General features: G+C 59.9%; 93 protein-coding genes, 1 tRNA gene, 4 pseudogenes and 2 riboswitches (1 of these 100 cut by a window edge). Of the genes and pseudogenes, 55 read left to right on the forward strand and 43 right to left on the reverse strand.

Features of this window, described 5'->3' with window-relative positions:
- Window positions 1-767 (reverse strand): ABC transporter ATP-binding protein (locus H3T88_RS02590; protein ID WP_198203423.1); only part of this gene is annotated, 767 nt, incomplete at its 3' end.
- Between the two features lie 157 nt (window positions 768-924).
- Between H3T88_RS02590 and H3T88_RS02595 the strand changes: the two genes are divergently transcribed.
- Complete coding sequence (locus H3T88_RS02595) at window positions 925-1,617, forward strand: response regulator transcription factor (protein ID WP_015022157.1); 693 nt, start codon at window positions 925-927, stop codon at window positions 1,615-1,617.
- Window positions 1,618-1,666: 49 nt separating this feature from the next.
- The gene (locus tag H3T88_RS02600; RefSeq protein WP_198203424.1) at window positions 1,667-2,581 is read left to right on the forward strand and encodes a sensor histidine kinase; all 915 of its coding nucleotides are present in this window, start codon (window positions 1,667-1,669) and stop codon (window positions 2,579-2,581) included.
- Window positions 2,582-2,762: 181 nt separating this feature from the next.
- Here H3T88_RS02600 and H3T88_RS02605 read toward each other — a convergent pair whose 3' ends face one another.
- Together H3T88_RS02605 and H3T88_RS02610 are read right to left on the reverse strand one after the other, a co-directional pair.
- Window positions 2,763-3,812 (reverse strand): NAD(P)-dependent alcohol dehydrogenase, encoded by a 1,050-nt coding sequence (locus H3T88_RS02605; RefSeq protein WP_015022155.1) that lies wholly within the window; start codon window positions 3,810-3,812, stop codon window positions 2,763-2,765.
- Between the two features lie 272 nt (window positions 3,813-4,084).
- Window positions 4,085-5,110 carry a threonine aldolase family protein gene (locus H3T88_RS02610; protein ID WP_198203425.1) on the reverse strand — a complete coding sequence of 342 codons (1,026 nt, stop codon included), beginning with the start codon at window positions 5,108-5,110 and terminating at the stop codon, window positions 4,085-4,087.
- Window positions 5,111-5,715: 605 nt separating this feature from the next.
- Here H3T88_RS02610 and H3T88_RS02615 point away from each other — a divergent pair.
- Window positions 5,716-7,098, forward strand: a complete 1,383-nt coding sequence (locus tag H3T88_RS02615; protein ID WP_198203426.1) for a Sau3AI family type II restriction endonuclease — start codon at window positions 5,716-5,718, stop codon at window positions 7,096-7,098.
- On the opposite strand, the gene dcm is transcribed toward H3T88_RS02615, so the two are convergent.
- The 4 genes from dcm to H3T88_RS02635 form a co-directional block, all read right to left on the reverse strand.
- On the reverse strand, window positions 7,067-8,335 hold the full coding sequence (dcm, locus tag H3T88_RS02620) for a DNA (cytosine-5-)-methyltransferase (RefSeq protein WP_198203427.1): 1,269 nt from the start codon (window positions 8,333-8,335) through the stop codon (window positions 7,067-7,069). The genes H3T88_RS02615 and dcm overlap by 32 nt on opposite strands.
- Before the next feature lie 946 nt (window positions 8,336-9,281).
- On the reverse strand, window positions 9,282-10,691 hold the full coding sequence (locus H3T88_RS02625; RefSeq protein ID WP_198203428.1) for an NAD(P)(+) transhydrogenase (Re/Si-specific) subunit beta: 1,410 nt from the start codon (window positions 10,689-10,691) through the stop codon (window positions 9,282-9,284).
- On the reverse strand, window positions 10,688-11,056 hold the full coding sequence (locus tag H3T88_RS02630; RefSeq protein WP_015022152.1) for an NAD(P) transhydrogenase subunit alpha: 369 nt from the start codon (window positions 11,054-11,056) through the stop codon (window positions 10,688-10,690). The genes H3T88_RS02625 and H3T88_RS02630 overlap by 4 nt, the downstream gene beginning before the upstream one ends.
- On the reverse strand, window positions 11,053-12,243 hold the full coding sequence (locus tag H3T88_RS02635) for an NAD(P) transhydrogenase subunit alpha (protein WP_198203429.1): 1,191 nt from the start codon (window positions 12,241-12,243) through the stop codon (window positions 11,053-11,055). Before H3T88_RS02635 ends, H3T88_RS02630 begins: the two co-directional genes overlap by 4 nt.
- A gap of 176 nt (window positions 12,244-12,419) precedes the next feature.
- Here H3T88_RS02635 and H3T88_RS02640 point away from each other — a divergent pair, with 176 nt between their 5' ends.
- The gene (locus tag H3T88_RS02640; RefSeq protein WP_198203430.1) at window positions 12,420-12,578 is read left to right on the forward strand and encodes a hypothetical protein; all 159 of its coding nucleotides are present in this window, start codon (window positions 12,420-12,422) and stop codon (window positions 12,576-12,578) included.
- A 158-nt stretch (window positions 12,579-12,736) separates the two neighbouring features.
- On the opposite strand, the gene H3T88_RS02645 is transcribed toward H3T88_RS02640, so the two are convergent.
- From H3T88_RS02645 to H3T88_RS02655, 3 genes are all read right to left on the reverse strand, one after another.
- Window positions 12,737-13,639 (reverse strand): hypothetical protein, encoded by a 903-nt coding sequence (locus H3T88_RS02645; protein WP_198203431.1) that lies wholly within the window; start codon window positions 13,637-13,639, stop codon window positions 12,737-12,739.
- Between the two features lie 351 nt (window positions 13,640-13,990).
- Complete coding sequence (locus tag H3T88_RS08890; protein WP_442859977.1) at window positions 13,991-14,452, reverse strand: ACT domain-containing protein; 462 nt, start codon at window positions 14,450-14,452, stop codon at window positions 13,991-13,993.
- A complete protein-coding gene (locus H3T88_RS02655; protein ID WP_198203433.1) occupies window positions 14,341-14,640 on the reverse strand; it encodes a hypothetical protein in 300 nt (99 codons plus the stop codon). The genes H3T88_RS08890 and H3T88_RS02655 overlap by 112 nt, the downstream gene beginning before the upstream one ends.
- A 30-nt stretch (window positions 14,641-14,670) precedes the next feature.
- A riboswitch (guanidine-III (ykkC-III) riboswitch) is annotated at window positions 14,671-14,731 on the reverse strand.
- A 146-nt stretch (window positions 14,732-14,877) separates the two neighbouring features.
- Here H3T88_RS02655 and H3T88_RS02660 point away from each other — a divergent pair.
- Entirely contained in the window at window positions 14,878-15,264 is a 387-nt protein-coding gene (locus tag H3T88_RS02660; protein ID WP_198203434.1) for an aldo/keto reductase, read from the forward strand.
- 209 nt (window positions 15,265-15,473) lie between these two features.
- Here H3T88_RS02660 and H3T88_RS02665 read toward each other — a convergent pair whose 3' ends face one another.
- Entirely contained in the window at window positions 15,474-15,893 is a 420-nt protein-coding gene (locus tag H3T88_RS02665) for an NAD(P)H-dependent oxidoreductase (protein ID WP_198203435.1), read from the reverse strand.
- Between the two features lie 147 nt (window positions 15,894-16,040).
- Window positions 16,041-16,367, reverse strand: coding sequence for a carboxymuconolactone decarboxylase family protein (locus H3T88_RS02670; RefSeq protein ID WP_198203436.1), 327 nt, complete (start codon window positions 16,365-16,367; stop codon window positions 16,041-16,043).
- A gap of 329 nt (window positions 16,368-16,696) precedes the next feature.
- Between H3T88_RS02670 and H3T88_RS02675 the strand changes: the two genes are divergently transcribed.
- The gene (locus H3T88_RS02675; protein ID WP_198203437.1) at window positions 16,697-17,080 is read left to right on the forward strand and encodes a VOC family protein; all 384 of its coding nucleotides are present in this window, start codon (window positions 16,697-16,699) and stop codon (window positions 17,078-17,080) included.
- Window positions 17,081-17,195: 115 nt separating this feature from the next.
- On the opposite strand, the gene H3T88_RS02680 is transcribed toward H3T88_RS02675, so the two are convergent.
- Window positions 17,196-18,116 (reverse strand): LysR family transcriptional regulator, encoded by a 921-nt coding sequence (locus tag H3T88_RS02680; protein WP_198203438.1) that lies wholly within the window; start codon window positions 18,114-18,116, stop codon window positions 17,196-17,198.
- 228 nt (window positions 18,117-18,344) lie between these two features.
- Between H3T88_RS02680 and H3T88_RS02685 the strand changes: the two genes are divergently transcribed.
- Window positions 18,345-20,804 (forward strand): DNA cytosine methyltransferase, encoded by a 2,460-nt coding sequence (locus H3T88_RS02685; protein WP_198203439.1) that lies wholly within the window; start codon window positions 18,345-18,347, stop codon window positions 20,802-20,804.
- A 1-nt stretch (window position 20,805) separates the two neighbouring features.
- Here the strand turns inward: H3T88_RS02685 and H3T88_RS02690 are convergent, their stop codons facing one another.
- The 5 genes from H3T88_RS02690 to H3T88_RS02710 form a co-directional block, all read right to left on the reverse strand.
- Window positions 20,806-21,993, reverse strand: a complete 1,188-nt coding sequence (locus H3T88_RS02690; RefSeq protein WP_198203440.1) for a hypothetical protein — start codon at window positions 21,991-21,993, stop codon at window positions 20,806-20,808.
- 638 nt (window positions 21,994-22,631) lie between these two features.
- Window positions 22,632-22,704 (reverse strand) — tRNA-His (locus H3T88_RS02695).
- 121 nt (window positions 22,705-22,825) lie between these two features.
- Entirely contained in the window at window positions 22,826-23,284 is a 459-nt protein-coding gene (locus tag H3T88_RS02700; protein ID WP_198203441.1) for an ASCH domain-containing protein, read from the reverse strand.
- On the reverse strand, window positions 23,274-23,849 hold the full coding sequence (locus tag H3T88_RS02705) for a DNA-deoxyinosine glycosylase (RefSeq protein ID WP_198203442.1): 576 nt from the start codon (window positions 23,847-23,849) through the stop codon (window positions 23,274-23,276). Before H3T88_RS02705 ends, H3T88_RS02700 begins: the two co-directional genes overlap by 11 nt.
- Window positions 23,846-24,844 (reverse strand): YwiC-like family protein, encoded by a 999-nt coding sequence (locus H3T88_RS02710; protein ID WP_198203443.1) that lies wholly within the window; start codon window positions 24,842-24,844, stop codon window positions 23,846-23,848. Before H3T88_RS02710 ends, H3T88_RS02705 begins: the two co-directional genes overlap by 4 nt.
- Before the next feature lie 112 nt (window positions 24,845-24,956).
- On the opposite strand from H3T88_RS02710, the gene H3T88_RS02715 reads away from it, so the two are divergent.
- The 10 genes and pseudogenes from H3T88_RS02715 to gmk all read left to right on the forward strand — a co-directional run bounded on the left by H3T88_RS02715 (window position 24,957) and on the right by gmk (window position 37,318).
- Window positions 24,957-25,325, forward strand: coding sequence for a DUF488 domain-containing protein (locus H3T88_RS02715; protein WP_198203444.1), 369 nt, complete (start codon window positions 24,957-24,959; stop codon window positions 25,323-25,325).
- Window positions 25,326-25,865: 540 nt separating this feature from the next.
- Window positions 25,866-26,237, forward strand: coding sequence for a 30S ribosomal protein S12 (rpsL, locus tag H3T88_RS02720; protein WP_015022141.1), 372 nt, complete (start codon window positions 25,866-25,868; stop codon window positions 26,235-26,237).
- 3 nt (window positions 26,238-26,240) lie between these two features.
- Window positions 26,241-26,711: a 30S ribosomal protein S7 gene (gene rpsG, locus H3T88_RS02725; protein WP_015022140.1), complete on the forward strand. Its 471-nt coding sequence runs from the start codon at window positions 26,241-26,243 to the stop codon at window positions 26,709-26,711.
- Between the two features lie 26 nt (window positions 26,712-26,737).
- Window positions 26,738-28,864 carry an elongation factor G gene (gene fusA / locus H3T88_RS02730; protein WP_015022139.1) on the forward strand — a complete coding sequence of 709 codons (2,127 nt, stop codon included), beginning with the start codon at window positions 26,738-26,740 and terminating at the stop codon, window positions 28,862-28,864.
- A 195-nt stretch (window positions 28,865-29,059) separates the two neighbouring features.
- Entirely contained in the window at window positions 29,060-30,259 is a 1,200-nt protein-coding gene (gene tuf / locus H3T88_RS02735; protein ID WP_015022138.1) for an elongation factor Tu, read from the forward strand.
- Window positions 30,260-30,495: 236 nt separating this feature from the next.
- Entirely contained in the window at window positions 30,496-31,059 is a 564-nt protein-coding gene (gene efp / locus H3T88_RS02740; protein WP_198203445.1) for an elongation factor P, read from the forward strand.
- A 22-nt stretch (window positions 31,060-31,081) separates the two neighbouring features.
- Window positions 31,082-31,558, forward strand: a pseudogene (gene nusB, locus H3T88_RS08820) (transcription antitermination factor NusB); the annotation flags it as partial.
- A 430-nt stretch (window positions 31,559-31,988) separates the two neighbouring features.
- Window positions 31,989-33,218 carry a glutamine-hydrolyzing carbamoyl-phosphate synthase small subunit gene (gene carA / locus H3T88_RS02750; protein WP_198203447.1) on the forward strand — a complete coding sequence of 410 codons (1,230 nt, stop codon included), beginning with the start codon at window positions 31,989-31,991 and terminating at the stop codon, window positions 33,216-33,218.
- Window positions 33,211-36,585 (forward strand): carbamoyl-phosphate synthase large subunit, encoded by a 3,375-nt coding sequence (gene carB, locus H3T88_RS02755; RefSeq protein ID WP_198203448.1) that lies wholly within the window; start codon window positions 33,211-33,213, stop codon window positions 36,583-36,585. The genes carA and carB overlap by 8 nt, the downstream gene beginning before the upstream one ends.
- 97 nt (window positions 36,586-36,682) lie before the next feature.
- Window positions 36,683-37,318, forward strand: coding sequence for a guanylate kinase (gene gmk / locus H3T88_RS02760; protein WP_232347108.1), 636 nt, complete (start codon window positions 36,683-36,685; stop codon window positions 37,316-37,318).
- Between the two features lie 75 nt (window positions 37,319-37,393).
- Here the strand turns inward: gmk and ilvD are convergent, their stop codons facing one another.
- Window positions 37,394-39,253 carry a dihydroxy-acid dehydratase gene (gene ilvD, locus H3T88_RS02765; RefSeq protein ID WP_015022132.1) on the reverse strand — a complete coding sequence of 620 codons (1,860 nt, stop codon included), beginning with the start codon at window positions 39,251-39,253 and terminating at the stop codon, window positions 37,394-37,396.
- 178 nt (window positions 39,254-39,431) lie between these two features.
- Between ilvD and rpoZ the strand changes: the two genes are divergently transcribed.
- From rpoZ to H3T88_RS02815, 10 genes are all read left to right on the forward strand, one after another.
- Window positions 39,432-39,716 carry a DNA-directed RNA polymerase subunit omega gene (gene rpoZ, locus H3T88_RS02770; protein WP_015022131.1) on the forward strand — a complete coding sequence of 95 codons (285 nt, stop codon included), beginning with the start codon at window positions 39,432-39,434 and terminating at the stop codon, window positions 39,714-39,716.
- A 62-nt stretch (window positions 39,717-39,778) separates the two neighbouring features.
- Window positions 39,779-40,999 carry a methionine adenosyltransferase gene (metK, locus tag H3T88_RS02775; protein ID WP_198203449.1) on the forward strand — a complete coding sequence of 407 codons (1,221 nt, stop codon included), beginning with the start codon at window positions 39,779-39,781 and terminating at the stop codon, window positions 40,997-40,999.
- 92 nt (window positions 41,000-41,091) lie between these two features.
- The gene (locus tag H3T88_RS02780) at window positions 41,092-43,395 is read left to right on the forward strand and encodes a primosomal protein N' (protein ID WP_198203450.1); all 2,304 of its coding nucleotides are present in this window, start codon (window positions 41,092-41,094) and stop codon (window positions 43,393-43,395) included.
- A 100-nt stretch (window positions 43,396-43,495) separates the two neighbouring features.
- Window positions 43,496-44,200 (forward strand): HAD family hydrolase, encoded by a 705-nt coding sequence (locus tag H3T88_RS02785; protein ID WP_198203451.1) that lies wholly within the window; start codon window positions 43,496-43,498, stop codon window positions 44,198-44,200.
- A 45-nt stretch (window positions 44,201-44,245) separates the two neighbouring features.
- The gene (fmt, locus tag H3T88_RS02790) at window positions 44,246-45,220 is read left to right on the forward strand and encodes a methionyl-tRNA formyltransferase (RefSeq protein ID WP_198203452.1); all 975 of its coding nucleotides are present in this window, start codon (window positions 44,246-44,248) and stop codon (window positions 45,218-45,220) included.
- 66 nt (window positions 45,221-45,286) lie between these two features.
- Window positions 45,287-46,849, forward strand: a complete 1,563-nt coding sequence (gene arc / locus H3T88_RS02795; RefSeq protein ID WP_198203453.1) for a proteasome ATPase — start codon at window positions 45,287-45,289, stop codon at window positions 46,847-46,849.
- Complete coding sequence (dop, locus tag H3T88_RS02800; protein WP_198203454.1) at window positions 46,846-48,354, forward strand: depupylase/deamidase Dop; 1,509 nt, start codon at window positions 46,846-46,848, stop codon at window positions 48,352-48,354. The genes arc and dop overlap by 4 nt, the downstream gene beginning before the upstream one ends.
- A gap of 89 nt (window positions 48,355-48,443) precedes the next feature.
- Window positions 48,444-49,280, forward strand: coding sequence for an inositol monophosphatase family protein (locus H3T88_RS02805; protein ID WP_198203455.1), 837 nt, complete (start codon window positions 48,444-48,446; stop codon window positions 49,278-49,280).
- 24 nt (window positions 49,281-49,304) lie between these two features.
- Window positions 49,305-49,502 (forward strand): ubiquitin-like protein Pup, encoded by a 198-nt coding sequence (locus H3T88_RS08795; RefSeq protein ID WP_198203456.1) that lies wholly within the window; start codon window positions 49,305-49,307, stop codon window positions 49,500-49,502.
- A 3-nt stretch (window positions 49,503-49,505) separates the two neighbouring features.
- Window positions 49,506-50,921: a proteasome accessory factor PafA2 family protein gene (locus H3T88_RS02815; protein ID WP_198203457.1), complete on the forward strand. Its 1,416-nt coding sequence runs from the start codon at window positions 49,506-49,508 to the stop codon at window positions 50,919-50,921.
- Between the two features lie 99 nt (window positions 50,922-51,020).
- Here the strand turns inward: H3T88_RS02815 and H3T88_RS02820 are convergent, their stop codons facing one another.
- The 12 genes from H3T88_RS02820 to H3T88_RS02875 form a co-directional block, all read right to left on the reverse strand.
- Window positions 51,021-51,308, reverse strand: coding sequence for an HU family DNA-binding protein (locus tag H3T88_RS02820; protein WP_015022121.1), 288 nt, complete (start codon window positions 51,306-51,308; stop codon window positions 51,021-51,023).
- 169 nt (window positions 51,309-51,477) lie between these two features.
- Window positions 51,478-53,949 (reverse strand): lysylphosphatidylglycerol synthase transmembrane domain-containing protein, encoded by a 2,472-nt coding sequence (locus tag H3T88_RS02825; RefSeq protein WP_198203542.1) that lies wholly within the window; start codon window positions 53,947-53,949, stop codon window positions 51,478-51,480.
- A gap of 2 nt (window positions 53,950-53,951) precedes the next feature.
- The gene (gene purB, locus H3T88_RS02830; protein WP_198203458.1) at window positions 53,952-55,397 is read right to left on the reverse strand and encodes an adenylosuccinate lyase; all 1,446 of its coding nucleotides are present in this window, start codon (window positions 55,395-55,397) and stop codon (window positions 53,952-53,954) included.
- Window positions 55,398-55,470: 73 nt separating this feature from the next.
- Window positions 55,471-56,898 (reverse strand): alpha/beta hydrolase, encoded by a 1,428-nt coding sequence (locus tag H3T88_RS02835; protein ID WP_198203459.1) that lies wholly within the window; start codon window positions 56,896-56,898, stop codon window positions 55,471-55,473.
- Window positions 56,895-57,221, reverse strand: a complete 327-nt coding sequence (locus H3T88_RS02840; RefSeq protein WP_198203460.1) for a hypothetical protein — start codon at window positions 57,219-57,221, stop codon at window positions 56,895-56,897. The genes H3T88_RS02835 and H3T88_RS02840 overlap by 4 nt, the downstream gene beginning before the upstream one ends.
- Window positions 57,222-57,422: 201 nt before the next feature.
- Window positions 57,423-57,974, reverse strand: a complete 552-nt coding sequence (locus H3T88_RS02845; protein WP_198203461.1) for a DUF6466 family protein — start codon at window positions 57,972-57,974, stop codon at window positions 57,423-57,425.
- A complete protein-coding gene (locus tag H3T88_RS02850; protein WP_198203462.1) occupies window positions 57,971-58,999 on the reverse strand; it encodes a vWA domain-containing protein in 1,029 nt (342 codons plus the stop codon). The genes H3T88_RS02845 and H3T88_RS02850 overlap by 4 nt, the downstream gene beginning before the upstream one ends.
- Window positions 58,996-60,069: a vWA domain-containing protein gene (locus H3T88_RS02855; protein ID WP_198203463.1), complete on the reverse strand. Its 1,074-nt coding sequence runs from the start codon at window positions 60,067-60,069 to the stop codon at window positions 58,996-58,998. The genes H3T88_RS02850 and H3T88_RS02855 overlap by 4 nt, the downstream gene beginning before the upstream one ends.
- Window positions 60,066-60,599, reverse strand: a complete 534-nt coding sequence (locus H3T88_RS02860; protein WP_198203464.1) for a hypothetical protein — start codon at window positions 60,597-60,599, stop codon at window positions 60,066-60,068. Before H3T88_RS02860 ends, H3T88_RS02855 begins: the two co-directional genes overlap by 4 nt.
- On the reverse strand, window positions 60,596-61,528 hold the full coding sequence (locus H3T88_RS02865; protein ID WP_198203465.1) for a DUF58 domain-containing protein: 933 nt from the start codon (window positions 61,526-61,528) through the stop codon (window positions 60,596-60,598). Before H3T88_RS02865 ends, H3T88_RS02860 begins: the two co-directional genes overlap by 4 nt.
- A complete protein-coding gene (locus H3T88_RS02870) occupies window positions 61,525-62,580 on the reverse strand; it encodes an AAA family ATPase (RefSeq protein ID WP_415873719.1) in 1,056 nt (351 codons plus the stop codon). Before H3T88_RS02870 ends, H3T88_RS02865 begins: the two co-directional genes overlap by 4 nt.
- A 47-nt stretch (window positions 62,581-62,627) precedes the next feature.
- Window positions 62,628-63,416 carry a uracil-DNA glycosylase gene (locus H3T88_RS02875; RefSeq protein WP_232347066.1) on the reverse strand — a complete coding sequence of 263 codons (789 nt, stop codon included), beginning with the start codon at window positions 63,414-63,416 and terminating at the stop codon, window positions 62,628-62,630.
- 150 nt (window positions 63,417-63,566) lie between these two features.
- On the opposite strand from H3T88_RS02875, the gene H3T88_RS02880 reads away from it, so the two are divergent.
- The 3 genes from H3T88_RS02880 (at window position 63,567) to groL (ending at window position 66,520) form a co-directional block, all read left to right on the forward strand.
- Window positions 63,567-64,211, forward strand: coding sequence for a LytR C-terminal domain-containing protein (locus H3T88_RS02880; protein ID WP_198203467.1), 645 nt, complete (start codon window positions 63,567-63,569; stop codon window positions 64,209-64,211).
- Window positions 64,212-64,379: 168 nt separating this feature from the next.
- Window positions 64,380-64,583: a cold-shock protein gene (locus H3T88_RS02885; RefSeq protein WP_015022108.1), complete on the forward strand. Its 204-nt coding sequence runs from the start codon at window positions 64,380-64,382 to the stop codon at window positions 64,581-64,583.
- A 317-nt stretch (window positions 64,584-64,900) separates the two neighbouring features.
- Entirely contained in the window at window positions 64,901-66,520 is a 1,620-nt protein-coding gene (gene groL / locus H3T88_RS02890; protein ID WP_198203468.1) for a chaperonin GroEL, read from the forward strand.
- A gap of 218 nt (window positions 66,521-66,738) precedes the next feature.
- On the opposite strand, the gene H3T88_RS02895 is transcribed toward groL, so the two are convergent.
- Complete coding sequence (locus H3T88_RS02895; protein ID WP_015022106.1) at window positions 66,739-67,032, reverse strand: WXG100 family type VII secretion target; 294 nt, start codon at window positions 67,030-67,032, stop codon at window positions 66,739-66,741.
- A gap of 69 nt (window positions 67,033-67,101) precedes the next feature.
- Between H3T88_RS02895 and H3T88_RS02900 the strand changes: the two genes are divergently transcribed.
- The 6 genes from H3T88_RS02900 (at window position 67,102) to H3T88_RS02925 (ending at window position 74,916) form a co-directional block, all read left to right on the forward strand.
- Window positions 67,102-67,908 carry a TPM domain-containing protein gene (locus H3T88_RS02900; protein ID WP_198203469.1) on the forward strand — a complete coding sequence of 269 codons (807 nt, stop codon included), beginning with the start codon at window positions 67,102-67,104 and terminating at the stop codon, window positions 67,906-67,908.
- 4 nt (window positions 67,909-67,912) lie between these two features.
- On the forward strand, window positions 67,913-68,671 hold the full coding sequence (locus H3T88_RS02905) for a response regulator transcription factor (protein ID WP_198203470.1): 759 nt from the start codon (window positions 67,913-67,915) through the stop codon (window positions 68,669-68,671).
- Window positions 68,661-70,616 (forward strand): sensor histidine kinase, encoded by a 1,956-nt coding sequence (locus tag H3T88_RS08800; protein ID WP_269748961.1) that lies wholly within the window; start codon window positions 68,661-68,663, stop codon window positions 70,614-70,616. The genes H3T88_RS02905 and H3T88_RS08800 overlap by 11 nt, the downstream gene beginning before the upstream one ends.
- Window positions 70,617-70,702: 86 nt before the next feature.
- A complete protein-coding gene (locus tag H3T88_RS02915; protein WP_015022102.1) occupies window positions 70,703-71,092 on the forward strand; it encodes a cold-shock protein in 390 nt (129 codons plus the stop codon).
- 68 nt (window positions 71,093-71,160) lie between these two features.
- Window positions 71,161-72,165, forward strand: a complete 1,005-nt coding sequence (locus tag H3T88_RS02920) for a DUF3027 domain-containing protein (protein ID WP_198203471.1) — start codon at window positions 71,161-71,163, stop codon at window positions 72,163-72,165.
- Window positions 72,166-72,267: 102 nt separating this feature from the next.
- Window positions 72,268-74,916, forward strand: a complete 2,649-nt coding sequence (locus H3T88_RS02925; RefSeq protein WP_198203472.1) for an ATP-dependent Clp protease ATP-binding subunit — start codon at window positions 72,268-72,270, stop codon at window positions 74,914-74,916.
- 420 nt (window positions 74,917-75,336) lie between these two features.
- Here the strand turns inward: H3T88_RS02925 and H3T88_RS02930 are convergent, their stop codons facing one another.
- From H3T88_RS02930 to H3T88_RS02945, 4 genes are all read right to left on the reverse strand, one after another.
- The gene (locus tag H3T88_RS02930; protein ID WP_198203473.1) at window positions 75,337-77,769 is read right to left on the reverse strand and encodes an energy-coupling factor transporter ATPase; all 2,433 of its coding nucleotides are present in this window, start codon (window positions 77,767-77,769) and stop codon (window positions 75,337-75,339) included.
- Window positions 77,770-77,802: 33 nt separating this feature from the next.
- Window positions 77,803-78,414 (reverse strand): ECF transporter S component, encoded by a 612-nt coding sequence (locus H3T88_RS02935; protein WP_110417382.1) that lies wholly within the window; start codon window positions 78,412-78,414, stop codon window positions 77,803-77,805.
- A 5-nt stretch (window positions 78,415-78,419) separates the two neighbouring features.
- A riboswitch (FMN riboswitch) is annotated at window positions 78,420-78,554 on the reverse strand.
- A 137-nt stretch (window positions 78,555-78,691) separates the two neighbouring features.
- On the reverse strand, window positions 78,692-79,465 hold the full coding sequence (locus H3T88_RS02940) for a histidine phosphatase family protein (RefSeq protein ID WP_198203474.1): 774 nt from the start codon (window positions 79,463-79,465) through the stop codon (window positions 78,692-78,694).
- Window positions 79,466-79,517: 52 nt separating this feature from the next.
- Complete coding sequence (locus H3T88_RS02945; RefSeq protein ID WP_198203475.1) at window positions 79,518-80,297, reverse strand: nitroreductase family protein; 780 nt, start codon at window positions 80,295-80,297, stop codon at window positions 79,518-79,520.
- Between the two features lie 175 nt (window positions 80,298-80,472).
- Here H3T88_RS02945 and ppgK point away from each other — a divergent pair, with 175 nt between their 5' ends.
- From ppgK to H3T88_RS02965, 4 genes are all read left to right on the forward strand, one after another.
- Window positions 80,473-81,243 (forward strand): polyphosphate--glucose phosphotransferase, encoded by a 771-nt coding sequence (gene ppgK, locus H3T88_RS02950; RefSeq protein ID WP_015022089.1) that lies wholly within the window; start codon window positions 80,473-80,475, stop codon window positions 81,241-81,243.
- Between the two features lie 75 nt (window positions 81,244-81,318).
- A complete protein-coding gene (locus H3T88_RS02955) occupies window positions 81,319-82,500 on the forward strand; it encodes a pyridoxal phosphate-dependent aminotransferase (RefSeq protein ID WP_198203476.1) in 1,182 nt (393 codons plus the stop codon).
- A 131-nt stretch (window positions 82,501-82,631) separates the two neighbouring features.
- On the forward strand, window positions 82,632-84,008 hold the full coding sequence (locus tag H3T88_RS02960; RefSeq protein WP_198203477.1) for an MFS transporter: 1,377 nt from the start codon (window positions 82,632-82,634) through the stop codon (window positions 84,006-84,008).
- 78 nt (window positions 84,009-84,086) lie between these two features.
- Window positions 84,087-86,324 carry an exo-alpha-(1->6)-L-arabinopyranosidase gene (locus H3T88_RS02965; protein ID WP_198203478.1) on the forward strand — a complete coding sequence of 746 codons (2,238 nt, stop codon included), beginning with the start codon at window positions 84,087-84,089 and terminating at the stop codon, window positions 86,322-86,324.
- An 18-nt stretch (window positions 86,325-86,342) separates the two neighbouring features.
- Here the strand turns inward: H3T88_RS02965 and H3T88_RS02970 are convergent, their stop codons facing one another.
- Window positions 86,343-88,601: a hypothetical protein gene (locus H3T88_RS02970; protein WP_198203479.1), complete on the reverse strand. Its 2,259-nt coding sequence runs from the start codon at window positions 88,599-88,601 to the stop codon at window positions 86,343-86,345.
- Between the two features lie 53 nt (window positions 88,602-88,654).
- On the opposite strand from H3T88_RS02970, the gene H3T88_RS02975 reads away from it, so the two are divergent.
- The 3 genes from H3T88_RS02975 to H3T88_RS02985 all read left to right on the forward strand — a co-directional run bounded on the left by H3T88_RS02975 (window position 88,655) and on the right by H3T88_RS02985 (window position 95,933).
- Window positions 88,655-92,086, forward strand: coding sequence for a tetratricopeptide repeat protein (locus H3T88_RS02975; protein WP_232347067.1), 3,432 nt, complete (start codon window positions 88,655-88,657; stop codon window positions 92,084-92,086).
- Window positions 92,079-94,667, forward strand: coding sequence for an NAD-dependent DNA ligase LigA (ligA, locus tag H3T88_RS02980; RefSeq protein ID WP_198203480.1), 2,589 nt, complete (start codon window positions 92,079-92,081; stop codon window positions 94,665-94,667). Before H3T88_RS02975 ends, ligA begins: the two co-directional genes overlap by 8 nt.
- A 69-nt stretch (window positions 94,668-94,736) precedes the next feature.
- Window positions 94,737-95,933, forward strand: a complete 1,197-nt coding sequence (locus H3T88_RS02985; RefSeq protein ID WP_198203481.1) for an Mrp/NBP35 family ATP-binding protein — start codon at window positions 94,737-94,739, stop codon at window positions 95,931-95,933.
- Window positions 95,934-96,064: 131 nt separating this feature from the next.
- Here the strand turns inward: H3T88_RS02985 and H3T88_RS02990 are convergent, their stop codons facing one another.
- From H3T88_RS02990 to H3T88_RS03010, 5 genes are all read right to left on the reverse strand, one after another.
- Window positions 96,065-97,411 (reverse strand): MFS transporter, encoded by a 1,347-nt coding sequence (locus H3T88_RS02990; RefSeq protein WP_198203482.1) that lies wholly within the window; start codon window positions 97,409-97,411, stop codon window positions 96,065-96,067.
- A gap of 201 nt (window positions 97,412-97,612) precedes the next feature.
- On the reverse strand, window positions 97,613-99,049 hold the full coding sequence (gene glnA / locus H3T88_RS02995) for a type I glutamate--ammonia ligase (RefSeq protein WP_198203483.1): 1,437 nt from the start codon (window positions 99,047-99,049) through the stop codon (window positions 97,613-97,615).
- A 146-nt stretch (window positions 99,050-99,195) separates the two neighbouring features.
- Window positions 99,196-99,930, reverse strand: coding sequence for a DUF4191 domain-containing protein (locus H3T88_RS03000; RefSeq protein ID WP_015022079.1), 735 nt, complete (start codon window positions 99,928-99,930; stop codon window positions 99,196-99,198).
- A gap of 48 nt (window positions 99,931-99,978) precedes the next feature.
- Window positions 99,979-101,466, reverse strand: coding sequence for a dihydrolipoyl dehydrogenase family protein (locus H3T88_RS03005; RefSeq protein ID WP_198203484.1), 1,488 nt, complete (start codon window positions 101,464-101,466; stop codon window positions 99,979-99,981).
- Window positions 101,467-101,621: 155 nt separating this feature from the next.
- Window positions 101,622-102,248: a DUF3043 domain-containing protein gene (locus H3T88_RS03010; RefSeq protein WP_015022077.1), complete on the reverse strand. Its 627-nt coding sequence runs from the start codon at window positions 102,246-102,248 to the stop codon at window positions 101,622-101,624.
- Between the two features lie 67 nt (window positions 102,249-102,315).
- On the opposite strand from H3T88_RS03010, the gene H3T88_RS03015 reads away from it, so the two are divergent.
- From H3T88_RS03015 to H3T88_RS08905, 5 genes and pseudogenes are all read left to right on the forward strand, one after another.
- A complete protein-coding gene (locus tag H3T88_RS03015) occupies window positions 102,316-103,692 on the forward strand; it encodes a dipeptidase (RefSeq protein WP_198203485.1) in 1,377 nt (458 codons plus the stop codon).
- Window positions 103,693-103,883: 191 nt separating this feature from the next.
- The gene (locus H3T88_RS03020; protein ID WP_227028572.1) at window positions 103,884-104,558 is read left to right on the forward strand and encodes an ECF transporter S component; all 675 of its coding nucleotides are present in this window, start codon (window positions 103,884-103,886) and stop codon (window positions 104,556-104,558) included.
- A 10-nt stretch (window positions 104,559-104,568) separates the two neighbouring features.
- A pseudogene (locus tag H3T88_RS08895) lies at window positions 104,569-105,129 on the forward strand (energy-coupling factor ABC transporter ATP-binding protein); the annotation flags it as partial.
- Between the two features lie 213 nt (window positions 105,130-105,342).
- Window positions 105,343-106,026: pseudogene (locus H3T88_RS08900) on the forward strand (energy-coupling factor ABC transporter ATP-binding protein); the annotation flags it as partial.
- A 309-nt stretch (window positions 106,027-106,335) separates the two neighbouring features.
- Window positions 106,336-107,064, forward strand: a pseudogene (locus H3T88_RS08905) (energy-coupling factor transporter transmembrane component T family protein); the annotation flags it as partial.
- 110 nt (window positions 107,065-107,174) lie between these two features.
- Here H3T88_RS08905 and H3T88_RS03030 read toward each other — a convergent pair.
- The gene (locus tag H3T88_RS03030; protein WP_015022073.1) at window positions 107,175-107,795 is read right to left on the reverse strand and encodes a superoxide dismutase; all 621 of its coding nucleotides are present in this window, start codon (window positions 107,793-107,795) and stop codon (window positions 107,175-107,177) included.
- Between the two features lie 220 nt (window positions 107,796-108,015).
- Here H3T88_RS03030 and H3T88_RS03035 point away from each other — a divergent pair, with 220 nt between their 5' ends.
- The 7 genes from H3T88_RS03035 to argJ form a co-directional block, all read left to right on the forward strand.
- Window positions 108,016-108,936, forward strand: a complete 921-nt coding sequence (locus tag H3T88_RS03035; RefSeq protein ID WP_198203486.1) for a TrmH family RNA methyltransferase — start codon at window positions 108,016-108,018, stop codon at window positions 108,934-108,936.
- Window positions 108,937-109,005: 69 nt separating this feature from the next.
- A complete protein-coding gene (gene pheS / locus H3T88_RS03040) occupies window positions 109,006-110,073 on the forward strand; it encodes a phenylalanine--tRNA ligase subunit alpha (RefSeq protein WP_015022071.1) in 1,068 nt (355 codons plus the stop codon).
- A gap of 7 nt (window positions 110,074-110,080) precedes the next feature.
- A complete protein-coding gene (gene pheT, locus H3T88_RS03045) occupies window positions 110,081-112,687 on the forward strand; it encodes a phenylalanine--tRNA ligase subunit beta (RefSeq protein WP_198203487.1) in 2,607 nt (868 codons plus the stop codon).
- Window positions 112,688-112,712: 25 nt separating this feature from the next.
- Window positions 112,713-113,321, forward strand: coding sequence for a DUF4190 domain-containing protein (locus tag H3T88_RS03050; protein ID WP_198203488.1), 609 nt, complete (start codon window positions 112,713-112,715; stop codon window positions 113,319-113,321).
- Window positions 113,322-113,533: 212 nt separating this feature from the next.
- Complete coding sequence (locus H3T88_RS03055) at window positions 113,534-114,178, forward strand: DJ-1/PfpI family protein (RefSeq protein WP_198203489.1); 645 nt, start codon at window positions 113,534-113,536, stop codon at window positions 114,176-114,178.
- A gap of 54 nt (window positions 114,179-114,232) precedes the next feature.
- The gene (argC, locus tag H3T88_RS03060) at window positions 114,233-115,324 is read left to right on the forward strand and encodes an N-acetyl-gamma-glutamyl-phosphate reductase (protein ID WP_198203490.1); all 1,092 of its coding nucleotides are present in this window, start codon (window positions 114,233-114,235) and stop codon (window positions 115,322-115,324) included.
- Window positions 115,321-115,343: the 5' portion of a bifunctional glutamate N-acetyltransferase/amino-acid acetyltransferase ArgJ gene (argJ, locus tag H3T88_RS03065; protein ID WP_198203491.1), read on the forward strand. The gene runs 1,147 nt beyond the window's last position; 23 of the gene's 1,170 nt are visible here — the first part of the coding sequence; its start codon is at window positions 115,321-115,323; its stop codon lies off the right edge, out of view. Before argC ends, argJ begins: the two co-directional genes overlap by 4 nt.

A 115,343-nucleotide genomic window follows, 5' to 3' on the forward strand; every position in this document is an offset into this window, starting at 1 on the left:
GGGTCGTCAAGGACTTGGAAGGGGCCGATTCCCCGGCGATCCAGGATCATGGCGGCCCTGGAGCTCTGGTCCACGTCTATCAACAGTCCATTTTGATTGATCCGGTCCAGTTCATCCTTGTTTACTTCCTTGATCAGGCGACCGTGGCTGATGAACCCGAACCGGGAGGAGACCAGGTAGAGTTCGCTCAGAATGTGACTGGAGATGAGGATGGTCGTCTGGCGCTCCTTGTTGAGCCTGTCCAGGAGTGTTCTGAATTCCATGATTCCTCCCGGGTCCAGGCCGTTGATGGGTTCGTCCAGAATCAGGAAATCGGGTCGGGTGAGGATGGCCATGGCCAACCCCAGGCGCTGACGCTGGCCCAGAGAGAGGTGACCGGCACGAGTCTTGGCCTTTTCGCTCAGGCCGACGAAGTCGATGGTCTGAGTGATGGCCTTGTCGTCGGTCAGCCCGTGCTGGATGGCTGTCAGTTCCATGTTCTGGCTGACGGTGAGTTTTTTAAAGGCGGCCGGAGCCTCAATGATCGAGCCTATTCTGCTTAGTATCCGGCTGTCCTTGCCAATTGTGTGCCCCATCAGCCTTATGGTTCCCTCCTGGATGGGGGAGAGCCCGGTGATCAGACGCATAAGAGTGGTTTTGCCGGCGCCGTTCTCACCGATCAGCCCGTAGACCTCGCCCTTGTTTATGGAAAGGCTGACATCGTCCAGTGCCTGAAAGCGTCCGAACCGTTTGCTGGCATGGCTAATATCCAGAATGGTATCGTCCATGGGGTTCCTTTCTCTATGTCGCTATCAGAGAATCTAAAGTGCCTTTCTTAATTGCATGGCTAAGAAATCATTAAGAATTGCATAAATCCGCTTGGGCGAGACCGGCCTCGTTAGGTGGCTTCAGTAACATGAGAGTGACCTGCGAAAGGAAGACAGTATGCCGACGATTCTGGTCGTGGAGGATCAGGAGGACATCCAGTCCCTGCTCAAGGATGTGCTGGGCGAGACCTACAGGATTATCCAGGCGACGACGGGCGCCCAGGCCTTGGCCCGCTTTCAGCAGGAGGAACCCGACCTGATCCTTCTGGATCTGATGCTCCCTGTAGTCACCGGGGACAGCGTCCTCAAGGCCATTCGGCATATGTCGTCGGTGCCGGTCATCATCCTCACGGCCATTCAGGATAAGACCAGAACCGTCAGCCTCCTGGAGCAGGGCGCCAATGATTATGTGACCAAGCCTTTCGACATTGACGAGCTCCGCGCTCGTGTCCAGGTCCAGCTGCGCCAATCCGGGGCACTGAAAGCCGATGCGGATGCAGCAGGTGAATCCGACGCCAAGATTTGTTTTCAGGGGATCGAGCTGGACCGGATGGAGCACACGGTCAGCGTTGATGGGCACAGGGTCGAACTGGCACGCAAGGAATTCGCCATCCTTGAGCTTCTGATGGACCATCCACATCGGGTCTTCGAGAAGGAGGACCTCTACAGGCAGGTTTGGAACCAGCCATACATCAATGCCGAGAATACTCTCAATGTGCACCTGAGCACCTTGCGGACCAGTCTGAACAGATACGCCGGCAGTCAGCGCTACATCGTGTCGGTCTGGGGCATCGGCGTTCGCCTGGTCTGAATTCGGATGGAAGAAAGAACGATGAATAAGGGTCGTCGGAGGTGAATCCGTGAAGGTGGCCGCACTTGTTTTGGGTCTTGTCGCCCTCGCCCTGGCGATTGGCCTGATAATGCTGATTGTCGACCTCAAACGGATCAGTGACGATCTGGACTTCATCAACCATGCCGACACTAACGCCTTGGTAACCACTGGGTCCAATATCGGGCTCATCCGCACTCTGGCGGATAGGATCAATGCCGTTCTGAACAAGACCAGGCGGCTGCAGATCACCCAGGCTGAGCAGAACAAGCAAGTCCGGCAGATGCTGACCAACCTAACCCATGACATCAAGACCCCGCTGACCGTGGCCAGGGGATACGCCCAGCTGCTCAAGGAGGGATCGGCTGATCAGGAGCAATTGGGTAAGATCCTCAACAACCTGCAATCGGTGGATCACTATCTGCATTACCTGATGGATTTCAATCTGATACAGGAGAAGAGCGTGAGCCTGGATCTGACCAGGGTGAACCTATCGGCATTGGTTCAGCAGGAGCTCTTCAATGCCTTCGATTCTCTGACCGCGCGGTCCGTCACGGTGGAGCCCAGAATTCAAACTGGTGTGGAAATTACGACGGATCAGATCATGATGAGTCGAATAATTCAGAACCTGATTGGCAACTGGCTCAAGTATGCGGAGGAATCAGCCTGGGTGGACCTGCACAAGAGTGAAGATGGACGAATTCATTTGGACTTCGGCAACAAAACTACGGGCGAAGCAGTCGATGTGGACAGGCTCATGGAACGGTTCCAGACCGATGACCAGTCACGTACCAAGATCAGAAGCACAGGTCTGGGTCTGAGCATCGTTGATTCCCTGGTGGATTCGCTCAGCGGCTCCATGAGGCTGGAATCTGCCGACGGTATTTTCCTGGTCCACTTGTTGTTGGGTGATGCTCTGCAATCGAAGGAACTGTATATAACGTAGGCTTGAGGGAGCTTGGTAAGATGCTGTGGCCGGTCACGGTCTTCACGACAAGACCGTGACCGGCCATCAGCGCATGTAGGCGGAGAATGGGGTCAGCACATGAATCTGACAGCACCTAAATCTGATTGTGCTTAAATCCGGCCGACAGATGAGCTGCTTCTCCGTCTACAATCAGGGGAAATCAGGCCTTGGTGTGGGGCACTATAACAGCCCTGGCCGAGAGCTTGTTGTCGACCAGCTTGTGGTAGGCATCCAGGGCATTATCCAGTGAGTAGGTTTCGATTTCGGTCTCGATCTGGCCGTTGCGATACATGTTGGCCACATCGTAGAGCTCAGGGATGGAACCCCAGTAAACACCAAGCAGCTCCTGCTCCCAGGGCTTGGAGTACCAGTCGTATTCCGCCTTGCCGCCGGCGATGCCGACCACGGTCACCCGGGATCCCGGGCCGCCCGAAGCCTGTGCGGCAGCAATGGTCGGGGCCACACCCACGAAATCGAAGGCGGCGTCCACGCCCTCCCCGTGGGTGATCTTCCTGATGTTCTCCACCTGGTGCTCGTCGCTGACCACGGGGATGGCACCCTTGGCCTCAGCCTTGGCCAGGGCCTCTGGCTTGGTATCGGTGGCGATCACGGTGGCGCCGGTCAGGGCGTGAAGAATCTGAATGGCGATCTGGCCAAGTCCACCCAGGCCAATGACCAGAGCGTACTTTCCGCCGCCGTTCAGGTGGGGCATGGCAGCCCTGATGGCGTGGTATGGGGTCAGGGCAGCGTCAGCCAGAGGTGCAGCGCCGATGGGATCCGCATCGCCCAGGGGCACCAGGTTGCGGGCTGGGACGGTCATGTATTCGGCCATGCCGCCGTCGCGACCCAGACCCAGGGCCAGTGATTTATTGGTTGCAGCGCTGGAGCAGTAGTTCTCCTGGCCGGCTACGCAGTGAGGGCAGTGGCCGCATCCGGTGGGACCATAGACGATGTAGGCATCGCCCTTCTTGAAGCCCGTGACATCGGGTCCTACCTCTTCGACCCAACCAGTGGTCTCATGCCCCAGAATGAAGGGCGGCTTGGTGTGGCTGCCGGTTTCGGGGGTGTAGTCCTGGAAGACGGAGACGTCGGAATGGCAGCAACCTGCACCAGCCACCTTGAGGAGAACCTCGCCGCTCCCGGGAGTCGGCTCCGGCACTTCCTTGAGGGTGGGGAAGGTGTTGAATTCTTCGAAAACAACGGCTTTCATAAGTTTCCTTTCATCGTTGAAGCATTTCTGCCCTTATGTTCAGGGCGGGGGTATCTGCATCAGCATCGGTGCAATAAAAATCTTAACCAAAGATAATCATGTACTCACCCGAACGAGTGTGATATGTCCAACACTGTGGGACTGGTCGTGTTCAGAGGGCGGATGAAAAGTATATGTGTGTATATATATACGAATACCCCTCCCCAAAGGATGATCAGCAGGGGAGAGTTGGCAGGATGACCTTGGTTGCCGGGGTTTAGCTTGAGTGGCTTTTACAGCAGATTGATCAGAGCCTGGGTGTCCTCGACGGTTGTCGCCCAGGAGGTTGCCAGTCGGATTACCGTGTGGGCGGCATCGCTGCGTTCCCAGAAGTCGAAGGCGACCTGCCTGGACAGTTCCTCCATACGCTCATTGTCCAGGCGGACGAAGGTCTGATTGGTGGGGGAGTCCATGACAATCTGATACCCTTTCTCCCGCAGGGCCTTTTTGATCATCGCTGCTGTCTGGATGGCGTTGCGGCTGATTCGTGAGTAGAGGTCGTCGGTAAAGAGGGCATCGAACTGTACCCCAAGGAGCCTTCCCTTGGCCAGGAGGGCTCCCCTTCTTTTGATCATGGTGCTGAAATGCTCGGGGGCATTCCCCTTGGGGAAGACCACCGCTTCGCCGCAGAGTGCGCCCACCTTGGTACCTCCGATGTAGAAGACGTCGCAGAGACGGGCTATGTCCGTCAGGTCGACGTCGGTTCCAGGCGCGACCAGTCCGTATCCCAGCCTGGCCCCGTCCAGGTAGAGCGGAATCTTGTATTCTTGACAGATTTGTGAGAGGTCTTCCAGCTCCTGGCGGGTGTAGAGGGTCCCATACTCGGTGGGGTGGGAAATGTAGACCATACCTGGGAAGACCATCTGCTCATGGTTTCCGTCGGCGTAGAAGCAATCCAGGAAGGTATTGAGATCATCTGCACGAATCTTGCCCTGTTCTCCTGGGATGGTCAGGACCTTATGACCTATGGCTTCTATGGCGCCGGCCTCGTGGACGTTGACGTGGCCCGTGTCCGCAGCGACCACTCCCTGGTAGGACTTCAGCAGGCAGGAGGTGACGACCTGGTTGGTCTGGGTCCCACCAGCCAGGAAATAGACCTGCGCTTGCGGGCAGCCACAGGCGTAGGCGATCTTCTGAGCGGCGGAGAGGCAGTACCGATCCTTGCCGTAGCCGGCAAGGTGCTCCATGTTGGTATCAATCAGCCGTTGCAAGACTTCGGGGTGGGCACCCTCGGAATAGTCGTTGACGAATGACAGCATAAATATCCTTTCTGAGGACCGTACCCGTGTATGCCTTATGGTACACGTAAATTGAATTCCAACTCCCTGTATGAGCTCTTCTTTCATGCTGGTTCGGAGCATTGGCGCGTAATCAGAGAGGTTGGTGCGTGAGGTTGCGAAGATGAGGTCAAATGCAGCGAAGATTTGATCCAAACTGGGGCAAATCCAAGTATTGATGATTGAATTTTGCTCGTTGTCTCCACTTCTCGTTCAGTTGAAGAAAAGTCGCCAATGATGAAGACCTAAACAGTAATTATGACGGTAGCAACTGTGAGCACCCGGCTCTTACTGTTAGTCGGGCTTCTCCCGTCCTTTTCGTGCTAGAGGGAGTAAATCCAATAAGTTAGGAAACACGTACGAATATCAGAGAGGGTTGTATTCATAACAGGGAGAAAAATAGGCAAGGTACATGCTGATCATCTAGAGCAGTCATGAAGAAGACATTGCTACCGGAGACAGAAGTTACACGTCTTCTCTTTACCAAGTGGTATCTGATAGAAACGGGCATAATATTACATAAACCCGTCTGCCAGTTCCTTTACCACCAGGATAGTGCGTTACTGAAGTAAGTATACTTTTGACACATGGCAGAGAAGCAGGGACAAGTACCATATGATGACAGTAATGTCAGCAGCATTGAAGAGTATGCCAAGCGTATTGTAAATAAAACATTGAGAGAAGCTTTGGATTTGCCCCCGGATGCCACACCCAAGGGTAGCGGAGGCAAGGGGGCCATGGGCGAGACTGTCGAAGAGTACTACTTTCGCATTAAAAACAACAATGTTCAAGGTCCCGATTTTCCAAAAGTCGGTGTTGAGCTCAAGACTACAGGTTTGAGATACGATGCCCACAACAAGCCTTGTGCCAAGGAACGACTTGCTATAACTAACATTAACTGGATGACGATTCTCAACGAGGATTTCAAGAAGAGCCATCTTATGGATAAGATGTCGAAGATTCTCCTTCTGGCCTACGACTATGACCCAGGTAGCGACAGCGTTTTGGATATGAGATTCAGACTGGCCACCATGTGGGGTGTGCCGGAACGAGATAAGCCTCAGATGCTGGCGGACTGGAATACGGTTCTCGCAAAAGTGAGGAATGGGGACGCAGATAAGGTAAGCGGCCGTGACACCGTTTACCTTGAAGCTGCAACTACCGGTTCCGGTCACGGGAAAAAATATCCGCAACCCAAATCGGACCGGTGCGCCAAGCCAAGAAGGTGGGCGCTGAAATCATCCTACATGACCACGGTCATCAATCAGCTCTTCCAAAAGAATAAGTACGCTCCAATCAAGAGGGAAAAGGACGAGGAGAATCTGACCCTTCACCAGTTGGTGAAGGCGAGATTCCACCCTTACATGGGAAAAACGAAGAAAGAGCTGAAATCCATCCTGCAAATCTCCGCAAGTGAGCGTGCTAAGAACTATTACGCGATAATAACAAAGAAAATCCTCGGTATAGGTACTGATAAGAGCATAGAGGAATTCGACAAGGCCGGTATCATGGTGCGCACAATCAGGCGGAGCCACACAGGACGTGTCAAAGAGTCACTTTCACTTCCTGCAATGGACTATAAGAAAGTAGCCTGCACTGATTGGGAGGACAGCAAACTATACGGATACATGACCACTCCCTACCTGTTTGTCGTCTTCAGGCAGTGTGAGGAGCACGGACCCCTGTTTTTGTCGCAGTTGGTGTGGTGGACGCCAACGGACGAGGACTTAGCTGAAGCTCAGCGAGTCTACATGACAACGAAACAGCACATCCTATCCAATGATTATGATCACTTTCCTGGCATCAAGGGTTTGGATGGTAAGGGTTCGCATATACACGTGCGCCCTCACGCCACGAAAGGTGAGACTTGTCTTACCCCACAGGGAACTAGGGAGACAAAGAAATCTTTCTGGATTACGAACAAATATGTTCAGCAAATCATCGACCAGGCATTAGACGACCTGCAATGACTTTGCCAATCCTGTGGGGGATTCCAGTGACAAGAGCATTGCCCATACAGAAAGCCCTGTGCCCGTCGCTCATTCCGTCATCTGTCCAGCCCCGTGGGAACATTTGCAGCTGGTCGAGTTCATCTGGTACCAGCCTTCTGAGCCTGCCGTCCTGCTCGACAACATGCTTCATGCGACTGGCCCCCTTACCGCCTTCACCTGTCAGAATGGTCCGGCTGGGTTTGTCCAAAGAATCTGGAAAGGTGACGGGCCCTTCGGCGTAAGTGTATTCAAAACCTGACTTCGCCTCCCGCTTTTCCTTTTTTGCGCCCTTCAAATATGACCATTTCGATAGGGAGCCTTCGTCAATCCAGAACTGCGGTGGAACATCTTGCGCAGGTACAAGGATGTCTCCTAAGACAGTTTTTTGGCCAGCATACACGGCTTCTACCCGTTCGCTGAATACGACACCGCCTTGCATTACGCCTGCATTCCGGAAGAGCGAAGTCTTCGAATTGATGCCGAATCGTTTGGTTACATCATAGGGGTCATCGTTGATACGAAATGTACCTGAATCTTTTTTCCCGGAAGGCTCTGCCGGAAAGGCTTCCGCCATGATTCCGCTGCTGTGCAGACGAGTCGAGAGGTCCCATGTACTCCGGGTGAGTTCTGCGAAGATGTAGACCCTCCTCCTCCGTTGAGGCATCCCATAATCTGCAGCATTTATCACTCTCCATTCGACCGAGTAACCAAGTCGGGACAAGCAGGAAAGAATGATGGCAAAATCTCGTCCACGCTGGGTAGATGGTGATTTCAACAGCCTATCCACGTTCTCGAGCAACAAAAGACGTGGTCTACGTTTCTCTAAAAGTGTATTTATGCTCCACCAGAGGACGCCTTTTTTGCCCTCTATGCCTGAAGATTGAGAAAGAGGCTTAGCCACGCTGTAATCCTGGCATGGAAAGCCGCCGACAAGCATGTCGAATTGTGGGATATCGACTTCTCCCTTGTCGACTTTCCTGAGTACTTCGGCTATATCTTCATTAACGCAGGATCCAGTTCCGAAGCGGTCCTCATAGCAGCGCCATGCAAATTGCTTGGCTTTGCTGCCATTGGGCTCCCACTGGTTGGCCCAGACGGTCTGGAAAGGGCCGGCGGCTTCCATGTGAAATTCGGGATGGTCGGGATTGTTGTAACCATCCAGGCCCAGACGAAATCCGCCCACACCCGCGAACAGTTCAACCACCCTGATGGACATAGACGCACCAACTTACTTCCAAGGAATCTCTGACACATCAATGATACGGGGATTTGTCGATTTGATCAACCTGTAGCGGTTCTCGGGAGCGTCGAACGTCTGTTCGATAAAGACTAAGTTGAGACGAAAATGGGTATGAGGTTTTTCCAATAAAAGTTGACAAAATGTTCATATTTTGCTGCTAGTCAACAGCTATCGTCAACATTGCGGCCTGACCATATATGTTGCCGATTGTTCTGAATAGTTGCGTGGGTTGCACTGAGTCCAACGGTCTTCTCATGCCACCTACTAAAAATCCGGTTTCCTTGCCTTCTTTGGATGTATCCGTGCAGATACATCTTACTGCTCACCATCGCGGACAGTTCCAGCCTATCGTTACATTTCAAAGTAACTGTTTTATGCAAGTATCGCAAAGTCTGGGAGCAATACTCTTTAAATTTAAATCAGACCGTATGAGGATAATCAACATGCTTAAATGTCAAATAGTGCAGTTCGGTGACTTTAAATATCATCCGAAGTTAGATATGGAAACCACGGGCTTAGCCGGCTTCAATAATCGAGTGCGAGGTCCAATACATATGGAGTGTGAACATACGTCGATTTGCGATGCTTGAGTTTTCTTAATTGGAAAACTCTTTGAGAATTTACCAGATATGTATCGCAAGTTAGCCCAAGCTAGCATAGATTTGCGCTGGGCAAGCTACGTATTACCTGGGATTTGTATGCGACTTGTGATTGTAGCGCTTTCGCTGAAATCAAGATTTATCCAGTTACAAGCTGAGCTGTCGTTTCAGAAATTTTATGTACTATTCTCTAATTTGGCGGCAAAGCATCTATGAGCAATTTGGAATGTAAAAATTAGCATGTAGGTCCATCTTGCTCGATGACAATAGGCTCCGGACCAGCCAAGCCGATCCGGAGCCATGGTTCTCACTACAGCATATGCTCAGGCGATGAGTTCCTTGACCGATGCAATGATCGCCTGAAGGCTGACCTTGGCATCATTGAAGAGCATCTGCGTATTTGGGTTGAAGTACAGCTCGTTTTCGATGCCTGCATAGCCCTTGCCGCGACCTCGCTTGAGGACGACAACATGCTGGGCCTTGTCAACGTCCAGGATGGGCATGCCCGAGACTGCAGTCCCTGGCCGGCGTGCAGCCGGGTTGGTCACGTCATTGGCACCGACAACCAAGGCAACATTGGCTGATGGGAACTGGGGATTGATGTCGTCTAGGTCGATCAATTCTTCATAGGGAACGTTGGCCTCGGCCAAGAGGACGTTCATGTGTCCGGGCATACGGCCGGCCACCGGATGGATGGCATAGGATACATCCACGCCACGCCCCTTGAGCAGTTCGCCCAGGTCGGCCAGTTCACGCTGGGCCTGGGCCTGAGCCAGACCAAAGCCGGGGACGAAGATGACCTTGTCGGCATAGACCAGCTGAACGGCTACATCGTCGGGTGTGGTCTCCCTCATGGTTCCTTGGGCGCTCGAATCCTGGGCGGCACTGGTCGAGGAGCTCCCGAATCCTCCTGCCAGGACGCTCAGGAGCGGCCGGTTCATGGCTTGGGCCATCAGGACGGACAGGGTGGCACCTGCTGCGCCGACCAAAGCGCCTGCCACGATCAGAGCCACATTGTCAATGGCCAGGCCGTTCATGGCTACAGCTGTGCCAGTGCAGGCGTTCAAAACAGAGATGACCACTGGCATGTCGGCACCGCCGATGGGGATGACGAAGACCAGTCCGTAGCCTAGGGCGAAGATGGCTGTGAGGATGGCCCATAGGGTCCGATTGACAGGATTCAGGCAGAGCATGACCAGGCAAAGGACCATCAATAAAGCGAAAAGCACATTCCAGACGGCCTTTGCTGGCAGCTTCAGGTTTTTGATCAGGCTGATGCCCTGGAGCTTGCCGGCAGCTATCAGGGAGCCGGTGAAGGTGATGGAACCGATGACCACGCCCAGGCCGGCGGTGATCAGCACCACCAGAGTCGGGGCGCCCTCAGAAGTCAGTATGTCGTTCAGAGCGACCAGGGCTGCAGCGCCGCCGCCGACCGTGTTGAAGACGGAAACCAGCTGAGGCATGTCCGTCATTTTCACCTTCTTGGCCGAGTAGACCCCCGCTGCGGATCCGATCAGAATGCCGAGCACGAGCAGAACGATGGCCAGGGAAGAGGTGAAACCGGTGGCGAACAGGTGGATGAAGGCCATGGCCACGGCGATGACCATGCCTGCGGCTGAAATCCGATTGCCTGTACGGGCCGTCTTGGGGGAATTCATGTAGTGCAAGCCCATGACGAACATGACCGAGGAAAGGAGGTAGACGAACCAGGTGATGATGTCGAGGGTATTCACTTGTCGGCTCCCTCGTTCTTGGCGGTCTGAGTCGTGACGGACGAAGCCTGTTCGTCCTGGCTGGCCTTATCCTTCCCCTTGTCGGGTTTTGAGGACTTGAACATTTCCAGCATCCTGTCGGTCACCACGTAGCCGCCCACCACGTTCATGGCGCCAAGGACGGCAGCCAGGAATATAAGTACGTAGGAAAGCGGAGAGTGTGCCTCCGCCGCGATGATGACCACCCCGACGATCACAATGCCATGAATGGAGTTGGCACCCGACATGAGCGGTGTGTGAAGCGTGGCCGGAACCTTGCCAATCACCTCCACGCCAATCAGCAGGGCCAGAATGAAAAGCGTAATTGCTATGACCAAAGAATTCATTGCTCTTGACCTTTCTCCCCGGTCTCTTCGGCATCTGGAACATCCGCGCTTCCATGTGTGCCGGATTCGGCTGCTCCAGTTACAATCAGTGCTTGGTCAATCTCGTCATCCGCCTTGATACTGAGCGCGCCATCGCGAAGGAAGTGCACCAGCACGTCCGCTACATTTCTGGACAGAAGGTTGGAGGCCGTCGTGGCTACGCCGCTGGCCAGGTATGGTGCCCCGATCATGATGACACCCTTGTCGGTGGTCCTGGTCCCTACCTGTGAACCCTCGACATTGCCGCCCAAGTCGCTGGCAGCGCAATCCACGACCACGGCTCCGGGATGCAGGTTGGCCACACCCTTGGCGCTCAGGAGGCGGGGAGGTTTTCCGCCTGGAACCTTGGCCGTGGTGATGACCACATCGAAGCCCGCCGCTTTGGCATCCACCGCAGCCTGCTGCTGGGCCTGCTCCTGATCGGTCAGCTGGCGCGCATAGCCGCCCTGGCCCTGTCCCTTGGAAAAGTCCAATCCCAGGTCGAGGAACTTGGCTCCCAAGGATTCCACCTCCTGCCTGGAAGCGGGTCTGACATCATAGGCGGTGACCACGGCTCCCAGACGTTTTGCGGTCCCGATGGCCTGCAGGCCTGCAATCCCCGCGCCCAGGACCAGGACCTTGGCCGGTCGGATGGTTCCCGCTGCAGTGGTCATCATGGGGAAGAAGGATCCATATGCATCGGCAGCCACCAGTGCCGCCTTGTATCCCATGACCGAGTTCTGCGAGGTCATCTCATCCATGGACTGGGCGGAGCTGAGCTGTCGGGGGAGGCGCTCCATAGCGATTCCTGTAAGCCCGGCCGCCTCCAAGGACTTGATGTAGTCGCTGTCGCTCAAAGACCCCAGCATGCCGATGATCCATGTTCCGGCTGGAATCCGCTTCAGCAAGGAGCTATCAGGTCTGTTGACAAAACCCAGGACCTGTGATTTGGATAGGACGGTGTTCCTGTCGGTGATTATGGCTCCCGTCTGCTGGTAGTCCTCATCCCGGAAGCCGGCTTGGGCCCCGGCCCCGGACTCCAGTAGGCAGGTAATATCTTGCCTGGTCAGCCGGGTCACGATGTCAGGCGTCAGAGCCACGCGCGACTCCTCCTTGTCTGTCTCCTTGAGGACCCCGAAGGTTACGTGAGGTTGTTCTGGTCCACTCATGTCTTTCCTTTTCCAAGCACAACTGTGTGTGAGTAATTTCATCAATGATTCTAGTGGCTGATTGTTGCCACTGGGAGGTCAACATAACTGTTATGCAAATGTGTTTTATAGGTATCAGCCGGGGAGAAACCAAGTTCAAGGCACCTTGCAAGGTACCTGGCTAAAGAGGATGAAAAGTGGAAAAAGTAAAAAGCCATACTCGCCTAGTTGTGACCATGCAGCTCACGGATTGTCTGAAGAGTGGTTTTGCGGTTTTCATGCCGGATTTTTATGAGCCGGTTGGCATGGTTCATGGCATTGCGGTCCGTGTCAATCTGCAGCAGGAGGGGACATGATCATGCAAAGGGTGCCACGCATCTTCAAGAAGGACGAGCGGCACCCTGAGGCTGAAGACCATGTCGAACAGAACGTCGTGGCAATTTCACATCCACGGCCGGCCATTTGGCCTTTCTGGCCTTCCGTGCCATTTCAGATCCATGCTCGCCGCAGTGCCTTATTCCTTTCCTTCGTGTTGATCGTTCGCCGCAGGGTCCTTTGGCTTGGACTGCAGTGGATTGTGATGGTAGATAAGGGCGAAGGCTGCTAGGGTCTCGATCATGCTGGCGATGATCCAGGCTATGACGATGGCGTTCTGATGTTTGCCGACTGTTCCCATGCGGGTGAAGATAAAGACATCCATGATGAAGGTCTGCAGAACCAGAAGGACCGTCGCCACAACTACCGTCCTGGTGTGCCTGTCCGCCTTCGTTCCTTCTTCCTCTGGTTTGCCGGGAGACTTGAAGCTGGCGTAGGAGAGGAGCCAGATGCCGATTCCGAAGAGGACAGCGGCAAGAGGCAGGGAGAAGAAGATCGGCATGGTGCTTAGGCTGAGGCCCAGAGCCGCGACCAGGACTGCCGAGGCCAGGCCAAGATAGAAGGAATCATGGTTCTTCGCCTTGTGCGGTTTAGGTAAGCTGGCAACGCTCGTCGGCTGAGATGGCTTGTCGACAGGCTTACTGGGTTGATTCGGCTTGTCGTCAGGGGAGGGGCTATGCCCTTTGTCTGGATGGCCGGCTTGCACATGGCTGGCGGTTAGAGCCTGTTCCTGCTTATTTTCCGTTTCAGGTTTGCCATGTTCGGCGTTCTTGCTGGATGAATCCCTGCCTTCCTTCTCGCCTGTTTGTCCTGATGCAGGCTTGGGGGCATTTTCTGTCGGGCTTTCCTTTCTGACGTTCGTATTCTCCACTGGTTTTGGCATGCGGTTCTTGTCATTCATTGTTGATTGTTGGGAACTTTCCCGGGTGCCGTTGCTCCGCGAGGAGTTGCCCTCGTACCTCTTTTGCTGGTTATCGGGCATCCGCGATTCCTCATGCCTGCCTTGGTTCTTATTCGCATGCTCGTTTCGATTGTTGCTCATCTGACCCTCCAGGCTTGTTCTTCCCCTTTACTTGTGGCAGGTCATCTGGCGGCCTGCCCATTTTCAGGAAGCAACCTCCGTTGAGGCCAGTGTATGTGTCCTTTTCTCGTAAAAGTGGCATTGACCAGCACTAAGTCAGCATCATTTTGATATCGACTTTTGCGGGTGAAGTGCTGGATTCGTTGCAGTGTATTCAAAGACGAAAGACGTTTGTTTATGGACGTGCAGTATCAGCGGTCATATTCTAAACTTCGACTCTTGGCTATGCTGCTTTTTCACTCTCACGTCTTTTTATTCCTCAGCACGTTCTTTCTGCAGAAGGAGTATTTTGTGCCGCTATGCTGCTGTGTGTCAATCAGAAGATTGTATATCCTGACTTGTCGAGGGCACCCAGGGCGGCAGGGAAGTCATCGGTCTTGGTAAGGACATAGTCTGTGTTGCAGTGGAGACGGCGAAAATACCTATGCCCTTGTCTGCCAGAATTGTTGCAATCGGCGCCATGATGCCAATGAGCGAAAAATCGAGAATACCTTGGATGCGGAAGGCCCGCCAGCCGTCGCTGCGTTCCAGGGTCTGGCTGGGAACAATGTCGGCTGGGCAGACCAATGAAGTCTCTTGGTCGGTTCGCCCCGTAAAAACATAAGGTGAGTTCAGATCAATCTCTGTGTACTTAGCAACTTTGCAGACAGTCAGCTTCGCTTCTATAAGCTGGATGCAGATGCCTTGCCCTTGCCTTGTCGCTGAGCTGCAATTCTTGGTCGTAAGTAACTTGCTTTTTGAGTAGGAACGGGTGAAGGCGTATAGCGCAACCAAAGCCCATCCGCATTCGAGGGCAGAAAGGTCCGCTGCCGGTTAGACAGGGCATCGACTGCCAGCAAGCTTGCGCCGGCAAGGTTCAAAACAAGGTTGACTTTACTGCTGCCGGGCAGACCTAGCAGTTGCCGCGAAGCAAAGGCCATGAGCAGCAGTAAAAATCCAATAAGTTGAATCGGCATGAACAAACCAACCACATCCTTCCACGAGTTACCCAATGAGCGTCGTCGTCAATCCGGGTACGGCGCCTCTCGTTCGGGGAAGGGATGCTTCCGGAAGACACCGGAGCACCACTGTCAGGGGGCCGAAGGTCTGATGCGCCGCATATGCAGAAGATGAATGGGCAGCCATATACTGCAGGTATTGTACTGTTTTCCCACACTTTGTTAGATTGCAGGAGGGCATCACCAAGGAGACGACAGCGCATGGAAGATCTGTACGAGCAAGGCCGAGTTCGTGGCATTGGAGTCTGCAATTTCCTGCCTGACCGGCTGATCGATTTGATTCTTTCCAGCAGAATCGCTCCCATAGTCCATCAGATAGAGCTGCATCCTTTCACCCAGCAGATCCCACTTCGAAAGGTCATGGCCGAGCAGGGGGGGGGCGTACCCACGGCCTGGGCACTTCTGACTGATGGTCGTCGGGGTATTTTCGATAATCCTGTCCTTAGACGTATTGGTCAGCCCCATAGCAAGACCCCGGCCCAGATGGTATTGCGTTGGCTGACCCGGCAGAGGATATGCGCCATCCCGAAATCCGTGCATGAGGAACGGATTCACGAGAACCACAATATTGTAGATTTTCAGTCTTGATGATGACGATATGCATGACATCAGGGCTATGGATACGGGAGGGCCGCTCATTCTTGTTGATGTGGATACGCCTGAGGAGGCTACACGTCTGCACGTGATATATTATACACAGTGACTGAGGTCCGCTGAGCCGATAAGAAAAGGGCACCCGCACCTGAAGATTCCAGTGTGGGCGCCCTCGTCTTGACGTCAGAGATTGTCGCTGAGGCCTATTGTGCTGGCCAGTCGTCTTGCAGACAGCTCAAATAATTCTTGGCTGCCTTTTCCAGGCTCTGATCGCTCATGCCGGAGCTAACGCCGGTCAGAATGAAAGGCTTCCGATAGACAGTTCCGATGAGATTGCTGGTAGCTTTGAACGGAGCCAGGAGCTCGTCGACTGTATAGCCGAATTCACCCTCATGGTCATAGTTCTCTCCAGCAGAGCCGACCGAGACGGCAAGCATGAGTTCCTTGCCTTTCATGGCGTCGCCATGGGTACCATAGGCCCATCCGTAGGTGAGCACCAGGTCTTCCCACTCCTTGAGCAGCGGAGGGCAGCTGTACCAATAGATGGGAAACTGCCATACCAGACGGTCACAGCCTTTGACGAATGCTTGCTCGCCAGGAATGTCGATTTGGCCTGAGCGCAAGGCAGCATATTCGTCCCGGACCAGGATACCCTCATCATCATGCCCTTGGCTTCCCGCATCAGGCGGGCGTTGATCCGTGAGGCTTCCATATGGGGGTGGAAGACGAGGACTGCCGTCTTGGCGTTTTGCTTCGTGCCTTAATCACCTTCAGCCGTCATTTTGCCAGATTTGCTTGGCGCGGTTGAAAGCCGACCAGGCCTTCGGCCAGCCTGCGTAGAAGGCCAGATGGGTGATTTCCGCTGCTATCTCGTCCTTGGTGATGCCGTTCTTTTTCCCGATGTTCAGGTGAGCGTCGAGCTGTTCTGCGCTACCCATGGCAATCAATGCGGCTATGGTGATCATGCTTCTGTCATGCGCGGACAGTGCTTGTTCATCATCCCAGACTTCGCCGAATAGAACATCGTCATTCAGAACTGCGAACTGAGGAGCGAATTCGCCCAACTGCTCTCTTCCTGCTGTTTGCTTTGTGGCCATGCTGTTGCCTTCCTTGCTGACTGTATGATCGCCCAAGACCCCCTGGCGTCAGCCGGCATGCGCAGATTCACTTCCATCTTGGATGTGAACGGCAACAGTCTTAGGCTCTTGAAGTGATATGTATAATACCGATTGCTTATATGTTGGTATTCGTTTTTTGCATGGGTCTATCGTGGAGCTTTCACCCGATTGGTTTCTTCTTGGCTCTGGTATGGGTCTTATCTGTTGTGACAACGGATCGTTTTTTTTTTGCTGACCCTCAATGCCATTTTTTCGCATGTGTGCGCCTAGGCTGCCTTTTGGGTTATTCAGCGATGGGAGTTGAGGGAATGAGAGTCACTGCTTTGGATCATCTGGTCATCACAGTACGGGATGTCGACGCGACCTGCGCGTTTTACCGTGATGTGCTGGGCATGCAGGTGCAGGCGTTCGGCGATGGGCGGTTAGCACTGAAATTCGGCCAGCAGAAGATCAACATTCACGAGGCCGGCCATGAGATTGACCCCAAGGCGGATAGGCCTACGCCTGGCTCGGCTGATTTGTGTCTGCTCGTGGAGGATTCGCTGGATGATGTGGTTACCGCGCTTCATGAGCATCATGTTGACTATCTGGGTCCGGTCAACCGGACTGGCGCCCATGGGGCCATCACCTCGGTGTATGTCAGGGACCCGGATAGGAACCTGATCGAGCTTTCCAGATACGACCAGGACTGATACTAGGCAGGAGCCGGATACGTCAGCACGTGCATCCTTGCGGCTAGATTCTCTGAGCCGGTGGTTCGATAAGTGCAGGCTGGGTTTCGTGTTTCTGTTTATATTTCGAGTCGCATCATAGCGTTTTCCCGGCTTCTGCCGATTTGCAGGTGTTTTCTGTTCCAATCTGCCTTCGTAGTATTCCCAGGTAACGACTCGCCGCCGATGAAAAATGTCTATTGCTCTTCCAAACCAGGTTCACTCTTGTTCTAAGTTCAGGCACCAGAGGTTTGAAGACCAGATTCGAGTCTTCGGTCAGATTGATGATCCGGTCCAGGCAGAGCGCGTAACCGCATCCTTCACTGACGAATAGTGACGCGTTGAAGAGCATGTTGTAGGTTCCTACAACATGCAGTTCGTGCTCCGAGAAGGAACTCCACCCGTTGAATTCTCTGTCGAACCTGACTTGCCGCGAGAGCAGGAGGGGTATCTGCTCAAGATCTTCCTGGCGGATGCCATCATGGTTGGCCAACGTGGAGTCCTTGCGCATGAGCAACCCCCATCTGTCGGCTGTAGGCAAGCTGATATAGGAGTATTTGGTGTTGTCCGAGGGCTCAAATAGCAGGCCAAAATCCAGAAGCCCTGATTCCAATTGATCTGTTACGGCCTGACCATTGCCGCTGAAAATGTGGAACTTTACCTGAGGATATTGCTGCAGCATGCACTCTGCGGCCCTGGCCAGGAAGCGCACGGCTTCTGTTTCCCCTGCCCCGATGTAGACGTTGCCGTTGATTGGCTTGTCCATGCTTGTGAGCTCAGCTTCAGTACGGTCGGCCATGAGCACGATCTCGCGTGCTCGGTCGCGCAGCAGTTCCCCTGCTGGAGTCAGCGTGATTGTGCGGCTTCCGCGGTCAAAGAGTTTGTGCCCTAGATGCTCTTCCAGATCTTTTATCTGCCTAGACAGGGATGGCTGGGATATGCTCAGGTACTCAGCTGCCCCAGTGATGCTTCCCTCTTCAACGATGGCCAGGAAATACCTCAGCACCCGTAAATACATTCTGTATTCAACTATGCAATTTGATATGATGATAAGCGTAGTATAAAACCACTTTGTTTAAATAACCTAAGTGGTTTCCTCGAACGACGGCGACTCTAATTCATGTAAACTCCTGCTCCAAGATGCCGTGGAAAGGCATAATTTCACATAGTGTGAGTGAATAAAGAGATGAAGGACAAAAAGCAAAACGCTGATGTAAATTTCCTTCTTATGCTGTATTGTTGACCTATGAATTCAGTTAAAGCGGAAAACTCATATATTAGCCTATTCAGCTCGGGAGGTATTGGCGACATTGGCTTTCATGATGAGCATTTCTTCTGCATAGCTTCAGCTGAATTGTTATCTAAACGAATCGAAATACAAAGAATCAATCACATTGCAGATGACAATAGATTGATATGTGGCGATTTACTGTTACCAGGTCCATTCGAAACTGTGTTATCTCTCGCAGAGAACTATATGGAAGAGAAACAGCAGCCTATTACCGCTGTAATTGCTACTCCTCCATGTCAGGGGATGTCTGTTGCGAACCATAAAAAGGGCGATGAGCTGAAAAGAAATTCGCTTGTGGTACGGTCGATAGAACTTATTCAAAAGGTTAAGCCTCTAGTTTTCATATTTGAAAATGTTCCGGCGTTTATGAAGACTATATGTACTGGCCAAGATGGAATTAATCGTCCGATTAAGGATGAAATCGAATCAGACTTGGGTGCTACTTATGAATTTTATTCGCATGTGTTGCAGCTGAGCAACTATGGTTCTCCGTCAAGCCGTACCCGATCTCTTACCATTGGAGTGCGCAACGATATCACATGGGTAACTCCTTTGGATTTGTTTCCGAGTAAGAAAAGTGCGCCTACGCTGCGTGATCTAATCGGAGATCTTCCCCGATTGACGGAAATGGGGCAAAGCTCAGAGGGGGATGTGCTGCATTCTTTCAGACCGTATAATAAAGAGATGCGGTCATGGATTCATGATTTAAAAGAAGGACATTCTGCTTTTGAAAATAAGGACCCACTTAAGAGGCCACATAGAGTAGTTGATGGCAAAGTTATTCAGAATGTGCAGAAAAATGGTGATAAGTATAGACGTGTTCCTTGGGATGCTGTGGCTCCGTGCGTGCATACGCGGAATGATATCCTGGCAAGCCAGAATACGATTCACCCAGAAGATGATCGGGTTTTCAGTATCCGAGAATTAATGAGAATGATGGGCGTTCGCGATGATTATCATTGGTTCGATTCGCAGACGGATGCAGGTTCATGCGCTTGTATGAGCGAATTAAAAAATCACGCATTAAATATTAGACAGTGTCTCGGTGAAGCCATACCAGTGCCTGTGACGCAATCGATAGCACGTCACATCAGTAAAGCTCTTACACCATTTCTCAGGTTTTCGTCACAACGACCTAGACGCGCACATGTTTCTAACTGGGCAAGTGAAGCACAAAAATGTGCTTACGTCGAAGTTTCAGAATTGCGCAAAAAAAGTTTGTCTGCTTATTATACAGAACCCTTGATCGCCTTTTCAGTCGTTAAGCGATCGTTAGCAGAATATAAGGAGAATCGAAATAAAGCGATTAAGATTCTGGAGCCTTCTTGCGGAAGCGGCGTGTTTATTCAGATACTGAATCAGTTTGCTGAGTTTTACCCGATAGATTTGGATTGCTTAGATATCGATGCAGAAGTCATAAAGCAAGTGAAAAAAAGATTCCAAACCTCAAATAACTTTATTAATTTGACGATATGTCGAAAAGATTTTCTCAAAGATTGCAGCGAGATGATTCATGATTTCGATTTAATAATTGGGAATCCTCCTTTTGGGCGCAGGAAGTTGGATAAGAACAGTGCTTGGGGAAAAGATCCGGAGCTGTCTGTTAGGTTCTTAAGGAAAGCGGTCTCGTTAGCCGAGAGAGTAGCTTTCGTATTACCCAAAGCATTTTTACACGCAGCCTATTACCAAGATATACGTAACACAATTGCATCTATGACTGATGTACGACATATATTAGATTTCGGTGAATTCACATTTCATGATGCTAAAATTGAAACAATAGGTTTAGTCATAGAAGTGGTAAGCGATTATAGAAAAGGGAAAAATCTCTTAAAAATTAAATCATGGCCGCAAGAGTGTATGGCGGCAGGGCCATCTGAATATTATCTAGATTGCCGATTCCCAACATGGATCATTTATCGGAATAGCCAATTTGACAAAACTGTTGAGTTATTAAAGTTAGGTGTATTTAGAGCATGGAGAGATAGGAGGATTAGCCGACGACTTGCTGTATCTAGCGGGATAAGAGTACTACGCGGGAGAAACATCGGAATGAACGGTCACTTAGAGCACGATTCAAGAGACTACAAAGTTTCGAAATCTACTGCAGACAGTGTTTCGTCATCTATAGCAAGATTACCTGGAAACAGCAAATTCTTGGCTCCTAATCTGTCGTATAACCCTCGGGTTATAGAATTCGAAAGTGGCAAAAGTGCAGTCCCTGATGGGAGTTGTGCGGTCCTGTATGGAGATTTGAACCCCGAGTCTTCTCGAACTTTCTTATCATTCGCAGACAGCAAGCAATTCCAATCTTTTTATAGGATAGCTTGTAATTATTCTACGAGATCTATCAATATAGACTCTTGTTTAGTTTATTGGTGGGGAGTGCCCAAAAACCCGGAAAAAATACACTAATTTAGTCCACATGATTGATTATTGCGTCTCGCAGAGACTTATACGTCGGCTTAAGATCTTGTAGACCCCAACCAACTTCAAGGACCTTTACGAAACCACTATAAGTGTACATTCCATCTCTTTCAAGAACACTCTTTTTGATGGTTTCCAGTTTTTGTGATAAGCAAACACGCTGAAAGGATAAATCAATCTTATGTGTATTTCCATCAGGATGAGCTTGCCCAAGATGCTGGCCAGGTGTGAGTGCAATCATATTTTCGGGTATTTCAGCTAAAGTAGGGTAAGAATGGACTGGGAAAATGTGGTGGATATGCGTAGCTTTCCCCAAGGAAGAATCAGGAATTTCCGAAATTTGTCTCTGGTATGTCTTGACTTTAAGCATTACAGCGTCTTTGAGATGCCTGTGCAATTCATATTCTGCGCCGCTCTTTGATTGTTGAATATACTCTTGGCGAGTCATTTGTTTGGGTTTCTTCGAAGCAATATCTCTCCAATTTGGTTTGTTATAGATGAGGTCTATGTTTGTTGGTGGACAATCCATTACACGACCTCTCTTGATTCCTGGAATCAGTAATGCATAGGCTGTTAGATTAATTACCTTTGGAAAAATTCGTCCTGCCTCAACTTCGGGATGTGCGCTACCTTTGCTGCCTAATGACATGGTATTTATTAAGAGATTCGTGAATTGTTTTTTCAAGTTATCCATGTCTTCTTGTTTATGCTGACTGTCTGCATATGTCGTGATATATTGCCACCAATTAAATTTTTTTAGCACCCACTCGATGTATTGAATTAGAAAAACTCTACATTGGTTTTCATCACCGGCTATGCGTTGAAGCACTCCAGAATTTTGTACCGAGTATATTCTTTTCCTATCTTGCAGTGAAGAACTCAAAACGCCTGAGTAAGCTAGGACATTTAGGTTCTGGGCAATGAATTTGTCATACTCATCGTTTGCTTTTTTGTCACTCAAAGGCGGTTTGCCATACTGCCTGGTAAGAGCACTGTTCAGCGAGAGGCACTTTTGTATATCGAACCGAGAGAAAACAGTATGAGTAGGTGCAGTGTAGTGTGCGGCGTCTGCTATTTGGGCCAAATTATCATATGTTACCTTTTGATCAAACCACCGAACCCCACCAGCATTAGAAGAAGTAAATGACATTGTATACGCCGCTTTGTGTTTCATCATTTGATTTCCTTTTTACAGATACTATTTTAGCTCATATTCAGTTTACACATATCTGATTTGCGAATTGAATTGTAATTCGGAATTATTTACCATTTAAAAGTAAAAATCAGGAAAGACTTTTTCTCTTGACACGGGCAGGATTAATCAAATCTCTTGTACAAATAACTGATAGCTGCTAACCAATGGTTCTATTGAAAGACGGTGTTCGACTTATTTCGTGACGATTGTTCGAAACGCATTTTCTGATTCAGAAATATTGGACAATCCCCAGCATCTAATTCATCAGCTGTTCATAACTATCATCGTCTCTCGAGCGGCAAAGGTCTTGATTTCCGAACGTCATATCTTGGCACTGTAAGGTCGTGTCAGAGAAATAAGAATCTGATTAAGGAACATCATGGATACCGCTATATATTTAGCAAATCCAAAGCTAGCAACGTGGAAAAAGCAGCAATTTAGCATTCCAGTTTCGGCGAGATCAAAAGCAGCTCATGGAAGCAAAATTGTGGAGAATTAGAATGAGGCCGGAGATCGTTATAGCAATTAAAGACATTTGATTGGTCTGGGTAAAAAGCAGCTCGAATTCCTATTGGAACAAGGCATATCTAAAGCTGAAAATAATACAAACATCTAGCGGGGGTGGCTAACGCGGCTCGAACGCGCGACCTCCTGAACCACAATCAGGTGCTCTACCGACTGAGCTATAGCCACCATGATGAACCAACCCGCGATGCGGATCAATGCAACAGATGAAACTATACACGATGGCATGACATGGCACGCCGGTGATGTGTGACTCATGCGATAAAAGCCACGTTTTGTCTTTAGGCCTTCAGTTCACGACCATGGCCTCTACATGAAAAGTCTCCAGCACCACCGGGGTCTGATCATCGACGTTGAAGTCACGATCATCCAGTGCCTGTCGCATATTCTCCGAGGTCCAGAAAGACTCATGCGCCAAGCGCCACTCAGGAAAGCTTTTGTAGTCTTCTCCTTCATTCAGAACATGCTGCAATATGACCAGGCCGAGTCGGTTCACGCCGACTGAGGCATATCGAAGGACGGCAAGATGCTGGTCATCTGAGTTCAACAGAACCGTTCGTCGGCCGGAGGCGAGGAGCTGCTCGTGATCATGGATGAACTTTGCCATCAGGCTGGTCGTAGCAGTTTTGCGCCCATCCAGGATTACTTCCACCAGGCAATCACGTTCTGGACCAGGGAAGGCGAATTCACCCTTGGGAAGATTCGCAACATCTTGGGCTTTGACCGTTGGTATTTGCCTATTTGCCATGGTCGTTGTGATTGTCTTGTCTGTTAGGCTCTATGTCTTCGAGCGCTTTTCTTATGGGTTGGTAGGCCTTGATCAGATCGGTAAGACTCATAGCAGCATTGGCGGGGCTGGTGGATGGCAGGTTGATCATCGGTCGGTACCTCTTCTCCTGCAGGTTCGGCAGGCAGTAGCGATGGTAGAGCTGACCGGCTTTGCGTCCTGTAGTGAATATGGTGTCGATAGGCGCACGGTCCAGCAAGCCGGCGATGTCGGTAGGAACGACATTGGTGATAGAAGCATCGGAGGCGCCGTGGATGTCGCATTCTTGGATGACATCCCATAGTGCTATGCGGTGATTGAGAGCGAACCGTACGCGGACAGACGGATCAGGCTCCGGAACAGGCTGGTCGAAGAGTGCGGCCAGCACGGGCCAGAAGCGGTTGCGCGGAAACATGTAGTAGAAGCCAGCCTCGCGCGAACTCGGGCTGGGTATGGATCCAAGGATCAGTACACGGGACTGTTCATCCCAAACAGGCCCGAACCCATGGGTGACGTGGGTGACATGTGTGGCCAAACCTGCAGTCATGCGCCGAGCAGGCTTGTCAGAGCCGCAGTCATCACGTCAGCCTGAGCGATCACCAGGATGAAGACCAGCAGGCTGGTGGCGCATTCGACCAGTCCCACATACAGAATGGGGATGCGGCGCCGACGGGAGATTGCGGGCAGCAGGGCCGCACGCACCAGCAGAACCAGGGCGGTCAACAAAGGCCACCACCCTGCGTTGCGCACCATGGCGATCCCGATCAGGCAGAGGGCCAGGTTCCAAGCCAGCGAAAGCAGGTAGCACCAAGTCTTGCCGCGCTCGCGGATCATAGTCTTGACGAAGATGACCGAACCGAACTGGGTCACAGCGAAGACAGCTGCACTGACCACTCCGATCGATGGCAGGGCGGCGCTAGGGAAAAATCCGCTGGCGAAGCAGTCCACAGCAGGATTCGGTTGGCACCCGAAGTAACCGGTGTTTGCGCCTTCCAGTCCTGGTCCCGACTGCTGGAATCGCGACCCCAGGGAGACGGCGATCAGACAGAGCGTGCAGGCCGCAATCACGACCACGGCATCGTTCCACCAGGAGCGTTCCGCGCGCATCCAGGCGGCAGCGAAGTTCAGCACGCCCAGCACCAGGTAGAGCGGGGCCCATCGCAGGAGCCCGGGGGTGCCGATCAATAGGATCAGACCGGCCACGGCCGTGAGCAGAGCATATCCCAGAGCTGGCGGCGCGAATCTGGCAGCCCGATGCGAGACCATCCATCTCGAGCCAGTGAACTCAAAGCAGTAGCAGAAAGCCCAGGCGACCATGAGCAGCAGGCTCCTCCAGGTCGGGCCTCCGACCAGCAGCCCAGCCAAGCCCGGCATCAAGGCCATGGCCCAGCCGCCTATCTGGTCGGGTATCCATAGGCGCCGCCACTGCCGTCCCTTGGATCCTGGTCCGGTCGGTTTTGCCGAATTGCGGGCTTGAGGGCTTGGTCTGCTGCCGTTTGATCCGGCCGCCTTGCCCTTGTCTGCGTCTGTAAGCATACTCATCAGCCTACGCCACGGTATGGCAGTCGCTGCCTCTTCCGTAATGCCGATTCCGTCAATATCATGGTTCAAGGAGACATGAATCACTCGGGTCCCTGGTTTCAGGAGGCAGATGATGGGTCAGGTGGATATCAAGCGCGTATACGAGCAGGCCGCTGACGAGGACGGGATCCGCATCCTGGTCGACAGGCTCTGGCCGCGCGGTGTCAGCAAGGAGCGGGCAGCCCTGTCCGGCTGGCTCAAAGACGTCGCTCCCAGTCCGGACCTGCGGCGCTGGTGGCACCATGATCCGGACCGTTTCGAGGATTTCGCCCGCCGCTACCGTACCGAGCTGGATGACAATCCCGCCCTGGGGGATCTGCTGAGCATTGTGCGCGAACACGATCGGACGACACTGGTCTATGCGGCCAAGGATCCGGCCGTCAACCATGCCCTGATCCTGCGCGACTACATTCGCCATGCTCTTGAGAAGGAGACCAAGTAGACTGCCGGCCACCCACAAATCCCAGGGCATCCCCGCACGCTGACGCTTACGTGACCGAACGCAGGCATTGATGTTTCCGGCATCTCTATTTGCTGATACAGATATGCTATGTCCTTTCCGACACCTATACATTAGGAAGCTGTTATAGGCGGGCGTCCGTTCCTTTATTGGAATCTGTGAGCGGTGCATGCAAAAGCCCGCCAAAGGTCTCTTGCAAGGGGCTTCCTATCGACGGTTCCAGTGCGGCATCACAGTGAGCAAAGCTCAGAGCATACTTCCGAGTGCTAGACGTGGCCGTGTCTGCTCCGGTGATATACTTTTCATCGTGTGTGCCGACAGCATGCCTTATGTTACAGGTGAGCTTGTCGGGATATCCCCGAATCCGAAGAATGCAGGCAGCAATGCCCGGCAGGAGGATCAGGGGCCATCGGGCCGGTGGACAGTGGCTGATCTCTCCTCCTGGGAGCGACTGCGGCTGCGGTGCGGCGGTCTCGCAGTGCAAACGAAGACAAGTTCATCGAAGGAATCGGAGAGAGTCAGTTGCCAACAATTGAACAGCTCGTCCGCAAAGGGCGCAAGGCCAAGCCTCGCAAGTCGAAGACTTTGGCACTCAAGGGCAGCCCGCTGCGTCGCGGCGTGTGCACCCGTGTCTACACCACCACCCCCAAGAAGCCGAATTCGGCTCTGCGGAAGGTCGCCCGTGTCCGTCTGAGCTCCGGCATCGAGGTATCCGCCTACATTCCCGGCGAGGGCCACAACCTGCAGGAGCACTCCATCGTGCTGGTGCGCGGCGGACGTGTCAAGGATCTGCCCGGCGTGCGCTACCACATCGTGCGCGGTGCGCTGGATACCCAGGGAGTCAAGGATCGCAAGCAGGGCCGTTCCCTGTACGGAGCAAAGAAGGCCAAGTAACACATGTCACGCAAAGGACCAGCTAAAAAGCACCAGCTCCTGCCCGATCCCATCTACGGTTCCACCGTGGTGGCCCAGCTGATCAACAAGATCCTGCTGGACGGCAAGAAGTCCATCGCCGAGAACATCGTCTACACCGCCCTGGAGCAGGTCAAGGAGAAGACCGACCAGGAGCCTGTGGCCGTGCTCAAGCGAGCCCTGGACAACATTCGTCCCAGCCTGGAGGTCCGCAGCCGTCGTGTCGGCGGCGCCACCTACCAGGTTCCCGTCGAGGTCAAGCCGAACCGCGCCAATACGCTCTCGTTGCGGTGGCTGACCGATTACAGCCGCGCCCGTCGTGAGAAGACCATGTCGGAGCGGCTGGCCAACGAGATCCTTGATGCCTCCAACGGCCTGGGTGCCGCGGTCAAGCGCCGCGAGGACACCCACAAGATGGCCGAGGCCAACAAGGCGTTCGCCCACTATCGCTGGTAATCCCAAGAGAGCGAGAACAAGGAATTATGGCACAAGACGTGCTCACGGACCTGACCAAGGTCCGCAACATCGGCATCATGGCCCACATCGATGCCGGCAAGACAACGACGACCGAGCGTATTCTCTACTACACCGGCGTCAACTACAAGATCGGCGAGACCCACGACGGCGCCTCCACCATGGACTGGATGGACCAGGAGAAGGAACGTGGCATCACGATCACCTCCGCCGCCATCACGGCCTTCTGGAACCGCCAGTCCCACGATCCTGAGGACCGCTACCAGATCAACATCATCGACACCCCCGGCCACGTGGATTTCACCGCCGAGGTGGAGCGCTCCCTGCGTGTGCTCGATGGCGCTGTGGCGGTGTTCGACGGCAAGGAGGGCGTGGAGCCCCAGTCCGAGACCGTCTGGCGTCAGGCCGACAAGTATGGCGTGCCCCGCATCTGCTTCATCAACAAGATGGACAAGCTGGGCGCCGACTTCTACTACTCGGTGGACACCATCAAGGACAAGCTGGGCGTCAAGCCGCTGGTCATGCAGCTGCCCATCGGCGCTGAAAGCGACTTCCATGGCGTGGTCGACCTTGTGCGCATGGTCGCCTACTACTGGAAGGACGAGGCCGACCTGGGCGCCAAGTACGACACCATCGACATCCCTGACGACCTCAAGGACAAGGCCGAGCAGTACCACACCGAGCTGCTTGAGGCCGTGGCCGAGTCGGACGAGGATCTGCTGGAGAAGTACCTGGGCGGCGAGGAGATCTCCCAGCAGGAGATCCGCAAGGCTGTGCGCAAGATGACCATCGAGCAGACGGCCTTCCCGGTCTTCTGCGGATCCGCATTCAAGGACAAGGGCGTGCAGCCCATGCTGGATGCGGTCGTGGACTACTTGCCCAGCCCCGAGGACGTGCCGGCCATCAAGGGCTACAAGATCGGCGACGAGTCCGTCGAGATTGACCGTAAGCCCACCGTGGACGAACCCTTCTCGGCCCTGGCCTTCAAGGTTGCCACCCACCCCTTCTATGGCAAGCTGATCTATGTGCGCGTCTACTCCGGCAAGGTGGCCCAGGGCGATACCGTCCTGGACTCGACCAAGGGCAAGAAGGAGCGCGTCGGCAAGCTCTTCCAGATGCATTCCAACAAGGAGAATCCGGTCGACGAGGCCATCGCCGGCAACATCTACGCCTTTGTCGGGCTCAAGAGCGTCACCACCGGTGACACCCTGTGCGACGAAAAGGAACCGGTGGTGCTGGAATCCATGACCTTCCCCGATCCCGTGATCGAGGTGGCCGTGGAGCCCAAGACCAAGGCCGACCAGGAGAAGATGGGCATCGCCCTGCAGAAACTCTCCGAGGAGGATCCCACCTTCCAGGTCAAGACGGACGAGGAGTCCGGCCAGACCCTGATCTCCGGCATGGGCGAGCTCCAGCTGGACATCCTGGTGGACCGCATGCGCCGTGAGTTCCATGTGGAGTGCAACGTGGGCAAGCCCCAGGTGGCTTACCGCGAGACCATCCGCAAGGCCGTCATGAACCAGGAATACACCCACAAGAAGCAGACCGGCGGCTCCGGCCAGTTCGCCAAGGTGCTCATGAACTTCGAGCCCCTGGATACCACCGAGGGCGAGACCTACGTCTTCGAGAACAAGGTCACCGGCGGCCATATCACCAAGGAGTTCATCCCATCGGTCGATGCGGGCGTACAGGAGGCCATGGAGTCCGGTGTGCTGGCAGGCTTCCCGGTTGTGGGCGTCAAGGCGACCCTGACCGATGGCCAGATCCACGAGGTCGACTCTTCGGAGATGGCCTTCAAGATTGCCGGCTCCATGTGCTTCAAGGAGGCTGCTCCCAAGGCAAAACCCGTCATCCTCGAGCCCATCATGGCTGTCGAGGTCCGTACCCCCGAGGAGTACATGGGCGACGTCATGGGTGACATCAACTCCCGTCGTGGCTCCATCCAGTCCATGACCGACGCCACCGGCGTCAAGGTCATCGACGCCAAGGTGCCCCTGTCGGAGATGTTCGGCTACATCGGCGACCTCAGGTCCAAGACCCAGGGACGCGCCATGTTCACCATGCAGATGGACTCCTATGCTGAGGTCCCCAAGGCCGTCAGCGACGAGATCATCAAGGCCCAGCGGGGCGAGTAATGCCGGTCCGGTCCGCCGCCACGGCGGGCCGCCGCAAAAAGGCTCTTCTGTCACAAGTCGGCGTTACACTCTTGTAGCGCTGACTGGGCGGAGGGCAAAAGTGGCAAAGAACCTGATAACCCAGTAATATGTAGCGAGTGCTCTGTGCGTGGTTCGCGCAGGCAACCTACGAGACGTCCAGGAGGACAAAACACAATGGCAAAGGAAAAGTACGAGCGGACCAAGCCGCACGTTAACATTGGCACCATCGGCCACGTCGATCACGGCAAGACCACCCTGACCGCGGCCATCTCCAAGGTGCTGCATGAGGAGTACCCGGACGTCAACCCCGAGTACGATTTCGCTCAGATCGATGCCGCTCCCGAGGAGAAGGAGCGCGGCATCACCATCAACATCGCGCACATCGAGTACCAGACTGCAAAGCGCCATTACGCCCACGTGGACTGCCCCGGACACGCCGACTTCGTCAAGAACATGATCACCGGCGCCGCTCAGATGGATGGCGCCATCCTGGTGGTCGCCGCCACTGACGGCCCCATGGCCCAGACTCGCGAGCACGTGCTGCTGGCCCGCCAGGTCGGCGTGCCGAAGATCCTGGTCGCTCTGAACAAGTGCGACATGGTCGACGACGAAGAGCTGATCGAGCTGGTCGAGGAGGAAGTCCGCGATCTACTGGATGAGAACGGCTTCGACCGTGACTGCCCCGTCATCCGCACCTCCGCCTACGGCGCCCTGCATGACGATGCCCCCGACCACGACAAGTGGGTCCAGACCATCAAGGACCTCATGGATGCCGTCGACGACTACATCCCCACCCCTGTCCACGACCTGGACAAGCCCTTCCTGATGCCCATCGAGGATGTCTTCACCATCTCCGGCCGTGGCACCGTGGTGACCGGCCGTGTCGAGCGCGGCAAGCTGCCCGTGAACACCAACGTGGAGATCGTCGGTCTGCGGGACACCCAGTCCACCACCGTCACCTCCATCGAGACCTTCCACAAGCAGATGGACGAGGCCGAGGCTGGCGACAACACCGGTCTGCTGCTGCGCGGCATCGGCCGTGAGGATGTCGAGCGCGGCCAGGTCGTGGCTGCTCCCGGCACCGTGACCCCTCACCACAAGTTCGAGGGTGAGGTCTACGTGCTGACCAAGGACGAGGGCGGACGCCACTCGCCGTTCTTCTCCAACTACCGTCCGCAGTTCTACTTCCGGACCACCGACGTCACCGGCGTCATCACCCTGCCCGAGGGCGTGGAGATGGTTCAGCCCGGCGATCACGCCACCTTCTCCGTCGAGCTGATTCAGCCCGTCGCCATGGAGGAGGGCCTGACCTTCGCTGTTCGTGAAGGCGGCCACACGGTCGGCTCAGGTCGAGTCACCAAGATCATCGAGTAGGATTGCCTGTCGCTTGTCGACACGATCCAATGACGGGGCCCGGAATCCTATCTGTGATTCCGGGCCCCGCCCATATCCGGCGGGCTTCGCCGCCGGACCATCCACGGTGTTCATGCGCCGTGGCATAATAGGCGAGGATTTATCGCGAGCGGGCCGGATCCTGTGTGGCCCGGTGCTTTCGGCAGATGGCTTAGAGCCCTCCGAAGGAACGTTCATCAGAATGAGGTGGTATCAAGGTGGCACAGACTTCCAACGACATCAAGAACGGATCGGTCATCAATCTGGATGGCAAGCTTTGGACTGTCATCAAGTTCCAGCACGTCAAGCCGGGCAAGGGGCCTGCCTTTGTTCGTACGACCATCAAGGACGTCCTTTCGGGCAAGATTGTGGACCGCACCTTCAATGCGGGCATGAAGATGGACTTCGAGACCGTGGACAATCGGACCATGCAGTACTCCTACCGGGACGGCGATTCCTTCGTCTTCATGGACATGAACACCTACGAGCAGGTCAACATCCCCGCGGCCCTGGTCGGCGATCAGGAGCGCTTCCTGCTTGAGGGCACCGACTGCATTATCAGCTTCCATGATGGCAACCCACTGTCTGTGGAGTTGCCTGCGTCCGTGGTGCTGACCGTGACTGCAACCGAGCCAGGCGTCCAGGGCAACCGCTCCAACGCCGGCACCAAGCCCGCAACTGTGGAGACCGGGGCCGAGATCCAGGTGCCCCTCTTCGTAGGCGAGGGCGAGAAGGTCAAGGTGGATACCCGCGACGGCTCCTACCTGGGCCGCGAGAACTGAGCAAGGCGGAAACCACACATTCATGGCACGTTCCACAGCCCGCAAGCGGGCCTTGAACACCCTGTATGAGGCCGATGAGAAGAGCCAGGATTTCCTCTCCCTGCTGGAGGAGCGCAAGGCTCGGCCGGGGGCGCAGACACCTCTGCCCGCCTATGCCGTGACCATCGTTGAGGGCGTCGCAGAGCACAGTCGAGATATCGATGGGTCCCTACAGACCCATTCCACCCGGTGGCCGCTGAGCCGCATGCACGCCATCGACCGCAACATTCTGCGTATCGCCGCCTGGGAGATGCTCTACAACCCTGACGTCCCCGACAAGGTGGCCATCGATGAGGCTCTGTCCTTGGCCAAAACCCTGTCGGATGCCGATGCTCCCTCCTTCATCCATGGCGTTCTGAGCGCCTTGGAGCAGGAGAAGGATGAGCATCAGGCTCGTCGCGAACAAGCCGATCGGATCGCTGCCTTGGCTGATGCCGAGGCCGATGCGGACACTTCTGATGATGAATCCAACGGTGCAAAAGCAGGGGTTGCAGCCTCCGAACCCGCCTCCTCAAAGCCCGCCCATGTTGACAGCGAATTGAACTCGGTAGCGAGTGGATCTGCAGGAGAGGACTCCGATTCCGACCAGGTTCTTGACCATGCGGTCGACCAGTCGGCCCCAAGCTTGGACCAGCTGAAACTGACCTTACCGGATGAACTGACCCCCTGCGTGGATCGTCCTTCAGGCGACTGAGCAATGATCCGAATAAAGGCCGACCGATGTCCGCTGGCTGTTAGGGCATCAGGTCGGCCTTTTGCCATATCCGGACTGGTTGACCTGCAGTCTATCCTGCGAAATTTACCCAACGGTCTTTTGGATGATTCGACCGGCATAATCCATGGGGGTCATTAATATGGGTGCGAATATCCGCGGTAATCAAGGGGGTTCGGTGAACCTGAAAGACACCAACACCATCACCTCCGATAGCCGTTTCTCCAATCGGGCCTTGCTCATCCTTGAGGATGGGGAAGTGTATCCGGGGAGAGCCTTCGGAGCGGTGGGCACTACCATAGGTGAAATTGTTTTCTCGACCGGAATGACGGGGTATCAAGAAACCCTGACGGATCCCAGCTATGCACGGCAGATCGTTGTGCAGACCTTCCCCCACATCGGTAATACCGGTGTCAACGACCAGGACGGGGAGTCGGACAGGATTTGGGTGGCAGGGTATGTGGTCCGGGAACCCAGCCCCGACTTCAGCAACTGGCGGGCCCGTGGCAGTCTCCACGACCAGCTGGTCGATCAGGGCATCGTCGGTATCAGTCATATAGACACCCGCCGGCTCGTGCGGCACTTGCGTTCTGCAGGTGTCATGCGGGCCGGTATTTTTTCAGGCCCGGAGACAATGTTCAACGACGGCGGCAGGCCTGGAACCATGCAGGAACTCCTTGACCAGGTCCGTTCGGCCCCCCAGATGAGTGGATCCCACCTGACCGGCGAGGTCAGCACGGACAGGCCCTATATCGTCGAACCAACCGGAGATCGTCAGGGGAGCGAGCCCGTCTGCACGGTGGCGGCGGTGGATTTGGGAATCAAGTCAATGACCCCTCACAGGCTGGCTGAGCGCGGGTGCAGGGTCCACGTACTTCCCGTGGACACCACTATCGAGCAGATACAGGCCCTGGGGCCTGATGGGGTTTTCTTCTCCAACGGTCCAGGCGATCCATCGACCGCAAACGGGGAGGTGTCGCTCCTCAGACAGGTTCTGGATGCCGGACTGCCATTCTTCGGCATCTGCCTGGGCAACCAGCTTCTGGGCCGTGCCCTGGGCTTCGAGACCTATAAGCTGAAATTCGGTCATCGCGGCATCAATCAGCCGGTCATGGATTTGAGCACCGGCAAGGTTGAGATCACCGCCCATAATCACGGATTCGCAGTCAAGGCGCCCAAGGGGGACCCGGTGCCTTCGCCCTATGGTGAAGGCCGGTATGGTCGAGTCCGGGTCTCTCATGTCGATCTCAACGACGGAGTGGTCGAGGGTCTGGAGTGCCTGGATATTCCGGCCTTCTCCGTCCAATACCATCCGGAGGCGGCGGCTGGTCCGCATGATGCCTCCTATCTGTTTGACAGGTTCGTCACTTTGATGCAGGACGCCAAGGAAGGGAAGGCACATGCCTAAGCGGCAGGACATCCATTCGGTCATGGTCATCGGTTCGGGACCCATCGTCATCGGGCAAGCTGCCGAGTTTGACTATTCGGGGACGCAGGCCTGCCGGGTGCTGCGCGAAGAGGGGATTCGCGTCATCCTGGTCAATTCCAATCCCGCCACCATCATGACGGACCCCGAGATGGCCGATGCCACCTACATCGAGCCCATCGCCCTGCCCTTCCTGGAACGGATCATCGCCAAAGAGCGGCCCGATGCCCTCCTTCCTACCCTGGGTGGCCAGACCGCGCTGAATGCGGCCGTGGAGCTGGGCAAGGCTGGCGTGCTGGAGCGCTACGGGGTTGAGCTGATCGGCGCTTCGCTGGAGGCCATCGACAGGGGAGAGGACCGTGAGCTCTTCAAGCAGGTGGTGGACCAGGCCGGTGCCGAATCAGCCAGGTCCCGCATCGCCCACAGCCTGGATGAGGCCGAGGCGGTAGCCGGCGAACTGGGCTACCCCCTGGTCGTTCGCCCATCCTTCACCATGGGCGGCCTGGGCTCCGGTATCGCGCATGATCGCGAGGAGCTGAGGCGGATCGCCGGTGCGGGCATCCACTATTCGCCCACCGATGAGATCCTTCTGGAGGAGGGCATCGAGGGGTGGAAGGAGTATGAGCTGGAGCTCATGCGCGACCGCCTGGACAATGTGGTTGTGGTCTGCCCCATCGAGAATGTGGACCCGGTCGGCGTGCACACCGGCGATTCCATCACCGTGGCCCCGGTCTTCACCTTGACTGACCGGGAGTATCAGCGCATGCGCGACATCGGCATCGCCATCATCCGCGGCGTTGGGGTGGACACAGGCGGCTGCAATATCCAGTTCGCCGTGAATCCGAAGAATGGCCGGATCATCGTCATCGAAATGAATCCCCGGGTTTCGCGCTCCTCGGCCCTGGCTTCCAAGGCCACCGGCTTCCCCATCGCCAAGATTGCGGTCAAGCTGGCCCTGGGATACACCCTGGATGAGATCGAGAACGACATCACCCGATCAACGCCCGCCTCCTTCGAACCGACCATCGACTATGTGGTCACCAAGATCCCGCGCTTCACCTTCGAGAAATTCCCCGGGGCGGATACGACCCTGACCACCTCGATGAAGTCTGTGGGCGAGGCCATGGCGCTGGCCGGAAACTTCCGTGAATCCCTGGGCAAGGCCATGCGCTCCATCGACAAGCGGCACATGACCTTCTCCTGGGATGGCCCCCGGCCCGACCAGGCCGAAACGGATCGGTTGCTGGAGGCCATGCACACCCCTACCGAGCATCGCTACCTGCAGATCCAGCGGGCCTTCTGGGGCGGAGCCACTGTGGAACAGGTTCACCAGGCCACCAGGATCGACCCCTGGTTCCTGGAGCAGATCAGCATGATCAATGACCTGGCCCTTCAGGTGCGCCAGTCCGAGGTCCTGGACGAAGACCTGCTGCGTCGGGCCAAGCAATCGGGACTGAGCGATCTGCAGATCGCCCACCTGCGCGGTATGGGCGACCAGGGCGAGGCAGTCGTCAGGGAGCTGCGCTGGGCCTTTGGCCTTCATCCTGTCTACAAGACCGTAGACACCTGCGCAGCCGAGTTCGATGCCGTCACGCCCTACTACTACTCCTGCTATGCCGACGAGTCCGAGCTGCGACCCCGGCAGCGCGAGGCGGTCATCATCCTGGGCTCGGGTCCCAACCGGATCGGCCAGGGGGTCGAGTTCGACTACACCTGCGTGCACGCCGTCCAGGAGCTGGGTAAGGACTATGACACCATCATGGTCAATTGCAATCCAGAGACGGTCTCCACCGACTATGACATGTCGGACAGGCTCTATTTCGAGCCGTTGACCTTCGAGGACGTTCTGGAGATCTACCGGGCCGAGAAGGCCATGGGACCTGTCAAAGGGGTCATCGTCCAGCTGGGCGGACAGACGCCCCTCTCCCTGGCGGCCAGGCTCAAGGCCGCCGGGGTACCCATCCTGGGGACCAGCCCCGAGTCCATCGACCTGGCTGAGAACCGCGAGCTCTTCGGTCAGGTGCTCAGCAAGGAGCATCTGAACGCTCCTCGGTACGGCACCGCCCTTTCCCTGGATGAAGCCAGAGATGCGGCCCATGCCATCGGTTACCCGGTTCTGGTCAGGCCCTCCTATGTGCTGGGCGGACGAGGCATGGAGATTGTCTATGACGATCAGCAACTGGCCACCTACGTGGATCGCGCCCTGGAGGAGGCCAAGGCCGATACGGTGGTCTCTGGCCGCCTGCCCTCGCCCCTGCTGATTGACAAGTTCCTTCAGGATGCCATCGAGATCGATGTGGATGCCCTCTATGATGGGCAAGAACTCTACATCGGCGGGATCATGGAGCATGTGGAGGAGGCTGGGGTCCACTCCGGGGATGCTGCATGCACCCTGCCACCATCGACTCTCTCTGACGACCAGATCAACCGGTTGCGGCAGGCTACATTGGCAATAGCCCAGGGTTGTGGGGTCCAGGGACTGATCAATGTTCAGTATGCCTTCATGGCCAACACCCTTTATGTGATCGAGGCCAATCCCCGCGCCTCCCGGACCGTTCCTTTCGCTTCCAAAGCCACAGGCACGGCACTGGCCAAGGCTGCGGCGCGAATCATGGTGGGGGAGACTATCGAGCAGCAACGAGCCAATGGTCTGCTCTTGCCTGTTGGCGACGGCGGCATGGTCCGTGTCGGCCAGCCTGTGGCTGTCAAGGAGTCGGTCCTGCCCTTCAAGCGCTTCCGCACTCCGGTTGGCCGGACCGTGGATATCCTGCTTGGTCCGGAGATGCGTTCCACCGGAGAGGTCATGGGTTTCGATCGGGACTTCCCGCATGCTTTCGCCAAGAGCCAGCTGGCCGCATACCAGGGCGGATTGCCCGCCGGTGGGGTCGCCTTCCTGTCGGTCAATGACGCGGACAAGCGCCAGCTGCCCATGCTGGCCGCCCGTCTACTTGATCAGGGCTTCAGCATCTGCGCCACCAGTGGCACGGCTTCCGTCCTGCGTCGGTACGGCTTCGACGTGGCTGTTGTCGACAAGATCAGCGATGGGGAGGAGCAGGGGCAGGCCTTCACTGATGCCGACGGGGTAAGACATATGGGCCGAAATCCTGTCCAGCTTATTGAGGACGGGGCCATCGACATGATCCTCAACACGCCCAGCTCCAGGGGTTCGCGCTCCGATGGCTATCTGATTCGGGTGGCTGCCATAGCAGCTGATCTGCCGCAGTTCACAACCATTACCGAGTTTTCAGCCGCTCTGATGGCCATTGACGTGGTCAAGAAAGACGACTATGAGGTCATGAGCATCCAGGAACACGCGGCACGGCTGCTGGAGCTGGAGAAGGCCAGGTAGGTGCTGGCTATATGATTGACCCATGTTCCGGTCCAGTTACGCCGGAGGGTGACCTTTAGGAAAGGAAGTGGCCGTGTCAGCGATCAGCGGTGCCGACATGTCGAGTCAGGACTCTTCTCAGGACTCTTCGGGGGAACAGACCGGGAGGCAGGGGAAGACAGGCAGCCGGTTGATCGTGCTGACGGGGCCCACAGCCGTCGGCAAAGGTACTGTGGAAGCAGCCCTGCGCCATGCTCACCCGGAGGTCTGGGTCTCCGTCTCGGCTACCACCCGGGCACCTCGTCCAGGCGAAAAGGACGGCGTCACCTACTGGTTCATGGATGAGCAGGAGTTTGCCCGCAGGGAGGCTGCCGGAGATTTTCTGGAGACCGCCCTGGTCCATGGCATGTCCTACTACGGCACTCCCTTGCAGCCGGTCCTGGATCATCTGGCAGCAGGTGTGCCCACAATTCTGGAGATCGACCTGCAAGGGGCGCATCGTGTCCGCCAACGGGCGGGGGAGCTGGGCCTGGAAGTTTTCTATATCTTCCTGGCGCCGCCCTCATTCCAGGATCTGGTCACCAGGCTGAACATGCGGGGAACTGAAAATGAGGAGCAGCGTGCCCGCAGGCTGGAGACCGCCAAGGTGGAGCTGGCCTCCGAGGATCAGTTCGACCAGGTCATAGTCAACGATAGCGTGGATAAAGCAGCCCGGACGCTTTGGGAAGCAATCGCCAAGGAATACGGTCTCTGAGCACCTGGCCTTTACTTCAGAAGAGTCAAAAAATCCCCCAATCGAGTAAGAGCCCGATTGGAGGATTTGGGTTTATCAGTCCAGGCCGGACAACCGGTTGATCAGATCCGGGTCGCGTGTGGCGCCCTTGTCTGCAGAACGGGCGAAGGCTGCGTAGGCCTTCAGAGCCAGGGAGACCTTGCGGTCCCTGTGGGCCACATAGCCTTCGCCGGCCTCCAGTTCTGCGCGGCGTTGGGCGAGTTCCTCATCGCTCAGCTCGACGTCCACACGTCGGTTGGGGATGTCGATGCGAATCATGTCGCCGTTGCGGATCAAGGCGATGGGGCCCTTGCTGGCAGCTTCGGGAGCGATATGGCCGATGGCCAGGCCTGATGAGCCGCCGGAGTAGCGGCCGTCGGTCAGCAGGGCCACATCCTTGCCGATTCCCTTGCCCTTGACGAATGAGGTGGGGTAGAGCATCTCCTGCATGCCTGGACCGCCCTTGGGTCCCTCATAACGGATGACCAGGGCCTGGCCCTTGTGCAGGGTGCCGTTGAGTATGACCTCCACGGCCTGCTCCTGTGATTCGACAACCAAGGCCGGTCCGCGGAAGTTCCAGATCTCCTTGGGCACGCCTGCGGTCTTGACCACACAGCCGTCGGGGGCCAGATTGCCGCGCAGTATAGCAAGACCGCCTTCGGAGACGGCCGGGTGATCCAGGTCGTGAATGGCACCATTGACGCGGTCTGTGTCCAGATCCTTCCATTCCTTGGACTGGTTGAAGGGCTCGGGGGAGGTGATGTGTCCGGGCGCTGCGTGGTAGAGCTCCTTGGCCTGGTCCAGACAGGTGGGTCGCATGATGTCCCAGTCGTTGAGCTTGGACTCCAGGTCCGGGTAATCAATGGAATGCGTGTCCTTATGCAGTACCCCGCCTCGATCCAGCTCACCCAGGATGCCGCAGATGCCGCCAGCCCGGTGGACGTCGGATATCTCCCAGTCTCCGGAGGGGGAGGCCTTGCAGATGCAGGGGACCGTGTGGGAGATGCGCTCGATGTCATCCAGGGTGAAGTCCACATCCGCCGACTGAGCGGCGGCCAGGATGTGCAGGACGGTGTTGGTGGATCCTCCCATGGCCACGTCCATGGTCATGGCGTTTTCGAAGGCTTTCTTGGTGGCGATGGAACGCGGCAGGACCGAGTCGTCGTCATCCTGGTAGTACCGGTTGGCGATTTCGACGACCAGCTTGCCAGCCCGCTCGAAGAGCATCTTTCGGGCCGTGTGCGAAGCCAGAGTGGTGCCGTTGCCGGGCAGGGCCAGACCCATGGCCTCGGTCAGGCAGTTCATTGAGTTGGCGGTGAACATGCCGGCGCAGGAGCCGCAGGTGGGGCAGACGGTCTTCTCCAAGGCCAGCAGGCCGGCATCGTCGATGCTGTCGTCAGCCGAGGCGTACATGACGTCGATCAGATCGGTGCTCTCTTTGACTGTTCCGTCGGGCATGACCGTGCGTCCTGCCTCCATGGGGCCGCCGGAGACGAAGACCGTGGGAATGTTCAGACGCAGAGCGGCCATCAGCATGCCCGGCGTGATCTTGTCGCAGTTGGAAATGCATATCAGGGCATCGGCGCAGTGGGCGTTGACCGAGTACTCCACGGCATCCGCGATCAGGTCACGGCTGGGCAGAGAATAAAGCATGCCGGTATGGCCCATGGCGATGCCGTCGTCCACGGCGATGGTGTTGAACTCGCGGGGGATGCCGCCCGCCTCCTTGACGGCCTTGGAGACCATGCGCCCTACCTTGTTCAGGTGGACGTGGCCGGGCACGAACTCGGAGAAGGAGTTGGCGATGGCCACGATGGGCTTGCCGAAGTCCTCACCCTTGACGCCAGCGGCACGGTAGAGAGCACGGGCGCCCGCGAACTCTCGTTCCTTCATCAATTTGGCTGATCGCATCTGCATAGTTTCATTCAAGTGAACAGGGACAGCGGCGGCCCGAACATGACCACATGTTGGAATTTTCGGCGTGTTTGCAATGCTTTTCCCGGCAGCAAAGCATCTGAGGCTAAAATCGAGCCCGGGCGGTAAAATCATACAGATTGAATGAATGGTTCATCCAGTTGAATTGGAGAAACATCTTATGGCATTCGGTACCGAGCCCCATCCGCAGGGATTTGCGAATCCTCCCATCGACGATCTCATGAAGCACGCCGATTCGAAGTATGCGCTGTCCATTTTCGCGGCCAAGCGGGCCCGTCAGATCAATTCCTATTTCACACAGCTCAATGAGGGTCTGCTGCAGAACGTCGGCCCCCTGGTCGAGTACCAGAATCAGGAGAAGCCTCTGTCCATCGCCTTCCGCGAGATCAACGAAGGCCTGCTTGAGGAGACCCTGGGCGAGGACGATCTGAGCGAAGGCAACTGAACCTTTCGACTCTCAGTGCAGGGTCCTCGGGCGGTGACGGTTTTAATGTAAAGGTGGATGAAATGACAGAACGACGGCTGATTTCGGCCGAGTCGGTGACCGAGGGCCATCCTGACAAGGTCTGCGACCAGGTTTCCGATGCCATCCTGGACGATTTGATCGCCCAGGATCCGCACTCGCATGTGGCTGTGGAGACATCGGCGGCGACTGGCCTCTTCTTCGTCTTCGGAGAAGTCTCATCCCAGGGCTATACGGACATTCAGTCCCAGGTCCGGTCGGTGCTGCGCAGGATCGGCTACACCTCATCCGATATTGGATTGGATGCTGATTCCTGCGGCGTGACCGTGGCCCTGAGCGAGCAGAGCAAGGAAATCAACCAGGGTGTGGAACGGCTGTCGGCCAGCCAGGAGAACGCTGCCACCCGTGAGGAGCGTTACCAGTCCCAGGGGGCCGGCGACCAGGGAGTCATGTTCGGTTACGCCTGCGATGAGACAGACACGCTCATGCCCCTGCCCATCCATCTGGCGCATCAGCTGGCCTTCCGACTGGCGCAGGTGCGCAAGGAGGGGATCATCCCTCACCTGCGGCCTGACGGCAAGACCCAGGTCACCATCGAATACGACAAGGATGACCGCCCCCGCCGGGTGGACACGGTCCTCATCTCCACCCAGCACGATCCCGAGGTTGGGCATGACTGGCTGCAGGAGCAGTTGACGGAGCATGTCATCACGCCCGTGCTGGATCGCATTTGCGGCAAGGCCGTCGAGCACCAGGGCTACCGGGTGTTGGTCAATCCGACCGGTTCCTTTATTCTGGGCGGCCCTGCGGCTGACGCAGGACTGACCGGGCGCAAGATCATTGTAGACACCTATGGCGGTGCGGCCCATCATGGAGGCGGTGCCTTCTCCGGCAAGGATCCCAGCAAGGTCGACCGATCCGCTGCCTACGCCGCGCGTTGGGTGGCCAAGAACATCGTGGCCGCTGGACTGGCCCACAAGGTCGAGGTCCAGGTGGCCTATGCCATTGGTGTGGCCGATCCGGTCAGCGTCAACGTTGAGACCTATGGCACCGAGCAGGGGGTCAGCCGCGAGCAGATCCAGGAGGCCGTGCGCGAGGTCTTCGACCTGCGACCAGCTGCCATCATCGATGAGCTGGATCTGTTGAGGCCCATTTATGCCAAGACTGCAGCCTATGGACATTTCGGCCGGGAGGATCCCGACTTCACCTGGGAGCAGGTGGACAAGGTGGGCGAGCTCAAGGCCGCCATCGGCATGACCAGGTAGTAGCTGTTCATCAAGGGCCACGGCGGGTTCCCAGGTCATCGACTGGGGAATCCGCCGTGGCCCTCTTAATTGTCAAAGCGAGGGGAGGAGTCATGGATTTGCAGGACGTCAGTCAGCCCGCCCTGGACGGTCTTGCTCCGCGCCGTCGTTCGAGCAGCAGTCGAAAGAAACCTCCGCGCCGACCGGCCGATGAACTCCCTGTGGCACGGGTGGTGCTGGACGTGCAGGCCACTCATCTGGGTGGGACCTTTGATTATCTGGTGGATGCCGACCAGGACGGTCATGCACAGCCGGGATGCCTGGTTCGCGTACGGTTCGGGGCGCGCAGGGTCAACGGCATCATCTGGGCACGTGTGGCAGACAGCCAGGTTTCCCGCGCCTCCCTGCGCTTCCTGGAGCGGGTGGTGTTGGATCGTAGCCTGATTTCACCTTCTCTGCGCGCGGACATCACTGCCATCGCCAGGGCCTATGGAGGTACTGAGGCCAACATTCTGCGGCTGGCTCTGCCCCCTCGTGTGGCCCGCATCGACAAGGAGCAGCAGCTGGTTCCCGGTCAGCCTCGGTTGGCGTCCGACCCTGCCTGGGTGGCAGGACTGGCCCAGCGGCAGAAGGAATTGAAACTGGAGCTTGATCCGGGCTATCAAGGGTTGGAGAAACTGGATCAGTCGCTGGAAGAGGATACCTTCGCCGCCTATCTGACTGACATTCTGCCCGGTATGGACCAGGCCGCTCTACTTGCTGCCAGGGTACTGATAGAGGCCCTGCTGGCCGGTCGATCGGCGGTTATGGTATTGCCGGGCACCCGTCAGGTGGCTCATCTGTCCGCAGTCCTCCAACAGCTGGGGTTGCATCCCTTCGGCCCTCCCGTCACCGCAGGCCCTGGACACCAGGAGGCCCACGGCTGGTCCGGTGATTTCGCCATTCTGGACAGCGGCATGGCTCCTGCCGAACGCTACAGGGCCTACCTCGCGCTGGCCTCCGGCCAGGTCCGCTGCGCCATCGGGTTGCGGGCTGCCATGTACGCCCCGGTGGAAGGTCCCGCCCTCTTCGCTCTGATGGACGATGCCAGCTACCAGTACGCCGACGGGATGATGCCCTACGCCAATGCCCGGGGAGTGCTGAGGCTGCGGGCGCGTGCCCACGGCGGTGTCTTCCTGGCCATGGGCCGTGCCAGAAGCGTGCGTTCCCACTGGGAGAGTCTGCCCGAGGCCATTGAAGCGGACTCCGGAGTGACCGGTCCAGGCACCGCCTTGCCGCTTGACCGGTCTGCAGTGACGACCCTGCTGCCTTGGATTCGCTGGCTCAACCGAGAGGAACTGAGCCATCTGGCCGATCCGACCATAGGCGCCCGGGTTCCTCACACCGCCGTCGCCGTTATAAACAAAGCCTTGGAGCGCGGTCCGGTTCTACTGTCCATCCCTCAGGACGGCATCTTCGAAAGCCTGAGTTGTGCTCGCTGCCATCATCAGGCTCGTTGCCCGCGTTGCACCGGGCCCCTGCGGGCACGGCGGCCTGGCGCGCCCCGATGCGCTTGGTGCGGGGCTGCGGCTACGGACTGGTCCTGCCCGGATTGCGGGGGTTCACGGCTCCGAGTGGTCAGGGTGGGCGCCGCTGGGACGGCCCAGGAGCTGCGCATGATTTTCAGAAATGTACCCATTGTCATATCTTCGGCCAGCCAGCCCCGTGGGGTGGTCGAGCGTGTACAGGATCGTTCCAGTCTGGTCATCGCCACACCGGGCGCCGAGCCCAGGGTGGTTGGCTCGAGCGTCGATGGCAACAATAAGGACACTGGCGATTCGGATTTGCCCCGGCTGTCGCGAGGATACCGGGCCGTGGCCATTCTTGATGCCTGGACCAGCCTGTATGCCCCTGGCGTCGATGCCCGTATGGACACCCTGGGAGCCTGGATGCGCGTGGCCTCCTTCTGTCGCTCCCGGGCCCAGGGGGGGCAGGTGCTTCTTTTGGGAGAGTGTGATCCACAGCTGGCCCAGGCGCTGATGACCTGGCAGGGGCCGGTGTTGGCGGCTGCCGACCTGGAGGACCGTCGGCTGACTGCCATGCCCCCTGCGGTCGGCATGGCTGCAATCTGGGGCGAAAGGGAGGCCGTCATATGGATGCTGGACGCCGTCGGAATCGTGCCGGGTCGGGAGGCTGTGACAGATGTTGGCCCTGAGCCGGTTCCTGCCCTACTTGGGCCTGTGCCCATACCAGCGCCGTCCACACTGAAAGTGGGTTATCTGGAGGGAACCCAGGATAGGGTCAGAGCCCTGGTTCGGGTGCCCACCAGCCGCCGGGACAAGCTGGCTGACGATCTCAAGCAGGCTCAGGCCAGGTACGTGGCCGGTCGCGGGCGTGGAGAGCTGCGCTTCCGGATGGATCCCAAGGATCTGACCTGATTGGCGCTCCAGGCGGATATGCACGGGGTCTATGCGGCGTGGTTTCATGAGGGGGCGCAGGAGAGGCGCATATGAACGGATTCAGGAAAGGCGGAGAGTCATGAAGGGATGGCCGGGCGAGATCCGGGTTGAGGCAGATGTGATCCAGTCTGAGCAGGAAGCGGCTCAAGCCCAGGGTCGGCCCATTGAACAGGTCATCTTTGACTTCGGCAATGTCCTGATTCGTTGGCAGCCCGAGATGGCCATGGTGGCCCGATACGGGCGCAGGAGCATCGAGTCCATGCTGGACGATAGCCGTTCCGGCTTCTACCGGGCCAACAACATGATGGACGGCGGAGCCACCTGTGCCCAGGCCCGTGATTGGGTGGGCGCCAACTGCGGGGCTCCCTGGGATGCCATGTTCGCCTACTACTGTGACCACTTTGTCGATTCACTGACCGGCCCTGTTCCCGGTGCCCGCATGCTGGTGGAGGATCTGAAGGCGGCTGGTATAGGCGTCTGGGGGTTGACCAACTGGGGTGCCGAGCTCTTCCATTACGCCTGGGACGGCGACTCCTTCCTGCATAGGCTGGATGGGGTGGTGGTCTCCGGGCCCATCCACATGCGCAAGCCTGACCCGGCCATCTACCGGTACGCCCTGGATCAGTTCGGAATCCAAGCTGACAGAACCCTCTTTGTGGATGACAAGGGTATGAATGTAGTGGGTGCCAACAAGGCCGGCATCCGCAGCCTGCGATTCAGTGACCCCTACGGATTGCGCACCGCCCTGATCGAGGCAGGGGTGAATATTCCTCAGGTGCAGTGAAAATGCAGAGGTCGAAAGCCGCCAGATGAAAAGGAGATTGCCGATATGGTCATGACATTGCTGTTTGCAGGCACACCTCAGGTCGCTCTGCCATCTCTGAGATTGCTGGCGGCCGACCAGGAGCATTTCCGGGTTGCTGCCGTGCTCACCAGGCCCGACGCTCCCCAGGGTCGTGGAAGGCATCTGCATCCCAGCCCGGTCAAGGCTGAGGCCCTGAAGCTGGGGATTCCCGTTCTTGAGGACAATCCTTCCGATCCGGATTTTCCGGCGCGGCTGCAGGATACGGGTGCCAGTTATGCGGCTGTGGTGGCCTACGGGCGGATTCTGCGCCAGCCGGTCCTGGATGCCTTTGAGGGTGGCTGGTACAACCTGCACTTTTCCCTGCTGCCGCAGTGGCGGGGTGCAGCGCCGGTCCAGCGTGCCATCTGGGCCGGGGATACCATCACTGGAGCCACGGTCTTTCGGCTCACGGCCGGTATGGATGAAGGGCCTATCCTGTCCCAGTCCACAGTGGAGATCGGACCGCACGAGACCTCGGGCGAGCTGCTGGGTCGGCTGGCTGAGGACGGATCCCACCTGCTGGCTGCCAGCCTGGAGGCCCTTGCGGAAGGTCGGATTCAACCCAAGGAGCAGCCGCAGGGCGCCTACCAGGTGGCTGCCAAAATCACCCACCAGGATGCCCGCATGCGTTTCGATGTGCCCGTCTTTGCCCTGGATCGGCAGATCCGGGCCTGCAGCCCGGAACCGGGAGCCTGGTGCATGTACCGGCAGGGCGATGATCCGCAGGACGGGCAGACGGGACTGACCGTACTCAAGGCTGCACCAGCCCGAGGGGATGAGCACGGTCTTCCCCCGCATTTGGAACCGGGTCGGCTGGCCATGGACCGTCGCCACCTCTGGGCGGGCACCAAGACCCTGCCACTGGAACTGCAGATGGTCAAGGCTGCCGGCAAGCGTGCCATGAAGGCCATGGACTGGGCCCGTGGCGCTCGCTTGGAGGAAGGGGCATGCTGCAGCTGAGCCCTTCCGCTCGGCTGGCTGTCCAGGCCGAGCGGGGATTCCAGGGACGGACGAAGGAGAGAAGCCATGCAGTCCGATGATGTTGACCAGGCCGAGGATGCAAATGATCAGGACCAGGCCGGGGATCGGCGCAACCGGGCCCTGGCTGCGGCGCTGACCAGGGCTGCCAAGGAACTGGCCAAGGCCAAGAGCCAGTTGGCCCAGCTGGGCCAGCCGCCCTTGTCGGTCGCCCTGGCCTTGGGAGTGGATTCTGTCGCCTATGACAGCCAGGGGGTGCAGCAGGCCCGCCTGCTGATCCTGAACGGTTCCAGGCGGATGGTGGTGCCCCTGGCATCCAATATCCGCGCCGAACGGATCAGGGCCGGCCAGGAGGTTCTGCTCAACGCCGATATGGTTGTGGTGCGTGTGGGCGATCAGCCGGTGACAGGGCAGGTCCGCACGCTGCGGGAGACCTTGGAATCCGGTGCCTTGCTGGTGGAAGATTCCTCCGGACAGACCCGCGTCGCTGCACGGGCAGGGTCTCTGCAGGACCTGCCCATCGAGGCGGGCAGCGCCTTGCTCATGGACGAAAGCTGCTCAGTGGCCCTGGCTGTTCTGCCTGAGTCGGACCAATCCGACATGCTGCTGGAGGAGACTCCTGACGTGGACTTCTCTGATATTGGCGGCTTGGACAGGCAGATCGAGCGTATCCGTGATGCTGTCCAGCTGCCCTTCCAGCACGCTGATCTGATGCGTCGTTACGGGCTTCGGGCCCCCAAGGGTGTTCTGCTCTACGGGCCGCCTGGCAATGGCAAGACCATGATCGCCAAGGCACTGGCCCGCGCCCTGGCCCAGGAGAGCGACGGCCACGGGGTCTTCCTATCGGTCAAGGGCCCCGAGGTGCTCAACAAGTTCGTGGGTGAGTCCGAACGCCTGATCCGCCGTCTCTTCGCCCGGGCCCGCAGCCTGGCAGGCCAGGGTGGGCCAGTGGTGGTCTTCATCGACGAGATGGACGCCTTGCTCCGCACTCGGGGGTCAGGCATCTCATCGGATGTGGAGACGACCATCGTCCCCCAGTTTCTGACAGAGCTGGACGGTGTCGAGTCCCTGGACCAGGTCATGGTCATCGGCGCTTCCAATCGCATCGACATGATTGACCCGGCGGTTCTGCGCCCGGGGAGATTGGACGTCAAAATTCGCATCGACCGGCCCGACAGGACCAGGTCAGCCGCGATTCTGGGCAAGTACCTGGGCTCCGATATGCCCATGGACGATGGTGCCGGGCCTGAAGGGCTGATCAGGGTACTGGTCGATGGACTCTTCGCCCGGGATGATGACCACCTGCTGGGCAGAATCATGGATGCCACGGGCCGCTGGCAGCCCCTCTACCTGGAGTCTGTGGTCTCCGGCGCCTTGCTACACAACCTGGTTGATCGGGTCAAGACCATGGCGGTCAAGGCCTCCATCCAACAAGGCCGACAGGTTGGTCTTGACCGTCGGTTCTGCTTGAGGGCGGTCCACGGGCAGTATGAGGACACTCTGGAGGAACTTCGCGGCCAGGACCCGGACCGCTGGGCCAATCTGGCCGGACTGCGCCCAGGGCAGGTCCAGGAGGTTCGCCCGGTCGGCGAGCCAGAGGAGCGGTCATGAATGCCGGGCGGGTTATGGGCACCGAGACTGAGTACGCCATTGCCGACCCCCGGGATCCTGACGCTGATCCACGTGCACTGGCCCTGCGTCTGGTAAGAGCTGCAGCCGAGCCGGACCTGGCTCACATCCGCTGGGACTACGGGAGTGAGGATCCGGTCAATGATGCCAGGGGAGGTCGGCTGCCGCGTTCCGCTGCCGCTCCGAGCATGCTCACTGATGCGCCCGGTGCCCGCCTGATTGATGTGGCAGCTCCCAATGGCGCTCGGATTTACGTGGATCATGCTCATCCCGAGTATGCCTCGGCGGAAACAGTGAATGCCTTCGACGCGCTGGTCCAGGACCGCGCGGGGGACCGGATGATGGCCCGGGCCGCGGAAAGGGCCGGGGGCCTGGCTCTTTACAAGAACAACGTGGACGGCAAGGGTGCCGCATGGGGATCCCATGAGAATTATCTGATTGATAGGGCGGTGCCCTTCGCCAGGGTGGCGGCTCTGATGACCATTCATTTCGTCACCAGGCAGATTTACACCGGTTCGGGCAGAGTGGGCCTGGGTCCCAGGAGCGAGGGGGCCGGCTTTCAGCTCAGCCAGCGCGCCGACTACCTGACCAGCCGCATTGGACTGCAGACCACCTTCGGTCGGCCGATCATCAATACCAGGGATGAGTCACATGCAGGTCCAGGCAGTCGCCGTCTTCACGTGATCGTGGGTGATGCCAACCGGTTGGATACGCCCCTGGTTCTCAAGCTGGGAACAACCGATCTGCTTCTGGGTCTCTTGGAGTCCGAGGGCGATTCGACCAGCCAGGTCGATGAGCTGCTGGATCGCTGGACGCTGGATGATCCGGTGTCGGCCCTGCACACGGTTTCACGAGATCTCACCCTGACCAAGCCACTGGCCTTGGCGAACGGAGGATTCGCCGATGCGCTGACCATCCAAGGTGCGTTGCTGGATGCGGCCAGGCAGGTAAGACGCGATTCTGACCGGCCGGATTGTGCCGATGACCGGGTTCTGGACCTATGGAACCAGGTGCTCGAGGATCTGGTTATGGTGCGTTCGGGTGATGACGAGGCCCGTTTGGTCATGCACGACCAGGCAGGCAGGTTGGAATGGCTGCTCAAGTGGCAGCTCTTGGAGCGTCTGCGTCGTCGCCGGGCCATGCCGGACTGGTCGGATGCCCGTCTGGCGGCCCTGGATCTGGCCTGGGCGCGGCTGGATCCCGGCCGTGACCTGCCCTGGCGACTCAGGGGATTCGTCCTGCAACTGGCCGATTCCGACCTGGTCGTCAGGGCCATGGACCAGGGTCCGGAGCAGACTCGGGCCTGGTGCCGTTCCCAGTTGCTTCACCACTGTCCTGATGCGGTCAGAGCCGTCTCTTGGAGTCGTGTCGTTCTTGAGGAACAGGGACCGGAGGGAGAGCCTGGAACCAGGGTTGTGGACCTGTCAGATCCATTGGGTCACACACGGTCTTCCTGCCGGGATGACCGCGACATATACTGCTCATAGCGCAGAAAGTAGTTCGATATTCGACCGGACGACCACCGGTTGACCACGGTCGGCAATGCCTGACCATCCGTTTGAAAGAGAAGAGAAGTATGGAATTGCGCGATTTGGCCATGCAGGCCGCCACCATTGCTGTGGAGGCCGGTCGTCATGCCCTTCAGGACCAGATCAACCCCCACGATCCCCGCTCCACCTCTGCCATCGGCCAGGGCACCCAGTTCTCGCCGGGCATCGACACGCGTCTGATCCGATACTGCAGGACCAAGATCGCCGCCCTGGACCCTATGGACGGCTTCTGGGAGGAGGAGGCCGGCAATCGTCGTCCGGGCGGCCGCTACTGGTGCCTGGGCCACATCGACGGACCGGTCAATTATGTACGCAACATGGCCGAATGGACGCTGACCATCTCCCTCTTTGCCGTGGACGAGAAGGGCCACGCATCACCGGTCCTGGGCATCGTGCACGCGCCGGTCCTGGGCCTGACCTATCTGGCCGCCAAAGGCCAGGGTGCCATCAGAATCCGACGGACCATCGTGGGTGACAAGCGGGAGAAGATCATCCCCTCCACTATGACCACCCTGAATGGATCAGTGGTTAGCTTCGGCATGTCATACTTCCCCAACGAGTCCGAAAAGGTACTGCAGATCGTCTCACGCATGGCTGGCAAGCCTGCCGACATCAAGCGCGTTGGTCCGGTCTCACTGGACCTGTGTAGGGTGGCGGACGGTAGTTACGACGCCTACTTCGAACCGGCCCTGCACTCCTGGGACATCCCCGCTGTCTCCGCGGCGGCTGTCGTGGTCCGGGAGGCCAAGGGTACCCTCTGGCGCTGGGACGGAGGACACGTGCGCTGGGAGGGCAGCAACGACGTGGTGGCCACCAACGGACTTATCGCGGAGGATCTGAACACCTATCTGAGCGGGCGCTGATCCGCGCCGGGAAGGAGAGTGACCATGGCTGAGGCATCACAGCAGGGACGGCGCATAGTAGCCGGGCAGGAACAGGAAGAGGACCTGCCGCAGACCGGGGCACGTGAGCAGGACCAGGCGGCGGAGTCCGATCTGGATGCCGTCCTGGATGACATCGAGACCACCCTGGAGACCAACGCCAAGGAATATGTTCAGGGCTTCGTCCAGAAGGGCGGCCAGTGATTCATGGCGGACGGGCAGGGTACTGACTCGGACTTTCGCAGGATATTCGGCATCGAGACCGAGTATGGACTGAGCCTGACCGGCGCCAGTGGCCCATATACTGCCGGCAGGGTGGCTATGGCCATGTTCCGGCCTCTGATTGAGAAGCACGGGTCAACCAACATCTATCTGCCCAATGGCGCTCGGCTCTACCTGGACGTGGGCTCCCATCCGGAGTATGCCACTGCCGAGGCCCGTGATCCGCTGACAGCCCTGAAACAGGTGCTGGCAGGGGAGCGGATCATGACCGATCTTGCGGAGCGCGCACGGAAACATCTGGCGGAGAACCTGGGCAGGCCAGTGAAGGTTCACGTCTTTGCCAACAATGTGGATGCCCAAGGCCATGCCTTCGGCTGCCATGAGAATTACCTGCTGGACCGGCGAGTCCCCTTGGACATGGTAGGGGCCTGCCTGGTCCCGTTCTTGGTCACCCGGCAGCTGATTACCGGGGCGGGTCGTCTGAGTCCTGATGGATTCCAACTCAGCCAGCGGGCCGACTTTCTGGACGAAGCGGTCTCCTCGTCCACCACCCGTGCCCGTCCCATGGTCAATACCCGTGACGAGCCATTGGCTGATCCTGAACGATGGCGGCGTCTGCATGTGATCGTAGGGGATACCAACCGGTCGCCGCTGGCTACCTGGTTCAAGATGGCCAGCACCCACCTGGTCCTGAACCTGATCGAGCAGGCCTGCCGCCGGGGCCGTCGGCCCGACCTGGCCGACTGGGCCCTGGCTGATCCAGGTGCAGCCATCCGAGCCGTCAGCCGGGATCGGACCGGCAGGGTAACACTTGCCACAAAGACCGGCGGCATCAGCGCTCTGGGTCTGCAAGAGACCTATTGGTCGGCCTGCAAGGCCTTGGTGGATCAGCAGGAGGATATAGGCATCGACCGGTCCCAGGCTCTGCGCGCCCTGCAACTTTGGAGGTCGGCCCTGGATGCGCTGGACGCAGGGCGTTGGCAGGATCTGGCTGACTGGGTGGATTGGGCTGCCAAGCTGCGGCTGCTCAAGGGCCTGGGCCGACGAGGCGCCGGACAGGATCTGGCCGATGCGATGGATCTGGACTATCACGATCTGAGTGCGGGAAGATCCTTCCCCGGCCTGGTCAGGCATGGGCTCATGCGCTCGCCTGTCGACGACTCCGAGGTGGAGCATGCCATGAATCGACCTCCAGAGGATACCCGGGCCCGTCTGCGTGGCGAATTCGTCCGTGCAGCAGACACGGGAACACGCACATGGTCATGTGATTGGAGCCACCTGGTCCTAGGGGGTTCTCGCCGAGTCGAGGTGGATCTGCCCGACCCCTTCGACCATCTGGGCCCGCCTCGATATCACTGCCTGGTGGACTTTCTAAAGAGTGCCACGGAACCTTGCGTCTAGAAGCCCAGTTCGCACTGCGGGACTTCCCTTAGGTCTTCTCCAACAAGAAGGGCCCAGGCATCCATCCACGGATGCCTGGGCCCTGCAGCAAGGCTGGTTTCACTTCTTGTTGGTGACGGCCTTCTTCAGCAGCGAGCCGGCAGAGATACGCACGCCATAGCTGGCCGGAATCTTGATGGTCTCACCGGTGCGGGGGTTGCGGCCGGTGCGGGCGGCGCGCTTGACACGCTCGGCCGAGAACAGACCGGTCAGCTTCAGACCCTCACCGGACTTCATGGCCTCGACGAAGACATCCTGGAAGGCGTTGACAGCAGCTTCCGCCTGAGCCTTGGTCAGGTTGGACTTCTGCGCAATCTTCGAAACGAGATCAGACTTGTTGTATGCCATAGAACATCCTTCTTTCGGGGGCCTCCCATTGCTTGATTTGGGGAAAGCCCAACGGTCAATGACCGATATTACCGCAGATTAGGCCCAAACACCGCATTTTCCGGGGGTTTCCGACATTTCATCAAGCGTTTTTTGAGGTCCTCGAGATTGGGAATGCCCCAAGGGCTCTTCAGATGCGATTGTGGCTGCTCAGCCAGCGCATGGCCAGGGCTCCCAGGGGGATGCGCAGCCAGTAGGTGGCCACCCGGAAGACCAGCGTGGCCGAGATGGCCACACCTGAGGGAACGCCAGCCAGGCGGAAGGCGGAGAAGAGCACCGCCTCTATGGCCCCCAGACCGCCGGGCGTGGGGACGGCCGATCCCAGCGTGTTGGCCAGCAGGAAGACGAAGGTGGTTTCGAAAACGTTGGTTCGGCAGCCGAAGGCCATCAGGGCGGCCCAGAAACTCATGCCCAGGGCGGCTGACTGCAGTACGGCCCCAAGGACGGCCACCACCAGTTGCCTGGGCTGAGTCAGAATCTCAACAAGGTGATGAGCATAGGAGGCCACGATGGGCATCAGCCGTTCCATGACCAGCCGCCGTGTGTAAGGCACGGCCATGATCAGGGCCGCGATGATGGCCACCGTCCCGATGACGATGACCAGGGTGTTGGTGGGGATCATCCCGGATAGGGTGTTCCGTCCGGTGAACAGCCCGATGACGATCAGCAGGCAGAAGGTGGTTGCGAACTGGACGGCCACCACGGCGCTCATGATGGCTGTGGCCATGGTGTTGTCATAACCGTCCCGCCGCAGGAACTGCAAATTGACGAAGGCAGGCCCCACCCCGGCGGGCATGGAGACCGAGGTGAACGAGGACGCGACCTGGGACAGGAAGATGCCCTTGAAGTCGCGCTTGGCCGGGTCGATGAAGACTCCCAGGGTGATGGCGCAGCCCACCCAGGACAGTGACCCCAGTAGGAAGGAGAGTCCGGCCATCCAAGGGTTGGCGTTGCGGACGGCGCTGATGACCTGGGGCAGGTTGAACTGGGTGACGATGACCGCCAGCGCCACTACCAGGAGGGCCAGGGCCACGAAACTGCGCAGACTGAAGCGGGAAAGGGTCACCTGGCCGGTCTCAGCCACCGACTCAGGGGGAGCCAAGGACTGCAACTGTTTGCGCAGGTCAGTAAGAATCTGTCGGTCCCAGCCGGGCAGGTCCTGGGTCTTTGAAGGAATGGCCACCATCTGGCAGAAAGGCGACAGCCCCGTCAGGGTCTTGATCCCCCAGGAGGCACGGGCGGCCTCAATGGCCTGATTCACCCCGATCAGCGTGGCAATCAGAGCCAGAAGCTGGATTCGATCCAGGGCGATGTTGGCCTGGGAGCTGGCGCTGTCGCCGTTCTCCCAGCCGGCGATGACCATGGAATCTGACTGGTCGACGGCCAGGGTCTCGGGGCGGATGCGACGGTGTGTAAATCCGCGCTCGTTGGCCCGGCGAAGGTAGTCCATCAGTTGCTTGGCCTTGTCCGTATCCAGGCTTCCGGGTTCCAGGGGCCGAAGGTGGACGTCATCCTCCAGGACCAGGATTGAGGATTCCGCGCTCTCAGCCAGGCCATAGGGGTGCATGGCCGTCAGCCCCAGGTCCCGCAATTCAGCCAGCATAGCCATGTGGTGTTGCATGGAGTTTCTGACCGACCGGTCCCGGCGCATGGAGACTCCGGACAGCTTGATCCACTGCCAGAGCTGCATCAGATAGCCCATGGTGTGCAGCTGGCCGTCCATGACCGACACCGTGTAGGTTCGGCCATCCTTGTCATGAACCCTGTAGATGCGGGAGGCCTCAATCAGGTCGTCGGCAAGTGCGGGCAGGGGCTGACCATCGGCGTCCAGACTGGAGTCCTGACGTTCCAGGCTGACGGCATGGATGCCGATGGAGGCTATGGCTTGTACCACTCCTTGTCCCCAGGCACCCTTGTTCTGAGTGCCCGCCAGGTATCGGACCACCATGCCGATGATTCGTCCCAGAATCAGCGAAACCAGAACACCACTGGCTGAATTGGAGGATATGGCGACCATGATGATGGCCACAATATATAGAGCGTTCCATCCCCATTTGACCGAGCTTCTCAAGCGACGGGGTCCTGCTGCGCTCAGGAAGGCAGCCAGACCGGCATAGAAGTCAGGCAACAGGACGGGCGACCCTATGGCGTTCTGTGAGTTGAATGAGGCGATCAGGGTCGGGTTGCCGGCCTTCAGTATCAGGTTGGAGGTCAGCATGACCAGCCCAAACCCCAGGAACATGGCCAGGGGGGCAGTGATGGCCTGAATCCATTCCCTGTTGACCAGCAGGTGGACAATCACGGTCAGGACCACTGTCACGGTCACTGCCTGCTGGAGGAAGGCGGTAGGTACGTCCATGAGCCAGTCCATGGCATTGCCGGCCTGGCGCATGTCCGACTCGACCCCGGCCGCTATGCCTTTCAGGTATACAGCTGCCAGGGTGACCAGGATTCCCAGCATCAGAGCCGCCAGGGCTCGCAGCAGGTCCTCGGCGTCATGGACTCGTTCTGGCGGGGTATCCCGGATGACGACCTTATCTGCCTCAACAGGGTCGGCGGAATCGGTGTCCTCGGGGGTTATGGTCGACTGGGACGGGGTCATGGTCAATCGCGATCGAAGTCCACCAGGGTTCCAGCTGCGCCGGTGTAGGTTGCCGGCGTCAGGGCTTTGAGCCGACTGGCCGTGTCCTGGTCCAGGTCCAGACCATCGATGAACTGCTCGACATCCTCCCGGCCGATCCTCTTGCCGCGCATCAGCTTCTTGACCTGCTCATAGGGATGATCCATGCCTGAACGTCCAGCCAGTCCAGCGGCCCGCATGGCCGTCTGTATGGGCTCGCCCAGGACCTCCCAGTTGCTGTCCAGCTCGCGGGCCATCAGGGCCTCGTCAGGGTGAATGGTCTGCAGGCCGCCGTCCAGGTTGTCCAGAGCCAGCAGGCTGTAGCCCAGGGCCGATCCGATGTTGCGCTGGGTGGTGGAGTCGGTCAGGTCCCGCTGCCAGCGGGTTTCGGTCAGGGTGGTGGCCAAGGTGTCCAGCAGGGCTCCTGAGATTTCCAGATTGGCTTCGGCGTTCTCGAAGCGTATGGGGTTGACCTTATGGGGCATGGTGCTGGACCCTGTCGCGCCTTTGACAGGTTCCTGGGCAAAGACACCGCGGGAGATGTACATCCAGACATCCACGGCCAGGTTGTGCATAATCCTGCCCAGGTGGGCGATATTGCCGAAGAGCTCGGCCTGCCAGTCGTGGGACTCGATCTGGGTGGTCAGTGGGTTCCAGACCAGGCCCATTCGCTCCACGATGAAGGTCCGGGTCAGATCGATCCAATCCACCTGTGGCAGGGCGGCCAGATGGGCGCCAAAGGTTCCAGTGGCACCATTCATCTTGCCCATGTAGTCCTGATTGCGGATCCGATTCAACTGCCGGTGCAGCCGGTGGACGTAGACCGCCATCTCTTTGCCCAGGGTGGTGGGTGTGGCAGGCTGGCCGTGGGTCAGGGCGAGCATGGGCAGATTCCGGTATTGCTCCGCCATGGTTGCCAGATGGTTCTCGATCCTGGAGGCCTTGGGGAGCCAGACCTGCTCGACCCCGCCTCGGATGCAGCGGGCATAGGCCAGGTTGTTGATGTCCTCGCTGGTGCAGGCGAAGTGGACCAGGGGCGCCAGCCTGGGAAGTTGGGACCCGGGGCCAAGGGCTGTGGTTGCAGCCTCCAGACGGCGGTCGATGTAGTATTCCACAGCTTTGACATCGTGGCGGGTCTGGGCTTCGATGCCCGCCAGTTCGGTGATGCCTTCGGCATCGAAATCCTCGGGAATGGTTCGCAGGTAGGCCTGTTCGGCCTCGGTCAGGGGCTCTACGCCCGGCAGGACCGGGTGCTGGCCATTGCCCTGGTAACCATTGGACAGCATGATCATCCATTCGACCTCGACCCGCATGCGCTCGCGGTTCAAGGCGGGTTCGCTCAAATAGTCCACCAGATCGGCAGTCTGTCTGCGGTAGCGTCCGTCCAAGGGATTGAGGGGGATGGCTGGTGTGATTCGGCTCAGGTTCATGCCTCCAGCCTAGACGACCGGGTCAACCAGCAGGAACCGGCATGGGTGCTCTTGGGGAGGGGGGGCGTCCCGCTCATCGTCGTAGCCTGCCACGGTAGTAGCGGGTCTCCTGCAAATCGCCATCGATGGCCTGGGCGAAGTGATCGTCCTGACGTCGTATCGCTGGTGAGTTCTGATCCCGGGCATCAGCCCAGGCTGCCTGCTGGTAGGCCATGCCATGGGTTGATTCCTTTCCGGGTCCGGCAGTGGTCACTGTCCGGCCAGTCTGGTTGCCGCCTGGAGGGGGAGGTCCGCCCGCTCTTCCCCTTACTGTCAGCTGATTGGGTCGGGAGGGATTGTCGGCTCCATCAAGGCTGGAGACCAGCTCTTCGCGCATCTCCACGCTGGTGACCCAGGTGTCTGACTTTATTCTGCGATGGGCGATGGGCGAGCCGACAGTCACGACATGATCGAAGTTGTAGCGGTCCGAAAGATCCGAGGCCATGGTGGCGGCCACGATGCCACCCTGGGAATGGCCCACCAGGCTGACCGGATCGTCCGGGCGCACCCCCGCATCCCGCATGGCCTGGTCCACTAGACGCATGGAGGCCGCCCTGCCGCGCACTGCAGCCTTGTCGCTCATGAGCTGGATGTTTTGGGCCCAGCCGATTGGGGAGTCCAAATGGGAGCTGGTGCCGGGTATGTAGACCAGCCAGTGGTTCTTGCCGTCGGCCTTCCGATAACGCTGTACGGCGATGGTCGCGTAGGGAATGCCGTCCCGGCAGGATCCCAGGGTCTCCAGGTTATGCAGAGCATCGGCGATGTCATGGGCCTCGCCCAATCCCTTGCCCTGCGGATGAACAGGATCCATCACGATTCGATCACCCTGGAAATGCGCGAGTATCAGGGGCATCAGCAGGCCGGGACCGGTGACCAATCCGCCAATGGGATCATGATGGTCCGAGGACAGGCCGGATGCGACTGCGGTCAGCAAGGGCTGTTGGATGCTGGCCGTGGTTTCCAGAAATTCCTGTAATTGCGATGCATCCAAGTGGTCGGTCAATTTGGCCACTCCCAGGCCTAGACCGATGGATCCCAGCATGAATGGGGCAATGGGTCGAAAGACAGTCAAGGCCTTGGAGGTCAGGGAGCCCATCAGCCTGTCCATGAATGATTCAGCCTGCGAGTACAGCCCGTAGGCCTTGGTCAGCCGGTCGGCCACAGACTGGAGCCGGCTGCGCAGGTCTTCGCAGGCCTGGGCCTGGTCACTGCAGAAAGACACCATCAGATCCAGGGGCAGACGGGCGTGACCCGGCGGCGGTAAGGCAGTCTGGGCGCAGGTAAGGGTCGGCAGTCCAGGTATGGTTCTGCGGATGGCCTGGTTGGTTAGAATCCATTGGGACTGCAAGGTGGACAGGGCTCCACCTGCCTGGTTGAGCCGGTCCGCCATGCCGGTCAGATGTTCCAGCTCGGAGCGTGTATAGCCGTTGGCATCGGGTGCAGCGGTGATCGTCCGCTTCATGGCCGGCTCTCTTGATCAATCAGGCTCAGGGTGCGCCCCGCCTGGATGCGCTTATCCTGGCAGAGGGCATCCATGGCCCGCACCTGGGCCCGATAGGCTTCAGCGGCCCGCCCTTGCCAGTCGACCCTCAGAGCCTGGTCGGCTAACTCACTCAGATGGACCAGAGTGATTCGCGACTGTCGAGCCATGTCTGACAGCATGGCCCGGCAACGTGCCGCCCTCGCATGACAGGGGCAGGTTCCTGCGGAGTCCGGATCAGTCAGGTATGAGGTTTGCTCCAGGAAGGGACCCAGGGTGGGTAGTGAAGAGGATGACCTGTACATGCCTTTACTACAACATGGCAGTGATCCTGAAATGATCCTCATAGGGCCATGTGGTCAAATGAGGTCCGATTCGTCTGGATGGGGACGGATTTTCTACTAATTCAGTCAGTCTGTTAGCCGGGAGATGTTCGTCTGCATGGGGATCGATTCGTTGGAAAAGAGGCGGTGAAATGAATCATGCGAAAGGCTGTGTGCGGCCGGTCACCAGGGTTTGACGTTCTTCGCCTGACCCTTGTTGTCGCTTGCCTTGCCTGTTGGCGTAGGGGATGCCGACGGTTCGCCCTGCTGCTGGTTGCGCTTGAGCAGATCCTCCACCTCGGCCTCCTGCTGCTTGGTCAACCCTGAAGAGGAGCCCTTGTCGGAGCCGTTTTTTCCGTCTTGGACCTTATCGGCCTTCTGCTTCTTGAGCAGACGCTCGGTGCGGCTGGTCAGCGCGGCGTTGGCCGCCCGGTTGGCTTGGGCAGCCTGCCTGGTCTGTGGCAGAATCAGGGGTCCTGGCCTTTCGACCTGGGCGAAGAGGTGCTCGGCCTGGTCTTGCAGTGCCTTGATGGCGGCAGGATCGGCCTGCGGGTTTTGGGCCTGTTGAACGTTGGTGCTCAGCGTTCGCGTGCCCTCGTTATAGGTGGCGATGGCTTTGACGTTGATCAGGCACCAGGCTCCGGCCAGTGCTGCAACCAAGGCCAAGCCAGCCAAAATCAGGCGCACCCGCAGGCGGTGTCCGCTTCTTGCGCCTTGCCGGGACTTCCTACTCATAGCAGTCTCCTCGAAGTGCGAATCCAGAGCCCCGCCTCAATCAGGATCAGAGCCAGTTCCACCAGTGCCAGCGGCCAGACCAGCGGGGTGACATGCTGGCGGACCTGGTCGACCTTGGTCACCCGGTAGCGCTTGGAAGCCGCAGCCGTGGCCCCCTCACGCACCGTGGTCCCCTTGGCCAGGGCCTGGTAGTGGCCGCTCATCTCGTCGGCCATGGCCTTGAGGGTTTTCGGGTCCATGGCGGAGATGCCCGGCTGGCCGGTCGTGGGGTCGGTCACCCAGCTGTGGGCATCGTTACCGCCGACATCAGAGCTCAAAGGCACCATGCCGCCCTTGGCCGAGCCGGTTCCCAGAACGAAGGCATCGTCCAGTCCCTCCCTGAGAACGCTGAAGGATCGTCGCTCATCAGGCCCGGTCTGTTCGCCGTCGCTGATCAGATAGAGCAGGATTCGGTCGTCGGGATGCCGGTCCTTGGTTTGTTTCAAGACGAGGCTCAGGCGATCCAGCGGAGCATCCAGGCTTGAGCCGGAGGACCTGGATGTGGGCTCTGTAGCCAACCCTCCGGCCCAGTTGTCCACAGCCCGCACGTCAGGGGTCAGGGGCAGATCGATGCTGGTCGAGACGCCGAAGCTCAAGGCCGAGAAGGAGGCATCGGGGTAGATGATCGTCAGGTCGTGGATGGCTGCCCGGGCCGCATCCAGTCGGCTCATTCCTTCCTGGTCGCCATACCCGGCATCCTTGACCGCCATGGATCCGGTCACGTCAACCGCAATGAAGATATCAGTGGCGTTGACTGCTTTATTGGTGGTCTTGCTGACTGTGCTGGGCGTCAGGACCATGAGGGCCAGAACCAGGACCATGGCGGTGCGTCGGGTCAGAGCCCAGCGATCGGCGTCCGTATCCCGCCCCTTGTGCAGGCCATGGAGGATCAGTGCAATGGCCAGGAGCAATAACAGGCCAGCCAGAAGGCCGCCGGCTACCCAGCCCAGGGCGGGCTCAAATGTCAGGGACTTGAATATGTTCATCGCTTCAGCCTCCAGGCCAGGAGCAAATATCCTGACAGCGTCAGGGCCAGGGCCAGAGTCCACCATCCGGGTGCATCCACCAGGCTGGACTGCTCCTGCTGGCGGGGATCGGCTCCGTGGCGATGCTCGATCTGGCGGACCAGCGCGTTGATGGAGTTCCCATCCTGCCGTCGCAGGAAGATGCCGCCGCGTGCCTCGATCAGCCGCTGCATCTGCCGGGTGCTCTCATCCTCAATGCCTTGTTCCGGTCCCGAATAGAGCCCGTCCACGGCGATTCCTGCAGTCGAGGTCAGCTTGAGCGCCTCCTCCAGGGTGTAAGTGGGTTTGCCTGAAACCACGTTATCGGTGGCCAGAACCAGGGAGCTTGACCGTTGGTCGGCCTTTATCGATCCGTTCTGGTCCTTGGGAGCGAATTGGGGCAGGAGCGCAGCGCAGCCCACAAGCCCGTCTCCGATCAGGGATGTGGTGTCCCGGCGGTTCTGCGTGCCCTCCAGCCAGTCGCTGATGTCCTGGTATTGTCGTCCGCTCATGGCATCAATGCGGTCCTGGGACTGCACCCCGTCCAGGATCCGCCGCGCCTTGCTCAATTCGGCGGTGATCATGTCATAGTCGTCGGTCAGGGGGAAGACTGTGCGCGAGGTGGAGTTGAAGATGCTCAGGGCCATGCGTTCGCCACGGAAGTTGCGGACCAGGTCAAGATAGGAGGCAATCACCTGACGGTCGTAGGGCAGCGTGGATCCGGAGACATCCAGGCATAGGACAATGTCACGGTTATGTCCCTGCTCCAAGGTCCGATCGACCCGGGCGGGCCTTGCGGCAAGGCCCAAAGCCATCAGCAGGGCCAGGGAAAGCATGATTGCGGCGCAACGGTTCAATCGCCGCCAGCGCCGCAGGGTCTCATGGCCCTCCTCGGTGTCCAGGTCGCTCTTCAAGGTCCAGACCTGGGCTATTGGTTCCTTGTCCTTGCCACGGCGGTCCTTACGGTAGGCCAGCAGGCCGAATGCCAGAGCCAGGACCAAGGCCAGAACCGGCAGCCAGGGCCACCTCCAGGACAGATTGCCTATGCTCATCGCGGCCACCGTTCAATCAAATCCCGTATCCAGTCGGCTGCCTGATTCACCGTGGCGTCCGTTCCTGCACTGTCCCGGGGAGGGGCGAATTCAGACGGGTAGAGGGCATCAATGGTCTGTCGAAGCAGGTCCAGGCCCTTTCGTGTGCTCGGCGTACGGGGCTGGGCCTGGATCTCGGCCAGAGTCTTGGCCCTCATGTCGTTGTTCCAGGAGCGGGAGGCAAATCCACGAGCGATGGCGGCCAGGGCCGTCATCGCCTGGTCGCGGTCCAGATGGCCCTTGTCGTACCGGGCCACCACCTGATCAATCTGCTGGCGCCATGCATCGCGGGATTGGGAACTCACCTGTGCCGGATGCACCTCCTGCTGATGTCGAAACACGGGCAGGAGAATAGCCGCAGCAGCCAGGGCCAGGGCCAGTATGATGGCGGTCGTCGCCAGAACCAGCAGCCAGGTGGGCTGGGTCATGGTGGGCATGACCTTGATACGGCCATGACCGGAGGCAAGACGAATCAGGATGACAGCACTCATGCCGCCATCACCGTCCGTCGCATGGGGATGCCTGGTCGGCCGGCTGAAAGAAGGTGGATAAACCTGTTGAACATGGCTGTGCTGGAGTCGGCCCGGATCAGCGAGGCTCCGACTCTGGACAGTTCCCGGCCAAAGGCCTCGATCTGATAACGCCTGTGCAGGTCCACAGCCCTTGTCCCGTTCGCGGTGCGCAGGAAGGCCGGGATCTTCCGTCCGCTGGGCGCATCCGTTACCGAGCCCATAGTGGGCTGCTGGCACAGTGGATTCATGGTCTCCACTCCGATGAGATTCACGGGGTGGGTGGTGGCCAACCGTCTGATGGTCGGCATCAGGTCAACGTTCAATGCCGACTGGTCAGTGGCGATGACCAACATGGCCTGCCGGTCCTGGATGCCGGCGGCGTAGCCCAGCAGGGCTTCAAGATTGCGTGGCTGATTCAGCGGTGACTCCAGAGCCCGGTCCAGGGTCTGCTCAAATCGGGCGAAGCCACCCTGGCAGGGTATGCGGCGGATGGCGGATGAATCGACCAGAACCAGGTCCACCTCATCGCTGCGGCGCAGGCAGAGGGCTGCGAACATGCACAGGGCGTTGGCCGCCACCTGGATGGCCTGCTCTCCGTCAGGGCATGTTCCGGACATCTCCTGACCAACGTCCAGCAGCAGCCAGACCCTGCTGGTGACCAGGCGCTCGCGCTCAACAACCATTGGGCGGCCCATCCGAGCACTGGCGTGCCAGTCGATCATACGGGTTTCGTCTCCGAACTCATAGGCGCGCAGGTCGGCCCGATCGTCTCCACCGCCCCGACGGCCGGAGGAGTGCTCGCCCTCCAGCAGACCCAAGGCCCTGCGCACCGTGGGAAGTCGCAGGCTGGTGTCCAAGGACTCGATTCGTCTGCGGACCGGGTCGTGATCCGAGCGTCGACGGCTCATGGCACCGGTACCGTGTCGACGATCTGGTCAATGATGTCGTCGCTGCTGACGCCGTCCGCCTGGGCCTCGAATGTCAACAGGATACGGTGGCGGAGCACAGAATGGGCCCACTCCTTCAGGTCTTCGGGAATGACGTAATCCCTGCCTGTCAGCAGGGCCCTGGCCTGGCCGATGCGCACCAGGGCGATGGAAGCGCGCGGGCTGGCTCCCAGCCTGACCTGTTCGGCCAGCCCTTGGATGGGCCGCGATCCAGCCCCCCTGCTGGTGGCTGCAAGATCGACTGCATATCGCATGATGGACTGTGCCACGTGGACCTGCCGGGCCTTCTGCCTAAGGAATTCCACGTCGGCGATGGTCAGTGCGTCCAGATCGTCCTTGCCGGGCATATCAGTGCCGCGATTGGTCAGCATCTGCAGCATTCGGGTCTCCTGGTCGGCATCAGGATAGGTCATGACGGCCTTGAGCATAAATCGGTCCATCTGGGCCTCGGGCAGGTTGTACGTACCCTCCTCCTCGATGGGGTTCTGTGTGGCGATCACCATGAAGGGCCGGGGCAGGGCTATGCGCTCGCCGCCGATGGTGGTGGCGCCCTCGGCCATGGCCTCCAGCATGGCCGACTGGGTCTTGGCGTTGGAGCGATTGATCTCGTCCAGGAGGACGAAGTTGGCATGAATAGGGCCCAGCTGTGTGGAGAAGCGTTGTGTGGAGAAGTCGTAGACCTGGGTGCCTACCAGATCCGAGGGCATCAGGTCGGGCGTGCACTGGATCCGCTTGAAGCTGCCGGAGACCGAGGTGGCCAGGGTCTGGGCGGCAGTGGTCTTGGCCAGGCCGGGCACGGATTCAATCAGGATGTGTCCTGAGGCGACCAGAGTCAAAATCAGGGCCTCACGCAGGTTCTCCTGACCAACCAGGGTCCTTGAAAAGCGGGTCCGGATTCGGTCGGCCAACTGACGGCAGCGTTGCAGGTCGTCCTGGCTGATTGGTGGAACCTGCCGATCCTGACTGGGCTGAACAGATGGGGACTGACTGGGTCGGGGTGGGAATAATGCCATAGCAGACATGGTAACGGCATTTCCTGACGACCCAGCCAGAGAGGGACTCAGGTCAGGGACCAGTCCACCGGCTGGGCGCCCATGGCCTCCAGTGCCTGGTTGGCCTTGGAAAAGGGACGGGAGCCGAAGAAGCCATACCGGGCCGACAAGGGGCTGGGATGCGGGGATTTGATGATGGCGGCGTTGGTCAGCAGGGGCTCCAGGCTCTGGGCCTGCCGTCCCCAAAGGATGGCGACCAGGGGCCGGACCTTACCCTCCTGGTCGCGTCTGTCGTTCAAGGCGCGGATGGCGGCATCGGTGATTTCCTCCCAGCCCTTGTTGCGGTGACTGGCCGGTTTGCCCACCCGCACGGTCAGGCAGCGGTTGAGCAGCATGACCCCTCGCCTGGTCCAAGGCGTCAGATCGCCGTTGGAAGGCGTGGGCAGGCCCAGGTCGGAGCTCAGCTCGGTGTAGATATTGCGCAGGGAGCCGGGGATGGGGCTGACCGCAGGATCCACGCAGAAGCTCAGACCTACCGGGTGGCCGGGCGTCGGGTAGGGGTCCTGGCCCACAATCAGAACCTTGATGGAGTCGAAGGGGATGGTGAAGGCGCGCAGGATGTTCTTGCTGGCAGGCAGATAGCGGTGGCCCTGGGCAAGCTCGGCTCTGAGGAAGTCGCCCATCCGGTGAATGTTGGGCTCGACCGGTGCCAGGGCACGAGCCCAGCCGGGGTCCACCAGGGCGCTTAGGGGTTTGCGCTGGGGTCGGCCCTGGCCTCCTGCTATGGTCGGAGGGTTAGTACCGGTTCCGTTCGTCGGCTCTGGGGAGGTTGCGGCAATAGGCTGGCTGCTGTTCATAAGGTCACTATATCGCTTGGCCATATGGGCTGGTCAGAGTCGCCTTGGCCACTCCAGGGTTGGCGGAGTACGTCGAATGGTCAGTGGAATGTTGACCCGGCGACGCATTACTTATAATGGTTCAGGATTCGGTGGAGCAGAGGAGAGTTCATGGCTAGCACGCGCGACAATGGGACGCAGGCGCGCCCTCAGGTTCATGATGCGTTCGACAACCCTCCCAAGGGGCCTGTAGGCGTGCATCGTGGGCCTCGTTCCCTGTCGGTCAGGGCTCTGCCCTACCTGCTGGTGCTTGTCTTGGCGATGCTGTGCGGTCTGGGCGTATGGGCCGCGGTCAGCGGTTCTCTGCCTTGGCAGCAGACGCACACTGATGCCTCGCGGGTCATCAGCAGCCATCTGCCGAAGCGCTCAGCCTCCTCCTCTGCTTCAAGCAGTGCGACCGCCACCAATCAAGCCTCCCAGGAGCAGACTTCCAAGCCGTCTTCCCAATCGCCTTCGGCAAGCGCTTCCAGCAGCAGCCCGGCTCCTGTAGTCAACCGGGGCACGCAGGTCACTGTCATCAACGGAACCAGGGTCACCGGGTATGCCGGCAACAAGCGCCAGGTTCTGGTCAATGCCGGTTACACTGCGGTCACGGCATCCAACCCGCAAGGTGCCCTGCCTGGCGTAAGCACGGTCCGCTACCGTAACGAGGCAGACAAGGCCACTGCCCAAGAGGTGGCCAACCTGCTGGGTATCACCCAGGTGGAGCAGTCCTCAGTGGCCTCCACTCCGGTGGAAGCCATCCTCATGCAGTGAGTTCGGTCAACCGGACGGCGGAGGAAATGCGACGGCGCAACATTCAGAATTTCGGCTCGGCGTTTTGCAATTGCCTCATAAATAGGCCTAAACTGACCTTGCCGACCAGGCAGATGCGGTCAGTCTCGTATCTGTTGTGACGCGGCACCTATGTTAAGGAAGTTAGTTATGGCACAAGGCACTGTGAAATTCTTCAGCGCTGGCAAGGGTTACGGATTCATCAATCCCGACGATGGCGGCGAGGACGTGTTCGTGCACTACTCGGCCATTCAGTCCGATGGCTTCAAGACCCTTGATGAGGGAGATAAGGTCGAATATCAGGTGGAGCAGGGCCCCAAGGGTCTGCAGGCAACCAAGGTCACCAAGCTCTGATTGTCGTCTTCTGTATTCGTCATGGGGACCCCGGTCATTCCGGGGTCCTTTTTTATGGCACGTTGTCTATACCCAGATGCCGAGCCAGGACTGAGCAGGGTGCGGATTATCCGCCGCCGCGACCGATATGCAAGGGCCGATATGGCATACAGCCTGCAGCGTATTTTCGCCTCGGGTTGGCACTCGGCCACGACGAGTGCTAATCTGCTGAATTAGCACTCGAGGTGCGGGAGTGATAACACGACAGCTGACGGTCGGGTTCCGTTCCACGCCGACGGTGGGTCATGAAACCTCAAGCCATGACGGAGGAAGCAACAATGGCAAAAATCATCGAGTATGACGAGGAAGCTCGTCAGGGCATGCTTGCCGGCCTGGACAAGCTGGCCGACACGGTCAAGGTCACGTTGGGCCCCAAGGGTCGCAATGTGGTGCTGGACAAGTCCTATGGCGCGCCGACCATCACCAACGACGGCGTCTCCATCGCCAAGGAGATCGACCTGGAGGATCCTTACGAGCGCATCGGCGCCGAGCTGGTCAAGGAAGTCGCCAAGAAGACTGACGACGTCGCAGGAGACGGCACCACCACCGCCACCGTGCTGGCTCAGGCCCTGGTGCATGAGGGTCTGAAGAACGTGGCCGCCGGGTCCAACCCCATCGCCCTGCGCCGCGGCATCGAGAAGGCCTCTGACGCCATCGTCAAGGAGCTCGTGGCCCAGTCCAAGGAAGTCGAGACCAAGGACCAGATTGCTGCCACCGCAACCATCTCCGCAGGCGACCCCGAGATCGGCAATGAGATCGCCGAGGCTCTGGACAAGGTCGGCCAGGACGGCGTGGTCACCGTCGAGGACAACAACCGCTTCGGACTGGACCTGGAGTTCACCGAGGGCATGCGCTTCGACAAGGGCTACATCGCTCCCTACTTCGTCACCAACAACGACGACCAGACCGCCGTTCTGGATGATCCCTACATTCTGCTGACCTCGGGCAAGGTCTCCAGCCAGCAGGACGTGGTCCACATCGCTGAGCTGGTCATGAAGACCGGCAAGCCCTTGCTGATCGTGGCCGAGGATGTGGACGGCGAGGCGCTGCCCACCCTGATTCTCAACAAGATTCGCGGCACCTTCAACTCCTGCGCCGTCAAGGCTCCTGGCTTCGGCGACCGCCGCAAGGCCATGCTGCAGGATATGGCCATTCTGACCGGTGCACAGGTCGTGTCCGATGAGCTCGGTCTCAAGCTGGACTCCATCGACATGAGCGTGCTGGGCACAGCCAAGAAGGTCATCGTCTCCAAGGACGAGACCACCATCGTCTCCGGTGGCGGTTCCAAGGACGAGGTCTCCGCCCGTGTGGGCCAGATCCGCACCGAGATCGAGAACACCGATTCCGACTACGACCGTGAGAAGCTGCAGGAGCGGCTGGCCAAGCTGGCCGGCGGCGTGGCCGTCATCAAGGTCGGCGCAGCCACCGAGGTCGAGGCCAAGGAGCGCAAGCACCGCATCGAGGATGCTGTCCGTAACGCCAAGGCCGCCATCGAAGAGGGCCTGCTGCCCGGAGGCGGCGTGGCTCTGGTTCAGGCCGCTGCCAAGGCCGAGAAGGATGTCAAGCTGGATGGTGACGAGTCCACCGGTGCATCCATCGTCTTCCGTGCCATCGAGGCCCCCATCAAGCAGATCGCCGAGAACAGCGGCGTCTCCGGTGACGTGGTCATCAACAAGGTCCGTTCGCTGCCTGCTGGCCAGGGCTTCAACGCCGCCAACAACGAGTACCAGGATCTGCTGGAGGCCGGCGTGGCCGACCCCGTCAAGGTGACCCGTTCCGCTCTGCAGAACGCGGCCTCCATCGCCGGGCTCTTCCTGACCACCGAGGCTGTCGTGGCCAACAAGCCTGAGCCTCCGGCACCTGCTGCCGCTCAGCCTCAGGGTGATATGGGCTACTGATCCTTATAGGTTCAACCAGATGCTTTTCGGCTGAACCTGGTGATCGCCAAGGACAGGGGTCTGCACACCGGACAATGGTGTGCGGGCCCCTGTTCGCCTTTTCTGTCACTGCACTATCGGTTTTCCGGATCTGGGTTTCCGGATCTGGTTTTTCCGGGTTTTGCATCGGTCTGCTATCGGAAGATCGGACGGAAGGTCCGTGTGCATCTGCCAGGCGCTCAGGCTCCGGCGAAGAGGCGGGTGGCCTGGGCTTCTGTGTCTGCATAGAGGGCCGAAGCCTGGGTCAGGGCCGCCTGGATGCCTTCAAGAGCCTGTTCCATCTGGGCCTGCGAGGCACGCCACTGCTGGGCCACCGTGGCGAATTGGCTGGCCGCCGAACCCTGCCAGACGCTTTGGAGATTGTCCAGATTGGTGTACATTCCCGCCACGGCATCTCTGATGGCCCCTATCGAGCCGCTGACCGCGCCGGAGGCCGTCTGTATCTGATCCGAATCAACTTGGAACCGTGTCATGGTCGTCCTTTCCTTGAATGGCGGCGATGGTGGGGGAGTCCAATACCGTCAACCGCTACTGTGGACACTATGACAGTGTTCACGCAGTTGCCCCTCCCACGGACCCATGTGGTCGAACGAATTCCCCTCCACAAGACGAGTCCGCTCAGCCTTTCGGCCATGAGGAGGGTTCTGGCTCTCCTGCTCTCGATGGTGTTGGCGGTCGGTGCCCTTGGACCTACCAGGGGTTATGCCGATGAACCTCAGACCGATGCCGGAACCATGACCGATACGATCACCGATCCGCAGAATCTGCTGGGTTCTGATGTGGGTTCCGTCAAGGATGCGATCAAGGAGACTGCGGAGGAAACCGGAGTATCGGTCCGACTGCTCTACCTGCCGCATTTCTACGCGGGAGTCAAGCCCGAGACCTGGGCATCCCGTGTGCTCGAATCGATGAAGCCTGCCCACGACACAGTTTTGCTGGCCGTGGCCTCTCAAGACGGCAAATTGGTCGTGGCGGTCTCGAGTAACTCGCAGGCCTGGCTCAAGGACCAATCCAGTGTGGATCAGCTCTCGCAGGCTGCTCTGGAGCCGGTCACCAAGGGCCGGAACCCTGACTGGGTGGGCTCGGCCAAGGCCATGATGACCCAGGTGGAGACCCTGAAGCAAAACCAGCGGCATCACCGGGTCATGATCATCGCTCTCTCGGTGACTGCCGTGGTCCTGGTCATTCTGGTCGTGGCCGTGGCGATCTGGTGGCGTCGGAGCAGCCGAACCGGGGCTCATGATCGCAAGTCCAACGTTCGCAAGTCCAGAGCCGCGAAAAAGGAGGCACGTCCGACGAAGACGGTCAGCGAACTTTCAGACAATACCCAGAAAGAGGCGGCAAGCTGAAGCCATGAGCAAACCGACGCAAGCACAACTGGTCGTGGTCGACGACGAACCGTCCATCAGGGATCTGCTGGTGGCCTCCCTGCACTTCGCGGGCTTTGCTGTCGAAACCGCGGCATCCGGCTCCGAGGCCATTCAAGTCATCGAACGTATCCAGCCAGATCTGATCGTCCTGGATGTCATGCTGCCTGACATCGATGGATTTACAGTCACCTCCCGTATCCGTCAGCAGGGAATCGATGCGCCGGTGCTCTTCCTGACCGCCAGGGATGACACCCAGGACAAGGTCATGGGGCTGACTGTGGGCGGCGACGATTACGTGACCAAACCTTTCAGCCTGGAGGAGGTCGTTGCCAGGATCAAGGCCATACTGCGCAGGACCCGCGAGCACCAGGAGGACGACCCGGTCATCCGCGTGGGCGATCTGGAGATCAACGAGGATTCCCACGACGTCACCAGGGCCGGCCGACCCATCGACCTGAGTCCGACCGAATACAAGCTGCTGCGCTATCTGATGGACAACGAAGGCCGCGTGCTCAGCAAGGCCCAGATCCTGGACCACGTCTGGCAATACGATTGGGGAGGCGATGCGGCCATCGTGGAATCCTACATCTCCTACCTACGCAAGAAGGTGGATGGCATCACCGTCAGCGACGGACATGGCGGGGAGCATAAGGTCACCCCGCTGATTGAGACCAAGCGGGGCATCGGCTACATGATCCGGGCACCCAGGCAGAACGCATCGGATGGCGGCGATGGCGACTAATCCCCAGGGTCCGGTCCCCAAGACAGAACCGTCGTCCGCTCCCGATCCGAGGGTGGCTGACAGGTCCAGGTCTTTCATGGGTCCGGACTCCGGCAAGGCAGCCGGCTCCAGCAAGCCGAGGGGTCGCTCCATGCCCAGGTCGCCTCTGGCTGCCATACCCCTAAGCACCAAACTTGTGGCCAGCATGCTCATCCTGCTCATCGTGGGCACGGTGGGCGTCTCTGTAGCCATCTGCCAGATGGCCGACGACTATCTGATGAAGCGCACTGACTCGCAGCTGATTCGTCAGGCCAACCTGGGCATCCGCAACGCCACCCTTCTGCGCCAGGAGGATCTGAGCAAGAACGGTCTGGGGCCCACCGACTACTTCCTGCAGATCCGCGACAACGACCTGCACATCATTTCGGACGATCTGAATCCCATGCAGGTCAACGGCGTCATCTCCCGACCGCGTCTGCCGGCCGACGGTAGCCTGGGTTCGATACCCCTGGGCCAGCCGACCACGGTACCAGCCTACGTGCGCGTCTCTCAACAGGCCTCGCCGGACCGGGACACCATGAAGCGAGCCCGGGCCTCCTGGCGGGTAGTGGCCATGCAGTGGAAGCTGCGCAATGAACTGGACGGTTCCGAAATCAGAGGTGTGCTCTTCATCGGACTGTCCATGAGCGACCAGGATGAGGCAGTACACGATCTGACGGCTTTCTGCATGGTCATCTCCGCCGTGGTGGTTCTTCTGGGCGGAATCATTTCGGTCCTGCTGATTCAGTCCACTCTGGTTCCCCTCAAACGCATCGAGAAGACCGCTGCAAAGATAGCGGCCGGAGACCTTTCCCAACGCATTCCCAGCTTCCCGGAGAATACCGAGGTGGGCTCCCTGGCGGCATCCCTCAATGCCATGCTGGCGCGAATCGAGCATTCCTTCGACGAGCAGCGCCAGACCACTGAAAAGATGAAGCAGTTCGTTTCGGACGCCAGTCATGAGCTGCGCACTCCTCTGGCCGCCATCCATGGCTATGCAGAGCTCTACAGGATGCAGCGTGACTATCCAGGGGCTCTGGAGCGTGCCGACAAGTCCATCCAGCACATCGAGGACTCTTCAACCAGAATGACGGTTCTGGTCACGGATCTGCTTTCGCTTGCTCGTCTGGATGAGGGCAGGGGAATCGATACGACCCTGCCGGTCGATCTGACTGGACTGGTGCGAGACGGAGTGGACGACTTGCATGCCCTGGATTTGGGAAGGGATGTGGCTACCGGAAGGGTTTGCCTGCATACCGAGGACCAGCCTGCCCCCCACGAGATGCCGGCCACGGCCAACAAGGGACTGTCGGGCCTCAAGGGACGCAACAAGGAGAAAATAACCGTGGGCGGGCACCTGGGTCCATCGGTCAGTCTGGATATCCAGGAAGGACCCTTGCCCTTGGTACAGGTGACAGGAGACCCCAGCCGCCTACGTCAGGTGATTACCAATATCGTGGGCAACATCCACCGCTACACCCCGTCTGATTCGCCGGTACAGGTGGGATTGGGCCTGGTCAAGGCGACCATCGCTCCCGCAGATCTGACTAGGTTGGATGCCACCGAATCATCGCTGGGACACCTGGCCGAGGCGATTCAGGTGGCGGAAAACAGCCATGTGGGCACCGACTATGCCATCATTCGCGTGGTCGACCATGGGCCTGGCGTCCCGGAGGAATCCAGGTCCAGGCTCTTCGAGCGCTTCTATACCGCTGACCCGTCCAGGGCTCGGGAGAAGGGCGGCACGGGGCTTGGCCTGGCCATCGTCCAGTCCATTGTCAAGGCCCATCAGGGGTTCATATGCGCCTCGCAGACCCCGGGAGGCGGCCTGACCTTCACCATCGTCATACCCCAGGGCGTCAGGCGGGATCAGGGGGGCGTTGAAGACCAGGCCAATTCTGCCGCCGCCCGTCCCGTACGCCTATGACAAGAAGGGTCGTCCTGCGCGTCCAGGTCAGGTAAACTGATTCCGGATATATTTGTTCAAGAAGCAACGTAAGGAAGTGGCAGAGCATGCCCAGCGGGAGAGTACGGTGGTACGACGCCAAGCGGGGGTTCGGGTTCATCACGGATGAGCAAGGCGGGGATGTCTTCCTGCCCTCGTCAGCCCTGCCTGCTGGGGTGTCCACCATACGCAAGGGATCCCGAGTGGAGTTCTCGGTGGCTGAGGGCCGCAAGGGCCCCCAGGCCCTGGATCTGAAGCTGGTGGGGCCGACCCCCTCCATTCTGCGTGCCAAGCGGCCCGATCCGGACGATATGGCCGCCATCGTGGAGGATTTGATCAAGCTGCTGGATTCGGCCGGCAATGGCCTGCGTCGGCACCACTACCCGGGTCGGGCCGAATCCGCCAAACTGGCCACCCTCCTGAGGGCTGTGGCTGATGACTTTGACGTGCCGGACTGAGTGGACGGCGAGAAGAATCCGACGTGGATCGGTTTGGTCCGGTCCCACTGATGATGAAGGTGTGATAGATGGTTCAAGAGGACCTGAATCCTGAGGGACTGGCCAAGCGAGTAGCTCTGAGCGTGGCTGCCGACAGTGATGAGGTCGGCCAGCTGGTCGGCCGCACCCTGATCGGGGATGGTGTCTGGGACTACCGGTTCGCCTCGGCCATCAAGGGCTACGAGGGCTGGCAGTGGTCGGTCACCCTCTACCGTGACGAGGATGCCGATACCTGGACTGTGGATGAATCCTCTCTGGTGCCCACCGATGCGGCCCTGCAGCCCCCGACATGGGTTCCCTGGAAGGATCGCCTTCTGCCCTCGGATCTGAGCGTGACTGATGTCATGGGAACCGATCCCGACGACCCCAGGCTGACAGCCGGATACGAGCCTGCCCAGGCGGGACCTCAGAATTCCGAAGTACGGCAGGCCCCAGAGGACGATGAAGAAAGCCAAAAAGAATCAGCCTCGGTTGATTCCGACGGTACTGACGAGGAGACCGACGGTGCGGTCTTCCGGCTGGTAGACCGCTCAGGTGACGATAAGGACGTTCACGGGCAGGAACCGAATAATCAGGTTTCCCTTGACGCACAGACCTCTTCCGCCGATTTGGATGAGGCCGTCGATTGCTTCGCTCTGAGCCGCCGACACGTGATGACCGCCGAGGCCCGGTCCGCCACTGCCAAGCGCTGGTACGAGGGGCAGCACGGTCCAAAGTCCCTGTCTACCCGGACGGCCAAGGGCAAGGCTTGTGAGACATGCGGCTTCATGATTCCCCTGGCAGGTGATCTGGGCACCATGTTCGGTGTCTGCGCCAATCGTTGGAGTCCGGACGACGGGCGTGTGGTCTCCCTGGACCATGGCTGCGGCGAGCATTCCGAGATCGAGCCCCAGGAGGAGTCCCATCTCTGGGTCCAGTCCCAGCCCGCCTATGACGATCTTCATATTGATGTGGTCAGGCAGAAGCCACGCGAGGAGCGACCTGAGGTGGAACTCATGGAGCAGATGGAGTCAGAAGACGGCTCAGAGGACTGATTCCAAGGCCTAGTTGCGTTCAGAGCGCAATCCCCGGTGGGCCGAGAATAAACGTCACCGTAAATCTGTAGAGTGAATTACGGATCAAAGGGAAGGACAAGTATGTTCGAACGGTTTACCGACCGTGCGCGGCGGGTGATTGTGCTGGCGCAGGAAGAGGCCCGCACCCTGCAGCACAATTACATCGGCACCGAGCACCTCCTCCTGGGCCTGATCAGGGAGGGTGACGGTGTCGCCGCCAAGGCCCTGGCCTCCAAGGGCGTGGAGCTGGATGCCACCCGCAAACAGGTCGAGGAGATGATCGGTAAGGGCAATGCGGTCCCCAATGGGCACATCCCATTCACACCGCACGCCCGTCAGGTCCTGGAGCTGTCGCTGCGCGAGGCCCTTCAGCTTGGCCACTCTTACATCGGCACCGAGCACATTCTGCTGGGTCTCATCCGCGAGGGTGAAGGCGTCGGCACCCAGGTGCTGATCAAGATGGGTGTGGATCTGGGCGATCTGCGGACCGCCACCATTGATATGATTCGCGGCAGCCACGAAGGCGGCGATGCCGGCAAGGGCGATCTGGCCAATGCCGGCGGCGTTTCCAACAAGGGTGGACAGACCGGTTCGGCCATTCTGGACCAGTTTGGCAGGAACCTGACCCAGGAAGCCGCTGAAGGCAAGCTGGATCCGGTCATCGGCCGGGCCAATGAAATCGAGAGGGTCATGGTCGTCCTGTCCAGGAGGACCAAGAACAACCCGGTGCTGATCGGAGAGCCCGGCGTAGGCAAGACAGCCGTGGTCGAGGGCCTGGCCCAGAAAATCCATAACGGTGATGTTCCTGAGACCCTCAAGGGCAAGCAGGTCTACTCGCTGGATCTGGGCTCCATGGTGGCCGGTTCCCGCTATCGGGGCGACTTCGAGGAGCGTCTGAAGAAGGTGCTCAAGGAGATAAAGACCCGGGGCGACATCATTCTCTTCATCGATGAGATTCACACCATCGTCGGCGCAGGTTCGGCAGATGGGGCCCTGGGTGCCTCTGACATGCTCAAGCCCCTGCTGGCCCGCGGCGAGCTGCAGACCATCGGAGCGACCACCACCGACGAGTACCGCAAGTACATCGAGAAGGATGCGGCCCTGGAGCGGCGCTTCCAGCCCATTCAGGTCTCCGAGCCGACCATCGCCCAGACTATCGAGATTCTCAAGGGTCTGCGTGGCCGCTACGAGCATCATCACCACGTCACTATCACCGACAAGGCCCTGCAGTCAGCGGCTGAGCTCTCTGCACGCTACATCCAGGACAGGAACCTGCCTGACAAGGCTATCGACCTGATCGATGAGGCTGGCGCACGTCTGCGCATCAAGCGGCTGACCGCCCCGCCGGAGCTCAAGGAGCTGGACACCAAGGTGGATCGCATTTCCGCCCAGAAGGACCAGGCCATCAAGGATCAGGACTTCGAGAAGGCCGCTCAGCTGCGCGACAGCCAGGAGAAGCTGGAGGCCGAGCGCAAGGAGAAGGAGAAGGCCTGGCACGAGGGCGAGTCCGACGTCAAGATGGTCGTCGACGAGGACGTGATCGCTGAGGTGGTCTCCTCGACCACCGGCATTCCGGTCTTCAAGCTGACCCAGGCCGAGTCCAAGAAGCTCCTGGGTATGGAGAAGGAGTTGCACAAGCGGATTATCGGCCAGGATGAGGCCGTCTCCGCCCTGTCCCGCTCCATCCGGCGCACCCGTGTGGGCCTCAAGGACCCCAAGCGCCCTGCAGGTTCCTTCATCTTCGCCGGCCCCACTGGCGTGGGCAAGACCGAGCTGGCCAAGGCTCTGGCCCAGTTCCTCTTTGACGACGAGGATGCCCTGATCAGGGTGGATATGTCCGAGTTTTCGGAGAAGTATTCCACCTCTCGTCTCTTCGGTGCCCCTCCGGGGTACGTGGGATACGAAGAGGGCGGCGAGCTGACCGAGAAGGTCAGGCGTAAGCCATTCTCCGTGGTTCTCTTCGACGAGATCGAGAAGGCTCACCCGGACATCTTCAACACCCTTCTGCAGGTGCTGGACGACGGCCATCTGACCGACGGGCAGGGTCGTATGGTGGACTTCAAGAACACCATCATCATCCTGACCACCAACCTGGGAACCCGTGACATCGCCAAGGCGGCCAACACCGGCTTCAACGTGAGTGGCAACACCGAGACCTCCTATCAGCGGATGAAGGACCAGGTGACCAGTGAGCTCAAGCAGCAGTTCAGGCCCGAGTTCCTGAACCGCCTGGATGACATCATCGTCTTCCAGCAGCTGACCGAGCCCCAGGTCCGCCAGATCGTCGACCTGGACATCGCCCAGCTTAACGATCGTCTCTTCGATCGCCACATGTCCCTGGATCTGACCGACAAGGCCAAGGATCTGTTGGCCGAGAAGGGCTTCGATCCGCTCCTGGGTGCCCGGCCCCTGCGCCGTGTCATCCAGCGGGACATCGAGGATGCCGTCTCCGAGAAGATCCTCATGGGCGAACTTACGGACAACGAGTCCGTCCAGGTCGATGCCGAAGGCGAGGGCATTCTGGGTGAGTTTACTTTCACTGGCAAGCCCTTTGAGGGACCCAGGCATGCGGCCAATCCTGCCGATGGGCAGAACCAGGACCCTGAACTGGTTGGAGCCTCGGTTGGTTCTTCCGACGTTGATGTTCCACCGGTAGGCGAGGCCGACAGCCAGAGCCAGGATGGTCAGGGTTCCGAGCAGTCCGGTCAGAGTTCGCCTGCAAGTGACTGAGATACAGGGTTAATGCCTGACGCAGCTAGCTTATGAGGGGCTGGAGCACTCTCCATGTGCTCCAGCCCCTCTTATTTTGTATTGCCGAGGATTGGTGTTGTTTTTTGCAATATCGTTCTTGAAGTGTCACTTGAGATATATGGCGTCTATTGGCAGAGTGAGATCTGCGGTCGTTCTGCCTTAAGAGACGAGTCCATAGAAAGGCTCGATTATTTTCTTCTATCAAACTCAAGTTTGCAATGAAACTGACAGTAAGTGACGCTAATGTTCCCAAATCAACCTTCCATTCATCCCGGCTCGTTTGCTCAAGTAGCTGGTGATTCAGGCGGTTGCGTGATGGGGCACTCAGGCTAGGCGTGGAGGAAAGCCTAAGTGACGATGAAAGGACAGCGGGGTAAGCGCTTGATGCGGTCTGCCCGCTCAGAACAGGGGATGCAGCAGCAGGGTCAGCAGATAGAGGGCCATGAGAGCGATGAACAGGATGTCCATCCTGCCCAATCGCAGCAGTCGGTAGTGGGTGCGCTGTTGACGGCTGCCCTCATAGCATCGGGCATCCAAGGCCCGGCTCAGGTTGTCAGCGTGACGCAGAGCTCCGGCGAAGACAGGGACGGTGATGGCTATGGCCGCATGCAGACGCTGCGAGAGCGAGCCGGACTCGATGGATCCGCCACGGGCGGCCTGGGCTTCCACAATGGCCTGAACCTCACGCTCCAGGGTGGGGATGAAGCGCAGAGCCAGTGATAGGACCAGGGCGATCTCGTTGGTGTGGATACCCAGCCTGGACAGGGGGCTCAGCAGGGATTCACAGGCATCGGTCATCTGCGTTGGGGTGGTGGTCTCCACCAGGAGCGCCCCCAAAAAGATGATCAACATGAAGCGGCAGGCGTATAGTACGGCCACCCAGATGCCTCCGGTGGTCAGCACGAATGGACCCCAGGCAGCCAATCTATGACCGGTCTGGGTGACCAAAAGATTGAACAGGGCCAGCAGAAGCATGAGGACCAGAAAGCCCTTGACCGAGTTCATGATGGAACGCAGCGGGGCGCGGGCGGCGGCGAAGAGGCCGACAGTGACCACCAGTGCCAGAACAAGTTGCGCCGGTGTGGAGATGGCGAAGGCGGTGAACATGGCCAGGAGGAAGGTCACCAGCTTGGCTCGCGGGTCAAGCCTTGCCAGCAAGGATGGGGGTTTATGGTCCGCCTGAGTGTGATCGGTTTCCTTCCCTGTTTCTTCCTCCCCAGCGGCTCGTTTCTCTGCTGCGTCTGCGGCGAGCAGTTGATGGTAGCGCTCCACTACTTCCGCAGTAGGCCCATAGGCCAGTGTCTCCCCATGTTCCAGGAGCAGGGTCTGGTCGGCCAGGTCCAGGGCCTCGCGATCGGTGTGGGTGCTCATGACGATGGTGACCCCACGCTTATGGAGTACTCGAAGCAGTGTCATGATGCGTGTGCAGGCCCGGGGGTCGAGGCTGGCGGTGACCTCGTCCAGAACCAGCAGTCGCGGGCTGCAGGCCACGACCCCGGCGATGGCCACCAGGCGTCGCTGACCTCCCGAAAGGTCGAAGGGGGAGCGGTCGGCCAGATCTTTGATGCCTAAAAGCTGCATGGCCTCATCCACCCGATGCTGCACCTGATCGGGACCATAGCCCAGGTTGCGTGGACCATAGGCGATGTCCTGGGCAACAGTATCCGCAAAAAGCTGATGTTCGGGATATTGCATGACATAGCCGACCCTTTGGCGCAGAAGCTTGAGATTCTGGCGTCGCAGATGCTTGGCCTTGGGTCGGTCGGGTCCGGCCAGGGGCAGGCCGGCCACCTGGATGGATCCGCTGTCGGGGGTGGCCAGGGCACAGATGAGCCTGGCCAGGGTGGACTTGCCGGATCCGTTGCGCCCGATAATGGCCAGGGTATGTCCTTGCGCAAGCTCCAGATTCACCTGGCTGAGGGCTTTGTTTCCGGCATCCGGAAAACTGTATGAGACATCCGACAACTTGACCATGGAGATGGCGTGGTCATCGACTGCGATCTTCGCGTTCCTATCTGATGCCCCGCTTTGAGTCAGCGGATTTTGGTTCGGTTCGTCAAAAAGAACAGGCAGATCCTGCCTGGTCAGGATTTCGTCAGGACTCCCGGAGGCCACGATGCGCCCATGGTCAAGTACGAGGACCCGGTCAGCCTGCCTGGTCTGCTCGAGCAGGTGGGTAATGTGGACGACAGCCGTGCCTTGGGCCGTCAGCCTGCAAAGGATTGATTGAATCTCCTGCCGGCCGGCCGCATCAAGCATGGCACCGGGTTCGTCCAGCACCATCATGCCTGGATTCATGGCCAGGCTGCCGGCCAGGGCCAAGCGTTGCTGTTGCCCGCCCGACATACGGGTGGGATCGTCATTCATCCGCGTCTGCAGATCCACCTGCTTCAAGGCAGCCGGTACGCAGGAGAGCATCTTTTGTCGAGGCATGCCCAGATTCTCGGGTCCGAAGGCCACGTCGTCCTGGACGACTGTGGTCACGATCTGGTCCTCGGGGTTTTGGAAGACCATGCCGATGCGTCGGCGTGCCTGTCGGTAGGCTCCAGCGTCGATCCGTCGGCCTTGATCCGGGGTATCTGAACAGACTGTCCGGCCCATAAGCTCGACCTGCCCACGGTCAGGTGCCGTCGCACCTGAGAGGACGCTTCCCAGGGTGGATTTGCCGGAACCATTCGCTCCCAGGATGCACAGATGCTCGCCTGCATGCACCTCCATGGACAGGTGGTCCAAGGCCCAGGTCCGGCCTCCGTCGTAGGAGAAGGAGACCTGGCTGAGGCGGGCGACCGTTGCCTTCGATGCCGCTGAATCCGAGACTGTGGCTTGGGTCATGGATGCTGCCATGACTTTCCGAACTGCCGTGGCCTACTTGTTGATCAGCGTGGAGATGGGCTTGTAAATCAGGAAGGTGACCACGCCGTGGATGGCGAACTTCATCAGGTTGAAGGGCAGGAGGATCGGCACGATCATGGCAATCACCTTGGCCATGGACATGTGCGCATAGAAGGGGGTGATCACCACGTTGCACAGAATGGCCGCGATCACGCCCAGAATGGCGCCTGAGACGATTCCGATGACTGCTCCCTTACGGCTGTGCATCCTGCGGTAGATCACGGCTGCCGGCACGCTCAGTGCCAGGGCCACAATCATCGAAATCAATGCACCGAAGGGGTTGGTGAACAGGTGCGGGACGAATCCCAGGATGGAGATGATGGCGGCAGCCGCCGGACCAAAGGCAAAGCCGCATACCAGGACGACGATGCCTGAGGGGTCGTATTTGAGCCAAGGGGCGGCAGGGAAGATTGGGAAGGAGAAGAAGCTCAGAACCATGGCCAGGGCTACGAAGAGCGCGTAGACCGCAATCCGCTTTGTCGACCAGCGTCCTGAACCGCCTGCACCTGTGGAGTGGACATCGTCGAAGCGCGTGTCCTTGTTTGCGTTTGCAGTGGTATGTGAATGAGAATTGGGCATGCTCATAGAGGGCCTCGTTTCTTCCATCCGGACTGTAACCGTTGGCTTCGGACTTTGACCGATATCCACCGCTTGCGCGGGTCGCGGGCTCCCGGTATTCAACCGGATACCGCCAGTAAGGACTTTCACCTTCCCTGAAACTGACGATTTCAATATAGCTGCGGTCCTTGGAATGGTCAATTCCCTCTCGCTGCTGGTGCACTTCCAGACACGCCGGGACGGAAATAAAACCGATAAAAATCTAATAGCCGGAGAAGCGCAGCGCGCCTGGCAGTTCTGTCTGCTACTTGTCCCGGCTTCCTGCCTGGAAGTACTCCATGGAGCTGACCGGGCCCGCCAGACGGAAGCCGTCATCCCCATAAATCACCTTGGTTACGGCGGTGTTGTCCATGTCTGGGATTGGGGAGTGGTCGTCGATGGCTACCAGAAACTGTTGCAGGCACATGCCTGAGGAGACCACCAGGACAGGCCCGCCGCCCTCTTCGATGGCGGACTGCGCGATGCGCGTCATCACCGCGATCATTCTGCTGCGGACCTGGGCCGTGGTCTCGGCACGATCTTGTTCGTCCAATCCGGCAGACAGGATGTCCTGGGCGTCCAACCTGTGGAAGGTGTCCTGCATATGGATGGGAATGTTCCTGCCGTAGGCTGCCCTGGCTGCAGCAAAGTCCTTGAACCCCATGGCGGCGCAGACCTGATTAAGGGTAGTGCGCTCGTCCCGACCTTCGAAACTGCCGAAATTGTCCTCGCGAAGGTCGGGGTCCACGCCCACGCGCAGGTCCCCATTGCCGGACACGTCAAGGGCCAGGCGGGCTGTTTCATACTGTCGGCTCAGATTGCCGCTCCAGGCTGCCCGGAATCGAATGGGCCGCAGACCCCGACCGAACTGGCGCACGTCCTCGCGGCCTTGCCTGGTCAGCGGGAAATCGGACCAGCCCTGCATCAAATGCATGACATTGGCCGTCGTTCTTCCATGCCGGGTCAGGTAAAGGATTGTCGAACCTCTTTCAGCGCTCGGTTCGGCGGCGGATTGCGATGATGATGCTCCATTGTTCATAGTTCATCACCCTACACGGCCCCCTTGCCGGGTCACTGGGGTACAGCCATGTTCATGATCTGATGAAACGGCCCCCGTCGCCCCAGGTCCATGTACCGCCGCCGGCCCCGATCTGGAAGTTCATTTTGGCTATGCCCAAGTCAACTGCGGAGCCGTAGGCGACCGAGGGGTCCAAGGTGGCGATGGCGTCGCCTGTGCCCTTGTCCCAGGCGAGAACCACCGGCTGTCCGTTCATGGCAGAAGGAGCCTTGGCGGCGGCAGCCACGCCGGCCTTGAACCATTCCGGCGCCTCCTGGCGATCCTGCGCGTTCATGGCTGAGGTCAGCTCCTCATAGCTCTTGGAGGCTCGATGCTCGCTCTGACGTCGGCAAAGCTTTTCGAAGTCCTGGTTGCCATAGCCGACCTGGTCGGCCGGATAGCCGATGGTGACCACCAGATAGAGTGACTGGCTGGGGGTGATACGGCAGTGGCGCTCGGCCGCCTGACGGTCCCAGCTGCCCGACACCCATCCTGTCCCCAGTCCGTACAGGGTGGCGGCAAGAACCATGCGCTCGCCGTAGAAGCCGGCTTTTTCCAGGCTCTCCTGATTATCCTTGGGTCCGACCAGGGCAAGGTAGTTGGCCGCATTGGCCAGGTGGCCGGAGGCGTTGTCGGCTGCGAAGGCGTCCGGCTTGCCCAGGACCAGCTGCATGTCCAGGCCGCTCAGCGTATTCAGAGCGTTCAAGGTGCTGCCCAGCTGCCTGGCCAGGTCGGGATCGATGGGCTTGGGGTCGTATTCTCGGGTGGTGATGCGCACGTTGACTGCGTCAATAAGCTGTGTATGTTCGGTCATAACCTCATTATCCCACCCAATTCCCCTTCCTGCAGGGTAGTGGCACAGGGTTGGTGCAAGGGGCCACGGCTTGGTCCGGCTTGTGCCGCTGCCAAGGATTGCAGAGGCATGCCTTGCGCTACAATCGCTACCGTGCCGGTTCGGACCCTCATCTTTGATCAGCTAAGGAGCAGCAATGATTGAAACAGCGCAGGCTTTCGGAGTGGATATTGGTGGATCCGGTATCAAGGCTGCCCCTGTTGACCTGACAATCGGTGATTTTGCAGAGCCCCGCAAGAAAATTCTCACTCCCGAGCACTCCACGCCAGAGGCTGTGGGGGTTGTCGTCAAGGAGCTCTTGGATCGTTTTGAAGTTCCTTCGGATGTGCCCGTGGGCATCGCCTTCCCGGCCCCTGTCAAGCCTGACAAGCCGCTGGATTTCATGGCCAACCTGGATCAGTCCTGGGTTGGCACCAATGTTCAGGAGGTCCTTTCCAAGGCCTGCGGCAGGCCCGTCAGCGTCGTCAACGATGCGGATGCTGCCGGTCTTGCCGAGGTGCAGTACGGGGCGGCCAAAGGGCAGAAGGGTCTGGTCATCGCCACGACACTGGGCACCGGCATCGGTACGGCTCTGATTTATAACGGTGTTCTGATTCCCAACAGTGAGCTTGGTCACCTGACGCTGGACGGCAAGGATGCCGAGAAGTACGCAGCTTCATCGGTGCGCGACCGCAAGAAGCTGAGCTACAAAAAGTGGGCCAATCGACTGACCAAGTACTACCGCCTGCTTGAGCACTATTTCAATCCCGATTTCTTCGTCGTCGGCGGCGGGGTCAGCCGGATGAGCGAGAAGTTCCTGCCTCACATCGACATCAAGACCCCCATTGTGGCCGCCAAGCTGCGCAACCAGGCCGGCATCGTGGGTGCCGCTTATCTGGCTGACCTTCGGCAAAAGCACCTGGGGTGAAGCAGGGTTTTTCCTGCGACTATCCTGTATGGGGCGTTCTGGCGACTGCCGGATCGGATGAGGAGTTGAAAAATCATGCATTTTTCTCACCGTACCGGGTCTGACCGCCCCAATCGCATTGCCCTGGCCGAGGCCGAAGCACGTGCCCATGGTCTCAAGCTGGGCAGGCTGAATGATTCCAATCCCACCCGCTTCGGGCTGGCCCCGTCATTTCTGCCCCAAGTCTATGAGGCGGAACCGAGGGGACCTCTTGCGGCCCGCCAGTCCCTGGCTGGGTTTCTGACCAGGCGGCAGAGATTGAGCCAGAGCGAGGACGGTACATCGGTCGATTCTGATGATCTCTACCTGCTCTCTTCCACATCCCAGGCTTATTCCTGGCTGATGAAGCTCCTCTGCGACCCGGGTGATGCCATTCTGGAGCCCAGACCCGGATATCCTCTGATTGAATCAATCGCCGGTCTGGAATGCGTCCGAACAATCCCATACCGCCTGACCTATGACGGGTCCTGGGTCCTTGACCTGGCCACGGTCAGGCAGGCCCTGGAGGGACCGGATGGCGACCGTATCCGTGCCCTGGTCCTTATCAACCCCAACAACCCCACCGGTTCCTACATTCATCCGGAAGAGCGTCGGTCGCTGCTGGAACTCTGCCAGCGGCAGGGGGTGGCCATCATCGCCGACGAGGTCTTCTTCGGCTATCCTCTGGATCCCCTGCCGGGCCGTGCCCGGCTGGCTGGTGAGGATCGGGTGCTGACCTTCGCCCTGGATGGGTTCTCGAAGAGTCTGGCAGCCCCCCATGCCAAGGTGGGCTGGATCCAGGTTTCCGGGCCCGCAGACCAAGTAGCCGCCGCCAAGCGTCATCTTGACCTGATAGCCGATGACTACCTGCCCATGAGTCTTCTGATCACCAGGGATATGGAAGCCATGCTCTCGGATATTCTCGTTCAGACCAGCCGGGTGGGCAAGCGTATCAGGGGCAATCTCGGAATCCTCAGACAGACACTGGGCCAAAAGGAGTCCTGCGTCTCCCTGCTCAGGCCTGAGGGAGGCTGGAACGTTCTGTTGCGTTTTCCTCAGGTCATCGAGGAGGAGGAGCTGATTCTTCGCCTGATTGGGTCCTACGGGTTGACTGGCCAGCCCGGATACTTTTTCGACATGCCAGGCAACGGATATCTGGCCCTGTCGCTCCTTCCGGAAACCTTGGAATTCCGCCGAAATGTAGATTCAGTCGTCTCAGCTATCGAAAAAATGCTGTGATGAAAACCCTCCTCTTGCCTGGTTTGCTCCGATAATGAATTCGGAATGATCACCCGTCATGGAAGGGGGAGATTGGTGGGGCTCAATGATGAGCCACTGATTGCAAGGTTGCACACGAAGGAGCATTGATGATGGGGAACGGAAATAATGATCGAAGGGGAGACCTGGCTGAGGGGGTCGGTGATCGAGTAGGGGAGGGCATCAAAGCCATGGCCTCTGCGGACGAGGCCGGAGGCGCTGTCGCAGGCCAGGGCATGGATGCGAGCCTGGCTCCTGATACCGGCAGAAGGCTCAACAGCAAGGAGAAGGTCCGTTTCGCCATCGGGTTCGCCATGGTATCCCTGCTCTGGGCAGCGCCCTTTTCCATGGGGTCAGGGGTTCTTCTGCCTCAGATCTTCAATACCCTGCACGGGGTCAGCGCCGAAGCGGCTCTGGGGACGATGAATTCGATCGGCTGCGTATTCGCCCTTGTGGCCAATATTGTTTTCGGCGCTCTCTCGGATATGTCCAGGTTCCGAGTCGGCAAGCGCACCCCTTGGATCGTGCTGGGCGGCATTATCGGCGCCCTGGGATTCCTGATGGTCATCCAGTCCCACACGCTGGTCATGATCATCTTTGGCTGGTGCATTGTCCAGGTGGGCATCAACTGCCTGATAGCCCCGGCGGTGGCGGTCCTCTCCGACAGGATCCCTGAGTCAACCAGGGGGACCTATTCGGCACTGTATGGAGCCAGCCAGGTAGTCGGTCAGCAGCTGGGGACAGTTATTGGAAGCTCGTTTCTGACCAACATTCGCACCGGCCTGGTAGTCGGCATGATCATCTTCCTCTTTTCGGGCATCCTCACCGTGCTGATCTGGCCCCGGGAGAAGTCGGCAGCCAACACAGTCGTGGAGCGCACCTGGGCTGATGTCGGCCGGTCCTTCATACCGCCCACCAAGAACAGCCGGGACTTCTACATGGCGCTTCTGGGCAGGTTCACTTTCATCGTCGGCTGTTACATGATCCAGGGCTACCAGCTCTACATTCTGCAGAAGTACTGCCATTTGAGTGATGACCAGGCTGCATCCACACTCAAGGTCATGGCTCTGCTCTCGGTAATCACCACCATCCTGGCCGCTGTGGTCTCAGGCCCTCTCTCGGACTTCCTGCAGAAGCGGAAAGTGATCGTGGCCATCAGCTGTCTGATCATTGCTCTCGGGATGGTTTTCCCCTTCCTGATGCCGACCGCAACCGGCATGTACATTTATGCCGCCTTGGCCGGAATCGGCAACGGCTGCTACATGTCAGTGGATCAGGCGTTGAATGTCGATGTGCTGCCGAATGCCAAGGAGGCCGGTAAGGATCTGGGCATCCTCAACCTGGCCAATACGATCGGCCAGGTGATCGCCCCCGGGTGCACGACTTTGGTCATTGGCCTCTTCGGCGGCTACAGGATGATCTTCCCGGTCGCCATCGCCTGCCTGCTGGTGGGAACTGTCTTCATCATGATGATCCGCAAGGTCAAGTGAGGCTGAAAACCTGTAATCTGGACCTGTGCTGAGCCGCGGACCGGCTAATCGAACCCGAAAACTCGAAAGGAAAAAGACATGACAGAACGAACGCATACCAAAGCCAAGGATCTGGACCTGCAAGAGGAGGCCTCGCTGACCTCGGGGTCCGACTCCTGGCACCTGCAGGGGCTGCCCGACAAGGGCTATGAAGGTTATATGATCACTGACGGCCCCTACGGTCTGCGCAAGGCCACCGGCTCCGACGTCTACGGATCGGTTCCGGCCACTTGCTTCCCTCCGACCGCCGGATTGGCCTCCTCCTGGAATCCTGATCTGACCTACCAAGTGGGCCAGGCCATGGGCGAGGAGTGCGTCCAGGAGAAGGTGGCTGTAATCCTGGGACCAGGCATCAACATCAAGCGCAGCCCGCTGGGGGGGCGCAACTTCGAGTTTTACTCGGAGGATCCTGTGCTGGCCGGGCATGAAGCCGCAGGTCTGGTCGATGGGGTCCAATCCAAGGGGGTGGGGACATCTCTGAAGCATTTTGCGGCCAACAACCAGGAGACCGACCGACTCAGGGTCAGCTCTGACGTGGACGCGCGCACCCTGCGCGAGATCTACCTGCCGGCCTTTGAATATGTGGTTCGGAATGCCAAACCCTGGACCATCATGTGTGCCTACAACAAGGTCAATGGGGTCTTCAGCTCGGAGAACCGCTGGCTGCTGACGGACGTTCTGCGCGGCGAGTGGGGTTACCAGGGCATGGTCATGTCCGACTGGGGGGCCGTCCACAACAGGGTCAACGCCCTGCAGGCCGGGCTCAACCTGGAGATGCCGCCCTCCCGCACCGATGACCAGGTGGTCCAGGCCGTGAAGGCTGGCCAGCTGGACAAGGAGCAGCTGGACCGGATGGCCCAGGGGATTCTGGATCTGGTCGACAAGGCCCGTCCGGCCATGTCCCAGCAGGGATACCGTTACGACGTCCAGGAGCACAACAACGTGGCCCGTCGCGCGGCCCAGGAGTCCATCGTCCTCTTGCGCAACGAGGATCGGATTCTTCCTCTTGACCCGCAAAAGAAGGTCGCCGTCATCGGCGAGTTCGCCAGGACCCCACGCTATCAGGGTGGAGGCTCCTCGCATATCACGCCGACCGAGGTCTCCTCAGCGCTGGATGGCTTCAAGGAGGCCGGCATGAATGTGGACTTCGCGCCCGGGTTCACGTTGGATGAGAAGGAGCAGGATCCCGCCCTGACCCGGCAAGCGCTTGAAGTTGCGCGCGGAGCCGACACCGTGGTGCTCTTCCTGGGGTTGCCTGAATACGCCGAATCCGAAGGCTTTGACCGTACCAGCATGGACCTTCCTGAAAAGCAGGTGGCTCTGCTCAAGGCTGTCTCCGAGGTCAACGACCGGGTGGTCGCCGTCCTCTCCAATGGAGCAGTGGTGACGGTTGCCGACTGGATGGACAAGACCAAGGGTCTGCTGGAGACCTGGCTGCTGGGCCAGGAGGGTGGTCGCGCCGTGGTGGATGTGCTGACCGGTGCCGCCACTCCCTCGGGCCACCTGCCTGAAACCATCCCGGTCCGGCTGGAGGACAACCCCACCATCACCTCCTTCCCCGGCGAGGAGGGTCATTCACGCTATGGCGAGGGCGTCTATGTGGGCTACCGCTACTATGACACCTTCCAGCGTCCCGTGGCCTTCCCCTTCGGCTTCGGTCTGTCCTATGCCGACTTCGCCCTGGATCAGGTTGCAGTGACCAAGACCGGAGCCAACTCGGCTCGGGTGGAGGTGACCGTGACCAATACTTCGCAGGTGGATGGTGCACAGACCGTGCAGGTCTACGTGGCCCCCTGCGCCAGCCGGGTGAATCGGCCCAGCCATGAGCTCAAGGCCTTCACCAAGGTCTTCCTGAAGGCCGGACAGTCCAGCAGGGTGAGCATGGACCTGACCGAGCGCGACTTCGCCTACTGGTCGACGGCCATGGATGCCTGGCATGTTGAGGCGGGCACCTACCGCATCCAGGTGGGTACCTCAAGCCGAGATCTGGTTGCGGAAGAGGACCTGCAGGTGGATGGCGACGGCAGGTTCATTCCGCTGAATGCCGAATCGACCATGGCCGAGTGGCGCGAGAATTCGATTGGCGGGCCTATCATGCGCGATCGTATCGATCAGGATGGCATACCGCTGCCGGACGATCCCAATACTGCTCAGCTCTTCGACACCATGCCCCTGGCATCGGTCATCACCTTGTCAGGCGGCGATGGCAATGGCATCGTGGCTGACATGGTCGACCGGTATCACCAAGCCCTCAAGCAGCAGGGCCTCGACTCCTGACATCGCTGTCGGCCGGGCTCAGGGTGCTAGGAACCAGACGGCTACGTTCATGGCCTGACTGGAGTCGAAGTGCTCCAGTAGGACCATGGCGTTGATGAAGGTCAAGACCAACCCAGTCAGACAGGCGAGTGTTAGCAGGCTCATGACGGCTGTTCCCACTCCGGAGCGGGAACAGCCGTCTTCATATGTTGAGGATGCGGCGGCCATGACCACAACAGCTGCCAGGCAGATCAGCCAGGCGAAGTCAATGCTGTAGCGCACTGAGAACCCCCCTATATAGGAGTCTGCAGCCATGACCAGGGTCGCCAGGGCAGGGGCCAGAATCAGGCCGGGGATCCAGCCCCGACGCTGCAGCTCTTCTCGTACCCGGGGTAGAGCAAGAAGGGCAAGGGCCGGTATAAGTACCGGGGTGGTGACCAGCAGCCCGCCCAGACCGGGTTCGGTGAAGTGCCAGACCCGCATGGGAGCAGGGGAGAATTGCAGGTAGGGGAAGACCGGCAGGGTGGTCAACGGCTGCAGAAGGTAGTAGCCAAAGATCTGAAGCAGGCCCGCGGTGCCGGGATGATAGTTGGTCAGATCCAGGACGGTCATCTGATACCGGTTGCCGAAGTCCAGCAGAGATCCGAAGCGCCAACGGTTGTACCAGAGCAGGGGAGCGGCGATCAGGAGAACCGGCAACAGGCCACAGACCAGCAGGGACAGCGCCCGCCTTCGAGACAGTCCGGCAGTATGGCGCCCACGTCTGAACAGGGCGTTGATGACAGCCCTTATTTCCTCGGCAAACAGGGGCAACGCCAGTAGGCCGGCTGCCAGGAAGGTTGGTCGGCAGCCCAGGGTGGCAGCCACTGACAGCGATCCCAGGAAGAGCCGGGGTCTGGACAGTTGCCAGGGTCGGTCCCCGTCCTCTACGGTCCACATTCGTGTTGAACGACGACCCGAATGCCCACCGGTGCCCGCAGATTGTCGATGGACCCGCCTGGCTCCCATCCAGAGCCAGAGTCCGGTCATGACCGCCAGCAAGGAGGCATCGAAGGGAATCGTATAGAAGTTGCGACGGCACCAGAGGTAGGCCATGCCGGATCCTCCCAGCATGGTCATGAGGGCCATACCGACCACGGCCAGGTTGACCCGGGGGAACCATCGGTTCAGCAGGCGGATGGTTGCCAGGGCGGTCATGATGGTGGCCATCGCGACGAGCAGGGCTGCGGCCGAACTGGTGGGCAGGGCATAGCCACCCGGATGCACCAGGCTGGTTATCACTCTATAGGGCAGGAAGAGCAGCAGCACGGGAAGTGCTCCGAAGTAGGAGTACCAGTGGCCGTCCCGGTAGACGTAGTCCCAATATATGGGTTGCTGATCCTGGGCCAGCAGCGCGTTGCGGGTGGCTATGTCAAAAGGATTTGCTGCCTTGGCCAGACCAGGCGCCTGGCCAAGATCCAGCCAAGGGCGTCCATGCAGCAGGGCCTGGGCCACATGATCGTACTGGTTAAAGTCGTAGACGTAGGCATTCGGCTGGTGGTAGGCCATGGGAGTGAAGGTGGACAGATCATGTTGGATGTTCCAGCAGGACCAGGCTGCCAGGGGAGCCAGAATCAGAGCCAGGACCAGGCGCTGGCTCACCGAGCCCGTATCCAGCCGAGTCCGCCAGAGAACCGAGCCTGGCAGGTAGCCCAGGATCAGTGCCGCCAGAAAGACCAGCACAAGTATCCGCGCCGGATTGAAGTCTAAGGGGACCACCTTGGCAGGGGTCATCCCGGTCAGCTCCAGCCGAGATCCGATGGGTTCCTGTATCCATAGGCGCATGGCCTGGATCCGGCCTTGATGGGAATTGCCTCTGATGCGCAGATAGTGGCTGCGGGTCAGACCAGGGCAGATCAACCCTCGTGTGCCCTGGGTCCAACCCTTGTCGCCGGCCAGGCGCAGGTCCAGACGTACATGAATCTGCGACAGGGATTCCTCGACGTCTTCCGTCAGGTGGGCCTGAACGAAGGTTGTCTGTCCGTCGGCGACTGGGACATCCATCCAGGCGCCGGCCGGATCAATGACCTTTAGTCCCCCACCCGGCAACGTGGACAGTCCTGGTCCCAGCTGGCCCGACCGGGACTCAGTATTGCCTGTGGTTCTTGTTGGAGGGTTCGAGGAGGAGCTGGCCAATGACTGCCAATGGGCCAGATTGAATACCCCCAGTTCGAGGACGAGTATAACGACAAGTGTCACCAGCAGGCGAATAGTCGTACCCCTGGTCGGGGTGGGGCGTCGCAGGGCTGGCAGAGTCATCACTGTTTTATTCTAACGGCGACATGTCGGGCTGGATTGGGACAATCGAAAGTATGTCCAAGAACGCGAAGAAGTCCCGGGGGATCGGGGATTTGTCAGGCCTGGGCCGTTCCATTCTTTCCGCACTGGAGGGATTGGTAGGCTCCTCTCGGCCGACCACGGGGGATCGCGGGGATCATCCCCTGGATTCTTCGGTGGCCGACATGGTCAATCTGATCAACAGGACGGGACGCCATCCAGATGATCGTCAGATGCGCGAATTTCTGGCCTCCCACAGCCGTATCCTGGGTATCGCGGTCAAGCGTCGGCTTTTTCCTCGTCTGCAGGGCGTGCCCGAGGGGTTGAAGTTGGGCTGGGTCCAGTGGCCTGATGCGCCCGGCCGCGGCTTCGCGCTGGGGATTTTCACCGATCGTCGTCACTTTGCTCAGATTGCTCTGGCCGACGACCATGGCCGGGTCTTCATCGGCGAGCAGAGCCGGATGGACCTGCAGAACATGGAGCCTGCCTTCTTGCTGGGCAGGGAGGAGGAGGTGACCCTGGCCGATGGTCGTCGGCTGGGCCGCGATCCGGATCAGGATTCGGGTCCGGTTCGTGCCCTGCAGGGTGTCGTAGCAGGCCGTGACGAGGCCGGCCACATGCGTTGGCTGGCCTCCTGGCTGCGAGCCGATGGCCGCTATTCACTTGAGCAGCTGCGTCCATTGCTGCCTCCGGAGATGCGCCTGGATCTGGAGTACCGGGATGCTGTGGCCATTGCTTTCTTCGCTGCATACCTGCTGCCGCGCATCCAGGGAACCTTCACCGGGTTCGGCTCGGGCAACATCTTCTACAGGCTCAACAGGGAGGCGCCCATGGGAGCCATCCGACGCAGCGTTGGTGACATGATTCAGGCACGCTCCCACGGACAGCGGGTCTCCGGTCTGGAGGATCTGTTCGCCGACCTGATGCGCGAGGCTGGGGCCCTATCGCCCGTCTCAGGCCTTGAGGCCGTTCATGGGGCAGAGCCCTTGCATCTGTATGCTTCCTCTTATTCCGGCGCCTACTTCCTGAGCTGGGACAATGGACTGGAGTTCACCGCCGCCCTTACGGCCCTGCGCATCGAGGGCAATCTCAACAGGTTTGCCGCCGTCAGCGCCTGGCTGGAGCGCAATACCCGCCTGGGAACGCTGCCCACCGAGGACTCGATCAACCGCGTCCAGGCAACCCGGCTGGATCAGGCGCTTTTGGATGATCCCGCCATTGTCGCCTTGCTGCGCCCGGGGGACTATCCGGTTCGCTTCGACCCCCTGGAGGACGACGGGCTGACCGCTATCAATGCCATGGTCAACAAGGCTGCGGCGACCGCCGTCATGGTGCGTCAACAGGCTCCCCAGGCGTTGCCGGTGCGAGCGGACGGCCAAGGTCAGGAGCCGGTGCGATCCGAGTGGGTCTACCGGCAGACGCTGTCCATGCTGATGCGATCCCTTCGGCTGCCCTTCCGTTTCGACGTGGAATTCAGATCCAACCTTGCCCAGGGGCAGGTGGCCCTGGCTTTCACTGCTGCTGGGCGCACCATGATGCCCTCCAGCCGCTATGAGGACCAGTCCCGTGCCTGGCGGGACCTGGACGAGGGCGAGCGGTCCGCCATGAGCGCTGACTACAACCTGCGCGTCGGGCTGATGATGGCCGCCCTGGCCTTTGGGGTGGATCCGTCCGTGCGCGAGGTCAGCCTGCAGATCGACTCCATCGGTCTGGAAGAGGCTGTCGACCAGCAGAACTCGGCTATCAGGACCATGATGGGACAGGCCCTTGAGGCCTTTGAGCGCATGCGTTCAGGCGAGGTGGCCCCCACCGGGTCCAAGGCTGATCCCAAGGATGGCGACGTGCACGGTGATCCCACCAAGCCCATTGCCTCCCGGATGGCTCCGGAGCAGCAAGAGGGGAACGAGGAGGACAAGGCCGAAGATCAGGGTGAAAAGGAATCCGTGGACCGTGAGTTCAAGGATCTCATGCAGGGCGTGGACCTTGACTCTGCTGCTTTTGCGCCGCCGTCGTCAGCCAATGAATCCGACGCGGGTGAGTCGACTGCTGATTATGCATCGAAGAAGGATGTCTCGAATGATGATGCCTCTGCAGACAAGACTGACGACGACGCATCGCAGAATCCGCTCAGCGCCCTGCAAAGTAATCCGACCATCCGCACCCTGGTCTCGGTGGTCTTCAGCAGGGAACTCTTCCTCTCGCGCATCCGTTCACAGGGTCTGAAGGATCCACGTGCCATCTACCGCTTCTTCGACGCGGCCATGCAAGTGGATCCCCAGGGCGGACTCAAACCTACCGAGGCCGAGTTCGACATGCGCGATGACCGCTTCAGCCCCCATGGCAGTCAGGAGGAACCCGAGTTCTCCGAGGTGGCATTTGCTGACAAGTCTGCCAAGGCCCTGGGCGCACATAAGGCCGTGGATCTGTCCATCCAGCGTGCCGACCTGTTACAGAGGGCTGTAGGCGGTTTCCACCAGCTGGCCTCGGACCGGACCATGACATCAGCGGCCAAGGCCCAAGCGGCCACAGGCATCATCCAGAGCATTGGCGACCCGGAGCTGGAACAGCTGGCCCCCCAGGTTGCAAGCGCCATGATCGATGGCACCCCTGTTCCAGACTTTGACTTCTCACTGTCCTCCCAGCTGGACAAAGAGCGCGTTAAAGCCCGAGATCTGCTCTTCTCCGGTGGGGCAGCCCAGGGCATACAGGTTGAACAGGACGCTATCGCTCATCTGGATGCCGTCTTTGCGGCCGAAGGCCAGGTACCCCGCTACTTCAACTCCTATGCCGAGCGGGTGGTCTACAACCGCCTCTTCGCCACACCGGGAGAGCGGACCCTGCTCATTCCTGACAACCTCTTCTATGCCCACTTGGAGATAGCTGACCTGCTGGCCCAGATCAAGGAGGACCAGGCGGCCCTCAAGCATCTGAACGCCATGGTGGCCTATGCGCCCGCCTATCCGCTTTCCCACCTGAAGCTGGCGGTCATGCTGGCCAACCGGGAGGACTGGGATTCGGCACGGGCCGCCACGCTCAATGCTCTGAGGGTGGCCCTGGACCGGGACGATGCCTCTTTCGCCTACTATCGCCTGGCCTATGCCTCATGGATGCGCGACGAGTTTGACGTGGCTGCAGCGGCCTACCTGATGAGCGAGCACATCAGTCCCGACCGGATACCAGCCCTCAAGAGTGAGCTGGCCGAGCTGCGGGCCAGGGCCCGCTCCCAGTGCGTGGTTCTGCCTGAAGACCACAGGCAGGCCCGACGGGTGCTGGCAGAACACGGCCTACCGGTCTGGCCCCACACCGAAGTGGCTTCGATAGTGCGACAGGCAGCGCGCATCTGTGTGGACGGCGGTCTCTTCGTCCCGGCCCGAACACTGTCAATGGCGGCCGCAAGGATGAACGACGACGATAATGAAGGTGTTGATGTGGTACAGGCACAGTTCATGAGGTCGCTCAATGCATGACAGAACAGCTCAGAAAGATGCTCAGCAAACCCGTGATGAGGGCGGGAATGCCGAGTCCAGGCCCAGGCCGGGCACTGACCGATGGATAGCCTCCCTGCAGCCCGACGATGCTGATGCCATGCGACTGGGGGAGCTGGACCTTGATTCTCTGGGAGCCCAACAGGCCCAGCGTCTCTGGTCCATGCTGGCCGCCTGGGTGGAGTCCGACCAGGTCGCCTACTACATAGACGATGCGCCGGTCTCCTCCGACGCGGCCTATGACGCCAGAATGCGCTGCCTGCAGGAGCTGGAGTCCCACTTTCCCAGTCTGGATACCCCCCAGTCGCCGACGCACCGGGTCGGGGGGACCTTCTCCAACGACTTCGCCTCAGTCCGTCACCCCTCTCAGATGCTCAGCCTGGATGACGTCTTCAGTGTCGCCGAGCTGCGCCAGTGGTATGACGGGCTTCGCAACGAGCTCGACTGGCCGCAGGGCAAGGCCCTGCCTATGACCAGCGAGGTCAAGATAGACGGCCTGGCCCTCAACCTCCTCTACCGCAACGGGGTTCTGGAACAGGGTCTGACCAGGGGGGACGGCGTCACCGGGGAGGACATCACCCTGAACGTCAGGACCATTTCGAGCATTCCGCAGAACCTGTCGGGACCGGCCCGCGACATCCCCGAGTTCGTGGAGGTCCGTGGCGAGGTCTTCATGCGGTTCGACGACTTCAACGCCCTGAACGAGCAGCAGGAGCAGGAGGGCAAGACGCCCTTTGCCAACCCTCGCAACGCCGCCGCCGGGTCCCTGAGGCAGAAGGATCCGCGCATCACGGCCAGCCGCCGTCTGAGCTTCTACGCCCATGGCCTGGGCTCCCTGAGGTGGGGCCCGGCCCATCCCAAGGGGACCCACGACGAGGTCATCGACCAGTCCCAGGCCTACGACCTCTACAAGCAGTGGGGAATTCCGGTCTCCCCCCACAACCGGGTCATCACCTCCTTCGACCAGATTCTGGACATGATCGACTATTACGGCCAGCACCGTAATGACATCGAGCACGCCCTGGACGGCATTGTCGTCAAGCTCCAGGACCGGGATCTCCAGCGCAGGCTGGGAGCCACCTCCCGTGCCCCCCGCTGGGCCGTGGCCTACAAGTACCCGCCGGAGGAGGTCAATACCAGACTTCTGGACATCACCGTCCAGGTGGGCCGGACCGGGCGGATCACCCCGGTGGCTGTTCTCACCCCGGTCACCGTGGCAGGGTCCACGGTCTCCAGGACCACCCTCCACAACGCATCCGAGGTCAAGCGCAAGGGCATTCTGATCGGGGATACGGTTGTGGTCCGCAAGGCGGGCGATGTGATCCCCGAGCTGGTCGGACCGGTTATCGAAGCCAGGAAGGGGCGTGAAAGGGATCTGAGACCCTTCGTCATGCCTGAGACCTGCCCCAGCTGCGGTGCACGGCTGGCCCCGGCCAAGGAGGGCGATGTGGACATCCGCTGCCCCAATGTGGAGTCCTGCCCAGCCCAACTGACCGAGCGGATCATCCACATGGCCTCGCGAAAGGCGCTGGACATAGAGCATCTGGGGGAGCAGAGCGCCATAGCACTGACCAACCCCGATGAGAACCGGCCCGATTCCGTGGAGGTCTACGCTCCCGGTCTGCGTGAGGTCCTGGTCGACCAGGGAGGCCAGGCAGCCCCCTACCAGCCGGACCCGGACCTGAAACTTCCATCTCGTCAGGAACCTGTCCTGACCAGTGAGGCGGGCCTGTTCGACTTGAAAGTGGAGGACCTGCGCCAGGTCTATGTCTGGCGTGAGGTTCCCCTGATGGAGCGGGTGGAGGTCGAAGGCCGGCAGGGGCGTGCCACAACCAAGCGTCGGACAGGCGGCAGCGGCCTCTGGTACCGTGTGCCTGCCTTCTATAACCTGCCCAAGAGCGCTCAGGCTAGCCAGGGCGAGCGGGCCATGAACAGCCATGAGACCCAGGTCCAGGAGGCTGCCCTGGGCAGTGCGGATGCCCAACCCTCCAGGAACACCCTGCAGATGCTTGAAGAGATCGACAAGGCCAAGCATGCCGACCTGTGGAGGGTCCTGGTGGCCCTGTCCATCCGGCACCTGGGACCGACATCGGCCCGGGCCATAGCCACCCGTTTCCCGTCGCTCAAGGCCGTGGAGGAGGCCAGCGTGGAGGACCTGTCCGAACTGGACGGTGTGGGCCCCGAGATCGCGCACTCCATCCACGACTGGTTCCAGGGCGCCCGCCAGCCCGACGACTGGCGTGGACGCATCCTGGATGCCTGGCAGGCAGCCGGGGTGGGCGCCCACGTCGAGCGCAGCACCAAGCCGCAGACCCTAAAGGGAATGACCGTGGTGGTCACCGGCAGTCTGGAGGACTTCTCCAGGGACTCCGCCAAGGAGGCCATCGTGGAACGCGGCGGCAAGGCCTCTGGATCCGTCAGCAAAAAGACCACCTATGTGGTGGTGGGCGCCAACCCGGGTTCCAAGGCCGACAAGGCTGAGAGCCTGGGGCTACCCATCCTGGACGAGGCGGCCTTCCACCGCCTGCTTGACACCGGCGACCCCAACCCAGCCCAAGGTTGATAGTGACATTCGCAATATCCGACCAGCCGCGCCCTAGCAGCAGATGGCTGGGCGCGATATGGTGACGGCATGGAACAAGTAGAGCATCGCAAGGAAGGGACCCGGGATCTGGAGGAGCTGCCTCGAAGAATCAAGGGGGAGGTCTATGAGCGGCTCAGTCGGGTCATCGATCCAGAACTGGGTCGATCCATCACCGATCTGGGCATGATCACCGATATCGTTGTCGAGCCAGCCAGGGATGCCCAGGCCGACTATGAGGTGACCGTTCGGGTTGAACTGACCATCAAGGGATGCCCGCTGTCGACCACCATCACCAACCAGATCAACGGGACCGTGACCTCATATCCACGAGCCCGGCTGCGCCCCCATATCGATGTCTCCTCCATGAGCCGGGAGAAGCTGGACAATCTTGTTGCCGACCTCAAGGCCGCCCGGCGCAGCAACCCTTTCTCCAAGCCTGGCGTAGGCACCCGCATCTTCGCCATCGCCTCGGGCAAGGGGGGCGTGGGCAAATCCTCGGTGACCGTCAACCTGGCGGCCACGCTGGCTGCCTTGGGCTATGACACGGCCGCCATTGATGCGGACATCTACGGATTCTCCCTGCCTGGGCTCTTCGGCGTACACAGCCGGCCCACCAACTTGCACGGCATGCTGATGCCGGTCACCGCCTGGGGGGTCAAGCTGATCTCCATCGGCATGTTCGCCGGGTCGGACCGGGCCATCCTCTGGAGGGGTCCTCGCCTGCAGCGCTCGCTGGAACAGTTCCTCTCTGATGTCTGGTGGGGCGATCCCGATGTGCTGCTGCTGGATCTGGCTCCTGGCACCGGGGACATGGCCCTGTCAGTGGCCCAGGCCCTGCCCAACAGCCGGCTGATTGTGGTCACCACCCCCCAGCCCTCGGCCTCGCAGGTGGCCGTGCGTTCAGGGCTGGTGGCCCTCCAACTGCCCACCAAGGTCCAGGGTGTGATTGAGAACATGTCCTGGTACGAGCACAATGGCGAGCGGCTGCGCATCTTCGGTCAGGGAGGTGGCCAGCGTGTGGCCGACCAGCTGACCCGGGATCTGGGGTATCAGGTACCGCTGCTGGAGCAGCTTCCCCTGCAGACCGACCTGCGCGAATCGGGGGAGTCCGGCCGGCCGGCTGTCCTCAGATCAGACGGCTCCCTGGATGATTCGCCGCTGACCAAGCGATTCGTGGACCTGGCCAAGACCCTGATGGCGGGTTCGGAGCCTGGCGATGCCCGTCGGGCCGCCGGTGAAGACTGACTCTACACGAGAACCGCAACTGAAGAGAGGACTCAGTTCGCTGGACTGGCCACTGTAGAAATGCCTTCTCGGCCATCCTTTGGATTAGCCAACTTCCAAGTTTTTAATTCAGTGCCGTGCCTTGTCCAAGACTACAAGGCGGCCGGGCTCTTTCGGCTGGTGATCTGCCGCGAGGGGATGGCCAGGAACCAGGGGACAGCCAGCACGACCAGGCCGATGGCGCACATGGCCAGGAAGGGAATGGCCTCGTGCCCGGCCAGGATGTAGGAGGCGAACATGGGTCCCACAATGTAGCCCAGGGATGCGGCTGTGTTGAGCAGGCCGAACATGCGCCCGCTGAACGATGGTCCGGCCAGCTCGGCGGCCACCACCGGCTGGGAGATGCCCATCATGACCTCGCCCAGCCCGAAGATGGTGATGCCCAGGGAGGCCACACTCAGGGCACCAGGGGTGGAATCCAGGCGCAGGCCCAGGACGATGATCACCCAGGCCGCAGCCCAGAAGACCGGCACGGTGCGCAGCAGGCGCACATGGTTGGCGTCCTTGAGCCGGGGCAGCAGCACGATGTTCATGATGACCACCGAGAAAGTGTTAACCACGTCCACCACCGACAGGGACCAGCGGGGGATGTGCGGATCGGAGATCAGGGTGGTGACCAGGCCGGCGTCGAACTGGGAGTAGCCGAACAGGTCCATGAAGAAGGTTCCCATGGTCAGCAGGGCCATTGAGGCCAGCACCCTGGTCAGGGAGCTGGTGCGTCCGCCGAAGGTGCCGTTTACGGTCATGCTTTCTGCGCCCTCTGTTTGACTGTCCTGCAGGGCATGGGTTGCCCCTGCGGATTCATGGACGACCACTCGCTCTGCCTGGGCCTTGAGCTCAGCCGTCAGCCGGCGCAGCTGCCAGTGTCGTTCGATGACCAGCAGGGACAGGCTGAGCAGGGCGAATCCCAGGGCCCTGCCGCCGAAGCCAATGCGGTAGAGGAAGTCCTGACCACCGGCGGCCAGCAGTCCGCCTACAGCCGCCCCAAGGCCGATGCCCAGGTTGAGCTCGGCCTGGTTGATACCGTAGACAATCCGATGCTGCTCCCTGGTGGAGATCTGTGTCAGGATGCTGGCCCAGGAGGTCTGCATGCCCATCCCCAGGCCCGAGACGAAGGCACCCGCGACTGCTGCCCGGTAGTCATGGGCCATGGTGAAGATCAGGGGGCCGATGACCGAGAAGATCATGGCCGTGTGCATGGCCAGCCAGGAGGAGCGACGGTCTGAGACCCAGCCGATGATGGGGTTGGAGATCAGGGACCCCACCGAGCTGATGGTCACCAGGAGGGCAGCCTCACTCATGGTGGCGCCCAGGGAATGGGTGGCGAAGAGCAGCTCGATGGGCATGACCAGGCCGATGCCGAAGTTGCACATGAGGTCCACTATGAGCATGGCTCGCAGATATACGGGCAACTCCATGAACTCACGCAGCCAGCGCATCGGTTTCCACCTCCATCGAATCTGTTTTCATGCCTCTCCTCATTCTGGCCTGACCGCCTGCCGGGATGCCGGGGCTGGCGTGTTGCCGTCAATGGGCGGATGCAGATGGTCGTGATAATACAAAAAGGCCCGACCCTTCAGCAGGAAGGATCGGGCCCTATGCGACCTGGCCGGCAAGCCGGCGTCAGTCGTTTTGCGAACTCAGATGTGGAAGTAGAGCTCGTACTCCAGGGGGGTGGGGGCCAGACGGGTCTGGTCCAGTTCACCGCGCTTCAGGTCCAGCCAGATCTGGATCAGGTCATCGGTGAAGACGTCGCCCTCGCTGAGGAAGTCGTGGTCCTCCTCCAGAGCGTTGAGGGCCTCCTCCAGGGAACCGGGGACCTGCTTGATTTGGGCGTGCTCTTCCGGAGGCAGCTCGTAGAGGTCCTTGTCGATGGGGGCCGGAGGCTCGGTGTGGTTGAGGATGCCGTCCAGTCCTGCCATCAGCTGGGCCGAGAAGGCCAGGAACGGGTTGCAGGAGGGGTCGGGGGCGCGGAACTCGATCCTCTTGGCAGCCGGCGAGGTGCCGGCCAGGGGGATGCGGATGGCCGCCGAACGGTTCCGGGCCGAGTAGACCAGGTTGACCGGGGCCTCATACCCGGGTACCAGCCGCTTGTAGGAGTTGGTGGAGGGGTTGGTGAAGGCCAGAACAGACGAGGCATGCTCGATCAGGCCGCCCACATACCAGCGGGCGATGTCGGAGAGTCCGCCGTAGCCATTCTCGTCATAGAAGAGGGGCTTGCCATCCTTCCAGAGGGACTGGTGGCAGTGCATGCCGGTTCCGTTGTCGCCGGCGATGGGCTTGGGCATGAAGGTGGCCGCCTTGCCGGCCAGAGCAGCGGTCTCGTGGACTACGTACTTGTACTTCATCAGGTCATCACCCGCATGCAGCAGGGTGTTGAAGCGATAGTTGATCTCCTGCTGGCCGGCGCCGCCCACCTCGTGATGGGAGCGCTCCAGAATCAGCCCCACCTTCTGCAGGTTGGCAACCATGTCATCGCGCAGATCCTGGTAGTGGTCAATGGGCGGTACGGGGAAGTAGCCCCTCTTGACACGATTCTTGAAGCCGATGTTGTCGGAGCCGTCCTCCTCGACATCCACGCCCGAGTTCCATGGGGCCTCGATGGAGTCGACCTCGTAGAAGGATCGCTGCATGCTGTTCTCGAAGCGGACCTTGTCGAAGATGAAGAACTCAGCCTCGGGGGCGAAGGAGGCCGTGTCGGCTATGCCGGTGGAGCGCAGGTAGGCCTCAGCCTTGGCGGCGATCTGCCGGGGGTCGCGTGAGTAGGGCTCGTCAGTCACCGGGTCCACGATGGAGAAGGCCACATTCATGGTGCGGTGGCGGCGGAAGGGATCCAGGTAGGCGGTTTCAGGGTCCGGAATCAGCTTCATATCGGACTCGTTGATGGCTTGGAATCCCTGGACGGAGGAGCCGTCGAAGGCCATGCCGTCTGTGAAGGCATCCTTGAGAAATTCGCTGGCTGGGACCGTGAAGTGCTGCTGGACGCCGATCAGATCCGTGAACCTGACCGAGACGTATTCCACGCCTTCTTGGTTGATCACAGCTTCGCAATCGGCCTTTGATTTCAGTTCTCTCACTGAACTGCTCCTTTCCTGGAAAACCATAACGGTCACTCAGTCTAGGGGACCGCTTTTTTCGGCAATGCACCGCTGAGGTTACGGGGGTGTTTCATGCGAAGGTCCCGGCGCCTCCCTCAGGGAGATGCCGGGACCTTCAAAAAACATCAGCGCCCGCGCATGGCCTTGCGGCTGACGTGTATCTTGGTCGGGTCGATGCCCTTGGGCATACCCAGGGCGCTCTGACGCTTTTGCAGGGTGACCAGCCTGTCGTTCAGGGTCTCCAGCTCGGTGGCGGTCAGTTTGACCTTCTTCTTGATCACAGTGCGCTGGAGCTTGTTGAGCGGGACCTGGTCCGGTCCGCGGCCCACGCTGATTCGGTAGATGGGGATGGCCGATCCGCGGGTGATGCGGCGGATCTTCTCCTCTTCGCGGTTCATGGCCTTGTTGACGCGGTTGTAGTCACCTTCGGCTATCAGATAGACTCCGGTACGGCCAGTGCCCCTCCAGACGGCATCCTTGGTCTTGGCATCGATCCAGACGGGTTCCTGGGGGAAGGAGAAGCCTGCCTTGGAGATGCCGCTCAGCACGGCGGCGGCAGCACCTGGACGACCCTCCATCTTGGCGTAGCCGACCTTGTCGGAGCGTCTGGTCAGGGTCATTGTGGCCAGGAGCAGGCCGAGCATGATGCCCAGAAGGACAGTCAGTATCCAGGACAGCCAGCCGAAGTGGGCCAGCAGGCAAATCACCACTGCTATCAGTGTGGGTACCAGAATTGCTGCGGTCAGCAGCCAGGGAAGGGTCTTGTCCTCTTCATAAGTGAATTGGTAGATCTTGGCGATCTGGCTGATCGTGCTGGTCTTCTTTTTTGCTTTTTTGCCCTTGGTGTCCTCTGTAGCCATGCCATCCTCACTTGGAAACGTTCACTGGTTGACCAGTCTACCGCATGCCTACCGCATGTTCAGGGGTCTGCCGTCGGCCTTGAGCAGGGCCTCTCCAATGGCTTCCGAGAAGGTGGGATGGGGATGGATGAGGCCGGCCGCCCGGTGCAGGGGGATCTGGTTGCCCACCAGCTGCTGGGCCTCGGCGATGTTCTCGGAGGCCTGAGGGGATACCATCTCGAGACCGACCACCATCTGCTTCTCCATATCGGTGGCTTGGCAGGCGGTGATGAGGCTGAGGGTGCCCTGCAGGCCGCTCATGCGCATGCGCGAGTTGGCCATCATGGGGTAGATGGTCTCCTTGACCTGGTTCAGCGATGGATCGTCCTCGGCCTCCTGGCGGCTGAAGCCTACAGCTGCGGCCTGGGGGGATGAGAAGACCACGCGGGGGATGGTGGCCTCGTTGACTGGCTCGGGATCCAGACCGGAGGCGGCATCAGCCAGGGTGATGCCCTGTTGGAAGGCCCTGTGGGCCAGATGGTGACCCGGGGTGATGTCGCCCAGGGCCCAGACCCGGTCGCGGCTGGTGCGTCCCTGTGAGTCGGTCAGGACCTGACCCTGCTCATCCAGGTCGATGCCCAGCTCCTTCATATGTTTCGGATCGGTGTTGGGGTCCCTGCCGATGGCGACCAGAACCAGATCAGTCTCGATCTGTCCCGATTGGCCCTTGTCGTCGGTCGGCTGGTAGTCGACCTGAATGCCTCCATCTGCGGGCAGACGGTGTCCGCCCGAGCAGCGGGCATGGGTGACGATCTGAATTCCCTGTCGCTCCAGCTCCCTGGTCATGATCTGACCGGTCCGACGACCCCAGTGGGAGAGCACCCGATCCCGTCTGACCATCAGGGTCACCTGGCAGCCGGCTTGATTCCAAATGGTGGCGAATTCCAGGGCCACCGCACCTGAGCCGATAATCAGGGCCCGGCGGGGGAAGGGCTTGAGGGTCAGGGCCCGGTCGGTGTCGATGACCAGATCACCGAAGGGGAGTTCTTCCAAGGCCCGGGGATGAGACCCGGTGGCCAGGATGGTGTCGCAGGTGGTCAGACGGGTTCGATTGCCGTCATCGGCGGTCACCTCCACAAGGCCGTCGCCGACGATGCTGCCGCGGCCGTGCAACACGGTGATGCCACGTTGCTTCAGCAGGCTCGACAGGCCGCCGGTCATGGCGTCCACCATCCGGTCCTGATAGTTCTGAAGTTTCTGGTAGTCGATGCTGTATGACGCCATATTGATGCCCATGGCGGCCCCAAGGCCGGCCTGTTCGAGAACCTGGGTAGCGGTCAGCAGGGCCTTGGTGGGGATGCATCCGCGGTTCAGGCAGACGCCGCCAACCACAGGGTCCTGTTCGACCAGGGCCACCCGTCCGCCCAGCTCCGCCGTGCGCAGGGCCGTGGCATAGCCGCCTGGGCCGGATCCGATGATGATGGTGTCGTACTGGCGGCTGTTGGCATCCCATGGGTCAAGAGACTGTGTGCCGGGTTGGTTGATCGATTGCTGCATATCAATCCATGCTAGCCGTACAGGCTGGGAGAATGAAGACCATTCGCAGAATGCGGAGTGAATACGAAGACCGCCCGGTTCCTCAAGAGGAACCGGGCGGTGTGACCGACCTGCAGGCCGGAATATCAAAACAATCGGCTGTCGCTAATCGGCTGTCACTTGGGCCAGTGTCCACGCTTGCTCTGGTTGGGCTTGGGAACCCGCCAGCGCCGGACCATCATGGCCCGCTGCCATGCATAGGATGCTGAGCGTGATCCCTTGGCCACCGAGCGCTCGCCGAACCTGTCGATCAGCAGGCGCTTGAGCTTGCGCCACATCAGCCAGGTGTCGACAAGGGCCACAATCAGATAGGCATATAGAAGGATGGTCACTGCCATGGTGAAAGTGGCATAATGCTGCGGACCCACAAACATGCCCATCAGAGTGGCCACGAACATGAGGATGATGGCCGGGAAAATCCATTCTAGCAGATTGAAACGGGCATCCACATAGTTGCGGATGTAGATCCTCCAAGGCAGGCGCTCCGACTTGGGCATGTGGTCGATGTCGCCGGTCCTCATGGCCTCGTACTGGGCGTCCTCACGGGCTCGGATCCGGGCCTTGGCGGCCTTGCGTGAGGCCTTGCGGTCCTTGGGGACCAGCGGACGCAGGTTCCGGGCCTCGGCCTGCTTGCGCTTGGGTGTGGGGCGTCCCTTGCCTTGTACATCCTCCGCAGAGGCCGTCTGGTCCGCCTCCGCCTCTTTGTCCCGACGATCCTTGCGTGAGAAGGGGTTCCATGTCATGCGAACAGGTTACGGTGACGCCTAGACTCGCAAGCATTGATTCGCAAGTAATAATTAGGAGGTAACGATGGCGGAACTGGGGCTGGAGACGATCCGCACACGTGTCCAAGACGATAGGAGCAGGGTCGTCGATCTGCTCAAGGACAAGATCGCCCTGGCTTCGGTCTCGGCCAAGGGGATCACCGGAGACCACATGCGGCGCTCGGCCGACTATGTGGCCGGACAACTTAGGCAGGTGGGCGTGGACGCCCGGGTAGTCCAGGCCACCAATCCGGACGGCACCCCTGGAGCCTTCGAAGTCATCGGATCCCGGCAGGTGGATGCCAATGCCCCGACCGTTCTGCTCTATGCCCATCACGACGTACAACCGGTGCCTGACCCCTCCCAGTGGTCTACTGATCCTTTTACTGGCGTTGAGAAGGAGGGGCGGCTTTATGGACGCGGGTCAGCCGACGACGGCGGTGGTATTGCCATCCACTCGGGTGCCCTCCATGCCTTGGGCAAGGACCTTCGCGTCAACGTCAAGGTCTTCATCGAAGGGGAGGAGGAGATGGGCTCGCAAAGCTTCATCCCCTTCCTTCAGGCTCATCGGGACGACTTCGCCTCGGATCTGATCATCGTGGCCGACTCGGGCAATTGGTCGGCGGACACCCCAAGCCTGACCACTTCTCTGCGGGGGAATGCCGACCTGGATGTCACGGTTACCGTTCTGGAGCATCCGGTCCACTCCGGCCAGTTCGGCGGGCCCATCCTGGATGCCAACACCTTGGCCGCCATGCTGATTGCCTCCATGTATGACGACCAGGGTCAGCTTGCGGTGCCCGGCCTGGAGGGTGGACAGCCTATCGGCGGCCTGCAGCGTGACCTGGATCAGGCCCAGCTACGTGCGGACGCCGGTGTGCTTGACTCCTACCAGCTGGCTGGAACCGACTCCCTGGCCTCTCGGCTCTGGACCAAGCCAGCGGCGGCCGTGATCGGCTTCGATGCTCACCCAGTGGAGGGCTCCTTCAACGTCCTGGCCGATAAGACCCGCTTCCGCATCTCCCTGCGTACTGCGCCCACCCAGCGGCCCGAACAGGCTGTGCAGGCCCTGGCCGATTTTCTGGTCGCCCATGCTCCTCGAGGGGCCAGGGTGGAGGCCACGCCCAGCGACTTGGGCATGGGATGGGCCATGGATGCCGACAGCCCGGTGGTTCGGCAGGCCGAGGAGGCCATGCGGCAGGCCTTCGGATGCGACCCGGTCAACAAGGGCGAGGGTGGATCCATCCCCTTCATCCCCGAGCTCAAGCGGCTCTTCCCTGATGCTCAGGTTCTGGTGACCGGTCCCGAGGATCCCCAGTCCAACGCGCACAGTCCGAACGAGTCCATCTCCCTGCAGGGGCTGGTCGATAACATCGTCACCGAGGCCCTGCTGCTGGACTCCCTGGGCGAGCGTCAGAACTGATTTTTGGCCACGGCCTGTTCTAGGGTTAAAGGTGACACGGGGGCCGTATGCCTAAGGGCGTGCGGCTGAGAGGAGGCTCAGCCTCAACCGGACGAACGTTTACCGGGCAATGCCGGCGCACGGATGTCACTGGACCCGTGCCTGAACGGGATGGCGCTCATAGGGAGCGCCCCGAGGAAAGGCACAAGATCATGACCGATGGTCATTTCATGAACAATACCGTTTCCGGATCAGAGCCGGAGTCCGAGCGGACTCCGTCCCAGGTCAGGATTCCCTCCAAACGGTGGAGGGTGGTGGATATCGCCGTCGCCTCGGTCATAGGGGTGGCCTCCGCCGTCATTTACTGGGTGGTCGCCATGGTGACCACCATTCCCTGGTCCTTCCTGGACGGGGTCGTGCCCGGTCTGGGTGGCATTCTCAACGGTCTCTACCTGTTTGCCGGCCCACTGGCCTCGGTAATCGTACGCAAGCCGGGAGCGGCCGTCTATGCCGAGTTGGTCGCAGCCATCCTGGAGTCGCTGCTGGGCAGCCTTTGGGTGCCTGTGGAGACCATACTGATCGGTCTGCTGCAGGGCTTCATGGCTGAGCTGGTCTTCATGCTGCTGCGTTACCGGCGTTGGAACATGTCCACGGTGGCACTGTCGGGCGCTGCAGCTGGTTTCGGATGCTGGCTCTACTCCTTCTGCACGCACCTGCAGGCCATCAACCTGACTGGTCCCTACGGGGTGATCTATCTGATAGCCACCCTGATTTCGGGCGCTCTGATCGCCGGAGTGCTGGTCTGGTACCTCTACAAGGCCATCGCCGCAACCGGGGCCCTGGACCGCTTCGCCTCCGGCCGCGATATTCGTACGGCCGGGAAGTAGAGGTCCGGGCGTGGATCAGAGCATCCAGGACAATCCCTACCGCCCCGCAGCCTTGGAACTGCGTGGCTGGGGTTATCGGCATGCCTATAGGAATCACTTCGCCGTCAGGGATCTCTCCCTGAACATTCCTGCGGGTCAGCGGGTGCTTCTGTTGGGGGCCTCCGGCATCGGCAAATCGACCATCCTTGAGGGTGCGGCCGGCTTGCTGGGCGATCACGCCCCGCAGAGCGGCCAGGATCAGGTTGAGGATGATGAGGGCGGGGTGACCCAGGGTCAGGTCCTGATCGACGGCAATCCTGCCGTATCCAGCCGGGGGCGTGTGGGCCTGGTCCTGCAGGATCCGGATGCTCAGGCCATTTTTCAACGGCTTGGCGACAACGTGGCCTTCGGGCCAGAGAACATGGGGCTGCCTCGCGAGAAGATCTGGCCACGGGTGCGGATGGCCATGGCCGAGGTGGGTTTGGCTGACCTGCAGCTGACCCGGTCCACCATGCACCTGAGCGGAGGGCAGATGCAGCGTCTGGCCCTGGCGGGTGCCTTGGCCATGCAGCCTGGGCTGCTCCTGCTGGACGAGCCCACAGCCAATCTGGATCCGGTCGGTGTCGACCAGATTGTCGATGCCGTCAGAAAAGTCCTGAACCGGCAAGGTTCCACCATGGTTCTGGTCGAGCACCGGGCAGGGCCTTGGATGGACATGATCGACCGGGTCATCGTGCTTGGGCTGGGTGATGTTGAAGGCGATGCCGGCGGTTCGGGTGCTGCGGTCTATCGCAAGACCGTGATCATGGCCGACGGCAGTCCCGAGGAGGTCTTCACAGATTCCGGACTGGATCTGGCCTCCCTGGGCATCTGGGTTCCCGAGGCCTATAGGGCCGCCAGAGATTCGCTCCCTGAGCTCGGCCAGGACAGGATCAGATCCGGGCAATCAGGTACCGGCCAGGATGAACATCCCGTCCTGCTGGCCGCTCAGGATCTGGCGGTGGGCCGTCGTGGCAAGGCGGTGGCCGAGCACATCGATCTGGAATTCAGGGCCGGGCAGGTTACTGCCCTGGTCGGGGTCAACGGAGCCGGCAAGTCCACTCTGGCCATGACCCTGGCTGGCCTGCTGGAGCCGGTGGCTGGTTCGGTCCTTGCCCTGGATCGCCTGCTTCGGGGACCCCAAGGGCAGATGCCTGCGGAGCCCGAGCCCATCCGGTGGACCTCATCCCAACTGGCGGCACGCATCGCCTATGTTTTTCAGAATCCAGAGCATCAGTTCGCCCGGGGCACGGTCCTGGATGAGGTCAAGCTGGCCCCCATCCGTACCGGCATGACCGAGGACCAGGCCCAGGCCCGTGCCCTGGAGCTGCTGGACCGCTTCAGCCTGAGGCAGTATGCGCGCGCCAACCCCTACACGCTCTCGGGCGGTGAGAAGCGACGGCTCACCGTGGCCTCGGCCCTGGCTGCCGCACCCCAGGTGCTGATTCTTGACGAACCCACTTTCGGGCAGGACAGGAACACCTGGGTCAGCATGGCCCAGCTGATTGCAGACCTGCGCGACCAGGGAGCCTGCATCATCCTGGTCACCCACGACCGGGAACTGGTCCAGGCCCTGGATGCCCGCCTGGTGGAGATGATGCCCCCAGGGGCCCAGAAGGCAGTCTGGCCTGCAGCCGGGTCAGATTTGCAGGCTCCTCATGAGACTGTTGCTGCCAGACTGACCGTCACACCCATGGATCAGCGGAACGAGCCGATCAAGCCGGCCAGCCGGTCACCATACATAGCCTCCATCAATCCGGCCTTCCGTCTGATTGGGGCTTTTTTGGCGGCTCTGCCCCTGCTGATCAGCCTGGACCCGGTCTCGGCCACGACGGCCCTGGTCCTGGAGTTCCTGTTGCTGGGTGCGGCAGGCTTCACGCCCCTGCGCGTGGTCAGATCCACTTGGCCCATCTTCCTGGGGGCGCCGGGTTCGGCCCTGGCGATCATCCTCTACGGCAAGAGCGGCGGTGCCACCTTCTGGCAGTGGGGAATGATCCACATCACCCAGCGCTCGCTGGATCTGGCCCTGGCTACTGCACTGCGGATCCTGGCCATCGGGATCCCTGCCATCATCACCGTGTTGGGAATAGATGCCACCGACCTGGCCGATGCCTTCAGCCAGGTGCTCCATCTGCCTGACCGCTTCGTCTATGGCGGGCTGGCTGGCATGCGGCTCTTCACTGTTCTTAAGGATGATTGGTCGGCTCTGACCGCCTCGCGCCGCAGTCGTGGGCTGGGAGACGAGAACCGCTTCAAGGCTTTCATGCCCCAGGCTTTCGCCCTGCTGGTTCTGTCCATCAGGCGCTCAACGACTCTGGCCACGGCCATGGAGGCTCGGGGCTTCGGCGGCATCACACCGCGCACCCATGCCAGGGTCTCCAAGGTCAGACCACGTGATGTGGGCTTCCTGCTCATATGTCTGTCTGTGCCTGCAATCTCACTGACTGTGGCTGCACTGACCGGCTCCATCGCCTTCTTCGGCAACTGATCCGCCAGGTTTTTCCGCAGGCTCCAGCTATAGAGGAACCCTGGCCCTTTCCACCCCCCGCAGAGAGGGGAAAGGGCCAGGGTTCCTCTGTGTTTGGAAGCGCTGGCCTCTTACCTGGCCAGAGTGGTGTTGATGTTGCGCACCTCGTCGAAGCGCTTGGAGGCATCCTCCCAGTTGACGATGTGCCACCAAGCCTTGACGTAGCTGGCTCGGTCGTTCAGGTACTCCAGGTAGTAGGCGTGTTCCCAGAGGTCCAGCAGAACCAGCGGGAAGATGGTGACGGGCAGGTTGCCCTGGTGGTCGTACATCTGCAGGGTGACCAGGCGCTCGCCCAGGGTATCCCAGGCCAGGACGGCCCAGCCAGAGCCCTGGATGCCTGCGCACATGGACTCGAAGTAGGTCTGGAAGCCCTGGAAGGAGCCGAACTGATCTTCGATGGCGGCCTTGAGTTCGCCGGTGGGCTCCTGGCCGATGGCCGGGGCCATGTTCTTCCAGAAGATGGAGTGGTTCTTGTGCCCGGCCAGGTTGAAGGCCAGGTTCTTCTCCAGCAGGTTGGACTGGGCCACGTTGCCGGACTCGGCCGCGTCGTGGATCTGCTCCAGGGCCTTGTTGGCCCCGTTCACATAAGCCTGATGGTGCTTGTCATGGTGCAGTTCCATGATCTTGCCGGACACGTACGGCTCCAGTGCCGAATAGTCGTAGGGCAGATCAGGAAGTGTGTATACGGGCATATCGTCTCCTCACAATGATTCTGGCCAAGCCAGATGTGCCATGGTCGGTCTGCGCCATACCAGCTATGGACGTGGTCGACCCGACCGGTTCTTTTACCCTAGCCCCTTGTTCGCCAAGCACAAGGGGTAAGGACCTTTCTTTCAGTGAAATTTCCCACAGATGTGGGTTCATGAGGATCCCTCAGCAGTGCTCTCGGCTGCCGGGGCTAAAGTTGTGCCCATGCGTTTTGATGACTCCCTCCTCGACAATCCACGTGCCCAACGAATTCGTCGCCTGGCTGAACTGCAGGATCGGCGGGCCCGGCAGCGTCATGGCCGCTTCCTGATAGAGGGGCCGCAGAGCGTGCGCGAGGCGGTCCGCTGGCGTCCCGAACTGCTGACTGACCTCTATATTCAGGCCGACGAATCCTCCCCTGCAGCCCAGGATGGTAATCCACAGCCGCTCAATGAGACCGTGGGCGCCATCGTGGAGCAGGCTCGGGAGTTGCCTGACTGCTACGTACACTTCGTCTCGTCCCGGGTCATGCGTGTCATCAGCGGCAATGCCCAGGGAATCCTGGCCCAGGCGCGTATTGATGGATTTTTGGCCCAATCGACAGATCTTGAGGATCCCCGGCACTTCACTGGTGAGTGGTCCGACCTCGTGGCAGCCTTCTGGCAGATTCGTGATCCAGGCAATGCTGGCACTGTGATCCGCACCGCTGATGCCGTAGGCTGCAGAGCGGTCATTCTGGTGGACCAGTGCGTGGAACCCACCAATCCAAAGGTCATTCGCTCCACAGCCGGATCGGCCTTTCACATACCCATGATGAGCATGAGCACCGAGGACTTCCTGGCCCTGTGCAGGCGGCAGGGCCGGACCATGGTGGCCGCGGATGTCTATGGCACGCCGGACAAACCGGTCCGCTTGCTGACAGACCTCATGGCGGGCGGTGCCCAGGCCAAGCCGGACCTGGCTGGTCAGCACATGGCTGTGCTCTTTGGCAATGAGGCACGCGGATTGCCCAAGGAGTTGTTGCAATCCATGGATCAGATCGTCCGCATCCCTCTATATGGGCGGGCTGAATCCCTCAACCTGGCCACCTCGGCGGCGGTGCTGCTTTATGCCATGGCCATGTCGAGTCGTATTGAAAGAATGTGAAGGCGTCAACGACCGGGATTTCCGCTGATTTGCGGCCCGGACACGGCATTGGCAACAGTGGAAAGGTCCATGGTGGCACAGGAAGAATTCGACCCCGCGGCGATGACCGACGAGGTCAACGAGGGCATCGGCAGGATTCGCGAAGCCTCCGATTTGGCAGAACTCAAGGCGATCAAGGCCAAGTATGCAGGGACAGGTTCAGCCCTGGCCGGATCAGGCCGGATGATCGGACGGCTGCCAGCGGATCAGAAGAAGACCGCCGGGCGTCTGGCAGGCAAGCTCAAGGCTGACTTCGGCCGTGCCTACGGGCTCAAGGAGCGGCAGCTGCGCCAGGAGGAGGAGTCCCGCCGCCTGGCCGCCGAACAGGTGGATATGACCCTGCCGGTCAACCGCCGTCCCCAGGGCGCCCGCCACCCGTTGTCCAAACTCATGGAGGACGTGGAGGATTTCTTCGTCTCCATGGGTTGGAGCATCGCCCAGGGTCCTGAGCTGGAGGCCGAGTGGTACAACTTCGATGCCCTCAACTTCGGCCCAGACCATCCTGCCCGCCAGATGCAGGATACCTTCTACGTCAAGGGCAGCCAGGCCAGGGATGCCGCAGGATTCGTCGGCTCCAACATGGTCATGCGCACACACACTTCGCCAGACCAGGCCCGTTCCCTGATAACCCGCGGCGTGCCGCTCTACGTGGCTTGCACGGGCAGGGTCTTCCGCACCGACGAGCTGGATGCCACCCACACCCCGGTATTCCACCAGTGCGAGGCCATCGCCGTCGATGAGCACCTGACCATGGCCGACCTCAAGGGCACCCTGGACAAGCTCGCCGTGGCCATGTTCGGCCCCGAGGCCCGGACCAGACTGCGTCCCTCATACTTCCCCTTCACCGAGCCCAGCGCCGAGATGGACCTCTGGTTCCCCGACAAGAAGGGCGGCCCCGGATGGATAGAATGGGGAGGCTGCGGCATGGTCAACCCCAACGTTCTGAGATCGGCCGGAGTGGACCCGCAGCGCTACTCAGGCTTCGCCTTCGGTGTGGGCATGGAGCGCACCCTGCTCCTGCGCCACGACATCAACGATATGCACGACCTGGTCGAGGGCGACGTGCGGTTCAGCCAGCAGTTCGAGATGGGGGAGTGACCGTCAGATGCCAATGATAGATATCGACTGGCTCAAGGAGCATGTGCAGATCCCTGAGGATCTGACCTATGAACAGCTGGCCAAGGACCTGGTCCGGGTCGGGCTGGAGGAAGAGGACATCCATCAGTCCACGGTGACCGGCCCCATTGTGGTCGGCTATGTGGTGGATGCCGAGCCCGAGCCCCAGAAGAACGGCAAGACCATCAACTGGTGCCATGTGGATGTGGGCGAGCAGTATAACGCCGTGGACGACCAGGGCCGCAAGGTGCCCCGGGGCATCGTCTGCGGGGCCCCCAACATGGCTGCGGGCGAGAAGGTGGTGGTGACCCTGCCGGGGGCCGTTTTGCCTGGTGACTTCCGTATCGAACCGCGCAAGACCTATGGCCACATCTCGGATGGCATGTGCGCCTCCGAGCGCGAGCTGGGGTTGGGGTCGGATCATCAGGGCATCATCCTGCTGCGCAATTACGGGTTCACCCCCGAACAGTACGAGCAGCTCAAGCCCGGGGACGATGCCATGGCTCTGCTCCATATGAACAGGCCTGTCCTGGAGATCAACATCACCCCCGACCGCGGCTATGCCTTCTCCTACCGGGGGGTTGCCAGGGAATATCACCACTCCACGGGCGCCGAGTACACGGATCCGGTGATTGAGCTGAACAAGACCGTGCCGCCCTCCGCAGCTCAGGAGGATCAGGCTCCGCTGACCGTGCATGTTGAGGACGACAATCCTATTCATGGTCAGCCCGGCTGTGACCGCTACTATCTGCGGGCCTTGACCGGGTGCGACCCCAAGGCGGCAACTCCCAGCTGGATGCGTCGGCGGCTGGTTCGGGCCGGCATGCGCTCCATCAGCCTGCCGGTGGACATCACCAACTACGTCATGCTGGATCTTGGACAGCCCCTGCACGCCTACGATCTGGACAAGCTCAGCGGGCCCATCGTCGTCCGCAGGGCCAGGCAGGGTGAGCATCTGACCACTCTGGATGGCAAGGATCGCGAGCTCAGCACCGAAGATCTGCTCATCACCGACTCGCCCGAGGGGCAAGAGGGGTCCCGCATCCTGGGACTGGCCGGAGTCATGGGCGGCCTGTATGGGGAGGTGACCGATCAGACACGTAACATCCTGATCGAGTCCGCCCACTTCGACCAAGTGACCATCGCACGGACGGCCCGTCGCCACAAGCTGCCCTCGGAGGCCTCCAAGCGCTTTGAACGCGGGGTCGATCCGCAGATGCAGCCGGCCGCCGCAGCCATGGCCGCTGATCTGCTGCATCGTCTTGCCGGTGGCCAGGACCTGGATGCCCCGCTGGACATGAATCAGACCAAGCCCATGCCGGTCATCGACTTTGCCGTCAGCGAGGTGGCCCGGCTGACCGGTCTGGAAGTGGAGCCCCAGCGCATCGTGGACATCCTGCGCGACATCGGCTGCACGGTCCAGGGAGATCCGGTCGGAAAGCTGTCGGTGATCCCGCCAACCTGGAGGCCCGACCTGGGCGAGGGTTGCGATCTGGTCGAGGAGGTGGCCCGCCTGGTAGGCTACGACCGCATCCCCGTCACCGTGCCATCACCCAAGGTGTCCGGAGCGGTTGGCCTGACCGATCGTCAGCAGCGTCGCCGTTGGGTGGCCGACACCCTGGCCGAGTATGGGCTGACCGAGGTTCTGGATTACCCATTCGTCGGCGACAATGATTTCAAGGCCTTCGGTATGGATCCTGACGAGGTCCATGTCAACAGTGTGGAGCTGGCCAACCCCATGGCCGCTGACAGGCCCTACCTGCGGCAGAGCCTGCTGCTGCCGCTGGCCAACACCGTGGAGCGCAACCTGCGGCGTGGCAACACGGATGTGCGTCTCTTCGAGATCGGCTATGTCTTCCGTCGCGACCCCAAGGCTCCTGCGGTCCCCACCCTTCCGGGCGGTGTACGGCCCAGTGATGAGGATCTGGCCCGACTGGACCAGGGTCTGCCGGAGCAACGACTGCATGTGGCGGCCCTGCTGACCGGCCGTGCTCAGGAGGATGGCTGGCTTAAGGACACCAGGGACGTGGACTGGACCGATGCAGTCGAATCGGCTCGTCGGGTCCTGGACAGGCTGGGCGCCGACTATCGGTTGGAGCAGCCCTCGGCCGAGCAGGTGCCCGACCAGTGGCATCCAGGCCGTGCCGCCAGGCTGGTTCTCAATGACGGCACACTCGTCGGCATGGTGGGCGAGCTGCATCCCCGGGTTGATCAGGCTCTGGGCTTCCCCGCCCACTCGGCCGCCTTCGAGCTGAGCCTTGACATGGTGCTGGACCACCTGGACTACACCCCCCTGCAGGCCAAGCCGGTCTCGACCTTCCCACCGGTCCGTCAGGATCTGGCTTTCACCGTGCCGGACACAGTCTCGGCCGCCGACCTGACTTCCGCCATCAGAGAAGCGGCTGGGTCTAGTCTTGAATCCATCGAGCTGTTCGACGTTTTCACTGGCGATCAGATCGGTGAGCATGCAAAATCGCTGGCCTTCGCAGTAACCTTCCGCGCCCCGGACCGCACCTTGACGTCCGAGGACAGCGAATCCCTGCGCCAGGCCATCGTGGACAAGACCGCTGGTCTGGGCGCCATACTGCGCGCCTGACCGGGCATCAAGGGGACCGAGGGACATGACGGATTCTCAAGAACAGGGCACAGCCGGTGGACCTGACCGCCAGGATCATGATGGAGGCGACCAACCCCTGTACGGCGCGCGTGCCGATCGTTATCCAGGATGGAATCCGTACATATACGGTCGCCCAGACCCGGAACCCAAGGCCAAGGAGTCCGATTCATCCCAGGGCAACCCCGCCAACCGGCCCATGCCCATGGCGGGGCAGCCGGCCCCTGGACGCGGCGGGAATCCCGGGAATCCTCAGGATCATCGTGGCACGCCAGGCTGGTATCCCCAGGGTATGCCCAATTTGAACGATCCATCCCAAAATCCGGTCTACGGTCACTGGGATCCCTGTGCGATCATCGCCTTCTTCATGGCCCTTTTCCTGCCCATGCCTGTGATTCCAGCCCTGCTCGGTGGCATTTCCATGTATCGGACGCATCGCCTGCATATGAAGGGCTACGGGCTGGCCATGGCTGCCCTGATCATCAACCTGCTCTTCACCTTGGCCTGGATCTGGCTGCTGGTCAACGGGATTTCCCTAAACGATTTCTACCAGCAGATGATGCCGTCGCCTTCGACGGGCGGGGGAGGCTCCGATGGCGGTGGTGTCAGCGCCTGAACTCTTAAGGTCCTGAGGTGTAGGTGCCGCCGGTATCAGCGAAAGATCCGGTACCTGTTGAGGCCATAGCATGTGGGCTGTGATTGAGGGTAGGGGAATCCTGGCTGCTATAGGCATGGGCGGCACCATTGATCAAAACGGTGATGACGATGACATTGTCATCCGTGGGGTTGTTGAGTGGCAGGTCTGCAAGGGTGGAGAGGTTCATTCAAATGGTTCTGGATGTCAATATCGTTGTATTCGATGGATTCGAACCCTTGGATGTTTTTGGCCCCTTTGAGGTTTTCGTCAACACTGATGACGCCCGCGTACGGCTTTTCTCCTTGGACGGCCCTGGCGTGAAAGTCGGTGAGGGCGGTGTAAGGGTCGAAACCATGGGGTCTGAAGAGGTTGATCCCAAGGGGGTTCTGCTGATACCCGGCGGGTCCGGCACGCGAGCCCTGGTTGGGAACGATTGCTGGATAGGCCAGTTGGCAAGCCTGGTCGCTCGTTCGCCGCAGGTAATGACGGTCTGCACAGGCTCGGCTCTCTTGGCGGCCACCGGTGTGTTGGATGGTCGGCGTGCGACCTCCAATGACCTGGCCTTTGACTGGGTCGTCAGCACTGGCGAACGGGTGGACTGGATCAGGGATGCCCGCTGGGTGGTCGATGGAAGGTTTCGTACCTCTTCGGGCATCTCGGCCGGCATCGATATGGCCCTGGCCTTTGTGGAGGATACATGCGGGTCCGAGACTGCGGACAAGGCCAGCATGCAAATGGAATATATCCGCAACCGGGATTCCGGTTATGACCCCTTCGCACGGAAGAGAGTGCTGCACAGTAAAGGCAGAGGCATAACGACACGCCGAACTGCATAAATATGCGCTTTATTGCATGAGTATGTATGATAGTGCCCGACGAAGGGAGCACTCATGCGGCAATACACAGTGGCTGTAGCGGGAGCTTCGGGGTATGCCGGCTCGGAGATGATTCGTCTATTAGCGGCCCACCCTGCCTTCCAGGTATGCACGGTCACTGGCCATGGCTCAGCGGGCAGGTTGCTGGGAGAATTCTCGCCCAATCTTCCTGGGTCGCTGGCCTCCATGCAGATTCAGGACACTGAGCCGGAGACACTGGCTGGCCATGATCTGGTGGTTCTGGCCCTGCCTCACGGGGCTTCGGGTCCCCTGGCCGACAAGCTGGACAACCAATCGTTGATGGTCGACCTGGGTGCTGACCACCGGTTGGAGGACCCGGGCGACTGGAAAAGCTACTATGGTGGACCTTTCTCGAGACCGTGGACCTACGGGATGCCTGAGCTGCTCAACCCGGGCGGGGGTCGTCAGCGTCAGTTGCTTGGACAAACCCGACGGATCGCCGGTCCTGGGTGCAATGTCACAGCAGTCACTCTGGCCTTCCAGCCAGCCCTGGCCGCCGGACTGGTCCAGACCGATGATCTGGTGGCCGACCTTGCTGTCGGTTACTCGGGCGCTGGACGCTCAAGTGGCAGAATGGACCTGCTGGCAGCCCAGGCCATCAATTCGGCCCATCCCTACTCGGTCGCAGGAACCCACCGGCATATACCCGAAATTCTGCAGAACCTGCGCAAGGCCGCAGCCGCGGACCCCAACAGCGACGGGCCCCGGGGACCTATCCGCCTGGGGCTGACTCCCGTTCTGGTTCCTATGTCACGCGGGATACTGGCCGTTGTTTCGGCCCGGCTGAGCGCGCGTGGGCAAAGCATGGGGATGGCTGAAATGCGCGCCGTCTGGGAAGAGGTTTATGCCGAGGAACCGTTTGTCGATCTGCTGCCTGAGGGCAGGCTTCCCTCCACGGCAGATGTGTATGGTTCAAACCGCGCTCAAATCCAAGTCGCCGTGGATCAGCGCGCCGACCGCCTCTACGCTTTCGCCGCCATCGACAACCTGACCCGGGGCACCGCAGGCCAGGCCCTCCAGGCCGTAAACCTGGCTCTGGGCCTGCCCGAGGAGACCGGACTGACAACCATAGGAGTGGCACCATGAGCATCACCTATCCTGCAGG

It is taken from the genome of Bifidobacterium sp. W8110, from assembly GCF_016101375.1.
GTDB classification, from domain to species: Bacteria; Actinomycetota; Actinomycetes; order Actinomycetales; family Bifidobacteriaceae; genus Bombiscardovia; species Bombiscardovia asteroides.

Coding starts and splice junctions, on each gene's coding strand:
- H3T88_RS02615 (WP_198203426.1), top strand. CDS start 5,716: ATGGCAGAGAAGCAGGGACAAGTACCATATGATGACAGTAATGTCAGC.
- H3T88_RS02675 (WP_198203437.1), top strand. CDS start 16,697: ATGAGAGTCACTGCTTTGGATCATCTGGTCATCACAGTACGGGATGTC.
- rpsG (WP_015022140.1), top strand. CDS start 26,241: ATGTCACGCAAAGGACCAGCTAAAAAGCACCAGCTCCTGCCCGATCCC.
- H3T88_RS08800 (WP_269748961.1), top strand. CDS start 68,661: ATGGCGACTAATCCCCAGGGTCCGGTCCCCAAGACAGAACCGTCGTCC.
- H3T88_RS02645 (WP_198203431.1), bottom strand. CDS start 13,639: ATGAGCAACAATCGAAACGAGCATGCGAATAAGAACCAAGGCAGGCAT.
- H3T88_RS02670 (WP_198203436.1), bottom strand. CDS start 16,367: ATGGCCACAAAGCAAACAGCAGGAAGAGAGCAGTTGGGCGAATTCGCT.
- H3T88_RS02875 (WP_232347066.1), bottom strand. CDS start 63,416: ATGAACAGCAGCCAGCCTATTGCCGCAACCTCCCCAGAGCCGACGAAC.
- ppgK (WP_015022089.1), top strand. CDS start 80,473: ATGATTGAAACAGCGCAGGCTTTCGGAGTGGATATTGGTGGATCCGGT.
- H3T88_RS02885 (WP_015022108.1), top strand. CDS start 64,380: ATGGCACAAGGCACTGTGAAATTCTTCAGCGCTGGCAAGGGTTACGGA.
- H3T88_RS02825 (WP_198203542.1), bottom strand. CDS start 53,949: ATGACCCCGTCCCAGTCGACCATAACCCCCGAGGACACCGATTCCGCC.
- H3T88_RS03000 (WP_015022079.1), bottom strand. CDS start 99,930: ATGGCTACAGAGGACACCAAGGGCAAAAAAGCAAAAAAGAAGACCAGC.
- H3T88_RS02835 (WP_198203459.1), bottom strand. CDS start 56,898: ATGAAGCGGACGATCACCGCTGCACCCGATGCCAACGGCTATACACGC.
- H3T88_RS02960 (WP_198203477.1), top strand. CDS start 82,632: ATGGGGAACGGAAATAATGATCGAAGGGGAGACCTGGCTGAGGGGGTC.
- H3T88_RS03055 (WP_198203489.1), top strand. CDS start 113,534: ATGGTTCTGGATGTCAATATCGTTGTATTCGATGGATTCGAACCCTTG.
- H3T88_RS02680 (WP_198203438.1), bottom strand. CDS start 18,116: ATGTATTTACGGGTGCTGAGGTATTTCCTGGCCATCGTTGAAGAGGGA.
- H3T88_RS03010 (WP_015022077.1), bottom strand. CDS start 102,248: ATGACATGGAACCCCTTCTCACGCAAGGATCGTCGGGACAAAGAGGCG.
- H3T88_RS03005 (WP_198203484.1), bottom strand. CDS start 101,466: ATGCAGCAATCGATCAACCAACCCGGCACACAGTCTCTTGACCCATGG.
- H3T88_RS02840 (WP_198203460.1), bottom strand. CDS start 57,221: ATGTACAGGTCATCCTCTTCACTACCCACCCTGGGTCCCTTCCTGGAG.
- ligA (WP_198203480.1), top strand. CDS start 92,079: ATGCATGACAGAACAGCTCAGAAAGATGCTCAGCAAACCCGTGATGAG.
- H3T88_RS02865 (WP_198203465.1), bottom strand. CDS start 61,528: ATGAGCCGTCGACGCTCGGATCACGACCCGGTCCGCAGACGAATCGAG.
- H3T88_RS02985 (WP_198203481.1), top strand. CDS start 94,737: ATGGAACAAGTAGAGCATCGCAAGGAAGGGACCCGGGATCTGGAGGAG.
- H3T88_RS02870 (WP_415873719.1), bottom strand. CDS start 62,580: ATGGCATTATTCCCACCCCGACCCAGTCAGTCCCCATCTGTTCAGCCC.
- H3T88_RS02895 (WP_015022106.1), bottom strand. CDS start 67,032: ATGACACGGTTCCAAGTTGATTCGGATCAGATACAGACGGCCTCCGGC.
- purB (WP_198203458.1), bottom strand. CDS start 55,397: ATGAACCTGAGCCGAATCACACCAGCCATCCCCCTCAATCCCTTGGAC.
- H3T88_RS02845 (WP_198203461.1), bottom strand. CDS start 57,974: ATGAGTAGGAAGTCCCGGCAAGGCGCAAGAAGCGGACACCGCCTGCGG.
- H3T88_RS03050 (WP_198203488.1), top strand. CDS start 112,713: ATGACGGATTCTCAAGAACAGGGCACAGCCGGTGGACCTGACCGCCAG.
- H3T88_RS02945 (WP_198203475.1), bottom strand. CDS start 80,297: ATGACCGAACATACACAGCTTATTGACGCAGTCAACGTGCGCATCACC.
- dcm (WP_198203427.1), bottom strand. CDS start 8,335: ATGTCCATCAGGGTGGTTGAACTGTTCGCGGGTGTGGGCGGATTTCGT.
- H3T88_RS02715 (WP_198203444.1), top strand. CDS start 24,957: ATGGGTCAGGTGGATATCAAGCGCGTATACGAGCAGGCCGCTGACGAG.
- H3T88_RS02920 (WP_198203471.1), top strand. CDS start 71,161: ATGGTTCAAGAGGACCTGAATCCTGAGGGACTGGCCAAGCGAGTAGCT.
- H3T88_RS03020 (WP_227028572.1), top strand. CDS start 103,884: ATGACCGATGGTCATTTCATGAACAATACCGTTTCCGGATCAGAGCCG.
- H3T88_RS02690 (WP_198203440.1), bottom strand. CDS start 21,993: ATGATGAAACACAAAGCGGCGTATACAATGTCATTTACTTCTTCTAAT.
- H3T88_RS03030 (WP_015022073.1), bottom strand. CDS start 107,795: ATGCCCGTATACACACTTCCTGATCTGCCCTACGACTATTCGGCACTG.
- pheT (WP_198203487.1), top strand. CDS start 110,081: ATGCCAATGATAGATATCGACTGGCTCAAGGAGCATGTGCAGATCCCT.
- H3T88_RS02610 (WP_198203425.1), bottom strand. CDS start 5,110: ATGCTGTCATTCGTCAACGACTATTCCGAGGGTGCCCACCCCGAAGTC.
- arc (WP_198203453.1), top strand. CDS start 45,287: ATGCAGTCCGATGATGTTGACCAGGCCGAGGATGCAAATGATCAGGAC.
- H3T88_RS02935 (WP_110417382.1), bottom strand. CDS start 78,414: ATGAGCATGCCCAATTCTCATTCACATACCACTGCAAACGCAAACAAG.
- H3T88_RS02955 (WP_198203476.1), top strand. CDS start 81,319: ATGCATTTTTCTCACCGTACCGGGTCTGACCGCCCCAATCGCATTGCC.
- H3T88_RS02880 (WP_198203467.1), top strand. CDS start 63,567: ATGGCTAGCACGCGCGACAATGGGACGCAGGCGCGCCCTCAGGTTCAT.
- H3T88_RS02780 (WP_198203450.1), top strand. CDS start 41,092: ATGGATTTGCAGGACGTCAGTCAGCCCGCCCTGGACGGTCTTGCTCCG.
- H3T88_RS02710 (WP_198203443.1), bottom strand. CDS start 24,844: ATGAGTATGCTTACAGACGCAGACAAGGGCAAGGCGGCCGGATCAAAC.
- H3T88_RS02965 (WP_198203478.1), top strand. CDS start 84,087: ATGACAGAACGAACGCATACCAAAGCCAAGGATCTGGACCTGCAAGAG.
- argC (WP_198203490.1), top strand. CDS start 114,233: ATGCGGCAATACACAGTGGCTGTAGCGGGAGCTTCGGGGTATGCCGGC.
- H3T88_RS02905 (WP_198203470.1), top strand. CDS start 67,913: ATGAGCAAACCGACGCAAGCACAACTGGTCGTGGTCGACGACGAACCG.
- H3T88_RS02805 (WP_198203455.1), top strand. CDS start 48,444: ATGGAATTGCGCGATTTGGCCATGCAGGCCGCCACCATTGCTGTGGAG.
- dop (WP_198203454.1), top strand. CDS start 46,846: ATGAATGCCGGGCGGGTTATGGGCACCGAGACTGAGTACGCCATTGCC.
- carB (WP_198203448.1), top strand. CDS start 33,211: ATGCCTAAGCGGCAGGACATCCATTCGGTCATGGTCATCGGTTCGGGA.
- gmk (WP_232347108.1), top strand. CDS start 36,683: ATGTCGAGTCAGGACTCTTCTCAGGACTCTTCGGGGGAACAGACCGGG.
- H3T88_RS02900 (WP_198203469.1), top strand. CDS start 67,102: ATGACAGTGTTCACGCAGTTGCCCCTCCCACGGACCCATGTGGTCGAA.
- H3T88_RS02605 (WP_015022155.1), bottom strand. CDS start 3,812: ATGAAAGCCGTTGTTTTCGAAGAATTCAACACCTTCCCCACCCTCAAG.
- H3T88_RS02930 (WP_198203473.1), bottom strand. CDS start 77,769: ATGACCCAAGCCACAGTCTCGGATTCAGCGGCATCGAAGGCAACGGTC.
- pheS (WP_015022071.1), top strand. CDS start 109,006: ATGGTGGCACAGGAAGAATTCGACCCCGCGGCGATGACCGACGAGGTC.
- H3T88_RS03015 (WP_198203485.1), top strand. CDS start 102,316: ATGGCGGAACTGGGGCTGGAGACGATCCGCACACGTGTCCAAGACGAT.
- rpoZ (WP_015022131.1), top strand. CDS start 39,432: ATGGCATTCGGTACCGAGCCCCATCCGCAGGGATTTGCGAATCCTCCC.
- metK (WP_198203449.1), top strand. CDS start 39,779: ATGACAGAACGACGGCTGATTTCGGCCGAGTCGGTGACCGAGGGCCAT.
- H3T88_RS02915 (WP_015022102.1), top strand. CDS start 70,703: ATGCCCAGCGGGAGAGTACGGTGGTACGACGCCAAGCGGGGGTTCGGG.
- H3T88_RS08795 (WP_198203456.1), top strand. CDS start 49,305: ATGGCTGAGGCATCACAGCAGGGACGGCGCATAGTAGCCGGGCAGGAA.
- ilvD (WP_015022132.1), bottom strand. CDS start 39,253: ATGCAGATGCGATCAGCCAAATTGATGAAGGAACGAGAGTTCGCGGGC.
- H3T88_RS02970 (WP_198203479.1), bottom strand. CDS start 88,601: ATGACTCTGCCAGCCCTGCGACGCCCCACCCCGACCAGGGGTACGACT.
- fusA (WP_015022139.1), top strand. CDS start 26,738: ATGGCACAAGACGTGCTCACGGACCTGACCAAGGTCCGCAACATCGGC.
- fmt (WP_198203452.1), top strand. CDS start 44,246: ATGGTCATGACATTGCTGTTTGCAGGCACACCTCAGGTCGCTCTGCCA.
- H3T88_RS02685 (WP_198203439.1), top strand. CDS start 18,345: ATGAATTCAGTTAAAGCGGAAAACTCATATATTAGCCTATTCAGCTCG.
- H3T88_RS02990 (WP_198203482.1), bottom strand. CDS start 97,411: ATGCGCTGGCTGCGTGAGTTCATGGAGTTGCCCGTATATCTGCGAGCC.
- H3T88_RS03035 (WP_198203486.1), top strand. CDS start 108,016: ATGCGTTTTGATGACTCCCTCCTCGACAATCCACGTGCCCAACGAATT.
- H3T88_RS02595 (WP_015022157.1), top strand. CDS start 925: ATGCCGACGATTCTGGTCGTGGAGGATCAGGAGGACATCCAGTCCCTG.
- H3T88_RS02700 (WP_198203441.1), bottom strand. CDS start 23,284: ATGGCAAATAGGCAAATACCAACGGTCAAAGCCCAAGATGTTGCGAAT.
- H3T88_RS02705 (WP_198203442.1), bottom strand. CDS start 23,849: ATGACTGCAGGTTTGGCCACACATGTCACCCACGTCACCCATGGGTTC.
- H3T88_RS02860 (WP_198203464.1), bottom strand. CDS start 60,599: ATGAGTGCTGTCATCCTGATTCGTCTTGCCTCCGGTCATGGCCGTATC.
- tuf (WP_015022138.1), top strand. CDS start 29,060: ATGGCAAAGGAAAAGTACGAGCGGACCAAGCCGCACGTTAACATTGGC.
- H3T88_RS02855 (WP_198203463.1), bottom strand. CDS start 60,069: ATGAGCATAGGCAATCTGTCCTGGAGGTGGCCCTGGCTGCCGGTTCTG.
- H3T88_RS02815 (WP_198203457.1), top strand. CDS start 49,506: ATGGCGGACGGGCAGGGTACTGACTCGGACTTTCGCAGGATATTCGGC.
- H3T88_RS02660 (WP_198203434.1), top strand. CDS start 14,878: ATGGAAGATCTGTACGAGCAAGGCCGAGTTCGTGGCATTGGAGTCTGC.
- groL (WP_198203468.1), top strand. CDS start 64,901: ATGGCAAAAATCATCGAGTATGACGAGGAAGCTCGTCAGGGCATGCTT.
- H3T88_RS02785 (WP_198203451.1), top strand. CDS start 43,496: ATGAAGGGATGGCCGGGCGAGATCCGGGTTGAGGCAGATGTGATCCAG.
- H3T88_RS02630 (WP_015022152.1), bottom strand. CDS start 11,056: ATGAATTCTTTGGTCATAGCAATTACGCTTTTCATTCTGGCCCTGCTG.
- H3T88_RS02940 (WP_198203474.1), bottom strand. CDS start 79,465: ATGAACAATGGAGCATCATCATCGCAATCCGCCGCCGAACCGAGCGCT.
- H3T88_RS02925 (WP_198203472.1), top strand. CDS start 72,268: ATGTTCGAACGGTTTACCGACCGTGCGCGGCGGGTGATTGTGCTGGCG.
- H3T88_RS02820 (WP_015022121.1), bottom strand. CDS start 51,308: ATGGCATACAACAAGTCTGATCTCGTTTCGAAGATTGCGCAGAAGTCC.
- H3T88_RS02850 (WP_198203462.1), bottom strand. CDS start 58,999: ATGAACATATTCAAGTCCCTGACATTTGAGCCCGCCCTGGGCTGGGTA.
- H3T88_RS02975 (WP_232347067.1), top strand. CDS start 88,655: ATGTCCAAGAACGCGAAGAAGTCCCGGGGGATCGGGGATTTGTCAGGC.
- H3T88_RS02635 (WP_198203429.1), bottom strand. CDS start 12,243: ATGAGTGGACCAGAACAACCTCACGTAACCTTCGGGGTCCTCAAGGAG.